Below are 102,658 nucleotides of genomic sequence, written 5' to 3' on the forward strand. Positions count from 1 at the left end.
GCGGACCTGCTCGAGCGGGAGGGCATCCCGGTCGTCGCCTGGCAGGACGCCTCCTCCGTCGAGGAGCTGCTACGACGCCTCCAGGCCCGCCGCGAACGGGCCCGGGCATGAGTGCCGCGAGGAGGCCCTCTGCGACCGAGCGGGCGCTCGTCCGCAAGCTGGCGGAGGCACGCTCCACCTCGCGCTCCCAGCTCGCCGTCCGCCTGCTCGGAATGCTGTGCGCCTGCGCGGTCCCGCTCGTCGCGCCGAGCGGGCACCAGCTGTCACCGGTGGCCGTCACGCTCGTCGTGCTCGGGGCGCTGCTCGCGGCCGCCCGACCGGAGCCCGCCGGTGGGCCTGTGGCCCTGGCGGCGCTGGGGGCCTACCTGCTCGTGGCGACGCAGGACCCCGGGTCGCCGAGGGTGCTGGTCGTGGCGGCGCTCGTGGTGGTGCACCTGGCCTGCGTGGCCGTGTCGACGACCGCGCCGGGGTCCGCGCGGCTGGACCCTCGTCTGCTGCGGCGCTATGTCGAGCGGTGCGCCGCGCTCACGGCCCTCGGGGTCGTCGCCTGGGGCGCAGGGATGGTGGCGAGGGCATCCCTGCCGGCCGCGCCGGTCCCGGTCGTCATCGCCGCCCTGCTGGGGGTCGCTGCGGTGGGCTGGGCCGCCACGACCGAGCGGCCACGCTGACGGCATACCCCACCAAACCGGTCAGCCGGGCCAAGCCGGTCAGCCGGGCCAGACCGGTCAGGCGGACGCCTTGCGACGCTTGTCGGTCGCGCGGACCACGACGGGCGTGGCGCCCTCCTCGACGGTCTCGCGCGTCACGGAGACCTCGACGATGTCGTCGTCGGAGGGCACGTCGAACATCACCGGCAGGAGGATCTCCTCCATGATCGCGCGCAGCCCGCGCGCGCCGATGCCCCGCGCGATGGCCTTGTCGGCGATCGCGTCGACCGCCTCCTGCGTGAACGACAGCTCCACGCCGTCGATGTCCAGCATCTTGCGGTACTGCTTGACCAGGGCGTTGCGGGGCTCGGTGAGGATACGGACGAGGGCCGCCCGGTCGAGCTCGTCCACCGTGGCCACGACCGGCAGGCGGCCGATGAACTCGGGGATGAGGCCGAACTTCATGAGGTCGTCCGGCTGCAGGTCCGCGAAGCGCGGTGCCCCGGCCTCGCGATGCGTGGCGATCGAGGCACCGAAGCCGAGGCCGCGCTTGCCCGCACGGGCGGTGATGATCTGCTCCAGGCCGGCGAAGGCGCCACCGACGATGAACAGCACGTTGGTCGTGTCGATCTGGATGAACTCCTGGTGCGGGTGCTTGCGCCCGCCCTGCGGAGGCACGCTCGCCGTGGTGCCCTCGAGGATCTTGAGCAGCGCCTGCTGCACGCCCTCGCCGGACACGTCACGGGTGATCGAGGGGTTCTCGGACTTACGGGCGATCTTGTCGATCTCGTCGATGTAGATGATGCCCGTCTCGGCCTTCTTGACGTCGTAGTCGGCCGCCTGGATGAGCTTGAGCAGGATGTTCTCGACGTCCTCGCCGACATAGCCCGCCTCGGTCAGGGCGGTGGCGTCGGCAATGGCGAAAGGCACGTTGAGCATGCGCGCCAACGTCTGGGCCAGGTAGGTCTTGCCGCAGCCGGTGGGTCCGATCATCAAGATGTTGGACTTGGCGATGTCGACCTGCTCGTCGCCGCGCTTGGAGGCCGAGGTGCCCGTGGCGGACCCGGTCGCTCCGGCGTTGATGCGCTTGTAGTGGTTGTAGACCGCGACCGCGAGGGAACGCTTGGCGTCCTCCTGGCCGATGACATAGGACTCGAGGAAGGCGAAGATGTCGCGCGGCTTGGGCAGCTCGTCGAGCCCCGAGTCGGGAGCCTCGGACAGCTCCTCCTCGATGATCTCGTTGCACAGGTCGATGCACTCGTCGCAGATGTAGACACCCGGACCCGCGATGAGCTTCTTGACCTGCTTCTGCGACTTGCCGCAGAAGGAACACTTCAGCAGGTCTCCACCGTCGCCGATGCGAGCCATCTGCCACCTCCACCTGTGCGAGACCGCCCCCTCCGGGCCGGTCCTGGACCGCCGGCGCCGCAGCGCCGTGTCTTGAGGACGGTACCTGGACGCTCGGCCCCAGCACCTGTTATCGCCCGCGCGTCACGCCGAGCCCCGGGGAGTTCAGCCAACAGCGCAATGCCCCTGTCGTGCATCGGGCTGCCCGGCCGGCGTCGCCGATCGGGCAGCCCGCCCGCTGGTGCGGGTCAGTCCAGCGTGGCCTTGCGGCTCGTCAGGACCGCGTCGATCAGGCCGTAGTCCTTGGCCGCGGCGGCCGACAGGATCTTGTCGCGCTCGATGTCGTCGCGGACCTGCTCGGCCGTGCGGCCGGAGTGCTGGGCCAGGGTCTCCTCGAGCCAGGTGCGCATGCGAAAGATCTCGTTGGCCTGGATCTCGATGTCGCTGGCCTGGCCACCGCCGCCCTCGACGGCCGGCTGGTGGATCAGGACCCGCGCGTTGGGCAAGGCGTACCGCTTGCCGGGCGCGCCAGCGGCGAGCAGCACCGCGGCGGCCGAGGCGGCCTGCCCCACCACGAAGGTCTGCACGTCCGGACGGATGTACTGCATCGTGTCGTAGATGGCCGTCATCGCGGTGAACGAGCCGCCGGGGCTGTTGATGTACATCGTGATGTCGCGGTCCGGGTCCTGGGACTCGAGCACGATGAGCTGCGCGATGATGTCGTCCGCCGACGCGTCGTCCACCTGCACGCCGAGGAAGATGATGCGGTCCTCGAAGAGCTTGGTGTAGGGGTCGGTCCGCTTCATGCCGTAGGAGGTGCGCTCCTCGAACTGCGGCAGGATGTAGCGGCTCGTGGGCGTGGCCGCGCCGGACCGGCCGGCTGCGGCATACGGGAGCTGGGGGTGCTGGATCATCTGGGTCTCCGAGAGGGTCGTGTCGGTATGGCGATCAGGCGTCCGTGCCGCCGCTGCCAGGCGTCTGGATGGCGCGCTCGAAGACGTGGTCGACGAATCCGTAGTCCTTGGCCTCGGCCGCGGTGAACCAGCGGTCGCGGTCGGAGTCGGCGCTGATCTTGTCCACCGGCTGACCGGTGTGCTCCGCGATGAGCTCGGCCATCTCCTTCTTCATCGCGAGGAGGAGCTCGGCCTGGATCTTGACGTCGGTGGCGGTGCCGCCGATGCCGCCGAGAGGCTGGTGCATCAGGATCCGGGCGTGGGGCGTCGCGTAGCGCTTGCCCCGGGCACCCGCGGAGAGCAGGAACTGCCCCATGGAGGCGGCCATGCCCATCGCCACGGTGCAGACGTCGTTAGGGATCCACTGCATGGTGTCGAAGATGGCCATGCCGGCCGTCACCGAGCCGCCCGGGCTGTTGATGTAGAGCCAGATGTCCTTGTCGGGGTCCTCCGCCGAGAGCAGGAGGAGCTGGGCGCAGATCGCGTTGGCGTTGTCGTCGCGGACGTCCGAGCCGAGGAAGATGATGCGGTCCTTGAGGAGCCGCTGGTAGATGTGGTCGTCGAGACCGCCCTGGGGCGCGGCCGCTGCGACCGGGGTCGCGGGGACGTTGCTCTGGCTCACCGTGAGTCTCATCTCTCTGTCGCACTGGGTGGCGCCCTGCCGTGGACCGGTCTCGAGCGTCGCTTGCTGATGACACTAACGCCCGGTGCCGACACACCCTTCCCGCCGGGGCGCGTGTTCGCCGTGAGCGCACACCGAGGGCGCGCAGCGAGCCCGCCCTCGCGACGGCGAGGAGCCCGCCACCTCGCGGTGACGGGCTCCCCGTGGGGTGGTGCCGTAGCGGGCGTGCGGATCAGGCGTCCGCAGCGTCCTCGTCCTTGGCGGCCTTCTTGGCCGGGGCCTTCTTGGCGGGAGACTTCTTGGCGGGAGCCTTCTTGGCCGGCTTGGCCCCCTCGGAGTCCTCGCTCGCCGCGGCCTCATCAGCGGACTTCTTGGCCGGGGCCTTCTTGGCCGGGGACTTCGTCGCCGGAGCCTTCTTGGCCGGCTTGGCCTCCTCGGCGCCCTCGGCGGAGTCCTCGCTCACCGCGGCCTCGTCAGCGGCCTTCTTGGCCGGAGCCTTCTTGGCCGGGGACTTCGTCGCCGGAGCCTTCTCGGCCGGCGTGGCCTCGGCGTCGTCGGCGGCCTCGTCTTCAGCGCCCTCGACCTCGACGTCCAGGTCGGACAGGTTGACGACGTTGCCGGAGGCGTCCTTGATGGTGATGTCCTCGAGCACCGTGGCCAGCGCCTTGCGGCGAGCCACCTCGCTGACCATGGCGGGCACCTGGCCGTTGGAGTCCATGATCTGGGCGAACTGGTTGGGGTCCATGCCGTACTGCTGGGCCTGCATCACGAGGTACTCGATGAGCTCCTGCTGCCCGACCTGGACCTCGCGCTCCTCGGCGATGGCGTCGAGGAGGAACTGACCCTTCATGGCCTCGCGGACGTTCTTGGCGACCTCCTCGCGGTGCTCGGCCGTGTCGTGACCCTCCTCCGAGCCCTCGGCGAAGTGGGACTCGACCTCGGCCTCGACCAGGGCCTCGGGCAGCGGGATCTCGACCGTCTCGAGCAGCTGGGCCAGGACCTTGTCCCGGGCCTGCGTGCCCTGCTCGAACTTCTTGGCGCGCTCGGTCTGCGCGGTCACGTCGGCCCGCAGCTCGTCGATCGTGTCGAACTCCGAGGCCAGCTGGGCGAACTCGTCGTCCAGCTCGGGCAGCTCGCGCTCCTTGACGGACAGGACGGTGATGGTGATCTCGGCCTCCTGACCGGCGCGGTCGCCACCGGCCAGCGGCGCGGTGAAGGTCGTGCTCTCGTCGGCCTTGACCCCGACCAGGTGGTCGTCCATGCCCTCGAGCATGTTGCCGGAGCCGATCTCGTAGGAGACGCCGGAGACCGAGTCAATCTCCTCCCCGTCGATGGACGCGGCCAGGTCGATCGACACGAAGTCGCCGGTCCGGGCGGCGCGGTCGACACCCACGAGGCTCCCGAAGCGCTCCTGCAGCTGAGACAGGTTGGCGTTGACGTCCTCCTCGGTCACCTCGACGTCGTCGACGTCGACCGTGAGGCTCGTGAAGTCCGGCATCTCGATGGTCGGGCGAACGTCGAGCTCGGCGGCGAAGGCCAGCTGCTGGCCGTCCTCGAGGGGGATCTCGGTGACGTCGACCTCGGGCTGCGAGAGCGGCTTGAGGCCGGTCTCGTCGATGGCCTGGCCGTAGAACTGCGGGAGCGCCTCGTTGACGGCCTCCTGCAGCACGGCGCCCTTGCCGATGCGCTGGTCGATGATGCGGGCGGGGACCTTGCCGCGGCGGAAGCCGGGAACCTGCACCTGCTGGCCGATGGTCTTGTACGCCGCGTCGATGCTCGGCTTGAGCTCCTCGAAGGGGACCTCGACGGTCAGCTTGACCCGGGTCGGGCTGAGGTTCTCGACGGCACTCTTCACTGCGGTTGCTCCATGGTCTGTGCTAGAGGTCTGTGGCCCTCGCCGGCGCCCCACCGCCACGCCTCGGTGGAGGATCGGGAGGCGGCCGGCGACATCGACAAGGGGCCTCGGCCGAGCCGAGGCTCTCGCCATGCTATCGGCTCGCCCCGCCTATCCCTAACGGTCATCGGGACACGGAGCCGCCACCGGGCCACGCCCGGCAGCGTCAGCCGAGGTCGACGGTGAAGTCGCAGCCGGTCTTGTCGCGGATCTCGTCCTCGGTGACGCCGTCGAACAGCTCGCGCAGGACCAGGCCCTGCGCGGTGACGTCGAAGACGCACAGGTCGGTGATGATCCGCTGGACCACGCCCTTGCCGGTGTAGGGCAGCGTGCACTCCGCGAGGATCTTGTGCGCGCCCCCCTTGGCGGTGTGCTCCATGAGGACGATGACCTTCTTGGCGCCGTGCACCAGGTCCATCGCGCCGCCCATCCCCTTGACCATCTTGCCGGGGATCATCCAGTTGCTGATGTCGCCATGCTCGGACACCTGCATGGCCCCGAGGATGGCGGCGTCGACCTTGCCGGAGCGGATCATCCCGAAGGACGTCGCCGAGTCGAAGAAGCTGGCGCCCTTGCGGACGGTGACGGTCTCCTTGCCGGCGTTGATGAGGTCGGGGTCCTCGGTGCCTTCCACGGGGTAGGCACCGGTGCCGAGGATGCCGTTCTCGGACTGCAGGACGAGCTCGACGTCGTCGGCCACGTAGCTGGGGACCAGCGTCGGCAGCCCGATGCCCAGGTTGACGTAGTCGCCGTCGTGCAGCTCCTGGGCGGCCCGCTCGGCCATCTGCTCACGCGTCAGCGCCATCGCTCACGCCTCCTTCTGCTCGTCTGCGGTGGGTGCGGTGGCTGCCGGACGGACCGTGCGGCGCTCGATCCGCTTGTCGGCGACCTCCTCGGGCGTCAGCGCCACGACGCGCTGGACGTAGATCCCGGGCAGGTGCACGTCGCCCGGGTCGAGATCCCCGGGCTCGACCAGCTCCTCGACCTCGGCGATCGTCACGCGGCCCGCCATCGCGCACACGGGGTTGAAGTTGCGGGCGGCCTCGCGGAAGACGAGGTTGCCGTGCCGGTCGCCGCGCCAGGCGCGCACCAGACCGAAGTCACAGCTGATGGCCTCCTCGAGCACGAAGGTCTTGGGCTCGCCGTCGACGTCGAAGACCTTGGTCTCCTTGGGCGGCGAGGTCTTGACGACCCTGCCGTCGGCGTCGTGCAGCAGGGGCAGGCCACCCTCGGCCACCTGGGTGCCGGCCCCGGTGAGGGTGTAGAAGCCGGCGATCCCCGAGCCGCCGCAGCGGAGCTTCTCGGCGAGGGAGCCTTGCGGGGTGAGCTCGACCTCGAGCTCCCCGGAGAGGTACTGCCGCTCGAACTCCTTGTTCTCCCCGACGTAGGACGCCTGGATGCGGCGGATCTTTTTGTCCGCCAGAAGGATCCCCATCCCCCAGTCGTCAACGCCGCAGTTGTTGGAGACGAGCTCGAGGTCCGTGGCCCCCTGCTCGTGCAGCGCCCGGATCAGCACGCTCGGGATGCCGCACAGGCCGAAGCCGCCGACCGCCAGCGAGGCTCCGTCGCCGATGTCGGCCACGGCCTCCTCGGCGGAGGACACCACCTTGTCCATGTCTTTCCTTCCTCACTTCGTCGTGACGGATGCCGCCACCCTATCGGCGGCCCGAGCAGACCCGCCTCAGGGGCGGGAGAGCAGCATGGCGACACCCTGGCCGACGCCGACGCACATGGTGGCGAGGGCGTGGTCGTGGCCACCGTCGGCGAGCGAGATCGCCGCGGTCAGGGCCAGGCGGGCACCGCTGATGCCGAGGGGGTGGCCGAGCGCGATGGCCCCGCCGTGCGGGTTGACGTGCGCCGCGCCGTAGCCCATCACCCGGGGCGCCAGGCCGGCCGCCGCCGCGCCGTCGATGCGGGCCAGCGGCTCCAGGGAGAACTCCTCGACGGCGCGCTCGCTAGCCACCAGCAGGGCCGCGGCACCGTCGCTGACACCCCTGGCGCTGGGGGATCATGACGGGCGCGATCTCGGTCGCCAGCCGATCGTCGAGTCGTGCACCTCGGCTCTGCGGCGGTAGGCGCTCTCGGCCTTGGCCATCACGAACGGCGCCCGGCTCATCGACTCCACCCCGCCTGCGAGGTAGAGATCCCCGCCGCCGGCGAGGATGCCACGGGCCGCCGTCACGGCCCCCAGCCATGCTACGGCCGAGCGGCCCCCGCCGACGCGGACGACCAGACGCGCGAGGGCCCGCCGGAGACGTCCGGCGGGCCCTCGCGTGGTCGGGCTGACAGGATTTGAACCTGCGACATCGTGCTCCCAAAGCACGCGCGCTACCAAGCTGCGCCACAGCCCGTGAAGCCTCGATCCTACCGGTCCCGGCGCGCGGCCCCGCACGCGCGAACGGCGAGGCGGGGTGTCGGATTTCCCGCGGGCCCGGTGCGGCCACTACCCTGTGCAGTGCCCGTCATGACGGTTCCCCGTCGTGCCACGCTGCGGGTGTAGCTCAATGGTAGAGCCCTAGTCTTCCAAACTAGCTACGCGAGTTCGATTCTCGTCACCCGCTCCAGCCCGCCCCGCCGGGCGGCGCGAAGGCCCCGTCGCCTCTCCTCGGAGGGCGGCGGGGCCTTCGGCATCCAGGCAGGTCAGCGCTGGCGACGGTCCAGCATCGTCCAGAATCCGCCGACGGCGGCGACCAGTCCGACCAGGGACGCGAGCGCGAAAGGCGCCATCCCCATCACGACCGTGACCACCGCGGCGAGCGCGAGGAGCACCCCGAGGGCGACCAGGGCCGGGGCGACGAGCCAGGTGAGGACGGGGGCCTGCGGGGTGCGGGTGGGGTGACCGACGTGGACGGCCATGAGGACTTCCTCCGTGATGGGGAGCGAGCGGGATGCTCGGTCTCCACTAGAGCAGACCGAGGGACGCTGCGTGCCCGAAACACCCGAACGAGATGCGCCGTTCGCCTGACCTTCACCCGGACGGTCCGGTGCAGGGTGGACACAACGGACATGGCCTGGACACGCACAGTGACGGCCGCGACGACGCCTCAGCCGTCACCCGCGCCCCAGGAGTCACACCGCCGGGGTCTCAGCGGGCGCTGTCGGGCAGGTCCGGCAGCTCGCCCGTGGCCTCGTAGCGGTCGAGCATCGCGATGCGGCGGGCGTGCCGCTCCACCCCGGAGAACGGCGTGGCCACGAAGGCGTCGGCGATCGCCAGGGACTCCTCGGGCGTGGTGAACCGCCCACCGATCGAGCAGATGCGGGCATCGTTGTGCTCCCGCGCCAGCTGGGCCAGCTCGGGGCCGTAGCAGAGCGCGGCGCGCACGCCGGCGACCTTGTTGGCTGCCATCTGCTCGCCGTTGCCGGACCCGCCGAGCACGAAGCCCAGCGCGTCGTCGTCGGCCGCGACGGCCTCGGCGGCGCGCAGGCAGAAGACGGGGTAGTCGTCCTCCGCGTCGTAGACGAAGGGGCCGTGGTCGGTGACATCGTGACCGGCCTGGCGGAGATGATCGATGAGGGCCGTCTTGGCCTCGAGGGCGGCGTGGTCGGCGCCGACGTGGATGCGCATGGCGGGGCTCCTGCAGGTGAGGTGGGCGGGTGCGGGGTCGGCCGGACGGGCCTGCCCGAGGCAGACTCAGTCGAAGATGGGGCCGACGTCGCGCGTGCGCTTCAGCTCGAAGAAGCCGGGCGTCCCCGCGACGAGCACGCACCCGTCGAACAGCTTCACCGCGTCCTCGCCCTTGGGGGCCGGGGACACCACGGGTCCGAAGAACGCCACGCCGTCGACGATGACGATCGGGGTGCCGACCTCGTCGCCCACCGCGGAGATGCCGCGCTCGTGCGAGGCGCGCAGGGCGCGGTCGGTCTCGTCGCCTGCGGTGGGCTCGGCATACGACGCGAGCTCGGCCGGCAGACCGACCTCGGCGAGCGCTCCCTGCACCACCGACCGGAAGTCCTTGTCGCCCTGGAGGTGGATGCGCGTGCCCATCGCGTCGTAGAGCCGCTTGACGACGTCCTCGCCGTGCTCGCGAGCCGCGGCGATGATCACACGGACCGGACCCCAGGCGCGGTCCATCAGGTCGCGGTAGTCCTCGGGCAGGTCACGGCCCTCGTTGAGCACCGCGAGGCTCATCACCGACCAGGTGACGGTGATCCCCTTGGCGCGCTCGACCTCCATGAGCCAGCGGGAGGTCATCCACGCCCACGGGCAGGCCGGGTCGAAGAACATCTCGACGGACGGGTAGTTGGTCTGGGGCTGCGTGGTCTCGGTCGTGTCGCTCACGACGCCATCCTGCCAGCACGCACCCCACCCGTGCGTCATCGCGCGACGGGTCGAGTGCGCTGCCGCGATCCGTGGGGACGTCGTGCGGGATTCCTGCAAGGATGAGGCGGCCATCCGCTTCCCCGCGCTCCGGGGCGCGCCAGCACCACCGAAAGGCCCATCCGTGCCAGGCACCAACCTCACGCGCGACGAGGCGCGTGTCCGGTCCCAGCTCGTGAGCGACGTGTCCTACGACGTGCAGCTCGACCTGACGACCGGCCAGACGACCTTCAGCACCACCACCACCGCGCGGTTCGGCGCCGCGCAGGAGGGGGCGAGCACGTTCATCGACTTCATCGGGACCTCGGTGGAGCAGATCGTCCTCAACGGCGAGTCGCTCGACCCCGCCACGCACGTCGCCGACGCGCGGATCTCCTTGCCGGGCCTGCAGGCTCGCAACGAGCTGACGGTGCGGGCGACTGGGACCTACATGAACACCGGCGAGGGCCTGCACCGGTTCGTCGACCCCGCGGACGGGGAGGTCTACCTCTACACGCAGTTCGAGGTGCCCGACTCGCGGCGGATGTTCGTCGTCTTCGAGCAGCCCGACATCAAGGCGGAGTTCACGTTCACCGTGACGGCGCCGGCGCACTGGCAGGTCATCAGCTGCTCCCCCACCCCCGAGCCCACACCGGTGGCCCGTGCGGACGGGGACGAGTCCGCAGCGCCGGCTGCCACCTGGGCCTTCGAGGCGACCCCGCGCATCTCGTCATACGTCACCGCCCTGGTCGCCGGCCCGTATGACGTCGTCCGCGACACCGTCTCGACGCGCGCCGGCGAGATCCCGCTCGGCATCTTCAGCCGGCGCTCGCTGACGCCGTACGTCGACCATGACAACCTGTTCGACTGCACCAAGCGAGGATTCGCGTTCTTCGAGGAGGAGTTCGACCAGCCCTTCCCATTCGCGAAGTACGACCAGGTCTTCACGCCGGAGTACAACATGGGCGCGATGGAGAACGTCGGGGCGGTGACCTTCCACGAGATGTACGTCTTTCGCGCCAAGGTGTCCGACGCCCTCGTCGAGCGTCGTGCCCTGACGATCCTGCACGAGCTGGCGCACATGTGGTTCGGCAACCTCGTCACGATGACCTGGTGGGACGACCTGTGGCTCAACGAGTCCTTCGCCGAGTGGGCGTCCACGACGGCGCAGGCCGAGGCGACCCGGTGGGAGTCCGCGTGGACGACCTTCGCGACGGCGGAGAAGGCCTGGGCCTACCGCCAGGACCAGCTCTCGTCCACCCACCCCATCGCCGCCGACATCCGCGACCTGCACGACGTGGAGACCAACTTCGACGGGATCACCTACGCCAAGGGCGCATCCGTGCTCAAGCAGCTCGTGGCCTACGTCGGGCGGGAGGCCTTCCGCGACGGGATCCGGGCCTACTTCGCCAAGCACGCGTGGGGCAACACCACCATCGGTGACCTCATGACCGAGCTGGAGGCGACGTCCGGGCGCGACCTCGGTCGCTGGCAGCAGCTGTGGCTCGAGCAGGCCGGCGTCAACACGCTCACCCCGGACCTGTCGGTCGTCGACGGCGTGATCGAGTCGGCGGCGATCGTGCAGACCGCCCCCGCCGACCTCCCCGTCCTGCGGCCGCACCGCCTGGCGGTGGGGTGCTATGCGCTGCAAGGAGACTCGCTGGTGCGGGTGGCGCGCCACGAGGTCGACGTCGACGGCGGGCGCACCGAGCTGCCCATGCTGGTCGGCCAGCCCGTGCCCGACCTGCTGCTGGTCAACGACGACGACCTCGCCTACGCCAAGCTGCGGCTCGACGAGCGCTCCCTGGCGACCGTGGTCGAGCACCCGCGGGCGTTCACCGACTCCCTCCCCCGCGCGCTGGCCCTCGCGACCGCGTGGGACATGACCCGGGATGCCCAGATGCGGGCCCGGGACTACGTCGCGCTGGCCCTGCGGGCGATCGACGGCGAGGCGGACGCGACCCTGCTGCGGGTGCTGCTCGGCCAGCTGTCCACCGCGCTCGCGGCCTACGTGGCGCCGGACCATCGGGCCGAGGCGCGCGCCACCGTGGCCGCCGAGCTGCGGCGCCTCGTCGAGACGGCGGCCCCGGGCGGCGACGCCCAGCTCCAGCTGGTGTCGGCCCTTGCGTCCATCTCACGCCGACCGGAGGACCTGGACCTGCTCGAGGGCCTGTATGCCGGGGAGCTCGTCCTGGACGGCCTGGCCGTGGACACCGACATGCGCTGGACGCTGCTCACCGCCCTGGCCACCGCGGGCCGCGTGGGGCGTGCCGAGGTGGAGGCCGAGCTCGGGCGCGACCGGACGGCGTCGGGCCAGGAGCACGCCGCCGTGGCTGTCGCCGCGCTCCCGACTGCCGAGGCCAAGGCCGAGGCCTGGCGCCGCGGCGTGGAGGACGGGTCCGAGTCCAACACCATCGTGGGGGCCACGGGGCAGGGCTTCACCCGGGTCCACGACGTGACGCTGCTCGAGCCGTACGTCGAGCGGTACTTCGCGATGCTGCGGGACATGTGGGCGCGGCACTCGTTCGCTCTGGCCGAGGTCGTGGCGGACGCGTTCTATCCGATGCCGCTCGCGGACCGGCGGCTGCTCGACGCCACGTCGGCCTGGCTGACGGCCAACGCCGACGCCCCCTCGGGGCTGGTGCGGGCGATCTCGGAGCACCGGGACACGGTGGAACGGGCGCTGCGGGTGCAGACGCGCGACGCCTCCGCCTGACCCGCCGGGGGTAGTACCGACCCACCGGGGGCAGGGGCATCGACCGGCCTTCGTTCGCCAGGCTGATGTTCCTACCCCCGGCGGGTGCAGTCGTGCGCCGGGGCGGGGTTCCGGCGTGCGCCGGGTTGGGGGCTCCGGGGTGCACAACTGCCCCCCCACCCCGCTGCCGCGGTGGGGTGGGCGGAGGCGCGGCGAGATGGGCGGGTGGCGCCGGATGCAGTCGCTCGGCGAGACGGCGGCCGGTCCGGCATACGGCCCGAGTCCCCAGCTGCCCTCGGTCAGGTCCGCCCGGGGTGGCAGACCAGACGGACACGACCTGAGATCGTCACAGGACGCGGGAGAGGAAGCGCCGCAGCCGCTCGCTCGCCGGTCGCTCGAACAGCACGTCCGGTGCCGCATGCTCGGCCACGACCCCCTGGTCCATGAAGGCCACCTGGTCGGCCGCCTCGCGCGCGAAGCCCATCTCGTGCGTCACCACGAGCATCGTCAGGCCCGACGCGCCGAGGTCGCGCATGATGGCGAGCACGCCCTTGACGAGCTCGGGGTCGAGCGCGGACGTCGCTTCGTCGAACAACATGATCCGCGGGTCCATCGCCAGCGCCCGCGCGATCGCGACGCGCTGCTGCTGACCGCCGGACAACGACGACGGCCGCACGTCCGCCTTGTGCGCGAGCCCCACCGACTCCAGGTGCGTCAGGGCCCGCGACCGCGCCTCGTCACGGGACAGACCCAGCAGTGTGCGCGGCCCGAGCGCGACGTTGTCGGCGACGGTCTTGTGCGGAAACAGGTTGAAGTGCTGGAAGACCATGCCGACGTGCCGGCGCAGCTCGTCGGGGTCGTCGCGCAGGACGCTGCGCCCGCCGAGGAGCACGTCGCCGCGATCCGGCTCGAGCAGCCGGTTGACGACGCGCAGCAGCGTCGACTTGCCGGACCCGGAGGGCCCGATGACGCAGGTCGTGCTGCCGGCCGGGACCTCGAGGTCGACCCCGCGCAAGACCCGGTTGCGCCCGAAGGCCAGGTGCACGTCGCGCAGCTCCACGGAGAGCGGGTCGACGGAGCGCTGGTCGGCGGCCGGCCGGTCGATGCGCAGCTGGTCGGCGGACGACGGTTCGCGGGTCATCAGTGGGCCTCCTGGGTGAGGGCGAGGGCGTCCGCGTCCGGAGAGTCCGGCGCGTCGGAGCCGCGCGCGCCGGGCTCCTCGCCGTCCGACCGGCGCCCGTGGCGCAGCCGGTGGTCGATGGCGTTGACCACGTGGGTCAACGGCACCGTGATGACGAGGTAGAACAGCCCGGCCAGCAGCAGCGCGGACTGGTTGCCGGTGTTGGCGGCGTAGTCCTGCCCGATCCGGAACAGCTCGCGCTGGCTGGCCAGCAGCCCCAGGAAGTAGACCAGCGAGGACTCCTTGATCAGCGAGATGAACTGGTTGACCAGGGCCGGGAGCACGCGGCGGACACCGAGGGGTATGACGACCAGCCGCATCGCGGCGTTGTGGCTGAACCCCAGGGCCCGTGAGGCCTCCATCTGCCCGGCCTCGACGCTCTGGATGCCGGAGCGAAAGATCTCGCCGATGTAGGCCGACGCGATCAGCGACAGCGCGAGGATGCCGAGCGGGTAGGGGTTGTTGCCCCAGATCTGCAGCCCCACGGGCGCGAGACCGACACCGATGAGCAAGATGGTGACGGCGGCCGGCAACCCGCGGAAGATGTCGGTCCAGACGCGTGCAGGCCACCGCAGCCAGCGGTGCCGCGACAGGCCGGCGACCGCGAGCGCCATACCGAGGATCGTCCCGATGACGGCGGACACGACCGCGAGCAGCAGGGTGTTGGGCAGCCCGACCGTGATCAGGTCAGGCAGCGCCTCCCGCATCGCGTCGAGGTCGAAGAAGGTCTCCCTGAGGGTGTCGAGGACATCCACCGCGCGTCACCGCGTGATCGTGACCGCGCCGCTGCCCGGCGTGAAGTCCGCCGGAGTCTTGCGGCCCGGGTAGTACTGGTTGACCAGCTTCTGCCAGGTGCCGTCCTTGATGACCTCGTCCAGGCCCTTGTCGAGCGCGTCCTTGAGCTTGGTCTTGTCCTGGGCGACGGCGTAGGCCATTGGCGTCGGGCTGAGCTCCTTGGCGGCAAGGCGCACCTTGCCCCCGGACTCGCCCGCGAGCTTCTCGCCGATCTCGGCGGGGCTGATCCACGCGTCGACGGTGCCGGCCTTGAGCTGGTTCATCGCGCCGTTGTAGTCGGGGACGCGCACGGGATCGAGCTTCTTGCTGGTGGCGTAGTCGTCCTGGACCGTGCCCTGCACCACCACGACGCGCTTGCCCGCGAGCTGGTCGAAGCTCGTGAGGGACGACCCGGCGGGGACGTTGAGCCCGAGGTACCCGAAGTCGTAGCCGTTGGTGAAGGCGACGGTCTGCTTGCGCTTCTCGGTGATGGTGATCGAGGACGAGCCGACGTCATACTTGCCCGACTTGACCTGCGAGAGCAGGCCCGAGAAGTCCGTGCCCGCGAACTCGACCTTGAGGCCCTGCTTGGCGGCGACGGCCTTGAGCAGGTCGTTGTCGAAGCCGGTGAACTGGCCGTCCTTGAGGTAGACGTTGGGCGGGGCGTCGGTGAGCGTGCCCACGTGCAGGACGCCAGGGCGCTGCAGGCCGAGCGGGTTGTCCGCCGCCTGGTCCGAGCCGGAGCCGGAGCCGCACGCCGTCAGCGTCAGCATCATCGCCGCGCCGGCGGCGGCGAGGGCGGTGCGACGGGTGGTCCAGGGCGTGCGAGACATGGGTGTCCTCCGGGGCGGGGCGCGGTCGGCGCCGGCGTAGGTGGGATGGCCTGCCCACCGATGGGCTGACCGAAGGTCACCTTATGCATAGGCAAACATTTGGTAATCCGAGCGTCCACGTCTCGGACGCCCGGCGGGGGCGCGTCCACCTACCGGGGGCAGGATCATCAGCCTGGCGAACTAACCCCGGCTGATGCCCCTACCGGGGGCCGGATCATCAGACGGGCGAACGAAGGCCGGCCGATGCCCCTACCCCCGGCCGGATCATCAGCCTGTCGAACGAAGGCCGGCCGATGCCCCTACCCCGGCCGGATCATCAGCCTGGCGAACGAAGCCCGGCTGATGCCCCTACCCCCGGCCGGATCATCAGCCTGGCGAACGAAGCCCGGCCGATGCCCTTACCCCCGGTAGGTCAGAGGGTGCGGGCGAGGCGGCGTGCCCAGCGCGAGCGCATGAGGTCCTCGAGCAGCACGGGCCGACCGTCGGCGCCGGCCAGCGGCATGCGCCAGTTGGGGTACTCCTCATCGGTGCCCGGCTGGTTGATGATCCGCCGGTCCTGCGCGAGGTCCGACACCGAGATGCCGCGCAGCAGCGCCGGCGTCCACGACAGCAGCTTGTGCAGCGCCTCGATCGTGTCCTCGTCGCTCGCGTCCTCGCGCAGCAGCCCGCGCGAGCGCAGCAGCGCCGTGATGCCGGCCTGCTCCTTGACCTCGCTCGCGCGCTCCTCCTCGATCGAGCGGGTCAGCAGGCCCAGCTCGTGGCGCAGGTCGATGTGCACCTGCTGCAGGTAGCCCGCGGTCGGGGGCAGGTCGTGGGTGGTGACGGTGGCCAGGCACAGGCGGCGGTACTGCTCGGGCTGGATCGGCTCGCCGCCGTGCTCGTAGTCGCGCTCGAACCACAGGATGGACGTGCCCATGATCCCGCGGTCCGCGAGGTAGTCGCGCACCCAGGACTCGACCGTGCCGAGGTCCTCGCCGATGACGACGGCGCCGGCGCGGTGCGCCTCCAGGGCGAGGATCCCGATGAGCGCCTTGTGGTCGTAGCGGACGTAGGTGCCCTCGAAGGGCTTGCAGCCCTGCGGGATCCACCAGAGCCGGAACAGCCCGATGATGTGGTCGACCCGCAGGCCGCCCGCCGAGCGCAGGACGGTCCGGAGCATGTCGCGGTAGGGCGCGTAGCCCAGCTCGGCGAGCTGGTCGGGGCGCCACGGCGGCTGGCTCCAGTCCTGGCCGAGCTGGTTGTACTGGTCGGCCGGCGCCCCCACCGTGACGCCGCGCGCCAGCGCGTCGCGCAGCCCCCAGGCGTCGGCGCCGCTCGGGTGCACCCCGACGGCCAGGTCGTGGATCAGGCCGAGGCGCATGCCCGACTCGTGGGCGACCCGCTGGGCCTGCTCCAGCTGGCCCTCGACGACCCACTGCAGCCAGCAGTAGTAGTCGACGTCGGTGGCCAGCTCCTCGCGGCGGGCGGCGACGGCCGGGCTGGTCGCGTCCTGCAGCTCCTGCGGCCACTCGGCCTCGTCCTCGCCGTAGGCCGCGGTGAACGCGCACCACGTCGCGAAGTCCACCAGGCCCTGCCCCTCCCGCCCGCAGAAGGCCCGGTAGTCCCGCTCACGCCGAGGCGATCGGGGCTGCTTGTGGACGAGCCGCAGGGCGGCGTCCTTGAGACGCCAGGACGCGTCGCGGTCGATGAGGTCGACGTCGTTGAGCCGCACCGCGTCGTCGGCGTGCCACTGCAGCAGCGCGCGGTCCGCGGCGGTGAGGTAGCCCATCTCGGGGATGTCCTCGACGCGGATGTAGAGCGGGCTGATGAACCGACGGGTGGTGGGCAGGTAGGGCGAGGGCTCGACCGGCGGGACGGGCTCGGCGGCATGCAGGGGGTTGACGAGGACGAAGTCCGAGCCCAGCTCCTCGCCGGCCCACGCGGCGAGCTCGGCGAGGTCAGCGGCGTCCCCCATCCCCCAGGACCGGCTGGAGCGCATGGCGTAGAGCTGCGTCATGACGCCCGAGGCGGGGTGGTCGCGCAGCGACGCGGGCACCTCGAGGCGGTCTGGCGTGACGACCAGGGTGCAGGTGGCCGTGGCCCCGGCATACGAGGCACTGATCTCGTGCCAGCCGAGCGGCAGGCCGGCCGGGACCGCGAAGGTCGCCTCCCCCACCTGACGACCGTCCACGACGCGAGGGTCGACCCACCTGTCGACCTGGTCCAGGGGACGGTGCGACCCGTCCTCGAGCCGCACGGACACCGTGACGGACTCGCCGTGGGGCAGGTGCACCGGGATCGTCGTGCTCTCGGACTCGGTCACGACCAGCACCGGCGGGAGCGCCTGGCGCCACTCGCGGTCGCGGATCTGCGCGAGCGAGGCGCGCACCTCGTCATCGGTCGCGGCCGGCTGGCCCAGGGCGGCGAGCACGGCCACGATGGTGGTGGCGGGCACGGTCACGTGGTCCCCCTGCCAGTCCCAGTACTCCGTGGCCACCCCGTGGGCGCGCGCGAGCTCGATGAGGTCGGTGGAGGGTGCGTCAGTCACGGGTGAAGTGTGGCACGGCGGTGACAGCGTCCGCCAAGGTCGACCCGCCATGATGAGGGCATGACTGCCAGCACCTCCTCGTCCGTCCTCCAAGCGCTCGCCGTGACCTGGGAGTCGGCGTGGGCATGGGCCCAGGGGGCACCCCTCACGATCGTGGCCATCGTCCTCGGGGCCGTCGCCACCCGCTGGCTGATCCACCGTGCCATCAACGGATTCGTCAACGGCCTGCTGCTGCGCTCGGAGCGCGCCGAGGCCGCCGCGGTCAACGTCACCCGCGTCGACACGGCCGAGCTGCCCGTCATCCGCCGGCAGGCGCGCAAGGCGGCCAAGATCTTCAGCGACCCCAGCATCGTCAGCAGCGCCCGTCAGGAGCAGCGGGTCCGCACGCTCGGCGCCGTGCTGCGCTCCGTGACGACGGTGACGGTGGCCTTCGTCGCGGCGCTGATGGTCGGCGACGAGCTGGGCTTCAACATGGCGCCGCTGCTCGCCTCGGCGTCCGTCGGCGGCGTCGCGCTCGGCTTCGGCGCGCAGAGCCTCGTCAAGGACTACCTGTCCGGGATGTTCATGATCATCGAGGACCAGTACGGCGTCGGCGACGTCGTCGACACCGGCGAGGTGATCGGCACCGTCGAGGACATCTCGTTGCGGCTCACCACGATCCGCGACTTCAACGGGGTGATCTGGTACATCCGCAACGGCGAGATCCTCCGCATCGCCAACCGCTCCCAGGGCTGGTCCACGGCGTTGGTCGACATCCCCGTCCCCGTCACCGAGTCCATGGAGAAGGTCATGCCGATCATCTCCCGCGCGATCCGCGGCCTGGACAAGGAGGAGGAGTGGTTCGGCAAGGTCATCGAGCAGCCCCAGGTCGGCGGCGTCGAGTCCATCGTCGGCGGCGTCGCGACGGTCCGCATCATCGTCAAGTGCGCGCCCAACGAGAATGTCCCCGTCGGGCGAGAGGTGCGCTCCCGGGTGATGGCCGCCCTTGCGGACCAGGGGGTCTCGCTGCCGGTCATGCCGGGCTTCGGGCCGGGGGTCCTGCCGTATGGCGGGGCCGGGACCGCCAAGTAGCCGCCGCGGACGCGGCGGGGGCGACCAGACGCGGCGGGGGCGCGGCATACCCTGGACGTCCACCAACGGGACCGGGAGACGACGTGACGTTCTACGACGAGGTCGGCGGGGCGCCGACCTTCGAGCGGCTGGTGCGCGAGTTCTACCGCGGCGTGGCCGGGGACCCGGAGCTGCGCGCGCTCTATCCCGAGGACGACCTGGGTCCCGCGGAGGTCCGGCTGCGGATGTTCCTCGAGCAGTACTGGGGTGGCCCCACGACCTATTCCGAGCAGCGTGGTCACCCGCGCCTGCGGATGCGGCACGTGCCGTTCGCCGTCACGCCCGCCATGCGTGACCGCTGGCTGCACCACATGCTCGCCGCCGTCGACACGCTGGACCTCGACGAGACGCACGACCTGCTGCTGCGTGACTACCTCGTGCGGGCGGCACACTCGCTCGTCAACCGACTGGACTGAGCCGGTCGCGCGTCCCGGCGTCCCAGTTCCTGCAAGATCTTGCACGAATTGCAGTCGATTTCACAGGGACCGACGCCATGGCGCAACATGGAGACGTGACCCCCGACACCGCCGTCCCCCCGGCCACCGCACCCTCGACCGAGCCCCACGCCTGGTGGCGCCACGCCGTCATCTACCAGGTCTACCCCCGCTCCTTCGCGGACGGGGACGGCGACGGCATGGGCGACCTCGCCGGCGTCACCGCCAAGCTGCCCTACCTGCGCGACCTCGGCGTCGACGCGGTCTGGCTCTCCCCCTTCTACACCTCGCCCCAGGCCGATGCGGGCTACGACGTGAGCGACTACCGCGACGTGGACCCCCTCTTCGGCTCGCTGGCGGACGCCGAGCAGCTGATCGCCGAGGCCCACGAGCTCGGGATCCGGGTCGTGGTGGACCTCGTGCCCAACCACACCAGCGACGAGCACGCCTGGTTCCAGGCGGCCCTCGCCGCCGGGCCCGGATCCCCCGAGCGAGCCCGCTACATCTTCAAGGACGGTCGCGGCGAGCACGGCGAGTTGCCGCCCACCAACTGGCGGTCCGTCTTCGGCGGCTCCGCGTGGACGCGCGTCACCGAGGCCGACGGCCGGCCCGGCCAGTGGTACCTCAACCTCTTCGACTCCAAGCAGCCCGACCTGGACTGGGAGCACCCCGAGGTGCGCGAGGAGTTCCACGACATCCTGCGCTTCTGGCTCGACCGGGGCGTGGACGGCTTCCGGGTGGACGTGGCCCACGGCCTCGCCAAGGACCAGAGCTTTCGCGACTGGGACGCCCACACCGAGATGATCTCCGGCGATGGCGAGGCCCACCCCACCAGCGCGAGCCCCTACTGGGACCAGGACGGCGTCCACGAGATCTACCGCGGCTGGCGCCAGGTGCTCGACGCCCACAACCCCGAGGGCGACCCGGAGCGCGACCGGATCCTGTGCGCGGAGGCCTGGGTGACGCCGATCGAGCGGCTCGTGGCCTACACCCGGCCCGACGAGATGCACCAGGCGTTCAACTTCGACTTCCTCGACTCCCCCTGGCGCGCAGCCGACCTCGTCGAGCGCATCACGCGCTCCCTCGAGGCCGCGCAGAGCGTCGGCGCCCCCACGACCTGGGTCCTGTCCAACCACGACGTGGTGCGGCACGCGACCCGGCTCGGCTACCCCGTGGGGTCGCCGCGCATGAACGGCATCGACGCGACCTGCCCCCAACCGGACGCTGCCCTCGGCCTGCGGCGGGCCCGGGCTGCCACGGCCCTGATGCTGGCGCTGCCCGGCTCGGCATACCTCTATCAGGGCGAGGAGCTCGGGCTGCCCGACCACACGACCCTGCCGGACGAGCTGCGCGAGGACCCGGCCTACCACCGCACCAAGGGCACCCCCGAGGCCGAGATTGGCCGCGACGGCTGCCGCATCCCGCTCCCCTGGGTCGGGGGCGCGCCCGGCAACGGGTTCGGCCCCTCGGAGCGCACCTGGCTCCCCCAGCCCGACGCCTATGCCGACCTCGCGGCGAACCTCCAGGCGGGGCAGCCGGGCTCGACGCTCGAGCTCTACCGCACCCTGCTCGCCACCCGCCGCGAGCTGGACCTCGGCGTGGGGGCGCTGGACTGGCAGCAGGGGTATGGCGAGGACGTGGTCGCCGTCGTCAACGAGCGCGGCACGGACCGGCTGCTGGTCCTCGCCAACCTCGGCGACGAGGCGGTCCCGCTGCCCGACGGGTCCGAGGTCGTCGTGGCCAGCGGCCCGCTGACGCCCGAGGGGCTCGTCCCGACCGACACCACCGTCTGGGCGCGCACCCGCTGAGCTCGGCCACGTCCCAGGTCGTCGGGTCCCACCCGGAGATCCGCGACCTGCGCCGGCCGGCGCGCCCCGGGCCGTAGGTTGGGGACGTGAAGGCTGCGCAGTTCCCCTACTTCGACGCTCCCCGGCCCCTGGCCCTCGCCCACCGCGGGGGCGCCGCCTACGCACCGAACCACGGGCGGGAGAACACCCTGGCGGCCTTCCGCAGCGCCTACGACCTGGGCTACCGCTACCTCGAGACCGACGTCCACGCCACCCTCGACGGCCAGGTCGTCGCCTTCCACGACGCGCGGCTGGACCGGGTGACCGACCGTCGCGGCTCGATCGCCGACCTGCCGTGGGAGTACGTCCGGCAGGCGCGCATCGCGGGCGAGCCGATCCCGCTGCTCACCGAGCTGCTCGAGGCGCTGCCCGACGCGAGGTTCAACATCGACATCAAGGCCCCCGGCGCGGTCGTCCCGACGGCCCAGGCCCTCCTGCAGGCCGGCGCGCTGCACCGCGTGTGCGTCGGCTCGTTCTCCCAGCGACGCCTGCGTCACGTGCGCGAGCTGCTCGGGCCACGCCTCGCGACGGCCGCGGGCGGCGCCGGGGTGGCCAGCCTGCGGTTCCTGCCGCGGCTCGTCACGCAGTGGCTCAGCACTCCGGCGCCGGTGCTGCAGATCCCCCGCACCTACACCCTCGCCGGCCGGTCCGTCGAGCTGGTGACGCCGGCCCTGGTCGAGGCGACTCACCGGCGCGGCAAGCACATCCACGTCTGGACCATCGACGACGCGCAGGAGATGCACGAGCTGCTGGACCTCGGGGTGGACGGCCTGGTGAGCGACGCCATCGACACCCTGCGCACCGTCCTGATCGAGCGCGGTCAGTGGCACGAGCCGCCGCCGCCCCCGGCCACCCCGGTTACCGTGGGGGCGTGATCCCCGCCGTGACCTCCACCCCGCAAGGGCCCATGGGTCCGGCATACCGGCTCGTCACAATCGTCATGATCGCCCAGGTGACCCTCGTCGCCTTCGAGTCCATGGCGGTCACGACCGCCATGCCGGCCGTCGCCGACGAGCTCGACGCGGTCCGGGCGTACGGCCTGGCGTTCTCGCTGTTCCTCTCCGCACAGCTGCTCGGCACCGTCCTGTCGGGCACCTGGACCGACCTGCGCGGCCCGCTGCCCGCCACCCTCGTGGGCCAGGCCGGTCTCGCGCTCGGCTCGCTCGTCGCGGGGCTGGCCGACAGTTTCCCCGTGCTGCTGGCGGGGCGGATGATCGCCGGCCTCGGCGGCGGCCTGCTCGTCGTCGCGCTCTACGTCATGATCGGTCGCGCGTACCCAGAGTCCTTGCGTCCCAGGGTCTTTGGCTGGGTGTCTGCCGCGTGGGTGCTGCCCGCCATCGTCGGGCCGCTGCTCGCGGCCTGGCTCACCGAGGCGCTGTCCTGGCGGTGGGTCTTTCTCGTGGTCGTGCCACCGATCCTGGTCACCACCGTCCTCACCTGGGCACGCCGGTCGCTCGTCGCCCCGCCGGGTCGCACCGGGTCCGGGCGCGAGCGCCGCAGCCACCGGCGAGCCGCCCTGGCGGGGGCGCTGGTCGCCGTGGGCGCCGGTGTCCTGCAGTGGGGCTCGCAGCACGTGGAGCCGTTCGAAGCCGCCCCAGTGGCCGTCGCGGGCGTCGGTCTGGTCCTGGTCGTCGTCGTCGCCCCGCGCCTCGTCCCGCCCGGGACCCTCCGCCTGGCGCGCGGCCTCCCGTCGGTGACCATGTCCCGGTTCCTGCTCACCGCGGCCTTCAACGGGGCGATCACCTTCATCCCCCTGATGCTCGTCAACGAGCGCGGGACGAGCGGCACCGTGGCGGGGGTCATGCTCACCCTCGGGTCTCTCGGCTGGTCCGTGGGTGCGGCGCTGCAGGGGCGTGACGCCTTCGTGCGCGACCGGTTCCGCCTGCTCGGGGCCGGTGGCGCCTCGCTCGCCGTCGGCTTGCTGGGGCTCGCCGCGATCACCGGGCTCGGGCTGTCCGCCTGGCTCGTCCCCGTCGCCGCCACCGCGATGGGCATCGGCATGGGCCTGGCCATGTCCACCATCTCCGTGCTGGGGCTCGACCTCACGCCGGTCGAGCGGCACGGCGAGGTGTCGTCCTCGCTCCAGCTCGCCGACACCCTCGGCTCCGCGCTCGGCGTCGCGCTCACGGGCTCGGTCTTTGCCGGGATGCACCGGTCAGCCGGCGCTGACGCCGGGGCCTACACGCTGATCTGGGCGCTGTGCGCGGCATCGGCCGGCCTCGTCGTCCTCGCCGGGTCCCGGGCCCGGCCGCTGGGCCGTCAGCGCGCGAGGACGTGACCGGACGGCGTCGACAGCCGCAGCCAGCGCCCGCAGCGATGGACCGTGGCCGGCTGCTCGCCGACGAAGCCGAGGACCTGCGCGGCGAAGGCCATCCCCGACGGCAGTCCCTCGACCTCGGCGGCCACCACGGGCCGCGCCCACACGGCGTGCCTCAGCCCCGCGACCGCGAGCCCCCCGGAGCCCGTGCCCGCGCCGCGCGCGACGTCGGCGATCCCCGACTGCGCCGCCTCGTGGAGCTCGGCGCCGGTCACGCGCCCGATCGGCACCCAGCCGGCACGCGGCGGGCTCTGCCCTGCCCAGGGCACCCGCACCTCGGTGGGCGGCACGGGGACCCCGGTGCCCTGGTCGTGCGCGAACCGGTCGAGCAGCGCGCCCAGCGGCACGGTGACGTCGAGGTCGGCGGGCTCGGCCAGACGCATGGTGCGCAGCCCCAGCACCAGTCCCTCTGCGGTCAGGCCGGAACCGGGCAGGACCGCGGCATACGCGGCCAGCACGGTCCCCTGCACCTGCAGGCGCATCGCACCCTCGCGGTCGGCGGCGGCCGCCCGCGCGACGTAGGTCCGTAGGTCGGAGGCGGTGCCGGCCTCGGCCAGGACGAGCGCCCCGGTCACCGGCGCCGCCTCAGCCCGACCGGGTCCCCGAGGTAGCGTCCGAGGGTCTCGCGCTGCTCGGGGGTCATCCGCCGTGGGCGGGCGTCGGCGAAGTCGTACATCACCATCGTCGACTCGGCCCGCGCATAGACCTGGTCGCCCACGCCCTCGGGGTCGCGCACGACGTAGCCCAGGTCGTAGGACGCGCCGGCCAGCCTGGACACCCACATGTCGACGGCGACCGGGGCGTGCCGGAACTCCAGCGGCCGCAGGTAGTCGATCTCGCTGCGCGCCACCAGTACTGCGCGGCCGAGCACGGGGTCGTGCTCACCGAACCACGCGCGGAAGGCCTCGACGCGCGCCTCCTCCAGGAGGCGGAGGTACTCGACGTTGTTGACGTGCCCGTAGGCGTCCATGTCGCTCCACCGGAGGGGGACGTCCACCCGGTAGACGCTCGTCGGGCGGAGGTCGCTGGGTGCGTCGGCCATGGCCCCATCATGGCGCAGCCGGGGGGTCTGTCGGGCCCGGCGTCTAGCGTGTGGGCATGACCAGCAACCAGGCCCGTATGCCGAGCGCGCCCGCCGTCGACGTGGACACCGAGTCGGTGCGCGAGGACGCCACGACGGCGCTGCGGCGCCTCGTGGGGCGCGAGGACGTCGACTTCCGCGACGGCCAGCTCGAGGCGGTGGCGGCGCTGGTGTCCGCACGGCAGCGGGTGCTCGTGGTGCAACGCACGGGGTGGGGCAAGTCGGCGGTCTACTTCGTGGCGACCGCGCTGCGGCGCGCAGCCGGGGCGGGCCCCACGATCATCGTGTCGCCGCTGCTGGCGCTCATGCGCGACCAGGTCGCCGCCGCCGAGCGCGCCGGGGTGCGGGCGGTGACGATGAACTCCGCCAATGCCGACGCCTGGGGGGAGGTCGCGGCCGCGCTGGCCGCCGACGAGGTGGACGTGCTGCTGGTGAGCCCGGAGCGGCTCAACAACCCGCGCTTCCGCGACGAGCAGCTGCCGGGCCTCGCCGCCCGCTGCGGGCTCCTGGTCGTCGACGAGGCGCACTGCGTCAGCGACTGGGGCCACGACTTCCGACCGGACTACCGACGGATCAAGGACCTGCTGGCCGAGCTGGCGAGGGACGTCCCGGTGCTGGCGACCACGGCGACCGCCAATGCCCGGGTGGTGTCGGACGTGGCCGAGCAGCTGGAGGTCGGTGGCCACGAGGTCCTGACCGTGCGCGGCTCGCTGGCCCGCGACTCGCTGCGGCTCGGTGTGCTCCGGCTGGGCTCGGCGGAGCAGCAGCTCGGGTGGCTCACCGCGCACCTCGGCGACCTGCCGGGCAGCGGGATCGTCTATGCCATGACCGTGTCGGCGGCCGAGGACGTCGCCGAGGCGCTGCGTCAGGCCGGTCACGAGGTGCGGGCCTACACCGGGCGCACCGACCCCGCCGACCGCGAGCAGCTCGAGGGCCTGCTGCGCGCCAACCAGGTCAAGGCACTGATCGCCACGAGCGCGCTCGGGATGGGCTTCGACAAGCCCGACCTCGGCTTCGTGGTGCACCTCGGCTCCCCCAGCTCGCCGGTCGCCTACTACCAGCAGGTCGGGCGTGCCGGCCGCGGGGTCGCGCGGGCCGACGTGCTGCTGCTGCCGTCGGCGTCCGACCGCGACATCTGGTCCTACTTCGCAAGCGCCTCGATGCCCCGGCCCGAGCAGGCCGACGCCGTCATCGCCGCGCTGTCCGCCTCAGCCCGCCCCCTGTCCACGGCCGCCCTCGAGACGGTGGTCGACGTGCGCCGCACCCGGCTCGAGCTGCTGCTCAAGGTCCTCGACGTCGACGGGGCGGTGCACCGGGTCCAGGGGGGCTGGACGGCCACGGGCGCGTCGTGGACCTACGACGCCGAGCGCTACGCGCGGGTGGCCGAGGCGCGCGAGCGCGAGCAGGACCTCATGCTCGCCTACCAGCGCGGCGAGGAGTGCCGCATGGCCTTCCTGCAGCGGGTGCTCGACGACCCCTCGGCCGCGCCGTGCGGGCGGTGCGACGTGTGCGCGGGCGCGTGGTACCCCGAGGGCGTCCCCGAGGGGGCCGTCGTCGAGGCCCGCACCCGGCTCGACCGCCCCGGGGTGCTCGTGGAGCCGCGGGCGCAGTGGCCGAGCGGGATGCCCCGCCTCGGCGTCGACGTCAAGGGACGCATCGGGCCGCAGGAGCAGGTGGAGCCGGGTCGTGCGCTGGCCCGGCTGACCGACCTCGGGTGGGGGCAGCGGGTGCGGACCCTGCTGGCCGGCCCGGACGGTCCGGCGGACGAGGCGCTCCTGCGGGGGTGCGTGCCGGTGCTGCGCGACTGGGACTGGGCCGAGCGACCGGTCGCCGTGACCTGGGTGCCCTCCCGCTCCCGCCCCCAGCTGGTGGAGTCGCTCGCCCGGGGACTCGCGGCGATGGGCCGCATGGTCGACCTCGGTCCGATGGACCTCGTCGACGGGGGGCCGACGGGTGACCGGGGCGGCAACAGCGCCTATCGTCTCGCCGGTGTGTGGGACCGCGTGGCCGCCGGGCCGCTGGTCCGCGACAACCTCGAGCTGTCGCCCGGTGCGGTCCTGCTCGTCGACGACCTGGTCGACTCCCGCTGGACCATGACCGTCGCCGGCCGGGCCCTGCGTGCTGCGGGGGCGACCCACGTGCTGCCCTTCGCCCTCGCCGTGGCCGGCTGACCGGCAGGGGGACGGCATACGGGCCGCGGCCGCCGCCCGGGTGAGGTCCCCGGGAGGCGGCCGCCGAGGCGAGCCAGATCAGGTCACCAGCGGTGGGCGACGTCCACCACGATCCGGTTGTGGCTGCCCGGGCCCGTGACGACAAAGATCCGGTAGGGCAGCCGCGCCCGGGTCACGATGCCCACGGCGTCCGGGCCGTCGACCTTGCCGGCATAGACCACGCCGCGGACGGTCGTGAAGCTGGTCGGGAGCGCCTCGCCGGGCTTGACCCCGACGGGCACCAGCTGGGTGCGCGATCCGACGGCGATGACCTGCGAGCCCTTTGCCCTGCCGACGTAGCCCGCGACGGCGACCGCGGCAGCGGCGGCAGCAGTGAGGCGGCGGGCGAGAGCAGGCATGGAATCCCCTTGTGTGACAACGATGTCGAAGTGGGCGAGCAGCCGATGCGGTCACGGTGGCCCCGGGGTGACGAGGACGTCTGCGGCCGCGGCGCCGCATAGTCCCGCAAGTCATCCGGTCGGCCCAGAGGGACTAGTCTTCGAGGCGTGACCCAGACACCCCAGGACCCCTTTGCCGAGCTGCTCGACATCCTCGACCTGGACCACCTCGGGACAGCGCGCATGACGGTCAGCGCCCGCACCGACGCCGGCCCCGAGTCCTTCCTCACGGAGCAGATCCTCGGTGACCCCGACCGCGAGATCTTCGAGGGCCAGAGCCAGTGGCAGCCGCACGGACGCGTCTTCGGCGGTCAGGTGCTGGCGCAGACGATCATCGCGGCGGGCCGCACCGTCGAGGTGGGAGCCGGCGAGCCCGCACGGCCGATCCACTCCCTGCACGGCTACTTCGTGCGGCCCGGTGACGTGGCCAGGCCGATCAGGTTCTCCGTGGAGCGCATGCGCGACGGTCGGTCCTTCTCCACCCGCCGGGTCCACGCCATGCAGGAGGGCCAGGTCATCCTGTCGATGACCGCGTCCTTCCAGGAGCCCGCCGGCGGGCTCAACCACCAGGACACGATGCCGCAGGCCCCCGGGCCCGAGACGCTGCCGAGCGTCGCCGACAAGTACGGCCACGTCGACCACCCGGCCGCCAAGCACCTCGCCTATGGCCGACCGATCGACCTGCGCCACGTGCGGGAGGACCTCTGGTCGCAGCCGGCCTCCGAGCAGGTGGCCCACCAGGAGCTGTGGCTGCGCGCAGTGGGCACCCTGCCCGACGACCCGCTGGTGCACGCCGCCGTCATGGCCTACGCCAGCGACTACGCCCTGCTCGAGCCGGTGATCCGCCGGCACGGGATCGCGTGGATCGACCGGCGGCTGCGGGCCGCCAGTCTCGACCACGCGATGTGGTTCCACCGACCGGCCCGCGCGGACGAGTGGATGCTCTACACGCAGTACTCCCCCAGCGCCCAGGGCGGGCGCGGCCTCGGGATGGGACGGATGTTCACGCCCGACGGCTCGCTGGCCGCCACCGTCGCCCAGGAGGGCATGCTGCGGCTCAAGGGCTGAGCCGGCCGAGCCGGGGCCCGACCGGCGCCGGGCGCCGGCCCGGCCGTCCCGACCACCTCACCGGCGGTCAGCGGGGGATGTTGCGCAGGTTGGCCCTCGCCATCTCGACCATCTTGCCGACGCCCCCGTCGAGCACGGTCTTGGTGGCGGCGGACGCGAAGCCCGTGACCTGCTCGAGGGTGATCTCCGGCGGGATCGACAGGGCGTTGGGGTCGGTCACGACGTCGACGAGCACCGGACCCGGCGTGGCGAGCGCCCGGCCGAGGCCCTCGCGGATGGCCTTGGGGTCCGTGATCCGCAGGCTCGGGATGCCGCAGCCCTGGGCGATGGCGGCGTAGTCCACGTGCGCGCGGTCGGTGCCGTAGTCCGGCAGGCCGTCCACGAGCATCTCGAGCTTGACCATGCCGAGCGTCGAGTTGTTGAACACCACGATCTTGACGTCGAGCCGGTGCTCGGCGACGGTCACCAGCTCGCCCATCAGCATCGACAGCCCCCCGTCACCCGACATCGAGATCACCTGGCGCCCGGGCTGGCTCGCCGCGGCGCCGATCGCGTGCGGCAGGGCGTTGGCCATGGTGCCGTGGTGCCAGGAGCCGAGGACGCGGCGCCGGCCGTTGGGCGTGAGGTAGCGCGCGGCCCACACGTTGCACATGCCCGTGTCGACGGTGAAGACGGCGTCGTCGGAGGCGAGGTCGTCCAGGATCGAGGCGAGGTACTCGGGATGGATCGGCACCATCGTGTCGACGTCATGGGTGTAGGCCTTGACGACCTTGTCGAGGGTCGAGGCGTGCTCCTTCAGCATCCTGTGCAGGTATCGCCCGTCCCGCTCACGCCCCAGCATCGGCAGCAGCGCGTCGATGGTCGCGTCGACGTCACCCTCCACCGCCAGGGACAGCTTGGCGCGACGCCCCAGGCGTTCGCCATACCGGTCGACCTGAACGATCACCGTGTCCTTGGGCAGGAACTGGTCGTAGGGGAAGTCGGTGCCGAGGAGCAGGACGAGGTCGGCCTGGTCCATCGCCTCGGCGCACGCGCCGTAGCCGAGCAGCCCGCTCATCCCGACGTCGTAGGGATTGTCGAACTGGATCCACTCCTTGCCGCCGAGGGCATGCCCCACCGGCGCCTGCAGAGCCTCGGCCAGCGCCATCACCTGGTCGTGGGCGCCTCGCACCCCCGCTCCGACGAAGAGCATGGGCTTCTTGGCCCGGTCGAGCAGGCGCGCGAGCTCGGTCACCACCTCGGGGTCCGGGACGTGGCGCGGTGGCCGCTCCGAGGTGTGGCCGAGGGCGGGCGCGTCGACCGCGGGCTCCTCGGCGACGTCGCCGGGCAGGACCAGGACGCAGACCCCGCTGCGGGCGATGGCGGTCTGGGTCGCGATGTGCAGGATCCGGGCGGCCTGGCGCGGGCTGTTGGCGACCTCGGCGTAGTGGCTGCACTCGGCGAACAGCTGCTCGGGGTGCGTGGCCTGGAAGAAGTAGGTGCCGATCTGCGGCGAGGGGATGTGGCTCGCGATGGCCAGGACCTTGGCGCCACCGCGGTTGGCGTCGTAGAGGCCCTGGACGAGGTGGGTGTTGCCGGGGCCGCAGGAGGCCGCACACACGGCGAGCCGTCCGGTGAGCCGTGACTCGGCGGCCGCGGCGAAGGCGGCGGCCTCCTCGTTGTGGACGGCGAAGAAGGAGATGTCACCGTCGCGACGGATCGCGTCGGTGACGGGGTTGAGGCTGTCCCCCACGAGCCCGTAGACGCGTTGCACCCCGAGGGACTTCAGGTGGGCGATCAGCTGGTCGGCGACGGTGGGCTTGGCCATGCACGAACCTCCTGCGTAGGGCGGACGGCGTCGCGGACGTGCGGCGTCGCCCCTACCCCTACCCACCGCGCCCGGCTTCATCGCCGGTGACGACCACCATCTCGTATGCCGAGAGCCGCACCCCGACCCGGGGATCCGGGGCGGGATGCGGCTCTCGGGCTACGGCGGTGGTCAGTCGCGGGTGAGCTTGCGGTAGGTCACCCGGTGCGGACGGGCGGCATCCTCGCCGAGGCGCTCGATCTTGTTCTTCTCGTAGGCCTCGAAGTTGCCCTCGAACCAGTACCACGAGGCGGGGTCGTCCTCCGTGCCCTCGTAGGCCAGGATGTGGGTCGCCACCCGGTCCAGGAACCACCGGTCGTGGCTGATGACCACGGCGCAGCCGGGGAACTCGAGCAGGGCGTTCTCGAGGGAACCGAGGGTCTCGACGTCGAGATCGTTGGTGGGCTCGTCGAGCAGCAGGAGGTTGCCGCCCTGCTTGAGGGTCAGCGCGAGGTTGAGGCGGTTGCGCTCGCCGCCGGACAGGACGCCCGCCTTCTTCTGCTGGTCCGGGCCCTTGAAGCCGAACTGCGAGACATAGGCGCGCGAGGGGATCTCGACCTTGCCGACCTGGATGTGGTCGAGCCCGTCGGACACGACCTCCCAGAGGTTCTTGCCGGGGTCGATGCCCGCGCGGCTCTGGTCGACGTAGGAGATGTCGACGGTCTCGCCGACCTTGACCGAGCCGGAGTCCGGCTCCTCCAGGCCCACGATGGTCTTGAACAGCGTGGTCTTGCCGACGCCGTTGGGGCCGATGACGCCGACGATGCCGTTACGGGGCAGGGAGAACGACAGGCCGTCGATGAGGACGCGGTCGCCGAACCCCTTCTTGAGGTCCGTGACCTCGATCACCGTGCTGCCGAGGCGCGGGCCCGGCGGGATGGTGATCTCCTCGAAGTCCAGCTTGCGGGTGCGGTCGGCCTCGGCGGCCATCTCCTCGTAGCGCTGCAGGCGGGCCTTGGACTTGGCCTGGCGACCCTTGGCGTTGGAGCGGACCCACTCGAGCTCGCTCTTGAGGCGCTTCTGGAGCTTCTGGTCCTTCTTGCCCTGGACCTCGAGTCGCTCCGCCTTCTTCTCCAGGTACGTGGAGTAGTTGCCCTCGTAGGGGTAGAGGCGGCCGCGGTCGACCTCGCAGATCCACTCGGCGACGTTGTCCAGGAAGTAGCGGTCGTGGGTGACGGCGAGCACGGCGCCGGGGTACGACGCGAGGTGCTGCTCCAGCCACAGGACGGACTCGGCGTCGAGGTGGTTGGTGGGCTCGTCGAGCAGCAGCAGGTCCGGCTTGGACAGCAGCAGCTTGCACAAGGCCACGCGGCGGCGCTCACCGCCGGAAAGGACAGTGACGTCGGCGTCGCCGGGCGGGCAGCGCAGGGCGTCCATGGCCTGCTCCAGCTGGGAGTCGAGGTCCCACGCGTCGGCGTGGTCGATGTCCTCCTGGAGCTTGCCCATCTCCTCCATGAGCGCGTCGAAGTCCGCGCCCTCCTCGGCCATCTCGGCGGAGATCGCGTTGAAGCGGTCGACCTTGGCCTTGATCTCGCCGACGCCCTCCTCGACGTTGCCGAGGACCGTCTTGTCCTCGTTGAGCGGCGGCTCCTGCAGCAGGATCCCCACGCTGTATCCCGGTGAGAGCCGGGCCTCGCCGTTGGAGGGCTGGTCCAGCCCCGCCATGATCTTGAGGATCGTGGACTTGCCGGCCCCGTTGGGGCCGACGACCCCGATCTTGGCTCCGGGGAAGAACGACATCGTCACGTCGTCGAGGATGACCTTGTCACCGACCGCCTTGCGGGCCTTGGACATGGTGTAGATGAACTCCGCCATGAGGCTCAGGCTATCGGTCGCCCACCAGGGCCGACGAATCCGTCGAGGCCGGTCGCGCGGTGCCGCGGTCGGACCGGGCACCGCGCGACCGGTGCGGCGCGGGCACCGTCAGAGGAAGGCGGGCTCGCGCTCGGTGACGACACCGTCCGCATCCACGTCGTAGTCGTCGTCGACGTCGACGTCGACGTCACCGTGGATGCCGTCGCCGCCGTGGACGACGTCACCGTGGATGCCGTCGGCGTGGGGAGCGGCTCCCGGCTCCGTCTCGGGCAGTCCGTAGGTCACCACACCGTCCGGGAGGGCGCCCCGGTCGTTCGCCGCCGCCACCTCGGGATCGGCCATGCGGTCGGACGTGGAGCTGTGGACGCCCTTGGTCACGTCGGCGAAGGCGAAGGTGAGGTCGGGGCCCACCGCGTGGGCGTCGATCTCGACGTTGGTCCCGCGACGCTCCCCCTGCTCCCAGTCGGTGACGCGCAAGCGGCCCCGCACGATGACGCGCGTGCCCTGCTTGAGCGAGGCCGCGCAGTTCTGGCCGAGCGAGCGAAAGGCCGTGACCCGGACGAAGTTGGTGTGCCCGTCGCCCCAACCGCCCTCGCGGTTGCGCTTGCGCTCCGTGCAGGCGATCCGGAAGGCGGCGAACACGTCGCCACCCTGGGTGAACCGCAGCTCGGGGTCGGCGCACAGGTTGCCGGTGACGGTGATCATGGTCTCGTGCATCAGGTGTCCTCCTGGTCGGGTCCTCCTGGTCGTGAGGACGTGACCCCAGGCTCGGACGAGCGGGGCGCGGCGGCCAGGGCCTGGGCGCGGCCTGTGGACAACGACGCGGAATGACGCGACGCCGCCGTCCCCTGTGGACGACGGCGTCGGGGGGGGCGAGACAGAGCGGGCGTGCTAGCCCTTGATCGCCTGGTCGAGCAGCTCCCGGGTGCGCGCGTGCCGGGCGAGCACCGCCTGCACCTCGCTGACCAGTCGCTCCTGCGCGACGTCGTGGATCGCCGCGTCGAAACGCCGCCCGATGCCGTCACGGCGGCGTCGGGCGCCGGCCCGCGCGACGGCCCGGCCGAGGGCGGCGAGCAGCAGCCCGAGCAGGATCCCCCCGACGAGCATCAGCAACGGGTAGGGCAGGATCCCGACCGTCGGTGGCTCGGGCACCGGCAGCTGGGCCCAGCCGAGGCCCATGAGGACCAGGAGCCAGGCGAGCCCGCCGAGCGCGACCAGGGCGAGGAGCCACTGGAGCCCGTTGAGCACGCTCCACCACACGGGGCGCCGGGCGCGCAGCGGCACCTCGAGGACCGTCTGGTCCAAGGAGTCCACCAGGTCGTTGTCCTCGGGGGCCGCCGCGCGGTGAACGGCATCGGCCCACCGGGTGGGCAGCCCCTGGGAGGCGACGTCGGCGAGGTGACGGGTCGCGAGGTCCACGGAGGCGCGGGCGGCCGGCGTGGGCGGGGGCAGCGACGACCGACCGATCGTCCGCCGGACGTCCGTCGCCTGGATGCCCAGGTCGTTGTCCTTGAGGCGCAGCCGCTTGAGCGGGTCGGGCCGCAACGCGTGGCCCCAGCGGGTGAACGGCCACCCCGTCGTCTGGGCGGCCTCCCGGCGGTAGTCCCGCTCGACCGCCTCGAGGACCACGGGCACGCCGGCCGCCCGGCCCAGGGCAGCGACCAGCTCGTCTGACGGTCCGTCGGGGATCCGGGGGTCGCTGGACCCCACCTCGGCGCGCAGCTCCTCCGCGGAGGCCCGCAGGTCTCCGGTGAGCCGTCGCTCGGCCGCCGTGCGCGACGACACGGCCGCGGCGAGGCGCTGCTGCAGCACGTCCAGCCCCAGGCCGGTGCGCGCCGACGTGGGGATCACCTCCGCCGCCGGGATCCCGTCGTCCGCGAGGATCCGGCGCAGGTCGGCGGTGCACTGCTGCACGCCCTCGGCGGACAGGCGGTCGGCGTGGTTGAGGACGACCACGGTGACCGCGTCGTGCTCGGACAGCACCTGGATGTAGTCGTCGTGCAGGCGGGCGTCGGCATACTTCTGGGGGTCGGTGACCCAGACGAAGACGTCCACGAGCTGCAGGACCCGGTCCGCCTCCGCACGGTGGGACTGGGTGCGCGAGTCGAAGTCCGGCAGGTCGAGCAGGACGAGACCGTCAAGGTCGGCGGCCCGTCCGTGGACCGGGTCCGTCGCGACGCGGTGGCGGGCCCCCACGCCCAGCCAGTCGAGCAGCGGGGTCGCGGGGTCGTCCCCCCAGACCGCGGCGCTGGCCGTGGACGTCGTGGGACGGCGAGCGCCGACCCGTGAGACGTCCTCGCCGACGAGGGCGTTGAAGGTCGAGGACTTGCCGGACCCGGTGGCGCCGGCGAGCGCCACCACGGTGTGCGTGCCGACGAGGGCCGTGCGCTCCCGGGTCTGGTTGACGATCCGGCGCGCCGGAGCCACCGCCTGCTCGCTCAGCTCGGCCCCGCCCGTCTGCAGCGCCTCGGCGAGGATCCGGGCCCGCTCGGTGGCGGGCAGCGTGGTCTCCTCGGTGGTCCGTCGTCTGAGGATGCTGGTCATCGGGCCGCCCTGATGCTCACGGCGGCCTGCGCGAGGTCGCTCGACTGGTTGCTGTCCACCGCGACGTCGTCGACGGCCTCGAGATAGCGGCGCTCCTCGTCGGCATACAACCGCTGGACCCGCTCCATGAGGTCCCGACGCGCCCTGCGGGCGAGGTCCCGGACGGCCTGGTCGCCAAAGATCGCCTCCAGGATGCGCTGCGCGAGGACCGCGGACCCCGCGGCGATGCCGCCCTCGGCGCCGGTGAGGCCGCTGGTGTGGGTGAAGACGACGAGCATGAGCACCACGGACAGGGCGTTGACGCCGTACGCGAGGACGCGGGCCGTGGTGCGCTTGTCCTGGCCCTCGTCCCGGATCATGGCGAGCAGGTCCGACTGCCAGTCGCGGACCAGCCGGTCGACGCGGTCGGGCAGCTCGACGGAGGACATCCCCAGCGCGGTGCGCTGCGCCAGCAGGACCTCGCCCCCGGGGGTGTTGCGCCACTGTCGGCGGACGTCGGAGGCGGCCCGGTCGGCCTGCGCCTGGATGAGCGAGGCGACGCCGGACTGCAGCACCTCCCCGAGCTGGTCCGCGGGCTGGGGCTGGCCCTTGACCGCGGCGGTGATCCGGTCGCGGATCCGGCCGATGCCGGACTCGATGGTGCGCAGGAACTCGCCGGTGCCGACGAACTCCTGCCAGCGGGCCAGCACCTCGCCCCGCAGGAGGGTGCCGTCGCTCACCCCCAGGTCCACGCCCTCGAGCGCGTCGTCGTAGGCGCGGTCGGCCGCTCGCCGCAGCCCCGCGGCGGCCTCCAGCTGGTCGTCGCTGGCCTCCACGAGCCCCGAGACCCGCCCCGAGAGCGAGTCGAGGGCTCCCGACAGGGTGCGGCGGACCACGGCCTGACGGGCCACCGCGTCCTCCGCCAACGTGGTCAGCCAGCGACGCAGCGGACCCACCTCGCGCTCGGGGAGCAGTCCGCCGTCCTCGAGGACGGTCTCGCGGACCGTGAAGATGGGGGCGCTGTCGAGCTGCTGCTCGGCCAGCATGCGCGCCAGGTCCTCGCGGACCTCGACCACGGCGTCGTCGGGCACCCGGTCCAGCACGATGGCGACGGAGGTCCCGCGGTCCCCGGCCTCCCTGAGCAGGTCCCACGGCACGGCGTCGGCGTAGCGCGCGGCGGTGGTGACGAAGAGCCACAGGTCCGCGGCGTTGAGCAGCTGCCGGGACAGCTCGCGGTTGGCCGCGACCACGGAGTCGATGTCGGGCGCGTCGAGCAGCGCGAGGCCCGCCGGGAGGGAGTCGGAGGTCACGAGGCGCACCGACCCCATGTCGTCGTCCGGGGTGCCCTGGCTGTCGCTGCGGCCGGTGAGCCGCCCGAAGCGGGGCAGGACCTTGGTGGTGAACCACTCGCGGTCCGCCTCGTGGTGCACGAGGACGGGAGCCCGGGTCGTGGGCCGCAGGACCCCGCTGCGAGAGACCGCCTCGCGCACGACGGAGTTGACGAGGGTGGACTTGCCCGACCCGGTCGAGCCACCGACGACGACCAGGAGCGGGGCGTCCAGCGCCGCAAGCCGCGGGAGGACGTAGTCGTCGAGCTGCGTCACCAGGCTCGTGCGGGCCGCGCGCGCCTCGGCGGTGGAGCCCAGCTCGATGGGGAACTGCGCCCGCTCGACCACGGTCTTGAGGTGTGCCACGGCGTCCGGCAGGCGGTCGTCGCCGCGGATCGCCGGGCTGTCCACCATCTCCACGAGTCCCCCAGGGTTTGCGGTCACGGGTTGCGGTCACGGATCGTCACCACGGCACGGTCTCGGCCCTGGTCGTCGCGCATATTCTGACAGGAAGCTTCCCGTTTCGTGGGGTCTTGACCCTCACGCGTGCCTCAGGATTCTCACCGGGACGGCTCGCTAGACTCCCCCGGAAGGCCGACGCGTGTCACGGACCGTGACCCGCCCGGCAGACTCACCCACCTGTGCAGGAGCCCCCGTGTCCGCCAAGAAGAACCGCGCGAGCAGCGCCAAGCAGGCCGCCCGCCAGCGCACCGCCGAGATCCGCGCCCAGCAGGAGGCGGCCGAGCGCAAGCGGCGACTGCTCCTCGCCGCCGTCACCTCCGTCGTGGTCCTCGCGATCATCGGCGCCATCGTGGCCGTGGCCGTGCTCGACAAGGACAAGCCCTCCCCGGCCGCCGCGGGCGCGGTCGCGCTGGACGCCGCCGCGCTCTCCTCCATCAACGACGTGCCGGCGTCGGCCTTCGCGGCCGCCGGCGTGAGCGACCAGATCACCAACGGCCCCAAGCGGGTCAAGGACGCGCCCGCCGCCACCCGCGACGGCAAGCCGCAGGTGCTCTACGTCGGTGCCGAGTACTGCCCCTACTGCGCCGGGCTGCGCTGGTCCACGGCGGTGGCCCTCGGCCGGTTCGGCCAGTGGACCTCCCTCACCGAGAGCAAGTCCATCCAGGAGGCCGGCCTCGACCCGCTGTCGACGGTGTCGTTCAGCCAGCAGAACCACGGTGCGGCCTACGCCAGCGAGACGCTCACCTTCAACGGCTACGAGACCACCACGTCCGAGCAGCGCAACGGCCAGTTCGTCAAGCTCGACCGGCTCGAGGGCCAGGACGACGCGACCTTCAAGAAGTACGACTTCCCGCCCTATGTCGAGGGGCAGGGCGGCTCCATCCCGTTCCTGTCGATCGGGGGCAAGACCTTCCAGTCCGGCGGCATCTTCGACGTCCGCGTGCTCGAGGGCAAGAGCACCCAGCAGATCGCGACCGCCCTCAAGGACCCGCAGGACGAGACCACCAAGCAGATCCTGTCGGGCGCCAACGTCATCACGGCCGCGATCTGCGAGCAGACCGGCAACAAGCCCGCGGACGTCTGCTCGTCGGCCCCCGTCAAGGCGGGCGCCGCCAAGATCAAGGACCACCAGTGACGAACGCGCTGCCCGGGTGGCTGCGCTCCGGCGCGCTGCTCCTGGCCGTCGTCGGTCTGCTCGCGTCGGCCTACCTGACCTACGAGCACTTCACCGCGAGCGCCACCCTCGCCTGTCCCGAGGGAGAGGTGCTCAACTGCGCCAAGGTCACCGAGAGCCGGTACGCCACCTTCCTGGGGCTGCCCGTGGCGCTGGTGGGCCTCGCCTACTTCGTCGTCGTGACCCTGCTCTGCCTCCCGGCGGCGTGGCGGCGGCCCGACCTGGACCTGCCGCGACTGGTGCTCGTCGGTGTCGGCGTCCTCATGGTCTTCTACCTCGTGTGGGCCGAGCTGTTCGGGATCGGGGCGATCTGCTTGTGGTGCACCGTGATCCACGTCGCTACGGTGCTCATGTTCATCCTGCTCGTCTTTGGCCGGGCGCTGGCGCCGCGGCGCTGATCCCTCCCCCGCACCCAGCCAGAAGGCGCGGCGCCCCGCCCCCGGTGACCCCGGGAGCGGGGCGCCTCGTCATACGGCAGGGACGACGAGAACGACCTGCCCGTGCATCGTCAGCGCAGGACGATGCGGTCCAGCGGGCCCGGGGTGTAGGGCGAGCTCGCGGCGAGGTAGGCCGCGAAGCCCTCGATGTCCAGGCCGCCGATGAGCTTGCCGGTCGCCTCCTTGAAGGCCGGGAAGCCGTCGCCACCGTCCGAGAGGAAGTTGTTGGTCACGACGCGGTAGGTCCTGCTCGCGTCGTTGGCCACCGGCACGCCGCCGAGCGTGACATTGCTGATCGCCCCGGCCGCGGTGCGCTCGTAGCGGAAGCCCTTGCTGACCTGCAGCACCTTGGGGAAGGCAGCGTTGGAGCCCGTGAACTGCTGCCCCAGCAGGGTGTAGATCTGCGCGCCCGTCATGTCCATGGAGACCAGGTAGTTGTTGAACGGCTGGACCTGGAAGGCCTCCTCGTAGGTCACCACGCCGTCGCCCTCGGCGCCGGACGCCTTGTAGGTGAGGTCGGTGCGGATGCCGCCGGGGTTCATGAAGGCGACGACCGGCTTGACGCCGTTGCTGACCACCGACGGGTCAGCGAGCTGGGCGTCGGCGATGAGGTCGCCGAGGGCCGACTCCCCCGCGGGGCTCTGCACGCGGGTGACGTCGGTCGTGATGCGGCCGAGGACCTTGCCGGCGATCGGCCTGACCAGCTCCTTGTACGTCGCGATCAGGGAGGTGACCGCGGCGTCCGGCGCGACCGTGCGGGTGACGATGCGGTTGTCGACCCGCACCGAGCTGCGCACGATGTCGCGGGACCTCGTGTCGTACTTCATGCGAGCGTCCGTCACGAGCCTGCCGAAGGACAGCGCCGAGGTCACGTAGCGCGACTGTCCGGCCGGGTCGGGCACGTCGCAGACATAGGACTGGTGCGTGTGCCCCGTCATGACCAGGTCGAACTTGGGCGAGAGGTTGCGCGCGATGGGCAGGATGTCGCTGTTGGGGTCCAGCTCGCCACCCTTGCCGCACACCACGTCGAAGGCCGGGTTGACGGGGTAGGTCTTGCCGTCGGGCGCCGTCCACTGCTCCTGCTTGAGCGAGCCGCCCTGGTGCACCATCGCCACGATCGCCTTGACGCCCTTGCGCTGCAGCTCGCGGGCAGCGGCATTCATCGTGGAGACCTCGTCGCGGAAGTCGAGCCCGGCCACGCCGGCCTGGGTCACGATGTTGGGGGTGTCCTTGAGCACGGCGCCGACGAAGCCGACCTTGACGCCGTCGACCTCCTTGATCGTGTAAGCCGGCAGGACCGTGCGGTTGGTGCCCTTGTAGAACACGTTGGCGGCGACCATCGGGTAGCTCGCGCCCTGGAACTCGCCTGCGGCGCAGGAGTTCTGGTTGTCCTTGCCGTCGCCGTCGTCGAGGCAGCCGCCCCCCACGAGGCGCAGCATCTCGCGGTAGCCCTCGTCGAACTCGTGGTTGCCGATGGTCCCCACGCCGACGCCCATGAGGTTGAGGGCCTCGATGGTCGGCTCGTCGTGGAACGCGGCGGACAGCAGCGGGGAGGCGCCGACCTGGTCGCCGATAGCGGCCGTGATCGTGCGGGTCTGCCCCTGGCGCAGGGTCGTGAGGTGGGTGGCGAGGTATGCCGCCCCGCCGGCGTCGACGGTGACGTCGACCGGCTTGCCGGTGGTGGGGTCGAGGCGGTGGTCCACGACGACCCGGCCGCTGGAGCCCGACGGGCCCTCGAGGTTGCCGTGGAGGTCGTTGAAGCCGAGGATCTGCAGGTCGACCAGCTTGTCCTTGCCGGGCTTCCTGCCCTTGGCGTCGGCGCCGCCCTGGTCGGCGGGCGCCGCGGCGGCGGTGGTGGCGGAGGCGGCCAGCACCAGCCCCGCGAGGACGGCGGCGGCACGCGTGGTGCGCACTCGAGACATGTCACTCCCAGTGGATGGCACGCCCTCGTCGTCGGGAGCGTGCGGGTGGTCCGGCCCCTGGGGGTGGGGCCGGCGAGATGAACGCTAGCCTCGGCCTCCGACAGACCGTCAAGACCACCTGCGCGTGACACGGGGGCGTCGCGGGGGTGAACAGGCCCGGACCCTCGCGGGTGCTGCGCCACGACCGGTCACCGAGCGTCACCCGGGCGATCCGACCGGGCGGTCATCGTCGGACAAAAGCCCCCCGTTTCGGCAGGTGCCAGGACCCTGTCGGTGCGGACACCTACGGTCGTTGACGGACCAGGGAGCAGGGGCCGAACGGCGCCCTGCTCTACAGGCGCGAGACCAGCGCCGCCAGCCAGACCAGCGAGACAGATGGAGGCGAGCATGTCGGGCACCCCCCTCAGCGACAGCTACCGACACCGCCCGCCATCGCTTCCCGCGGACGTGGCCGAGCTCGGCTGGATGCGCGAGCACCGCCGCACGGGCGCCTGGACCGACGCTGCGCTGGCGTCCGACCTGGCCGCCCACGGTCGTGTGGGCGCCGCGCTCTGCCACGTGATCGGGGAGCACCTCGAGCCGGAGGCCGAGTCCCCGCTGGGCGAGTTCGTGATCTACGACATCCTCGACCCGCACGCCGTCCTCGACCAGCTCCCCACCCTGCGCCCCTGCGGCCACGCCGCCTGGATCGAGGCGCTGCGCGCCTTCTGCGCCACGGCGATCCGGGTCGGCTGGGGCGGGCGCGAGGCCGAGCTCCAGCCCCGCCCCATGCTCTACGTCGCCCGGTCGGCGTGCAGCGTCGGCGACTGGATCGACATGACGCGCCCCGAGCGGCAGGTCGAGCAGGCTCTCGGCTCGCTGCCCGGCGACCCGACGGACACGGACTGGCAGGTCCACGGCCGGATGGGCTTCCACCACGTCTATCCGATGGCGCAGCCCGAGCTGTGGACCATGAACGCCGTCGCCCAAGGGATCGACCGGCACGGCGAGGCGTACGCCGCCTACGCCGAGATGACCTTCCAGCAGGGCATGTCCGAGCACGACTTCGAGGCCCGCTACCGCGGGCATGTGAGCACGCTGGAGGAGTTCGTCTTCGACCAGGCCGAGTCCCGCGGCTGGCTCGCGGCCCTGGCGGCCCTCAACCGGGTCGGCGGTCTCGCCGGAGCGCTCTCGCTGGACATGGCGGTGCTGACGCGCCAGGTCTTCTCCTCGGGCTACTCCTACGAGCCCGGGGCCGACGGCTACCACATCTTTGGACCGCCGGACCTGTCCTGACGCTCCTGCGGCGCCCCCAGCAGGACTCGAACCTGCAACCGTCGGATTAGAAGGCCGATGCTCTATCCGTTGAGCTATGGGGGCCGGCCAGCCAGTCTAGTGGCCGGTCGCGCCGCTGCCTGCACCTCGTGACCTGCGGTGGGACGATGTCGCCATGATCACCGGGGACGTCGAGGTCCACCTGGCCCACGTGGTCGACACACCCGCGCTGCGCGGGCTGCTCGACGACGACGAGCTGCGACGGCTGGACGGCCTGCACCGGCCCGCCGACCGGGCCCGGCTGGTCGCCTCGCACGCCCTCCTGCGCCTCGCGCTGGCCGCTCGCTGCGGCCTCGACGCGCTCGACGTCGTGCTCGAACGTCGTTGCCCCACCTGCGGGTCCGCCGAGCACGGCAAGGTGGCGGCGCCGGACCTGGACCAGCACGTCAGCCTCGGTCACGCCGGCGACCTCGTCGTGGTGGCGCTGTCCCCCTCCGCGCCGGTGGGCGTCGACGTCGAGGTCGAGTCCGCTTGCGGCTTCGAGGGATTCGCCGCCGTGTCGCTGCACCCGGTCGAGGTCGAGGAGCTCGCCGAGGTGCCCGAGCGCGACGCCGACTGGGCGCGGGCGACCTGGTGGGTGCGCAAGGAGGCCACCCTCAAGGCCACCGGCCACGGCATGACCATCGACCCCACGACCGTCCGCGTGACGCCCCCCACCGAGGAGCCGGCCCTGCTCGCCTGGCCCGAGTCCCCCTCGCCCGCGGTGCATCTCGCGGACCTGCGGGTGGCAGGCTCGTATGCCGCGGCCGTAGCCCTGCACGACGTCGACGACCGGGTCGCCGCCATCGACGTCACCCAACTCGACGGCGACGAGCTCCTGCGCGTCGACTAGCTCCTCGGCCCCCGGACGCGCCGCGCGTGCACACCTGGCCAGGGCAGAGCGGGCTCAGCGGCGGGGCAGCTCGGGCAGGGTCGGCTGCTCGAGCCAGGCCTTGAGCAGCGATCGGGCGGTCGCTCCGCCATACCGCTCGGCGTGGGCCACGAACATGTCGGTGGTGACCACGGAGTGCAGGTGCTCGGCCACCCATGACTGGATCAGCTCACCGAACACCTTGTCCCCCACCGTGATCCGCAGCGCGTGCAGAGTGAGGGCGCCGCGCTTGTAGACGCGGTCGTCGAACATGTCGGGCGCACCGGGGTCGGCGAGTACCAGGTCCTGCGGGCGGCGCTTGACCGAGGCGTGCCATCGACGGGCCTGGGCGTCGGTGGACTGACCGCCCCCGTGCGGCGCCCACAGCCACTCGGCATAGCAGGCGAAGCCCTCGTTGAGCCAGATGTGCTGCCAGGTCGCGACACCCACGGCGTTGCCGAACCACTGGTGGGCGAGCTCATGCGCGACGAGCCGCTCGTCGGACCGACGCCCGGTGCAGTGGTTGGCGCCGAACGTCGAGAAGCCCTGCGACTCCAGCGGGATCTCGAGCGGGTCGGCCGTCACGACGACGTCGTAGGCCGGGAAGGGGTAGGGCCCGAACAGCTCGGTGAAGACCGCCATCATCTGTGGCTGCCGGCCGAAGTCGTGCAGGGCCTGGGCCTGCAGCCGGCGCGGCACGTACACCGTCTGCGGGATGTCGGGGGCGTCGGCGATGCGCACCGAGGTGTAGGCACCGATCTGCAGGCTGGCGAGGTAGGGCGCCATGGGCTCGCGCTGCTCGTAGGACCAGGTGGTCCGCGAGCCCCGCACGACCCGCTGCACCAGCACACCGTTGGTGACGACGGTGTATGGCGAGTCGCACGTCACCGTCGTCGCGTAGGTCGAGGTGATGCCGGGGTGGTCGTTGCAGGGGAACCAGGTCGGCGCCCCGTCGGGCTGCCCGGCGACGAGCACGCCCTCGGTGAGCTCCTCCCACCCGACCTCGCCCCAGGGGCCGCGGCTGGGGCGGGGGTTGCCCGACCACTGCACCTCGACCACGGGGGCCGCACCGGCGGCGACCTGCGCGGGGAGCGTGACGGTCAGCCGACCGCCGCGGTGGGCGTAGCGGACGCGCTTGCCGTCGACCAGCACCTTGGCCACGGCGAGCGGGGCGGCGAGGTCCAGGGCCAGCCGGTCGATGCGGCGGGTGGGCCGCACGTGGATGCGCGCCCGACCGGCCAGGCGGTTGCTCGCCACCCGGTAGTCCAGCTCCAGGTCGTAGTGGGCGACGGTGTAGCTCGTGTCGCCGTGCGCCGGGACGTAGGGGTCGGGCTCGATCCCGACGGCGGTGCGGGGTCTCGGCAGTGCCGGGGGCCTCATGCCGACCCCGTCCAGGGCGCGACCGGGTTGCCGATCCAGCGGGTGCCGGCGGGCACCTGCTCCCCGCGCAGCACGAGGGACGCGGGCCCGACGGTCGTGGCCTCCCCGAGCCCGGCCGCCGGCAGGATCACGCCGTGCGGGCCCATCGTGGCGCCGGCCTCGAGGGTGACGGTGTCCATCTGCATGATCCGATCATGGAAGAGGTGGGTCTGCAGGACACATCCGCGGTTGACGCTCACCCCGTCTCGCAGAGTGACCAGGTCGGCCTCGGGCAGCCAGTAGCTCTCGCACCAGACGCCGTGCCCGATCCGGGCCCCCAGGGCGCGCAGCCAGACGTTGAGGACCGGTGTGCCGGTGGCCGCCCACGCGAGCCACGGCGCCGCCACCATCTCGACGAACGTGTCGACGACCTCGTTGCGCCACACGAAGGTGCTCCACAGGGGGTGCTCCACGACGCGGAGCCGGCCGACCAGCAGCCATTTGACCGCCACGGTGATCGCACCGGCCAGCACCCCGGTGAGCAGCAGGACGACACCCGCGAGCAGGGCCGCCACCCACCACCCGGCCTGCGCCCACAGCAGCTCCAGGGCGGCGACCACGAGCACCGCGAGGGCCACGGTGCACATGACGGGGACCACGCGGCACAGCTCCACCAGGGCGCGGGCGACCTTGAGGCGCCGCGTGGGGTGGTAGGTCCGCGACAGGTCGTGGTCGGTGGCCTGCCGCTGCAGGCGCACCGGCGGGCTCCCCAGCCACGACGAGCCCGACTTGGACTTGGCGGGAGCGGCGGAGAGGACGGCGACCAGGCCGTTCTTGGGGACGCTGCGCCCCGGCGCGGCCATGCCCGAGTTGCCGAGGAAGGCCCGCTTGCCGACCTTGGCCCGCTCGATGTGCACCCAGCCGCCGCCGAGCTCGTAGGACGCGATCATCGTGTCGTCGGCCAGGAAGGCGCCCTCCCCCACCCGGGTCATCGCGGGCAGCAGCAGGACGGTGGAGGCCTCGACGTTCTTGCCGACGCGGGCACCCAGCAGCCGCAGCCACACCGGGGTGAACAGGCTGGCGTAGATGGGGAACAGCTGGGTGCGCGCGCTGTCGAGGAGGCGCTCGGTGGCCCACACCTGCCAGCCGATGCGGGACCGGACGGGGTGGTAGCCCGGCCGCAGACCGAGCCCGAGCAGCCGCACGCAGACCAGCGTCAGCAGCATGAGGGCGAGCATCGCGACCACGGTGGCCGGTGGCGTCCACACGAGGGCCCGCACCAGGGCCTCGGACAGCGTCGGCGCGTCGTGGACGGCCCAAAGCACCAGCGCGGCGGCCGGCACGACGGCGAGGGTGGGGACGAGGCCGAGCAGGACCGAGCTCACGGCATACGCCGTCAGCCAGGCACGCGACTGGGCCGGGCGCTCGGTGGGCCAGGTCGGGCGCGCCCGGCCGACCTTGGTGGCGGGCGAGCCCGCCCACAGCTCGCCGTCGGGCACGACCCCGGTGACATAGGACCCGGGCAGCACCTCCGCGTCGCGGCCCACGACCGCGCCGGGCCCGAGGGTGGAACGGCCTCCGACGACCGCGCCAGGGCGCACCGTGACCTGCCCGACGTGCAGGACGTCACCGTCGAGCCAGTGCCCGGCGAGATCGACCTCGGGCTCGATCGAGGCACCGCGACCGAGCGACAGGAGGCCGGTGATGGGAGGCAGGGTGTGCAGGTCGGCGTCGCGGCCGATCTTGGCGCCGAGGGCGCGGGCGTAGTAGACGATCCACGGCGCGCCGGCCATGGTCACCGCCCCGACGGCCTCGGCCAGCCGCTCGGCGGCCCACAGGCGCAGGTGCACCGAGCCGCCGCGGGGGTAGCTGCCGGGGCGGACTCCGCGCAGGAGCAGGCGGGCCCCGACGACCGTGATGCCCATCCGCCCGACAGGCGTCAGCAGCAGGAACCAGCCGAGCAGGATCGCCCACCACGGGGCGGCGGGCGCCCAGGGGATGTCCCAGACCAGGGCGGCGACGGAGTTGGCGGCGGCGACCCCCACCAGCCACTGCAGCCCCGTGACCGTCGACAGGGGTATGCCGAGAAGCAGCTGCACGAGCTGGGCCCGCTGGGGCACGGGGGTCACGGTGCGCGGTGGGGTGTCGTCGGCGCGCAGGCGCGCCGCCATGACGTCGAGGTAGGACGCCTGGTCCGCGAGGCGCGGGTGGGCGTAGGCGTCGGCGACCGTCATCTCGGGGTGGGTCGCGCGCAGGACCGAGACCAGCTGCGCGGTGGTGAGGCTGGACCCGCCGAGGCCGAAGAAGTCGTCGTCGGGGCTGGTCACGGGTGAGCCGAGCACCGAGGACCACTGCTCGGCGAGCCAGGCCGTGGTGCCGGTCAGCTCGCTCGTGCCGCCCGGAGCGCTCGGCGCGAGGTCGGGCAGCGGCCAGGGCAGGGCGTCCCGGTCGACCTTGCCGGAGGTCTTGGTGGGGAGGGTGTCGACGACGGCGATGAGGGGCACCAGCGCGGCGGGCAGGACGCTCGCGAGCTCGCTGCGGGCCTGGGCGCGCTCGAAGCCGTCGGGGTCGTTCGGCACGACGTAGCCGACGAGGATCTGGTTGCCCGCGTCGGTGGTGCGGACCGCGGCGGCGGCGCCGGCCACCTCGGGCAGCGCCTGCAGCGCCGCGTCGACCTCGCCGAGCTCGATGCGGCGGCCCCCGAGCTTGACCTGTTCGTCGGCGCGCCCCATGAAGATCAGGCCGTCGGGCTCGTAGCGGACGAGGTCGCCCGAGCGGTAGGCGCGGTCCCAGCCGAGCAGGGGCAGGGGGGCGTACTTCTCGGCGTCCTTGGCCGGGTCGAGGTAGCGGGCCAGGCCGACGCCGCCGATGATCAGCTCGCCGACCTCGCCCTCGGCGACCAGCTCGCCGTCCCTGACGATCGCGAGCTGCCAGCCGTCGAGGGGCAGGCCGATCGAGACGGCACCCTCGCCGGTCATCCGCGCACCGCACGCGACGACCGTGGCCTCGGTGGGACCGTAGGTGTTCCACACCTCACGGCCGGGGCGCACCAGCCGCTCGGCCAGCTCGGGCGGGCACGCCTCGCCGCCGAAGATGAGCAGCCGCACGGCGTCCAGGCTCTCGGCGGGCCACAGCGCCGCGAGCGTCGGGACCGTCGAGACGATGGTGATCCCGCGCTCGACGAGCCAGGGGCCGAGGTCCATGCCCGTGCGGACGAGGGCACGCGGTGCGGGCACGAGGCAGGCGCCGTGGCCCCACGCGAGCCACATCTCCTCGCAGCTGGCGTCGAAGGCGACGGACAGGCCGGCGAGGACCCGGTCGCCCGGGCCCTGGGGTGCGTCCTGGAGGAACATGCGTCCCTCCGCGTCGACGAAGGCCGCCGCGCTGCGGTGGGTCACCGCCACGCCCTTGGGGGTGCCGGTGGACCCGGAGGTGAAGATCACCCACGCGTCGTCGTCCGGCGTGGGACGTCCGCGCTGGTCGGCGGGCCGGTCGGCCTCGAGGTCGAGCAGCTGCAGCCGCAGGCCCGCGCCGACCACCGCGACCGCCCCCGCCTCGGAGAAGACGAGCTCGGCCCGCTCGATCGGGTCGTCGGCGTCGACCGGGACGTAGGCCGCCCCGGCGAGCAGGATCGCCACGATCGCGACGTAGAGGTCGCAGGTGCCCGACGGGATGCGCACCCCGACCTTGTCGCCGCGGCGCACTCCCTCGTCGCGCAGCTGGTCGGCGAGCCGGGAGGCGGCGGTGCGCAGCTCGGCATACGACAGGACCGTCGTGCCGTCGTCCAGGGCCGGTGCGTCGGGGTGGTCCCGGACGACCTCGTCGAAGAGGTCGACCAGGGTGCGCTCGGGCGGCGTGCTGCCGCCGCTCAGCTGTGCCGTTGCCACGTATGACGTCCCTGCTCTGCTCCCTGACCGCGACGCGGACCGACGGCCCAGACCTTACAGGGCGCGCGATCCGACGAACTGCGACCGACACTCCATCATGGTAGCCAGCAGGTGACGTTCCAGTGCGAGCACGCCGTCGTCGACGTCGCCGAGCTCCATGCGGTGCCGGAGCATCGCGAGGTCGCTGGCCGCGTCCTGGAACCGGTCCATGGCCGCCTGGCTGCGGCGGCCCCCGATGCCGCGCGCCCACTCCCGGGCCTGGCGCCGCGCCGGAACGGAGGAGAGCATGGCGACCTCCGTCGGGGCCAACCACCCGGCCCTGGCGTAGCGCGTCAGCTCGACCGAGATGATCCGCGCCTCCCGGCGCCGGGCCCACACGGCCAGGGCCACGAACGCCGCGAAGAAGGGCACCTGCAGGAGGACATAACCCGTGAGGAAGCCCTCGAGGCCGGCCACGGCGGAGAGGTTCCAGGCGGCGTGCAGCGCCACCGCGACGGCCCACCCGACCACCGGCGCGACCAGGCGCAGGGGGCCGCGCCTGCGGTAGACCGCGACCCCGATCCCCACCCCCGTGCAGCACGTGAAGATCGGGTGCGCGAACGGGCCGACGACGCCTCGCAGGACGAACGTCGCGACGAGGCCGGCGCCTCCCGCCTCGTTGAAGGCGCGGCCGAGGTAGAGGATGTTCTCGCCGAACGCGAAGCCGCCCGCGACCAGGCCGGCGTAGACGAGGCCGTCGACCACGCCGTCGAACTCGCGGCGCTGCAGCCACAGGATGACCAGCACGCCCAGCCCCTTGGCGCTCTCCTCGACCACCGGCGCCACGACGACGGCGCCCAGCGAGGTCGGGTCGGTCCCGGTGGCACCGGCGATGATCGCCATCGTGCCCGTGTTGGCGACCAGCGCCACGGCCGTGGCGACCACCGCACCCCACGCGAAGGCCAGCACCAGCATCCGGCGCGGCTCGCTCTCGAGCCGGTCGATCCACAGGAACGCCGGCACCACCACCCCGACGGGGAGGGCGGCGAAGACGAGACCGAGCAGCCCGGCGCCGACGCCGGTGGAGATGCCGACCGCGCCGAGGAGCACGAGCGAGCACAGCCCGAAGCCGATCATGAGCAGACCCACCATGCGCCAGCGGCGCAGCGTCGCCCGCCGAGGGGGGACGGCTGCGGCCATGGACAGCGGGGGTCCCCCGGGCGACCGACTCATGCCTGCAGGCTAGCCGTCCGGGTGAGGTGGCTACAGTGGGGCGGGTGACTAGCGCTGGCACCGACAAGGCCCTGACCGACCGGATCGTCTGGATCGACTGCGAGATGACCGGGCTGTCGCTCGAGCACGACGCGCTCATCGAGGTGGCCGCGCTGGTCACGGACTTCGAGCTCAACCAGCTCGGCGACGGTGTCGACGTGATCATCCGCCCGGAGCAGGCGGCCCTGGACCAGATGAACGACTTCGTGCGCGAGATGCACACGACGAGCGGGCTGCTCGCCGAGCTGGACTCCGGGGTGACGATGGCGGAGGCGCAGACCCGCGTCCTGGACTACGTGCGCGAGTGGGTCCCCGAGCCCGGCAAGGCCCCGCTCGGGGGCAACACCGTCGCGACCGACCGCGGCTTCCTCGCCCGGGACATGGCCGAGCTCGAGTCCTACCTGCACTACCGGATCGTCGACGTCTCCTCGATCAAGGAGCTGTCCCGGCGGTGGTACCCGCGGGTCTACTTCAACTCCCCCAAGAAGGTCGGTGGGCACCGCGCGCTGGCCGACATCACCGAGTCGATCGCCGAGCTGCGCTACTACCGCGAGGCGGTGTTCGTGCCGCAGCCCGGGCCCACGACCGACCAGGCCCGCGGGATCGCGGCGAGGCACGAGGGCGGGGGCGGCGGCTCCCCCCGGGCCTGAGCGCCCCGGTCCGTCCCGGGCCGCCCCGGGCCGAACGTGGTCCGAACGTGGTCGGAAGCACCTCAGATCCACGGTAGTATGGTCCGCGCTGCTCGACGCGGGCGACCGTGGTCGAGGTGCATGGTGGGTGTAGCTCAGCTGGTAGAGCACCTGGTTGTGGTCCAGGTGGCCGCGGGTTCAAGTCCCGTCACTCACCCCAGTCGATGCGAGGCCCCGGACCGTGACGGTCCGGGGCCTCTCGGCTGCCTGCCCGAACCGCGCCCTCGCGGCTCACCATCGCCGGTCGGCGGTGATGCGGACGTGGGTGGTCTCCATCGACGCCGCTGCCCCGTCCTCGGTGAGCACGCCGACCGCACGCATCTCGCTGACCACGCGAGCCAGCGAGGGGTCCGTGGCGGCGAGCTCGTCGACCTCGTCGGCCGCCCGGGCGTAGGTCCGCAGGTCGTGGTTGGGGCCCGTGCCCGCGAGACCGCTGTCGAACCGCACCGTCACGCGCCGGGCGCGGTCGCCGTTGGCGCGCCCGTCGAGCTTGGTGACGACGTCCCGGTCGCCGTCGAGCGCCAGCGTGGTCACGCCGCGCGGCTGCCGCAGGTTGGCGATCGGCGACGCCACCGCGAGCACGTGCGTCACGCGGTAGCCCTGGCTGCGCAACCGGTCGGCGGCCACCACCGCGGCCATGCCGCCCTGCGAGTGCCCCGCCAGCGCGATCGGCACGTCCTTGGGGACGCCCGCCGCCACCACGGCCGCCTCGACGCCACGGGCGTAGGCCGTGGCGTCCCCACCCATGAGGCCCACGTTGCCGCCGAGGTCCCTGACCTGGTCCGTCTCCTCCCCCGGCAGGCTCCAGGCATCGGTGCCCGGGATGTCGACGAGCACCGCCTGCCGGTCCGTCCCGTCCTGCCGGCTGGTGATGCGCCGCACCGCGATCGTGCCGTCCTCGCGGGCGTTGGTCTCGGCGAGGCCCCGCACCACGTCGGCGGTGCGCCCGGGCGCCGGGCCGACCGACACGGGACCTGCTGCCGCCAGCACGGGCTCGCCGTCGACCCACAGCGGCGCGGCGGCGTGCGCGACCACCGCGACCGGCGACAGCTGCGCGTGCTCCCCCAGGACCTCCTCGCCCTGCGCGAGACGGTCGGCCGCGACAACCGGAGCCGCGAGGGCAGCCGCACCATTGATCCTGTGCTCCAGCTCCCCCGCGTGCTCGGACGCCCACCGGTCGGCCGCCTCCCGGGGTGAGAGCGGCTCCCCGGCTCGCAGCGACTCCGTCAGGTAGGCCTCCCCCACCGACCGGGTCGTGCCCACCGGGTCACGGACGACGCCCTCGACCGCGAGGACCACGCCGGCCGCGTCGCGGGCGTCCCACAGGGCGGTGTTGGCGACCTCGGCCAGGTCGTAGCCGCTCGCCGCCGTCACGAGAGCGTTGCCGACGACCCGCGCGCCACCCGCGACGACGAGCGGGGAGAACGGGCCGATCAGCGACCGCTGCAGCGCCGCGGCGGCCGCCAGCGCGGTGGCCGGGGAGAGGACAGCCGTCGCGTCGACCGCGAGACCCGCGCCTGCCAGGGCGCCCGCGACGCCCAGCTCGTCGAGATCGGCGCCGACGGCCCGGCACAGCACGCCCAGCATCTGCACGTCGTCCACGACCACCCTGATGCCGCCGGCGCCGCCGTCGACGCCCGTGATCCGGGGCCCGTCCCCGGTCACCGGACGCCCACCAGGCCCGTGCCCACCGGCTCGTCACGCAACACCCGGCGCACCGCCTCGGCCCCCTGGTCGGCGGCGTCGTGGACGGCGGCCGCGGTCGAGACGAGCTCGGCCCAGGCGGCGGAGACCGCCATACCGTGCGCTCTGACGGCGACCGCCGCCTCCTGCACCTGCTCGGACCCCGCGCGCAGACCGGCGACGAGGTCGTCGACCCGGTCCCGGGCGGCCTGGGCGGCCGGGGACTGCCAGTCCACCCCCGCGGCCGCCTGCGCGAGCCGCTCCGCCGCCCGCCCCATGCCCGCCGCGTGCTGCTCCAGCACCGCCGCGCACGCCACGACCTGACCACCGTCCATGCTCACCTCCGCCGCCCCGCCGTCCTCCCATGGACGGCCCTGGCGAGGATGCTAGGAAGGACCTGCACCACCCCGGGACGCACCCGCTCTGCCTGGGGACGACGCCGACCGGATCGCGACGACCTGTGAACAACTCGGCCGCGAGACGGGTCCAGACCGGAAGGAACCATGCCCACCCACGTCAGCCCAGCCCGCCACGTCGCCCTGCCGCTGCTGATCCTCCTCACCGCAGCGCTCGCCCTGCTCGGTGCCGGGCCTGCGTCCGCGCACTCGGCCCTCGTGTCCGCCGACCCCGCCGACGGAAGCACCCTGCGCACCGCACCGACGGCGGTGACCCTGACCTTCAACGAGGACGTCAAGGGGCAGTTCAGCAAGGTCATCGTCACCGACCCCGAGGGTCGCCAGGTCGCCGAGGCAGCCACGGTCGCCGGCCCCGTGGTCAGCGCCAGGCTCCCTGCCGGGCTGGTCGACGGCCGCTACCGCGTCGTCTACAGCGTCGTCAGCGCCGACACCCACCGGATCGCCGGCGAGCTCCACTTCACGCTCGCGAAGTCCGGGGCTCCCACGTCCACCTCATCCACCTCGTCCCCCGCGACGACGAGCGCGCCCGCCTCGTCGAGCCCCACGTCGACCAGCCCCGCGACGACGAGCCCGACCGCCCAGCCCGCGAGCCCGTCGGCCTCCCCGTCCTCGGGTGGCAGCTCCCCGTGGCCGTGGATCGGCCTGGCCCTCGTCCTCGCCGTGGGTGGGCTGGTGAGCCTGAGCCGCCTGACCCGACGTCGCCGCGCCGACGACCAGGGTGGCCGCCGCTGACCGAGCGTGGTCGTCGTCCGCCACCCGGGGGGCTCTGAGCCGCCTCGCCCAGGCCAGCCCTCCCCTGCCCTCGGGTGAGCGAGGCATGGTCTGTCCATCGCCGCCGTGCGCCCGGGCCGTCCGGCATCGTCTCGGCGGCGGGACCGAGGCGGTGACGGATGACCGGTCTGGTGCTGGCCGTGCTGGTCGTGGGCATCTCCACGACGGTGTGGTCGTTGGTCGGTGTCGGCCGTCTGGTGGCCGGGCGACGCAGGACGACCAGCCGCAGGCACCAGGGGTCCCACCGTGCGCACACGGACCCGCCCGGCCTGGACCAGGTGGCGGTCCTCGTGGCCGCGCACGACGAGGAGCTCGTGATCGAGCAGACCATCCGCAGCGCCTCGGCCCTGGTCCCGCCCCAGCAGATCCACATCGTCAGCGACGGCTCCCACGACCGCACCGCGGAGCTCGCCCGGGCCTGCGGCGTCAACGTCCTGGACCTGCACCCCAACCGCGGGAAGGCCGGCGCCCTCGCCGCCGGCATCGAGCACTTCGGCCTCTGCGACCGCTACGAGGTCGTGATGCTGCTCGACGCCGACACCCAGCCAGCCGACGACTACCTGTCCACCGCGCTGCCGCACCTCGCCGACCCCGACGTGGTGGCCGTCGCCGGGCGCGCCCGGACCCTGTTCGACCCGCCTTCCCCGACCCTGCTCGGGCGCCTCCTCGTCGCCTACCGCGAGCGCCTCTACGTCGCCGTGCAGCTGCTCCTCAAGTACGGCCAGGCCGCGCGCGCGGCCAACGCCGTGCCCATCGTCCCCGGCTTCGCCAGCCTCTATCGCACCAGCGCCCTGCGCGAGATCGACGTGGCGGCACCGGGACTGGTGATCGAGGACTTCAACATGACCTTCGAGGTGCATCGCAAGGGCCTCGGCCGCATCGACTTCCACCCGCGGTCCGCGACGGCCTACACGCAGGACCCCGACCGGTTGCGGGACTACCGCCACCAGGTGCGGCGGTGGATGCTTGGCTTCTGGCAGACGGTGCGCCTGCACGGACTGCACCGCGGTGTGTTCTGGACGGCGCTGGGTGCCTTCGTGGTGGAGGTGGTGGTCGCGTCCCTCGTGTGGCTGCTCGTCGTCCCCCTGCTGGCGTGCAGCCTGCTGGCGAGCGCGCTCGCCGGTGCCGTGGCCGGTCCTCCCGGGTGGCTCGTCTGGCTCGGTGGCCTCCTCACGGTCAAGGACGTGCTGCTGGGGGTGCTGCTCCCGGACCTGATCCTGTCGGTCCTGGCCGCGGTCAGCACCCGTCGAGCGTCCTACCTGCTGTATGCCGTGGCCTTCCCCCTCCTGCGGATCCTCGATGCGGCCCTGTGCCTGACCGCGCTGGGTCGCGCCTGGGCCGCTCCGTCCACCGGCCGATGGGTCAGCCCCGCCCGCCGCCAGGTCATGGGTGCCTCGACACGACGCTGACCGTGAGCCGAGCGCGACCGTCGGTCACCGGTGCGTCGCCGCAGGCACCCCCCTGGGGGACGGCGGTCGTGGAATCGTTGACCATCTCGCGAGGGCCTCCTTACGCTGCATGACAGGGACAAATGTGACGAAAGTCACTCATGGTGCACGCCGCCCCGGGGGGTCCGCTGCCGTCGTGCACACGACCGGATCGAGGTGCCCGCATGAGCCTGATCGACCTCAGGGACGAGCCGCCGACGGGCCTGACCGCCGCCTCACCTCCTCCCGCCGCATCCCCGTCCGCCGGCGCCGTCGTGCTCACCCCCGACCTCGCCCCTGCCCCCACCCCCAGGATCGTCGAGCCGGGCCCAGCCCCCGCCTACGACGTCGCCGTGGTGGGTCTCGGCTATGTCGGGCTGCCCACCGCCCTGGCGTTCGCGGCGGCCGGGCGCTCGGTCCTGGGTCTGGACGCCAGCCCGGCGCGGCTGGCCACGATCGCGGCCGGGGAGGCGGATCTCCTCCCGCGTGACCAGCAGCGGCTCTCGAGGTTCCTGCGCCGGCCCGTGGCGCAGGTCGCCGACCAGGACGACGGTGCCGGCGGCCTCGTCACCACCGAGGACCCCAGCCGGCTGGCCGAGGCCGACGCCGTGATCGTCTGCGTCCCCACGCCCATCGACCAGCACCTCGTCCCCGATCTGGGGCCGCTTCGCGGGGCCTGCCACACCCTCGTCGAGCACGCCCGGCCGGGCCAGGTCCTCGTGCTCACGTCGACCACCTACGTCGGATGCACGGCCGACCTGTTGGTCGAGCCCCTGCGTGCCCGCGGCCTCGAGCCGGGGACGGACGTGTTCGTGGCCTTCAGCCCCGAGCGGATCGACCCGGGCAACGACGTGCATCTGCTGGAAGACGTCCCCCGCGTCGTCGGCGGCGTGACGGAGGAGTGCGAGCGGCGGGCCTCGGCGCTGCTCGGTGGCTACGCCGCCCGGGTCCACCCCGTCCCGTCCCCCGCCGCGGCGGAGATGGTCAAGCTGGTGGAGAACACCTTCCGCGCCGTCAACATCGCCCTCGCCAACGAGTTCGCCGACGTGTGCCGGGTCCTCGACCTGCCGGTCATGGAGGTCATCGCCGCCGCGGCGACCAAGCCCTACGGCTTCATGCCCTTCTACCCCGGCCCCGGCGTCGGGGGGCACTGCATCCCCTGCGACCCGCACTACCTGCTGTGGCAGCTGCGGCGGCACCGGATGCGGACCCCCCTAACCGAGCAGGCCATGGCGAGCATCGCGTCCCGTCCGCTACAGGTCGTCGACCGCGTGCGGGAGGTCCTGTCCGACCACGGACGAGGGCTCCCGGGCACGCGGGTTCTGGTCAGCGGGGTGACCTACAAGCCAGACGTGAGCGACGTGCGCGAGTCCCCTGCCCTCGAGATCTACGCCGGGCTGCGCGACGCCGGGGCCGACGTGGCGTTCTACGACCCGCTCGTGCCCAGCATCCGCCTGGCGGACGGGACCACGGCATACGGCCTGGAGTCGCCGACCCAGCAGTCCCCCGAGCTCGCCGTCCTCGTGTGCCACCACGCCGAGGACGACCTGTCCTGGACCACCGACGTCCCGCTCGTGCTCGACGCGACCTTCCGGCTCGCGTCGTCGCACGGCTGGGACACCCTCTGACCGCACCACGAGAGGCACGACCATGCGCACCGTCGTCACCGGAGGCGCCGGCTTCATCGGCAGCCACCTCACGGACCACCTGCTGGCGATGGGCGACGAGGTGGTCGTGCTCGACGACCTGTCGACCGGGTCGCTCACCAACCTGGACGCCGCTTCGGCCTCCCCCGCGTTCACCTTCCTGCTGGGCAGCGTCCTCGACCAGGCCGTGGTGCGCGAGGCGGTGCGGGACGCGGACCGCATCTTTCACCTCGCGGCCGCCGTGGGGGTCCACCGGATCGTCGACGACCCGCTGACCAGCCTGCGCACCAACATCCACGGCACCGAGACGGTGCTGGAGGCCGCCCTGGCCGAGCGCGCCGAGCTGCTCATCACCTCCACCAGCGAGATCTACGGCAAGAACACCGCCGACGCCCTCTCGGAGGACGCCGACATGACCCTCGGCTCACCCCTGCTGTCCCGGTGGAGCTATGCCGCCGCCAAGGGGCTCGACGAGGCCATGGGGCATGCCTACTGGACGGAGTTCGGTCTGCCGGTCTCCATCGTGCGGCTGTTCAACACGGTGGGTCCGCGGCAGACCGGTCGCTACGGGATGGTCGTCCCCAACCTCGTGGGGCAGGCCCTGCGGGGCGAGCCGCTCACGGTCTACGGCGACGGCCACCAGACCCGCTGCTTCTCCTACGTGGGGGACGTGGTGCCGGCGATGGTGGCCATCCAGGAGGCGCCCGCGTCGCGGTGCGACGCCTTCAACCTCGGTGGTGCGCTGGAGATCTCGATCCTCGACCTCGCCGCACGCATCATCGACGTCCTGGGCAGTCGCAGCGAGGTCGTCCTCGTCCCCTATGACCAGGCCTACGGGCCGGGCTACGAGGACATGCGCCGGCGGGTGCCGGACAACGCGAAGTCCCGCGCCCTCGTGGGCTTCGAGGCCCGGACCGGGATCGACGAGATCATCAGGCTCGTCGCGGCCGACCAGCGCCGGCGGTCCACCGCCCCGGCGCCGTCGCCCGTCCCGCGGCCGACGGCTGCCGGTCGCGCGGATGCGGTCGCGCTGGCCGGTCCCGCCGACTCGGGACGGACGCGCTGAGGGACGGATGACCGACGGGGACCGGAGCCGTGCCGCACGGCGGCCTCGCCGGCGTCCGCGCGCCCGCGTGCTGGCCACCGTGGCCGTGCTCGTCCTCGCCGTCGGTGCGCTGGTGGCGGCCGTGAGCCCGTGGCGCCCCCGGGGGTGGCTCGGCGGCGACCCGCCCCTCGTCATGGGGGCCATCCCGCACTGGGACCAGGCGGACGCCCTTGACACGCTGACGAGGCACCCCGGGACGGTCACCGTGGCCTCGCCCTGGTCCTACGGGGTGGGCGAGGACGGCCGCCCCGTCCTGCAACCCGGGCTGAGCAGGGACTCCGAGCGAGCGCTCAACCAGCGCCTGCGTGACCTGGACCTGCAGATCATCCCGACCGTCGCCAACACCACCGCGGGGCTGTGGGACGAGGTCACCATCGGCGCCGTGATGGCCGACCAGGGCCGCCGGGGAGCGCACGTGGACGCCCTGGTCCGCCTGGTGGAGGACCAGGGCTACGACGGGCTGCAGCTGGACTACGAGAACGTCCCGCCGGAGCGGCGGGAGGCCTATGTCGCCACCGTCCGGGCCCTCGCCGAGCGGCTGCACGACCGAGGTCGGGTGCTGTGGGTGACGGTGCACGCCAAGGAGACCGACGCCGGCTACGACGCGCGCAACCTCGCCCAGGACTACCGCGCGCTGGGCGCGAGCGCCGACCGGGTCGTCCTCATGGCCTACGACTGGCACTGGGAGACCGGGCCCGCCGGGCCCATCGGGCCGGCGGACTGGGTGGACCGGGTGATCAGGTATGCCGTCACCCAGGTGCCTCGCGACAAGCTGGTGCTCGGTGTCGGTCTGTTCGGCTACGACTGGGGAGGGGCGAGGACGCAGGTGCTGACGTGGCGGCAGATCACCGAGCAGGCGGAGGTACGCCGCAGCGACGAGCTGTGGGACGTCGCCAGCCAGTCTCCGCACCTGGCCTACGAGCAGGACGGGGCCCGGCACGAGGTGTGGTACGAGAACGCCCGCAGCGTGCGCGAGAAGCTGCGGCTGGCCTCCGCCCACCAGGTGTCGGGGGTCGCGCTGTGGCGGCTCGGCCGTGAGGACCCGGCGATCTGGGACCTGCCGCAGACCGTATGGCGGACCGACCCGAGGCGGTGACCGCCCGACGCCGTACGAGCTCAGTCCGTCGTCACCCCGGACGTGGTCACCAGGCGCGTCCAGGGACCACGAGGCACCTCCGAGGCCTCCACGAACTGCCAGCGGATCCGGTCCGTGTCGCCGTCGAGCTCGGCGAAGCCCAGGCAGCCGTTGAGCGCCGGCGACACGTCCATCCCCGCCCCGCCGTAGCGACGGTTGGCCGGGCGGGCATCGGTGTGCCCGAAGACGTAGGCGGCGTCGTGGTACTCCCCCGGTCCGGCGTCCTGGACCTGCCCGTAGCACGTGGCGCCGTTCGGCCCCACGAGGCGCACCCAGCGGTTCTTGAGGTAGGAGAACGACCGGTCCGTGCACCGCCCGGCGTACCCCGGGTCGTCGGCCCAGGGCACGACCCGGCACCGGCTCTCCCACCCGACGGGGTCGTTGAGGTCGTCGAACGGCACGTCGAGGTAGAAGGGGTTCTCCCGCGGCGTCATCCGGGTCGGGAACCACCCGCCCGCCGCCGTCCGGCGCTCGGTGCGGCACTCCCCGGCGACGACCACGCCGTCGCAGCCGCCGTAGTGCTCGAACCAGCGCGCGTCGTAGGTCGAGATGCGCTGCGACCCGTCCGGCGCCGTCGGGTCGAAGATCTCGCCGACCCAGAAGGTGGTCGAGACGATCCCCGTGTGCCAGGGGTAGGTGCGCCGGGGCAGCGGCGCGACGTTGCGCTTGGGCGCCACCGGCCGCGAGGGGGCGGCCGACGCGGTCGGCGTGCCGCCGATGCCGGGGGCGGCGCCGGTGTCCGGACCGCGTGGGGTGGGAGTGGCTGCGGTGGGGGTGACTCCGGTGGGGGCGCCTGCGCTGGGCGCCCGAGGCGGGGGCGCCGAGGCACCGGAGCTCGGGGGCCGGTCCAGGGCCATCCGCGCCAGCGCTACGGCCAGCAGCCCGACGCACGCGATCGCGATCAGGACGGCGGCCGTGCGGATGCCGACCCTGCCCGCCGCGGGGTGACGGACCGACCTCACCGGCGCTCGAGGGCGACGGCCGGGGCGATGCGCGTGCCCTCGGGCACCTCACCCGGTCCCGGCACGTAGGTGGTGGCGGCCGCGTCCTGACGCCGCAGGGTGGGTCGCAGGGTGGTGGTGCCCTGCGGCGTGGCCTGCGCCGGCCGCACCCGCGTCGGGCGACGGCCGGGGGTGGCGCCGAGGCTGGGGGCGCTGACGACGAGCCGGCGTGCGGACGCGGTCGCTGTCGGGGACGTGGCCGGGACCTCGGTCAGGGCGTAGTCGTCCGTCGTGAGCACGCCGTTCGCGATGAGCGCGAGGCCGAAGCTCATGCCCGTCGCGCCCGCCGGAGCGGGCGGGGTGGTGAAGGCCGCGCGCTGCCAGGTGGGGGCGGCCGCGATCCAGGGGCTGGAGGTCCAGTAGCGCCAGGCGCCGGACCCGTCGCGGTAGTAGAGCGCGAGCTGGGACACGGCTGTCGACGTGAACCACGTGCTGACCTCGTAGGTGCGACCCGGCACCACCGACGGCGAGCAGGTGCCCAGGTCGAGCGTGGGCAGCAGCTTGGCGTCCCCGTCCTGGTACCCCGTCATCGTCAGCTGCTCGGCGGCCACGCCGGTGCGGCTCGCCGTACTGCGGGCCCAGCTCGGGGTGTTGGTCCCCCAGCCACCGGGCTGGAAGCACGACGGGAAGCCGGTGAACCCGTCGACCGCCTCGAGCGAGGGGTTGGTCAGGGCGTTGATCCCCGGCTGCGTCGGCGGTGTCGTCGGCACGGGGACGGGGACGGAGTAGGCGGGGTACCCGGCGCCGAGGTAGGCCCGCACCTGCTGGTCGACGGTGCGGACCGTCGTGTTGTTGGAGGCCGTTCGCGCATAGGCCGCGAGCCACGTGGTGAACTGGCGGAAGACCTCTGGGGTGACCGAGCGGTCGGCCGGGCAGTCCGCGGTGCCCAGCGGGGCGCAGACCCGGTGGAAGGTGAGGATGACCCATCCGCCCGAGCGCGTGCTCGCGGCCGTGACCTGGCTCTTGAGGGTGGCGAGCGTCCAGCGGGCGTCGACCTGGTCCGGCGCGCGCAGGTAGTAGGGGTCGGGCGGCGGGGACGTCTCGGCCCGGACGCAGCCGGTGCAGCCGAAGGGGCTCCGCACGTCGCCGAGGCCACGGGCGGTGGTGTAGCCGCAGTCCTGGGCGGCCTGCTCCACGGCGGGGTTGGCGTCGCTGAACGGGTAGGCGAAGCTCACGGGACGGAATCCCCACTGGTGCAGCGTGGCCCGGTCGTTGCAGATCTGCCGACGGACCTCCTGCGCCGGGATCTGCACGAGGTCAGGGTGGGTCACCGTGTGGCCGCCGATCTCGTTGCCGTCCGCGGCCATCGCCGTCAGGTCCGCGCGGGACAGGTAGCCGGGCGCCCCCACCCACCCCGACACGACGTAGAAGGTGCCGGCGAGGCCGGCCGACCGCATGGTCCGCTGCGCGGCGAGCTGGTCCGCGTCGCCGTCGTCGAAGGTGAGGGTCACGACCGTGGGGGTGGTGGCCGCCCCCGCCGTCACGACGGGGAGCTGCACCAGCACCGCGGCGGCGAGGACCGCCGCCGCCAGCGCGCACAGCATCGGACGGAATCCCTGGGACGAGCTGCGGTCCATGAGAGCCTCCCCGGCCTCGAGCGTGTGACCCGCGTCACATCTGACCAGGGTAGCCCTGCCGTCGCGCTTGGGGAAGGGGTACCCGCGCGCCGCAGGCGCCCCGGACACGACGAAGGGCCCGGTCCACTGGACCGGGCCCTTCGGATCTGGTGCGCCGCCAGGGATTCGAACCCCGAACCCAGTGATTAAGAGTCACTTGCTCTGCCATTGAGCTAGCGGCGCAACGAGGTAAGACCCTACCAGGTCAGCGGGCCGACATGAAATCGAGGTGACCCCGCCGCGACGGGGTCACCTCGACGGTGGAACGTATGGGCTCAGCCCTGGTTGCGGCGCGCGACGCCCAGGCTGATCAGGACGGCGCCCACGGCGGCCAGCCCGGTGGCGACGCGCTCCAGGCGCAGCTCGCCGTCGGCGTCGTGGGTGGCCTCGTCGACCTTGAGCCGGGCCTGGTCGGCCTTGACCTGGGCGCGGGACTTCAGGTCCGCGAACGAGTTCTGCGACGACGGGTCGGCGTGCTGGCCCTGGCTCTCGGACCGGGTCTTCAGCTCGTCGATCTTGGCGGTGGCGGTGGCCTTGAGCTCCTCGGCCTTGAGCGTTGCCGTCGCCTTGAGCTCCTCGGCCTTGGCCTTGGCCTGGTCGGCCACGGAGGCGTCGGCGTGGGTGGTCGTGGTGGTCGCGGAGTAGCGGCTCGGCCCCGTGGTGGCGCTCGCGGACGTCCCCATGAACGAGTGGTACTTGGCCATGAGCGAGTCGCGCAGCTGGCGCTTCTGGTCGGCCACGATGTTCTTGGGCTGGGCGCGGAAGGCCAGCTCGTCGATGGTGGCGGCCAGACGCTCACGGCTCTTGGCGATGTCGGTCTCGAGGTCGGAGACGGACTTGTTGGGCTGCTCGGTCACGATGCTCTCCTAGCGTGGGGGAATGCGCGGGACGCGGGTTCTGCGTCGACGATAACGCAGGTGAGGTGCCCCACGTCGGAGCATCCGCCTGCGCGGCTGCAGTCCGGCATACCCCGTAGGCTCGGGGTGCATCCCGACCAGCCGCCCGGAAGGACCCGACATGCCCCGTCTCGAGCCCGGCGACCAGGCCCCCGACTTCACCCTCCCCGACGACACGGGCGCGCCGGTGTCCCTCGCGGACTTCCGCGGGCGGCGGCTCGTGATCTTCTTCTACCCCGCCGCCATGACGCCCGGCTGCACCACCGAGGCCTGCGACTTCCGGGACTCGCTCGGATCCTTGCGGGCGGCGGGCTACGAGGTGGTGGGGATCAGCAAGGACGCGCCGGACAAGCTCGCGCGCTTCCGCGAGAAGGAGGGCCTCACCTATCCCCTCCTCGGCGACCCCGACCTCGGCGTCCTCACGGCGTTCGGCGCCTACGGCGAGAAGAAGAGCTACGGCAAGACGATCCAGGGCGTGATCCGGTCCACGATCGTGCTCGACGAGCAGGGCCGGGTCGAGCTGGCCAAGTACAACGTCAAGGCCAAGGGCCACGTCGCCTCGCTGTCCAGGTCCCTCGGCCTCGCCGAGTAGCCTGGGCCTCCTGCCCGGTCGCGTGGTCGGCCGGGCTCGCGCACGTGGTGGAACTGGCAGACACGCAGGATTTAGGTTCCTGTGCCCCGGCGTGCGGGTTCGAGTCCCGCCGTGCGCACCGCCCCCGCCCGGCTCACCCTGGTGAGCCGGGCGCCTCTGTCACAGTGGTCGTATGCCGACCGGCGACCTCCGCGTCCCTCTCGGCCCGGGCATCCCGCGCGGGCTCGTGGTGCCGGCGGCCGAGCTGACCGAACGCTTCTCGCGGAGCTCGGGCCCCGGGGGTCAGGGCGTCAACACCACCGACTCGCGGGTGCAGCTGTCCTGGTCTCCCGCCACCTCCGCCGCGCTGACCGAGGCGCAGCGGGGCCGGGTGGTCGCGGCCCTGGCGTCACGCCTGGTCGACGGGGTGATCACGATCGACGCGTCCGAGCACCGGTCCCAGCGCCAGAACCGCCAGGCGGCGCGGACGCGGTTGGCCGACGGCATACGGCAGGCCCTGGCTCCCCCGCCGCCCCCGAGGCGAGCGACCAAGCCCACCAAGGGGTCCCAGCGCCGCCGGCTCGCCGCCAAGGCCCGCCGCGCGGACGTGAAGTCCGGCCGCGGCCGGGTGACCCGCGCCGACGACTGATCCGCTCGTCGGCTCGTCGGCGCGTCGGCGGCTCTGCGCGATCAGCCCAAGAGGCGAGCGATCTCAGGCGCCAGCGCGCGAAAGGCCTTGCCGCGGTGGGAGATCGCGTTCTTGTCCTCGGGGGACAGCTCGGCGGCGGTGCGGGTGTCGCCCTCGACCTGCAGGATCGGGTCGTAGCCGAAACCGTTGCTGCCGCGCGGCGCTCGCGTCAGCGTCCCCGGGAAGTCGCCCTCGCGGCAGACGGTCGTCCCGTCCGGCAGCGCCAGCACCGCCGCGCACCGGAAGCGCGCCCCACGGTGCTCGTCCGGCACGTCGGCGAGCTGGTCCAGCAGGAGGCGCAGGTTGGCTGCGTCGTCCCCGTGCCGACCCGACCAGCGGGCCGAGAACACGCCGGGAGCACCGCCGAGGACGTCGACGGCCAGGCCCGAGTCGTCAGCAACGGCAGGCAGATTCGTCATGCGGGCGGCGTAGGTGGCCTTGAGCGTGGCGTTGGCCTCGAAGGTCACACCCGACTCGACGACGTCCTCCAGGTCGGGGAACTCCCCCAGCCCGACCACCTCGACGTCGGGCAGCGACTCGCGCAGGATCGTCTCGAGCTCACGGATCTTGCCGACGTTGCGGGTGGCGAGGACGACCCGGCTCACTGGACGCGCTCCCGCGGGGTCTCGGCCAGGGCCGCCTGCTGCAGGCGGGTGAGCTCGGCGCACCCGGCCGTGGCCAGCTCGAGCAGGGCGTCCAGCGTCGCCTTGTCGAAGGGCTCGGCCTCGGCCGTGCCCTGCACCTCGACGAAGCGGCCGTCGCCGGTCATCACGACGTTCATGTCGGTGTCGGCAGTCGAGTCCTCGGGGTAGTCCAGGTCGAGCACCGGCACCCCCTTGACCACACCGACCGAGACCGCGGCGACCGAGTCGCGCAGGGGCGTCGCGCCCCGGCGGATCGCGCCGCTCGTGACCCCACCCGCGATGGCGTCGGCGAGGGCGACATACGCGCCGGTGATCGCGGCCGTGCGGGTCCCGCCGTCGGCCTGCAGCACGTCGCAGTCCAGGACGATGGTGTTCTCCCCCAGCTGGTCCAGGTCGACCACGGCCCGCAGCGAGCGCCCGACCAGGCGGGAGATCTCGTGCGTGCGACCGCCGATCTTGCCCTTGACCGACTCGCGGTCCGAGCGGGTGTTGGTCGAGCGCGGCAGCATGGCGTACTCCGCCGTGACCCAGCCGCGGCCCTGACCCTTGAGCCAGCGCGGCACCCCCTCGGTGAAGCTCGCCGCGCACAGCACCCGGGTCCGCCCGAACTCCACGAGCACCGATCCCTCGGCGTGGTCCAGCCAGTTGCGGGTGATGCGGACGTCGCGGAGCTGGTCGGGCGTGCGCCCGTCGTGGCGTGCAGTCATGGGCCTCAGCCTATCGAGCCCGTATGCCGTCCCCGGCTCGCGTGGCGACGCGCGCACCCACCCGTCATTTGTTTCACTGGTGGAATGAGTGCCCAGCCTGGTCGTCATCGCCGCCGCCGTTCCGGGACCGCAGGCCCGCGACCGGGCCGGTGGCTGCTCGCCGCGCTGGTGGTGGTCGTCGCCTGGCTCGCCGTCGGCGGGCTCGGCGGCCCCAAGATCGGCGGCCTGTCCTCGGTGCAGCGGAATGACCAGGCGGCCTTCCTGCCCGCCAGCGCCGAGTCGACCAAGGCCCGCGAGGTGGCCGAGCGCTTCCAGGAGCAGTCGACGCTGCCGTTCTTCGTCGTGGTCGAGCGCGAGTCCGGGCTCACCGCCGCCGACCGGGCCGCGGCCAAGAGCTATGTCGACTCGATCCCCTCGCTGACCCTGCCGGGGGCGCCCCAGGTCAGGCTGCAGTCCCTGCTCGCGGGGCCCACGGTCGCGATCCCCTCCCCGGACGGCAAGGCGCTGCTCGTCCCCGTCAGCGTGGACTCGAGCAAGACCGACACCGAGATCGACGGGGTGAAGCCCGTCGGCGCGGTGGCCGAGGCGCTGCGCACCCAGCGCGACACGGTCCTGTCGTCGTCGGGGTTGCAGGCGTATGTCGCCGGCCCCGGCGGCTTCACGGCCGACCTGGTCAAGGCCTTCGGCGGCATCGACGGCGTCCTGCTGCTCGTGGCGCTCGGCGTGGTGCTCGTGATCCTGCTCGTCGTCTACCGCAGCCCGGTCCTGCCCTTTGCGGTGCTGGCCACCGCGATCTTCGGCCTGGCGGCGGCCGGCCTCGTGATCTACCCGCTCGCCGAGGGCGGCCACCTCACCCTCTCCGGGCAGAGCCAGGGCATCCTGTCGATCCTCGTGGTGGGCGCGGCGACGGACTACGCGCTGCTGCTGGTAGCGCGCTACAAGGAGGAGCTGCACGACCACGAGAGCCACTGGACCGCGATGGCCCGCGCCTGGCGGGGCACGGTCGAGCCGATCGCCGCCTCCGGCGGCACCGTCATCCTCGGCCTGCTGTGCCTGCTCCTGTCCGACCTCGGCAACAACGCCAGCCTCGGACCGATCGGGGCGCTCGGCATCGTCGGCGCCATGCTCGCCGCCCTGACCTTCCTGCCCGCGGTACTGCTGCTCGCCGGGCGGCGCATCTTCTGGCCGGCGATCCCGCGCGTCGACCACGTTCACGCCGAGGACGGGATCGGCGCACCGACGACCCCCTCGGGCGCAGCTGCGCGACCCGGCATGTGGGGCCGGGTCGCCGGCCTGGTCGGTCGGCACCCGCGCCGGGCCTGGGTGCTGTCGGCGCTGGGGCTCGCCGTGTGCGCGGCCTTCGTGCCGGTGCTGCGCGCGGACGGCGCACCCCAGTCCAGCTACTTCACCACCGAGGTCGAGTCGGTCACCGGCAACAAGGCGCTGGCCCGCCACTTCCCCGGCGGCTCCGGGTCGCCGGTCCAGGTCATCGTGCCCGCCGCCTCGGCCGCCCAGGTCGCGGCGGCGGTGCGGGGCGTCGACGGGGTGGCGTCCGTGGTCCCGCTCACGGACCAGGCGGGCAGCACGGGTGGCGGACGGCCCGACCAGGGCCAGCCGCCCAAGGTCGTCGACGGGCGTGTGCTGCTCCAGGCCACGACCACACCGGCCGCCGACACCCCGGCCGCGCAGGGCGTCGTGCGCGGCATACGGGCCGTCGTGCACCCCATCTCCTCCGACGCCCTCGTCGGGGGCGTCGCCGCCCAGGGGCTCGACTCGCGGGACGCCGGGGTGCACGACCTGCGGACCGTTGGGCCCGCCATCTTGCTCGTGGTCTTCGTCGTGCTGGTGATCCTGCTGCGCTCGGCCGTCGCGCCGGTGCTCCTGACCCTGGCCAACGTGCTGAGCTTCGCGGCCACCATGGGGGTCTTCGCGGTGCTGTTCACGTGGGTGCTGGACTACCCGGGCTTCGACCCGACGGTGCCGCTCTACGGGTTCGTCTTCCTGGTCGCGCTCGGGATCGACTACTCGATCTTCCTGATGACGCGGGTGCGCGAGGAGAGCCGGAAGCGCGGGACCCGCGAGGGCGTCCTGGTCGGCCTCGCCGTCACCGGCGGGGTCATCACGAGCGCGGGGATCGTGCTGGCCGCGACCTTCTCGGCGCTGGGGGTGCTGCCGCTGAGCTTCCTGGTGCAGATCGCGTTCATCGTGGCGTTCGGCGTGCTGCTGGACACCTTCGTGGTGCGGTCTCTGCTGGTGCCGGCGCTGGTGCGCGAGCTCGGCGACCGCACCTGGTGGCCCTCCGCCCTCTCCCGCCGGGGGTAGAGGCATCGACCGGCCTCCGTCCCCCAGGCTGATGCCCTTACCCCCGGCGGGTTTTGGGGCGGTCGGCGAGCGGGCATCACGCTGTCGCCGGCCGTGATGGACCGGACAGCAGCTCCGCGACCTCACCCTCGAGCCTGGCACCTACTCCGTCGAGGAGCAACGGCGCCTCGACACGGTCACCGTCACGGACGCCGAGCTGGCGGCGGCCACCTGCCGGGACGGCGCTCGCTGCTACGTCGCCGTGCAGGACATCGTCTACGACATGAGCGGCTTCCCTTCGTGGATCAAGCAGGGGCGCCGCCACGGGATCCAGGCGGGCACGGACGCCACCGCGGCCTTCGTCAGGTCGGGGCACGCCAGAGGCAAGCTGCAGTCGATGCCGGTGGTGGGTCGCCTGCACCGCTGATGCCCCTACCGGGGGCCGGATCATCAGCCTGGCGAACGAAGGCCGGTCGATGCCCCTACCCCCGGTAGGTCAGAGTGGGTAGGTGCGCTCGGGCTCCGCGAGCTCGACCTCGCCCGTCCACACCGACGCGGCCTGGGCGCGGCACACCTGCGGGTCGTTCCAGGACGGGATGTGCGTCAGCATCAGCCGCTGCACACCTCCGGCCTCCACCGCGGCGGCAGCGGCCCGCGACCCGGTCAGGTGAATGTCGCGCGTGTCGTCCCGACCGTCCACGAAGGCCGAGTCCGCCAGCACCAGCGTGGCCCCCGCGAACAGCTCCGACAGCTCGGGGCAGGAGTCGGTGTCGCCGCTGTAGGCCAGCGCCTGGCCGTCCGCCTCCACGCGCAGCCCATAGGCCTCGACCGGGTGGTTGACCGGCACCGGCGTCACCGTGAACGGCCCGATCCGGACCGGCCGACGGGCCTCCCACTCGCGATAGTCCAGCTGCCCGGCCAGCGCCGACCCCTCCCCGCCGCCGTAGGCCTCGGCCATCCGGCGCTCCACACCACGGGGACCGTGCACCGGCAACCGTCCGTCATCCGCACCCCGCGACGGGGCGTACTTGCGCGTGACGTACAGCCCGCACACGTCGAGGCAGTGGTCGGGGTGCAGGTGCGACAGCAGCACCGCGTCGAGCGCGTCGAGGGCCAGGTGCCGCTGCAGCACCCCGAGCGCGCCGTTGCCGAGGTCCAGCACGATCGACCAGGTGCGCCCGTCCGGGTCCTCGGCCTGCACCAGGTAGCAGGACGCCGGCGACTGCGGCCCCGGGAAGGACCCCGAGCAGCCGATCACGGTCATTCTCACGGGGCACCTCTGTCGTCGGCGAACACGGTGTCCACCTCGGGGCCGAGGAAGCGACGCGCCAGCCGACGGAACTCCTCGGGGTCGCCGGTGGTGGTGAACCCGTGGGACGGAGGCCCCTGGTCGGAGGGTCGCAGCGCGTCACCGTCGGCCAGCACGCGGTAGACGTCCTTGGCAGTCTCCTCGGCGGACGACACCAGTGTCACCGTGTCTCCCATCACATAGGAGATGACGCCGGTGAGCAGCGGGTAGTGCGTGCAGCCGAGGATCAGCGTGTCGACCCCCTGGGCGATGACGGGCTCGAGATAGCCGCGCGCGACGTCGAGCACCTCGTGACCGCCCGTGACGCCGGACTCGACCAGCTCCACGAAGCGTGGGCACGGCTGGCTCACCACGCGGATCTGCGGCGCCGCCGCGAACGCGTCCGGGTAGGCCCGGCTCTGGTGCGTCCCGCGGGTCGAGATGACGCCGACGACGTCGTTGCGGGTGGCGGCGGCGGCGCGTCGCACGGCCGGCCGGATGACCTCCACCACGGGCACGGCATACCGCTCCCGCGCGTCGTGCAGGACCGCGGCGCTGGCGGTGTTGCAGGCGATCACGAGGACCTTGACGCCGTGGTCGACCAGCCGGTCGAGGCACTCGAGCGCGAAGCGCCGGGTCTCGGCGATCGGGCGGGGGCCGTATGGCGCCCGCGCCGTGTCACCGAGGTAGGCGATCGACTCGCTCGGCATCTGGTCGAGCACGGCCCGGGCGACCGTGAGGCCCCCGTAGCCGGAGTCGAAGATGCCGATGGGTGCGTCGCTCACCCGACCGAGGATAGAGGCTGGGGAGGCGTCAGCCGTCGTGCGACTCCGACCGCATCCGCGACAGGAAGGCACGGGTGCGGTCGTGCTGCGGGTTGCCGATGACCTCGCGCGGCGGCCCCTGCTCGACGACGACCCCGGCGTCCATGAACACGACGTGGTCGGCCACCTCGCGGGCGAAGGCCATCTCGTGCGTCACCACGATCATCGTCATCCCGGACGCGGCGAGCTCGCGCATGACGGTGAGCACCTCGCCCACCAGCTCGGGGTCGAGCGCCGACGTCGGCTCGTCGAAGAGCATCAGCTTGGGCTGCATCGCGAGCGCCCGCGCGATGGCCACGCGCTGCTGCTGACCCCCGGACAGCTGGCCGGGATAGGCGTCGGCCTTCTCAGCGAGGCCGACCCGGTCGAGCAGCTGCACCGCCCGCTCCTTGACCTCGGTCTTGCGCTCGCCCTTGACCTGGACCGGCGCCTCCATGACGTTCGCGAGGACCGTCATGTGCGGGAAGAGGTTGAACCGTTGGAAGACCATGCCGATCTCGCGCCGCTGCGCCGCGACCTGCTTGTCGGTCAGGTGGTGCAGCCGCCCGCCCGCGTCGCGGTAGCCCATGAGGTCCCCGTCGACCCAGATGCGGCCGCCGTCGATCGACTCGAGCTGGTTGATGCAGCGCAGGAAGGTCGTCTTGCCCGACCCGGACGGCCCGAGCAGGCACACGACCTGCCCCTGGCGGACGTCCATGTCGATGCCCTTGAGCACCTCGTTGCCGTGGAACGCCTTGTGGACGTTGACGGCGTGCACCAGAGGTATGCCGTCCCGGCCGGCCCCTCGCGCGTCGCCGTCACGCCCGGTGGCGGCGGGCTCCGTCATACGGCTGCTCATCAGTGGCTCCCCGTGGTCGCGAGCAGCCGCTTGACGGTCTGGTCCTTCTTGCCGGGCGCGCTGCCGAAGCCCTTGCCGAAGTGCCGCTCGAGGTAGTACTGGCCGACCATGAGGATCGAGCACACGACGAGATACCAGCACACGGCCGCCATCATCGTGGGCATGATCTGCAGGGTCCGCTGGCCGATCACCTGGGTCTGGTAGAACAGCTCGGCGCTGATCGGGACGGCCGACAGCAGCGAGGTGTCCTTGACCATGGCGAGGGTCTCGTTGCCGGTGGGCGGCACGATCACGCGCATGGCCTGGGGCAGGACGATCCGGCGCATGGTCTTGCCCGCGGGCATGCCGAGTGCCTGGGCCGCCTCGCGCTGCCCCTGGTCGACGGACAGGATCCCGGCGCGGGCGATCTCGGCCATGTAGGCCGCCTCGGACAGGCCCAGGCCGATGACGCCGGCCCACAGGGTGGACGAGAAGGCGTTGACGTCGATCTGGGTGAGGGTGAGGTCTGTCCCGAGGCCGAGGGCTCCCGCGATCTGCTGGCCGAAGGGCACGCCCAGGGTCAGCTCGGGGTAGAGGTAGCCGACGCCGGTGCCGAGCATGACCAGCAGCACGAGGCGGGGGATGGAGCGGAAGAACCACGTGTAGGCCGCCGCGGTGAAGGTCAGCACCGGGTTGGACGACAACCGCATGACGGCGAGGACCACGCCGAGGGTGACGCCGATGACCATGGCACCGAGGGTGCCGAGGATCGTGCCCATGATGAGGCCGTTGAGCACCGGCTTGTAGTTCATGACCTTGACCATGAACGCCAGGTCCCAGCGCTCGTTGGTGAGGAACGAGCTCACCATCATGGCCAGGAGGACCAGGATGACGGCGACGGCCACCCAGCGCCAGGGGTGCCGGACCGGCCGGGCGTCGATGGCGCCCGGCCGGTCCGTCGTGCTGTCCGGCTGCCCCTGCTGCTGCGGCCTCGAGACGGAGTCAGCCATGGATCAGGGGTTCACCGGGAACTCGGTGACGGCGCCGTCGGCGTTGTTCCACTTCTCGAGGATCTTCTTGTAGTCCCCGGACTTCTCCAGCGCGGCGAAGGCGCCGCCGATGGCGTCCGCGAGGTCCTTCTGGTCCTTGGGGACGACGATGCCGTACGGCGCGGAGTCGTAGAGCTCACCGACCTTCTCCAGCTGGCCGTTGGTCTGCTTGACGGCGTAGTTGGTGATCGGGGAGTCGGCGGCCATGGCGTCGACCTTGCCCGAGGACAGGTCCGCGGTCACCTTGGACTGCTCGGTCTCGACGATCTGGGTGATGGCGGGCTGGCCGCCGTCGGTGCACTTCTTGGAGCGGGCGGTGAGGTCGTCGATCTGGACCGTCCCCTTCTGCACGCCGACCTTGAGGCCGCACGCCTTGGCCGGGTCCACCTGCTTGGGGTTGCCCTTCTTGACCGCCCACAGGGTCCCGGCGTTGAAGTACTGCACCATGTTGACCTTCTGCTTGCGGTCGTCGTTGATCGTGAACGACGAGACGCCGACGTCGAACTTGCCGGAGGTCACGCCGAGGATGATCGACGGGAACTCGGCGTTCTGGAAGTCCGCCTTGAGGCCGAGCTTCTGCGCGGCGGCGGTGAACAGGTCGACGTCCATGCCGGTGACGGTCTTGCCGTCGTCGCCGATGAACTCGTTGGGGGCGTAGGAGGCGTCCGAGCCGACCTTGAGGACGCCGGCCTGCTTGATCTTGGCGGGGACCTTGGCGGCGAGGGCCTGGTCGACGGCCTGGCTGGCGGCGGCGGTGGCCGAGCCGGCGGCGCTGGAGGCCTTGGCGCCCCCCGAGTCGAGCGAGTCCGAGCCGCAGGCGGCGAGGGACAGGGACGAGGCGACCGCCAGGGCGGTGACGACCACCGAGGCGCGAGCGGGACGGATCAGCACGGGGCTACCTCCATGAGCATGAGTGAGCGGTGCTGTGAACCATGCCACGCATGACCATGCGGGACAACGGATCGGGCCCCGGGTGGCCCTGCTGCGCCCGAATCGTGACGTGAGCGGTCGGCGGGGTGCGGCGAGCGGCAGCGGCGGGCGGGAGGCATACGGCGGTCAGCGGACCAGCGCCTCGGCCAGCGTCTCCTGGATCCAGGTCAGGAAGTCGTAGAGCGCGGCGGTCTGCACGTGCGGATGGTCCTCGCCGAGCTGCTCGACCAGCTCCTCGAGGGCCGCGGCGTCCGCGTCGGTGCGCAGGCCCAGGCGTTCCCCCAGCACGAGCCGCACGTCGGTCAGCGCCACGGTCAGCTGCCCGGCCTGCTGCGTCGTCAGGGTGAGCACCTCGGGGTCGGTGGCGTGCTCCAGCAGCGACACCGCGGCCTCGAGGGTGGCGACCTTGCGCTGCCGCAGCCCCATCTCGGTGAGCCGACGGAACTCCTCGGCCTCCGCCGCGACCTGCGGCCCGTCGTCGCGGCGGGCGTCCGGGAACAACCGTCGCACGGCCGGGTCGACCTGGGGCCGCGGCGGGTCCGCCGACAGTCCCGCCACCGCGTCGGCGAGCGGGTCGCCGGTGAGATCCGGGATCGCCGGGCCCATCCCCCGGATCAGGCGCGCCACCTGGGTGAGCAGGCCGGCGAGGAGCTCACGCTCGTCCTCGTCGAGGTGGCCGACGATGCGGTCGCCGTGGCGACGGAAGGCCTGGGCCATCTACTCGTCCTTCTGGTAGGTCGCCCACAGGCCGTAGCCCTGCAGCGCCTCGGTGTCGCGCTCCATCTCGTCGCGCGTGCCCGAGCTGACGACCGCGCGCCCCTCGAGGTGGACGTCGAGCATGAGCTTCTCGGACTTGGCCCGGTCGTAGCCGAAGTACTCCTGGAAGACGTAGGTCACGTAGGACATGAGGTTGACCGGGTCGTTCCAGACGAGGGTCACCCACGGCACGTCGGGGACGATGAGCTCGTCCGACTGCGGCTGGTCGAGCTCGACGGGGGCGACGGACATGGTCGCCAGTCTAGGCAGAGTCCTCCGGCAGGGCAGCGGCACGCTCCTCGTCGGTCAGCAGCCGCGACCGCGTCAGGAAGCGCAGCCCCTCGGGCGACTCCAGCGAGAAGCCCCCGCCCCGCCCGGGGACGGCGTCGATCGTCAGGTGGGTGTGCGCCCACGCCGCGTGCTGCGCCCGCGAGATCCAGACCGGTATGCCGGGAAGCCCCGGGGCCACGAGCCGTCCGAGCAGCACGTCGGCGTCACCGGTGAGGAACTCCCCCTCCGGGTAGCACATCGGGGAGCTGCCGTCGCAGCAGCCGCCGGACTGGTGGAACATCACCGGGCCGTGCCGGTCCACGAGCCGGCGCAGCAGCTCGGCGGCGGCCTCGGTGAGCCCGACCCGCGACGGCGACGGTTGCGGGATCTCGGCATACGACCTCTCCTGCGGAGGCGGGCACACCGCAGGGGTGACCGCCTCCGCAGGCTGGGGACCGCTCATGGCCTAGAAGAACCCGAGCTTGTCGGGGCTGTAGGAGACCAGGAGGTTCTTGGTCTGCTGGTAGTGGTCGAGCATCATCTTGTGGTTCTCGCGCCCGATGCCGGACTGCTTGTAGCCGCCGAACGCCGCGTGCGCCGGGTATTGGTGGTAGCAGTTGGTCCACACACGGCCCGCCTGGATCGCGCGGCCCATCGTGTAGGCGCGGTGCATGTGCCGGGTCCACACGCCGGCGCCGAGGCCGTAGAGCGTGTCGTTGGCGGTCGCGAGCGCCTCGACGTCGTCCTCGAACGAGGTCAGGGCGACGACGGGGCCGAAGATCTCCTCCTGGAAGATCCGCATGTCGTTGCGCCCCTCGAAGATCGTGGGCCGGATGTAGAACCCGCCCGCGAGGTCGCCCTCGAGCTCGGCCTTGTCGCCGCCGGTGAGGACCTTGGCGCCCTCCTCGCGACCGATCGCGAGGTAGCTCATGATCTTTTCGAACTGGTCGTTGGAGGCCTGGGCGCCCATCATCGTGTCGGTGTCCAGGGGATTGGCCTGGACGATCGCCTCGACCCGCTTGACCCCGTCGGCGACGAAGCCGTCGTAGATCGAGCGCTGCACGAGGGCGCGCGAGGGGCACGTGCAGATCTCGCCCTGGTTGAGTGCGAACATCGCGAAGCCCTCGAGCGCCTTGTCGTAGAACGCGTCCTTGGTCTGCGCGACGTCCTCGAAGAAGATGTTGGGGCTCTTGCCGCCCAGCTCCAGGGTCACCGGGATGATGTTCTGGCTGGCGTACTGCATGATCAGGCGCCCGGTCGTGGTCTCGCCGGTGAAGGCGATCTTGGCGATGCGCGGGGACGAGGCCAGCGGCTTGCCCGCCTCGACCCCGAAGCCGTTGACGACGTTGACGACGCCCTCGGGGATCAGGTCGCCGATGAGCTCGACCAGCTTGAGGATCGACCACGGTGTCTGCTCGGCCGGCTTGAGGACCACGGCATTGCCCGCGGCGAGGGCCGGGGCGAGCTTCCAGACCGCCATGAGGATCGGGAAGTTCCACGGGATGATCTGCCCGACCACGCCGAGGGGCTCGTGGAAGTGGTAGGCCACCGTCGTCTCGTCGATCTGGCTGATGCCGCCCTCCTGCGCCCGCAGGCACCCTGCGAAGTAGCGGAAGTGGTCGATCGCCAGGGGGATGTCCGCGTTGAGCGTCTCGCGGATCGCCTTGCCGTTGTCCCAGGTCTCGATGACCGCGATGTCCTCGAGGTGCTCCTCCATCCGGTCGGCGATCTTGAGGAGCACGCGCGCGCGGTCGGCGGCGGAGGTCTTGCCCCAGGCCGGCGCGGCCTTGTGCGCCGCGTCGAGCGCCGCGTCGATGTCCTCGGCCGTGCCCCGCGCGACGCTGGTGAAGACCTGACCGGTCACCGGCGTCGGGTTGTCGAAGTACTCGCCCTTGACCGGGTCGGTCCACCGACCCCCGATCCAGTGGCCGTAGCGCTCCTTGATCTCGATCGAGGACTCGCTGCTGCCGGGCTGCGGATAGACGCTCATGGATGCTCCCATCGTCGTTGGTGGGTCGGTGGTCGATCGTTGCGGGTCGTCGGTGGCCGCGCTGGCGTGACCGGGGTCACCACGCTACGACAGACCCGCGGCCCGCGCCCGAGGGGCGACGGGCCGAGAGGCTGGGCGGGGCGGCATACGGCCAGTGCCTCCCCCGCCAGGGAGGGTCCGGTTAGAGTGCGTCGCGTGACTCGCAACGTGGCCGGAACGGCCCTCCTCACCGATCACTACGAGCTGACGATGCTGCAGGCCGCCCTGCACTCGGGCGCGGCCCACCGCGACTGCGTGTTCGAGGTGTTCGCGCGTCGGCTGCCGGACGGGCGTCGCTACGGGGTCGTCGCCGGGACCGGTCGGGTGGTGGAGGCCATCCGCGACTTCCGCTTCGGCGAGGACGAGATCGCGTTCCTGCGGGACAACGCCGTGGTGGACGAGGCGACCCTGGACTACCTGGCCTCCTATCGCTTCACCGGCGACGTCTGGGGCTACGCCGAGGGCGAGGTCTACTTCCCCAGCTCGCCGTTGCTCGTCGTCGAGGGGACGTTCGCGCAGGCCTGCATCCTGGAGACGCTCGTCCTGTCGATCATGAACCACGACTCCGCCATCGCCGGCGCCGGGTCACGCATGGTCACCGCCGCCGAGGAGCGCCCGCTCATCGAGATGGGCTCGCGGCGCACCCACGAGGAGGCCGCGGTGGCGGCGGCGCGGGCGGCCTACATCGTGGGGTTCGGCAAGACCTCCAACCTCGAGGCGGGCCGGCGTTACGGCGTGCCCACGGCCGGCACGTCCGCCCACTCGTTCACCCTCCTGCACGACAGCGAGTCCGGCGCCTTCCAGGCGCAGCTCGAGTCCCTCGGCAAGGGCACCACACTGCTGGTCGACACGTATGACGTCCGCGCCGCCGTCGCCGAGGCCGTCCGACTGGCGGGGCCCGAGCTCGGCGGGGTGCGGCTGGACTCCGGGGACCTCGTGGCCCAGGCCCGCGAGGTGCGTCTGCAGCTCGACGAGCTCGGCGCGACCACGACCCGGATCACCGTGACCTCCGACCTCGACGAGTACGCCATCGCCGCGCTGGCCGCCGCCCCCGTCGACGGCTACGGGGTGGGGACGTCGCTGGTCACGGGGTCCGGCGCGCCCACCGCCGGCATGGTCTACAAGCTCGTCGCCCGCAAGGACGACGACGGCACCTGGGTCTCGGTGGCCAAGGCCTCGAGGTCCAAGACCTCGGTCGGTGGCCGCAAGTACGCCCTACGGCGCCTCGACGAGCGCGGCGCGGCGCAGGCCGAGGTGATCGGGATCGGCGAGCGGCCGGTCAACGACGGCAACGACCGCGAGCTGCTCGTGCCGCTGATGCGCGGCGGCGAGGCCGTGGGCGACCTGTCCCTCGAGGCCGCACGGGCACGGCACGAGGCCTCGGTGGCCGAGCTGCCGGCACGCGCTCGCCGCCTGTCGCGTGGCGAGCCGGCCATCCCGACCCAGTACGTCGACGACGTGGAGGACTGAGCGATGACGGTGGGGACGGATCGGGACACGGCGACCAGCGGGGAGCCGGGGGCGTCGCGAGCGGACGGGGTCGACGAGAGCCGCGCGCTGCTGATCGTGGACGTGCAGGGCGACTTCTGCGAGGGCGGGTCCCTGGCCGTGGCCGGTGGCGCCGCGGTGGCGCGAGACGTCGCCTCGCTCGTCCTCTCCCGGGAGGGCCGCTATGCCGCCGTCGTCGCCACCCAGGACTGGCACGAGGACCCCGGTGGGCACTGGGCGCCGCAGCCGGACTACGTCGACACGTGGCCGGTGCACTGCGCCGCGGGCTCGTCGGGGGCGGACTTCCACGAGGGGCTGCGCCCGGCGCTCGGGTCCGTGGACGCCGTGGTGCGCAAGGGCCGACGGTCCGCCGCGTACTCGGGCTTCGAGGGGGTCACGGACGACGGGGAGACCCTCGCGCAGTGGCTCTCGTCACGCGGGATCACCGCGGTGGACTGCGTGGGGATCGCCACCGACCACTGCGTCCGGGCGACCGCCCTGGACGCGGCGTCGGCCGGGCTGCAGACCCGTGTGCTGCTCGACCTGACGGCGGGCGTCGCCCCGGACACCACCGAGCGGGCACTCGACGAGCTGCGCGCGGCCGGCGTGGAGCTGGTCGGCGCCCCGCGCCTCGGGCCTGCCTGAGGTCGTCCGCCTCGCCCGCGCTCGCCCCGCCGAGCCCGTCTCACCCTGCAGCACGAGACCACTCCGGCACGGTGAGACCACCACCTGACAGCGCGTGCACCGCGTGACGACCGGTGACCTCAGGTGGTGTCGGGGAGGATCATGGCGATGACGTCCGGTGCTGCGGGCTGCAGCCACGACGGGCGGGCCCGTCCGACCTCGACCCACCCGAGCCGGGGATACATGGCGTAGGCGCGCTCGACCTCCCCCGCCGGGCCGTCCTGAGGTCGGCGGGCGGATACCACGGCGACATGGCCGAGCAGCTCGCCGTCCCGTTCGGCCACGAAGGCGGCCAGCTCCCCCTCCCGCCGCACGAACTCCTGCGGCGGGAAGGGCAGCGGGTTGCGGTAGGGATAGCCAGACGTGGGCTGCTGCTCGATCAGCAGCCGCGCCAGCTCGGGGACGTCCTCGTCCCGGCGGGGTCGGATGCTCGGGACCGGTCTGGGGTGCACGGTCGCAGGCTAGCGCCCGCCCCACCTCATCGGCCGGGCGAGGTGCGGCTCATCCCCGCCGCCGCGGCAACGCGCCGCGCACGACGCACGTCCGGCCGACCTTGTCGTGGATGGCCTGGTGCAACGGTCGGTCGGCGAGCGGCCACAGCCCGTCCACCAGCATCCACACCGTGCCGATCGCGCCCGGCAGGATGTCGCCGAGCCGCTTAACGATGGTGCGCAGGGCGATCTGACCCGCAGGCGCGGGCGCCGCCTGGTCGATGCTGCGCACGCTGATCCCGGTGGCCAGCCGGCCCAGGGTGCGACCCCACCGGCTCAGGCAGACGACCTCGTAGAGCACGGCGGCGACGAACATGGCCCCCGCGACCTGCAGCTGCAGGGCCGCGCTGGGCATCGGGGTCGGCGGCAGGGTGGCGCTCCCGGCCGCCGCCGCGGCCATCGCCTCGTCCCACCAGGACTGCACCTGCGGGATCCAGTCGCGCATCAGGTATGTCGTGAGCGGCAGCATCACGAGCAGGACGAGGAGCCCGTCGAGGATCCAGGCGAGGAACCGCCGCCACCATCCGCTGAGGGGCTGCCCGTCCGGGGTGGTGTCCTGCGCCGGCTGGGCGTACGCGCCGGGGTAGGGGGCCTGTTGGTGCTGGCGCGGTCCCCGCGCGGTGCCGCTGCCCCCGATACCGCCGGGCGGGGCGACATACGGGCTCCTCCCCTGGCCACCATCCCTGGCCTGACCAGACCGACCCTCGCGGGCCTGCTGGTCCCGCTGCTGGTCCCGCGGGTGGAAGTCCTCCACCTGCGCCCCCTCGCCGATCTGCGACCGCGCCACCTGGGGGGCCACCTTGGGCGCCCGGTGGTCGCTCCACGACACTCCGTCGAAGTAGCGGAGGTAGGCGGGGTCCTGCGGGTCGTCGTACCACCCTGATGGCTGGGTCATGCCTCTAGCCTGCCACGGCGACCTGGGACCGGCGGCCGACAGGGCGGACGGGGACGGACGGGGACGGACAGGGCGGACGGGGGCAGACGGCGGTCGGAAGTGCGGGGACGGGCCGGCGACAATGCATGGGGTCTGTCGGTGCCGAGGACTACCGTGTCACCGTGCTGTCAGCCATCCTGCGCCGTCACCTCGGGCGCCACCGTGGGCCCCTGGTCCTGGTCCTGATCTTCCAGACCGTGCAGGTGCTGGCCAACCTGTACCTCCCCACCCTCAACGCCGACGTCATCGACCGCGGCATCGCCCAGGGCGACACCGGCTACGTCCTGCGCACGGGCGGCTGGATGCTGGCGATCACGGTCGTGCAGATCCTCGCCAACCTCGTCGCCATCTACTACGGCGCGCGCACCGCCATGCGCTTCGGTCGCGACCTGCGCGCCGAGGTCTTCAGCGCCGTCGAGGAGTTCGCGGCGGAGGAGCTCGGCAGGTTCGGCGCGCCGTCGCTGATCACCCGCACCACCAACGACGTCCAGCAGGTGCAGATGCTGGTGTTCATGACGCTCGTGATGATGGTGTCCGCGCCCATCACCGCCGTCGGCGGGGTCGTCATGGCGCTGCGCCACGACGTCGCCCTCTCGGGACTGCTGCTCGTCGTCGTGCCGATCCTGGTCGTGTGCCTCGGCCTGATCATCGTGCGGCTGCACCCGCTGTTCCGCCGGATGCAGGTGCAGGTGGACGGCGTCAACCAGATCCTGCGCGAGCAGATCACCGGCGTGCGGGTCATCCGGGCCTTCGTCAAGGACCGGGCCGAGCAGCAGAGGTTCGCGGTCGCCAACGACGAGCTGCGGGACATCGCGGTGACGGCGGGACGGCTGATGACCTCGATGTTCCCGCTGATCATGCTCATCATGAATGTCTCGACCGTCGCGGTGATCTGGTTCGGCGGGCTGCGGGTCGACAGCGGCGACATGCAGGTCGGCGACCTGGTCGCGATGATGACCTATCTCATGCAGATCCTCATGTCGGTGCTGATGGCCTCGATGATGTTCATGGTCCTGCCCCGGGCCCAGGTGTCCGCCGAGCGCATCGGCGAGGTGCTGGCCACGGAGCCGACGGTGCGGCCACCTGCTGCGCCGACACCGGCGCCGTCCGTCGAGCCTCGCGGGGTCGTGGAGCTGCGCTCGGTCAGCTTCACCTTTCCCGGAGCCGACGACCCTGTCCTGCGCGACGTCGACCTGGTTGCCAGCCCGGGCCGGACGACGGCCATCATCGGGTCGACGGGATCCGGCAAGACCACGCTCGTCAACCTGATCCCCCGGCTCATGGACGCCACGGCCGGCCAGGTGCTGCTCGACGGCGTCGACGTGCGCGAGCTCGACCTGCACGACCTGTGGGCCCGCTTCGGTCTCGTGCCGCAGCGCCCCTACCTGTTCACGGGGACCGTCGCGAGCAACCTGCGTCTCGGCCGCGAGGACGCGACCGACGACGAGCTGTGGGCCGCCCTGGAGATCGCGCAGGCCCGCGACTTCGTCGAGGCGATGGAGGGCGGCCTCGAGGCCCCCATCAGCCAGGGCGGCACCACCGTCTCAGGCGGTCAGCGGCAGCGTCTCGCGATCGCGCGGGCGGTGGTGCGCCGACCGTCGGTCTACCTGTTCGACGACTCCTTCTCGGCGCTCGACTACGCCACGGACGCCGCCCTGCGCGCCGCGCTCAGGCCCATCACCGGTGAGTCGACCGTCGTCGTGGTCGCCCAGCGGGTGAGCACGATCCGCGACGCCGACGAGATCGTCGTCCTCGACGAGGGAGCGGTCGTCGGTCGAGGTCGGCACGGTGAGCTGATGCGGACCTGCGAGACCTATCGCGAGATCGTGCTGTCCCAGCTGAGCGAGGAGGAGGCCGCATGACCGCGTCCACCGAGCAGCGCCGCACCTCGCCGGCGCGCGGCCCGATGGCGATGGGCGCCCCGGCAGCCAAGGCGGACGACTTCCGCGCCTCGGCTCGCCGTCTGCTCGGCGACCTGACCGCGCACCGGGGCCACGTCCTGGTCATCACGGTGCTCGGCGTCATCGGCGTGGCGTTCTCCGTGGTCGGGCCCAAGGTCCTCGGACGAGCCACCGACCTCGTGTTCGCCGGCGCGATCGGGCGGCACCTGCCGGCCGGCGCGACCCGCGAGCAGCTCGTCGAGGGGCTACGGGCGCGCGGTGACGCTCGCTTGGCCGACCTGCTCTCCGGCATGCCGGACCTCGTCCCGGGTGTCGGCGTCGACACGGGCGCCGTGGCGCAGGTGCTGGCGTGGGCCCTCGGCCTCTACCTCCTGTCGTCCCTGTTCACCTGGGTGCAGGTGTGGCTGACCACGACCGTGGTGCAGGCGACCGTCCACCGGATGCGCCACGACGTGGAGCACAAGCTCGAGCGGCTGCCGGTGCGCTACTTCGACACCGAGTCCCGTGGCGACATCCTGTCCCGGGCCACCAACGACGTCGACAACGTCGCCCAGTCGCTGCAGCAGACCATGACCCAGATGCTCAACAGCGCCCTGACCGTCCTCGGCGTGATCGTGATGATGCTCACCATCTCTCCCCTGCTGACGATCGTCGCGGTCGTGAGCATCCCTGTGATGGCGATGATCACGATGGCCATCGCCAAGCGCTCCCAGCCGCAGTTCCGCGAGCAGTGGGCCGCCACCGGTCGGCTCAACGGGCACGTGGAGGAGATGTACTCCGGCCAGCTGCTCATCAAGGTCTTCGGCCAGCAGGACGGGGCCCGTCGCACCTTCGCCGAGCACAACGACGCCCTCTACGAGTCAGCCTTCAAGGCGCAGTTCGTGTCCGGGATGATCCAGCCCGCCATGTGGTTCGTCTCCAACCTCAACTTCGTCCTGGTCGCCGTGATCGGCGGCGTGCGCGTGGCCTCGGGCTCCTTGTCGATCGGCGGGGTGCAGGCGTTCATCCAGTACTCCCGGCAGTTCAGCCAGCCGCTCGGCCAGCTCGCCGCCATGGCCAACATGCTCCAGTCGGGCGTCGCCTCGGCCGAGCGCGTCTACTCGCTGCTCGACGCCGAGGAGGAGTCCCCGGACGTGCCCTCGCGCACCGTGACGGCGACCTTGGGCGACGACGTCGCGGGCGGAGGCCGGGCAGACGGCTCGGCTGAGCGCACCGTCGCCGGTCGGGTGGCGTTCGAGGACGTCTCCTTCTCCTACTCCCCCGACACCCCGCTCATCGAGCACCTCGACCTAGTCGCCGAGCCGGGGCAGACCATCGCCATCGTCGGCCCCACCGGTGCCGGCAAGACGACCCTGGCCAACCTCCTGCTGCGCTACTACGACGTCGACGACGGCCGGATCACGCTGGACCGCACCGACATCCGCGACCTGCCCCGCCGCGAGCTGCGGTCGGCGTTCGGCGTGGTCCTCCAGGACACCTGGCTGTTCACCGGCTCCATCCGCGACAACATCGCGTATGGCGCCGCCCACCCCACCGAGGACGCCGTGGTCTCGGCGGCGGCCGCGGCCCACGCCGACCACTTCATCCGGACGCTGCCCGACGGCTACGACACGGTGCTGGACGACGACGGCTCGTCGCTGTCGGCGGGCCAGCGTCAGCTGCTCACCATCGCCCGCGCGTTCCTGGCCGACCCGTCGATCCTGATCCTGGACGAGGCCACCAGCTCGGTCGACACCCGCACCGAGGCCCTCGTCCAGGAGGCGATGGACCGGCTCCGCCGCGACCGGACGAGCTTCGTCATCGCCCACCGCCTCTCGACCATCCGTCACGCCGACCGGATCGTCGTCATGGAGCAGGGCGCGATCGTCGAGCAGGGATCGCACGACCAGCTCCTCGCCTCGGGCGGCGCCTACGCCCGGCTCTACCAGGCGCAGTTCTCCGGGGCCGTCGCCGAGGATCCGTCGGCCTGACCCGCCGCCGACCTCGTCAGCCGCAGCGACCCCCGCACCCCGCACCCTGCGCCCCCGCACCCGCCGTTGAGAGGCGACAGATGGGGGCCATGCCGCCCGGATGACCCCGATTTGTCGCCTCCCGACGGCGGGCGGACGGCATTCGGGATGGTCAGAGGTTGCCGCGGAGGTCCTGCTCGCGCTCCAGCGCCACGAAGAGCGCCTTGAAGTTGCCCTTGCCGAAGCCCAGGGAGCCGTGGCGCTCGATCATCTCGAAGAAGACGGTCGGACGGTCACCCAGCGGCTTGGTGAAGATCTGCAGCAGGTAGCCGTCCTCGTCACGGTCGACCAGGATGCCGCGGCTCTGCAGCTCCTCGATCGGGACGCGCACCTCACCGATGCGGCGGCGCAGCTCCTCGTCCTCGTAGTAGGAGTCCGGGGTGTCGAGGAACTCCACACCGTTGGCGCGCAGCTCGTCGACGGTGCGGATGATGTCGTTGGTGGCGAGGGCCAGGTGCTGGGCGCCGGGGCCGCGGTAGAAGTCGAGGTACTCGTCGATCTGCGAACGCTTCTTGGCGATCGCCGGCTCGTTGAGGGGGAACTTCACGCGGTGGTTGCCGTTGGCGACGACCTTGGACATCAGGGCGGAGTAGTCGGTGGCGATGTCGTCGCCGATGAACTCGGCCATGTTCACGAAGCCCATGACCTTGTTGTAAAAGGCGACCCACTCGTCCATCTTGCCGAGCTCGACGTTGCCGACGATGTGGTCCAGCGCCTGGAAGAGGCGCTTGGGAGAGCCCTCGCGCTTCTGGTAGGTCGAGGTGCGCTCGACGTAGCCGGGCCAGTAGGGGCCGGAGTACCGGGAGCGGTCCACGAGGGTGTGCCGCGTCTCGCCGTAGGTCGCGATCGAGGCGAACCGCAGCGTGCCGTGCTCGTCGGCGACGTCCTGCGGCTCGTCGAGGACGGTGGCGCCCATCCGGCGGGCCTGGGCGACGCAGCGGTCCACGTCCGGCACCTCGAGGGCGATGTCGACGACGCCGTCGCCGTGCGCGGCGTGGTGGGCGATCAGGGGGCTGTCGGGGCTGACGGCACCCTTGATCACGAAGCGGATGGAGCCGGACCGCAGGACGAAGGCCTTGTGGTCGCGGTTGCCGTTCTCGGGCCCGGAGTAGGCCTCGAGGGTCATGCCCCAGGCGGACTGGTAGTAGTGCGCGGTCTGGGTGGCGTTGCCGACCACGAAGACGATGGCGTCCCAGCCGGTGACGGGGAAGGGGTCACGGGCCTCGTCGTACTCCACGAGGCCGACCAGCTGCTTGAGCTGGTCGAGGTCCAGGTCGGCGTCACGCTCTTGCGGCGTGAGGTCCACGGTGGTGTCGGTCATGAGGCCCAACTGTGGGGGCGACGACCCACCCGGGCAAGCATGCCCTCACCGCCTGGGCAAACTGGTCAAGATTGGTGGCGCAGGCCGCCCGAGAGTGGACAATGTGTCTCATGGGGATCGACGATCTGGACCGCAGGCTCATCAGCGCCTTCACGCAGGACCCGCACATCGGGGTGCTCGGCGCCTCACGAGTCCTGGGCGTGGCGCGCGGCACCGTCCAGGCGCGCCTGGATCGCCTGCAGGGTCGGGGGGTCATCTCGTCCTTCGCCCCGCACGTCGACCCCGCGGCGCTGGGCTACCCGGTGATGGCCTTCGCCACGCTGGAGATCCGTCAGGACCACGGCCACGAGCGGGTGGTGCGTCACCTGGAGCAGATCCCCGAGGTGCTGGAGGCCCACACCATCACCGGGTCGGGTGACATCTGGATCCGCCTGGTCGGCCGCGACAACGCAGACCTGCAGCGGGTGATCGACGACGTCGTGGCGGGCGGTTCCGTCATACGCACCTCGACGGTGATCTCCCTGGCCACCCGGCTGGCGCACCGCACCGCTCCGCTGGTCGACGCCGCCGTCCCGTGACCTAGCGGCGACCGACGAACCAGTTGCGGATCCTGTCGATGCGCTCGGTCACCTGCTCCCCGGACGCCTGGTCCAGGGCCGGTCCCCCGCACACCTGCCGGAGCTCGGAGTGCACGATCGCGTGCTTCGTGCCGGTCTTGCGGGCATAGGCGGAGACCAGCTTGTTGAGCTCCTTGCGCTGGGCCTGCAGCGCGCGGTGTGCCGAGACCTCCTCGTGCCGCTCCTGGGCGCGCGCGTTGGGCTTCTGGCCGCGCTGCCGCTCGCGGAGCAGGTGCGCCATCTGGTCGGGCTCCAGCAGGCCGGGCAGTCCGAGGTAGCCCTCCTCCTCCTCGGAGCCCACGTCCGCCACGAGACCGAACTGCTGGGCGTCGAACAGGACGTGGTCGAACTCCGCGTCCGACTCCAGCGCCTCGAACTTCAGGTCGAGCTCGTCACTGGCCTGCTCGGACCGGTTGGCCTCCTCGAGGAGCCCGTCCTCCTCGGACCAGAGCGGCTCCTCCTCACCGGGTTTCTTGGGCCGGTCGAGCGCGTGGTCCCGCTCGTCCTCCAGGCGGGCGGCGTGCTCGAGCAGCACCGGCACGGACGGGAGGAACACCGAGGCCACCTCTCCGCGCTTACGGGCGCGCACGAACCGCCCCACCGCCTGCGCGAAGAACAGGGGCGTCGACGTCGAGGTCGCGTAGACCCCGACCGCCAGGCGGGGCACGTCCACCCCCTCGGAGACCATCCGGACCGCGACCAGCCAACGATCGGTGGACTGGGAGTAGGTCTCGATGCGCTGGGAGGCCCCGGCGTCGTCGGACAGGACGACCGTGGGCTTCTCCCCCGTGATCTCGTGCAGGATCCTGGCGTAGGCGCGGGCATTGGTCTGGTTGGTCGCGATCACCAGGCCGCCGGCGTCCGGCACGTGCCGGCGCACCTCGGTGAGGCGCTTGTCGGCGGCGCGCAGCACGGACGGGATCCACTCCCCCGTGGGAGACAGCGCGGTCCGCCACGCGTGCGCCGTGAGGTCCTTGGTGAGCGGCTCGCCCAGCCGGGCGGCGAGCTCGTCGCCGGCGCGGGTCCGCCAACGCATCGCGCCCCCGTAGGCCATGAACAGCACCGGCCGCACCACGCCGTCGCGCAGCGCCTCGGCGTAGCCGTAGGAGTAGTCCGAGGCCGACCGACGGATGCCGTCCGGACCCTCCTCGTAACGCACGAACGGGATGGGGCTCGTGTCGGAGCGGAAGGGCGTGCCGGTGAGCGCCAGCCGCCGCGCCGCGGGCTCGAAGGCCTCGCGGATCGCGTCCCCCCAGGACTTGGTGTCGCCGCCGTGGTGGATCTCGTCGAGGATCACGAGGGTCGGGGCGGCCTCCGTGCGGGCCCGGTGCAGCAGCGGCTTGGATGCCACCTGCGCGTAGGTCAGCGCCACGCCGTCGAAGGCCTTGTTGTGCGTCCCCGCGGCGTTGGTGAAGGTCGGGTCGAGCTGGATACCGACGCGTGCGGCGGCGTCCGCCCACTGCACCTTGAGGTGCTCGGTCGGGGCGACGACGGTGACGCGGCGCACCACCCCGCGCCGCAGCAGCTCGGTCGCGACCCGGAGCGCGTATGTCGTCTTGCCGGCGCCAGGCGTGGCCACCGCCAGGAAGTCCTGGGGACGCTCGGCGAGGTAGGCCTCGAGGGCCTCCGCCTGCCAGGCACGCAGCTTGCCCGCCGTTCCCCACGCTGCGCGCTCGGGAAAGGCGGGGGACAGGTGTTCGGCAGCAGAGGTACTCATCGCGTCCTGCAGGGTAGACGTTTTCGCCGGGCAACATGCCGGGCGGCGGGTCCTTGACAGCCTCGAGCGGCACGCCATCGGCCCGCCACCCCGGGTCGGGACGGCGGGCCGAGGAGGTCCTGGTGGTCAGCCCAGCTTGAGGGTGACGCGGTCGACGGAGCCGACGGTGCTCGCGTCAGAGGGCGCCGAGCCGATCTTGATGGTGTCGGCCGGCTGCGAGCCGAGCTTGAGGGTGACGGCGTTGGCGGAGCCTCCGGCCAGGGTGGCGACGGCGGCGACGGTGATGACGGCAGCGGTGCGGGCGAGGTTACGCATGGTGGTTTCCCTTCGATGACGGCAGGGCGCCCCGTGACACCCTGCAACCAGAATAGCGCCTAGGGCGGCAAAATGTCACTAGCAGTGACCTAGACCTGTCAAAAGGGTGAAATTACTTCCCGCCGTCCTGGGGCTTGCGCAGGCCCTCGTAGATCTCCTGGCAGATCGGGCACACCGGGAACTTCTTGGGGTCGCGCCCCGGGACCCAGATCTTGCCGCACAGCGCCACGACCGGCTCCCCCGTCATGGCGCTCTCGAGGATCTTTTCCTTGCGCACGTAGTGGGCGAAGCGTTCCCGGTCGCCCGGCTCCTGCAGCTGCTCGTCGACCTGCTCGCGCTCCAGCACCGCGGTCTGCGTCGAGGGCCCGCCCGGCTCCGCGAACGGGTCCGGCGGCATCTCGGGGTATCCCTGGCTCATGCGGGACATCCTAGGCCGCGGCTCAGTTGTAGTCCTCGTCGTCGGGGTAGAGGCCGACGAAGGCCAGCCGCCCCGGCTGGCGACGCAGCACCCGTCGCCACAGCGTGCTCGGCTCGTCGCTGAACACGTCATCGGGGAGACGATCCACGACATACCACGACCCGTTGCGGATCTCACCCTCGAGCTGACCGGGGACCCACCCGGCATACCCGGCGAAGATGCGAACCCCGGTCAGGTGCGGCATCACCTGCTCGGCAGGCGTGTCGAGATCCACGACCCCCACCCCCGGAAAGAGCTGCTGCACCCCGTCGACCTCGCGACCGGGGTCGATGACCCCGACGACGCCGAGGGCCGAGTCCAGCTGCACCGGGCCGCCCTGAAAGAGGACCTGAGGCTCGCGGACGTGCTCCTCCCAGCCGTCCAGCACCGTGTCGATGGTGGCGTCGACGGGCTTGTTGAGGACGACCGCCTGGGCGCCGTCGTCGCCGTGGTGCAGCACGAGCATCACGCACCGCTCGAACACCCCCTCGTTGAGCCCGGGGGTGGCGACGAGCAGTTGTCCGGTCAGGTCCTCGGTGCGCACCGTCCCATTGTGCCCACCTCGACGGGCCGTATGCCGAAGCGGGCGCCACCCCTTGTGGAGGTGACGCCCGCTGACGGGGTCCAGCCGTGGTGGTGCAGGGGCAGGATCAGTCGTCGTAGCGGCGGGCCGAACGGTCGCGACCGCCACGGTCGCCACGGTCCTCCCGACCGCGGAACGAGCGCTCGTTGCGGCGCCCGTGCGGCTGGTAGCGCGCTCCGCCGCGACGGTGGCCACGCTGCGGGCGCGGCTCGCCCTCGACGAGGCGGCGGTAGCGCCCCTCCTCGATGGCCTCGCCGGACGGGGTGCGGGCCCCCACGCCGTCGTAGAGCAGCGGGTCGCCGGGGGCCGTGCGGACGGGCTTGACGTCCACCCCGGCCTGCTCGACGAGGCGCTCCATCTGGCGGCGCTGGTGCGGGAGCGCCAGCGTCACGACCGTGCCCCGCTCGCCGGCGCGCGCCGTGCGGCCGGAGCGGTGCAGGTAGTCCTTGTGGTCGGCCGGCGGGTCGACCTGCAGCACCACGGAGACGTCGTCGACGTGGATGCCGCGGGCGGCCACGTCGGTGGCGACGAGGACGGGCAGCGTGCCCTCCTTGAAGCCGGTGAGCACCCGGTTGCGCTGCACCTGGGACAGGCCGCCGTGCAGGGCCGCCGCGAAGACGCCCTGCTCGCGCAGCTGGAGCGCGACGCGGTCGGCGCCGAGCTTGGTGCGCACGAAGACCACCGTGCGGCCGGTGCGGTTGGCGACCTCGGCCGTGATGACCTTCTTGTGCATCGGGTCGATGAGCAGGACGTGGTGGTCCATGGTCTCGACCGACGCCGTCTCCGGGTCGGTCTCGTGGGTCACCGGGTCGGACAGGTAGCGCTCGACCACCGTGTCGATCCCCCGGTCCAGCGTCGCGGAGAACAGCAGTCGCTGCCCGCCACCGGGCACGAGGTCCAGGATCTCGCTGATGGCCTCGAGGAAGCCCATCTCGGCCATGTGGTCGGCCTCGTCGAGCACGGCCACCTCGACCTGGGACAGGTCGGCTGCTCCGCGGTCGATGAGGTCCTTGAGGCGGCCGGGCGTGGCGACGAGGACGTCCAGGCCCTTCTCCAGCGCCATGATCTGCGGCGGGTAGGGCATGCCGCCCGCCACGAGCTTGTGGCGCAGACCCATCACGTGCACGAGCGGCTGCAGCGCGTCGCTCACCTGCTGGGCCAGCTCACGCGTGGGGACGAGGATGATCGAGCGGACGACGCCCGGGGCGGCCTTGCCGCCCGCTGCGAGGGTCGCGATGAGCGGCAGGCCGAAGCTCAGGGTCTTGCCCGAACCCGTCTGGCCGCGGCCGAGGACGTCCCGGCCCGCGAGCGCGTCCGGGATGGTCGCCTGCTGGATCGGGAAGGGGGTGGTGATGCCGTCCCGAGCCAGGCGCTCGACGAGCGGCGTCGGGAGACCGAGGGCGGCGAAGCCGTTGTCGGCCCCGACCTCGACGGGCGCGGCCTCGGCCGGCACGTCGACGGACAGGCCCATCGCCTCGCGCTCCTCGCGGTCGGTCCAGGTGCGGCTGCGGTCCGCACGCTGGTAGCCCCGGTCGCCGCGGTCGTAGCTGCGGGGGCCCCGCTCGTCGCGGTCGAAGCGACGCTGGGGTCGGTCACCGCGGTCGTAGCTGCGCGGCCCGCGGTCGTCCCGCCCGAAGCGACGCTGGGGTCGGTCACCGCGCTCGTAGCTGCGGGGGCCCCGCTCGTCGCGGTCGAAGCGACGCTGGGGTCGGTCACCGCGGTCGTAGCTGCGCTGCCCGCGGTCGTCTCGATCGAAGCGACGCTGGGGTCGGTCACCGCGGTCGTAGCTGCGCGGCCCGCGGTCGTCCCCGTCGACGCGACGCTGGGGTCGGTCACCGCGGTCGTAGCTGCGCGGCCCGCGGTCGTCCCGGTCGAACGGACGACGCTCACCGCGGTCGAAGCCACCACGCTGGGGACGGTCGTCGCGGTTGAAGGGGCGGCGCTCCGGGCGCTCGTCACGGTTGAACTCGCGACGGGGGCCGCGCTCGTCGCGGGACTCGCTGCGGGGCCCGCGGTCGGCATACGACCGCTCGTCGCGGGTGTAGGGGCGACGCTCGTCGCGACCGGCCGTGGGGCCCTGCCCGCGGTGGGGCTTGCTCGGGCCACGACGGGCCTCGACCTTCTTGGAGGTGCTCCAGCGCGCCTTCTTGGGCGCGCCGGACGAGGACTGAGCAGACATGGGGATTCCTAGCTGGGTGGTCGATAGGCACGCTTCGAGCCACCTGGCGAGGGCAACGATGAAGGCGAGCCTCAGGCTCCACGTGCTGGAGCCCGGTCGGGCCGGTCGACGAGCTGCCGCCGGCTGCGTCTCGCTTCTCGTGGGCCGCCCTGATGAGCGGCCAAGAAAGTTCTCGGGGTCGTGCGCCCCTGTGGCTTACCCAGACCTAGCTGGGGCCCTGTCCGTCGCGGACGTTGCGCCGTGGTGCTGGCGACCGAGGGACCGGACGACCCGGACGTCGATCGCGAACACCGCACAAGCGAGACTGCTGACCCCAGTCTATCAGGCGCCCGACCGTGCCCGTTCCTGTCTGCGCAGGGCGCTGATCTCGGCACAGGTCCGGGGAATCCTCGCCGGGTGGTCGTCGTTGGACCTCCCATGAGCACCCGTCAGATCACGGAAGCGACCTTCGAGTCGACCATCCAGGACAACGACATCGTCCTCTACGACTTCTGGGCCGACTGGTGCGGCCCCTGCAAGCAGTTCGCGCCGGTCTTCGAGGCCTCCTCCGACAAGCACGACGACATCGTCTTCGGCAAGATCGACACCGAGGCCGAGCAGGGCCTCGCCGCGATGCTCCAGATCACGTCGATCCCGACGATCATGGCCTTCCGCGAGGGCGTGCCGCTGCTCATGCAGCCCGGCGCCCTGCCTGCCAACGCCCTCGAGGACCTGATCACGCAGATCAAGTCGCTGGACATGGAGACCGTCAAGCGGGAGTACGCCCAGCAGGTGGCGGCCGCCGAGGCCCAGCTCGCGCAGCAGCAGGGTCAGCCCGGCGCCGCCGGCCAGGGCCAGACCCCGGGGACCAGCCCCGCGGACATCCCCTCCGTCTGAGCCGTCCGGCATACGAGCCCGTGTGCCGACAAGGCCCCCTCGATCTCCTGGTGGAGGCGAGGGGGCCTTGTGCTGCAGGTCCACGGCGTGACGTGCCCGATCTGGTGGAGGTGGCGGGAATCGAACCCGCGTCCGCTGACGACGCACCAGGGCTTCTCCGGGCGCAGTGCGCTAAGGACTTTCTCGGCCCCAGGGCTCGCACGCACACGTCCCCTGACAGGCCCAGTCGAGAAGGAGTCCCGCACGCCGTCCCGACACCGGCGTGCAGCAAGATCTCTAGCTGATGCCAGACCCTAGGCCGAGATCACACCTAGGCTGACAGACTTCGGGCTCGCTCAGGCGGCGAGGGCGAAGTCGGTGCGCTTGGAATTGGCACCTATTGGTTTGCTGAGGGCGTTAACGAGACAACTCAGCATCCTCGGCCCGCTTCCCCTGCTAGATCGACCAACGTCGAAACCGATCACCCCCAAGGGGGTCCCGGTGAAGGGGCGGGCACGTCACGCTATGGACTTGTCAAACGACGATCTGTGCGCGAGGCCCAGGTCAGACCCGTGAGTCTACCCTTCCCAACGCGCGCGCCTCCACCAGGATTCCCCGGTCGTCCTGCGCGGGTGCGGCGCCATACGACAATGGACCGTATGACGCCGCTGCCGCCTGTCCAGCTCACCCACCTGCCGGCCGGCGGCCCGGCCATCGCGATCCACGGGGGCGCGGGCGTCGACCCGGCGTCCCTGCCCTCCGTGCAGTCGGCGGCCGCCACCGCTGCGCTCGAGGCGGCGGTGCGTGCCGGGCGGGCGATCCTCGACGATGGCGGCGCGGCCCTGGACGCGGTGTGCGCGAGCGTGCGGGTGCTGGAGGACAGCGAGTGCTTCAACGCGGGGCGGGGCGCCGCGCTGACGATCGAGGGGACCGCCGAGCTGGACGCCTGCGTGATGGCCGGCGACTCGAGGTCAGGGGCCGTGACCTGCGCGAGCGGGCCACGCAACCCCGTCATGGCCGCGCGCGCCGTCATGGAGCGGAGCGACCACGTGCTGATGGCGATGCCGTCGCTTGCGCTGCTGGAGCAGTGGGGGCTTGAGCTGGTGACCCCCGACTACTACGTCACCGAGGCGCGGCGACGGATGCTCGAGGAGACGTCCTCCTTCCTGGAGTACCGCCACGGGACGGTGGGGGCGGTCGCCCGCGACGCCTCGGGCTTGGTTGCGGCGGCCACCTCGACCGGTGGCATCACCGCGCAGCTGCCGGGCCGGGTCGGCGACACGCCCCTGGTGGGCTGCGGGACCTGGGCCGACGACGCGACCGTGGCGGTGTCGTGCACGGGCCAGGGTGAGCTCTTTGTGCGGGGGGCGGTGGCGCACGAGATCCACGCGCGGCTCCGGTGGGGTGGGCAGGGTCTGGCGACGGCGGTGCGCGAGACGATCGACGAGCTCGTGGGGGCGCGTGGCGCCGACGGCGGGCTCGTCGCGGTGACGCCGGCGGGCGAGGTGGTGCTGGCGTTCAACTCCCCCGGCATGTACCGCGGCTACGACGTCGGCGCCGGCGCGGTGACCGCCATCGCCTGACGCCGGCGCCCTCGCCGGGCTGCCGACGTGACCAAGGCGCGGGAGACCGCACTTTCGTCACACCCACGGCCCCGCAGCGCGACCGAAGCGCGGGGAGACCGCAGTTTTGTCACGCCTACGGCCCCGCAGCGTGGCCAAGGCGCAGGCAGACAGCAGATTCCGCACGCTCCCCGCCCCGCACCGTGGCACAGGTGCGGGCAGACAGCACTCTTGTCGCGTGGGCTAGCTGCGGGAGGCGGTCGCGGCCAGGCTGCCGGCCGCTGCGGCAGCCACCAGGGCCACGACTCCGGCCACGGCCAGTGGCGCACCCGCGCCCCAGGCCCCGACCACCACGCCGGCCAGGGCGGTGCCGCCGGACGAGCCGAGGTTGGTGATGGTGCTCACCCACGTACTCGCCTCGGTGCGCAGGTGGGGCGGCGTCTCGACATCGGCCGCCACGAAGGCCACGGTGTAGCTCGGCGACATCGCCAGGCCCGCCCCGACGAGGACGACGCCAAGCAACCACCACGACGTCATCGCCGACGCCACGCACAGCGAGATCCCCAGCAGGGCAAGGGTTCCCGCGAGCTGCGCCGGCCAGGCACGCCGGTGCCGTCGGGCGCCCCACGCGAGGCCGCCGATCACGGAGGCGGCGGCCACGGCTGCCTCGACGTAGCCCGCCCAGCCCGGGTGCCCGGCGGCGTCGGCGCGGGCGGCGACCCCGGTGTACATCAACGCGCTCGCGCAACCGAAGCCCGCCATGAGGGCGAGCAGCCGCCACATCCCGGCGAGTCCGAGGGGTGAACCCCGCCGTCCTGGCGCCGCGGCGCCTCCAGACGCCGGTGCGTCGCTGGGTCGGGGTGCGTCGCTGGGTGCGGGCGAATCACCTGGCCCGGCGAGGACTTTCGGATCGTCCAGATCCGCCGCGGCCGCGGTGACGGTCGCGGCCGGGGAGATCATGAGGCCGGCCGCCCCGACCGCGACCAGCCCGGCGACGAGCACGAGCCCGTGCGAGGCCGGGCCCCGAGCCAGGAGAGCGGCGGCGACGATCGGGCCGACGAGGTAGAGGGTCTCCTCGCAGACGGCGTCGAGGGAGTAGGCCGTGACCCGCCGCGGCCCCTCGGGGACGAAGCTGCGCCACTGCGCGCGCATCGAGGGTCCGAGGGCCGGCGCCGTGAGGCCGAGCAGGACCGAGCCCGCCACCCACGCTCCCGGTGGGGCACCCGCAGAGCCGCGGGCGACGAGCGCGGCCGCGACGAGGACGAGAACGAATCCCGCTGCGACGCAGGAGAGCACGACACGCTGGCCGTGCCGGTCGGCGAGGCGGGCCTGCACCGGCATGACGAGGGTCGTCGAGCCGAAGACCGCCATCGCGGTGGCCGCCGCGGCGAAGCTGCCGGTGGTCTGGCGGACGGTGAAGAGGAAGCTGAGCGGGAGCACGGCATACCCTAGCCGCCCGACCAGGGCCAGCGCGAAGGTGCGCGCGACGACCGGGTCGGCGAGGAGGGTGCGGTAGCTCCCGGCACGCGTGGTGCCGGACATGGGGTGACTCCGGGTGGACGTGGCCGCGGCGCGGCCGGTGGCTGAGGGCACGACGAGCCGCCCACCGACGCAGGGTGGGTGGCGCTGGTGCCTCTACGCCGTCCGGATCACGTGGTCACCCTAGCCGGTTCAGCAGACGAACATGCCCTCCACGACGTCGTGCGGCACGTCCTCGACACGGTCCCAGAGCCACTGCGGCGGCTCGCCCGCGCCCTTGTCGACGAGGACCACCCGCACGCCTTCGGGCATGTCGGACCGCTCCCAGAAGTGCCGCCCGAGGACCCGGTCCTGCTGCAGCACCTCATTGATGCTGCGCATGCGGGCGGCGCGGCGCACGGCCTCGAGCGAGACCGCCACGGACAGTGGGGACTTCGTGCGTATGACGGCGGCACACCCTCTCGCCTCCTCGCTGCCATGCGCCTCGAGCCGCCGCAGGATCACCGCTGGGTCGTCGCCGGTGAAGCACTCGTCGATCCAGCCGCGTTGCGCGACAAGGGGGCTCGTCGGGTCGGTGTCACCGACGGAGGGGTCGAGCCGCTCCCCCGCCGCGAGCCGGTCGACCAGAGCGGGGAGCTCGTCCGAGGAGATCAGCGCATCCGCGAATCCCGTTGCCACGGCGTCCGCCCCGGTGATGGATGCGCCGGTCATGGCGAGGTAGGGACCGAGCTGGCCCGGTGCCTTGGCCAGCCACCAGCAGCCCGCGACGTCGGGGAAGAAGCCGATCGCGGTCTCGGGCATGGCCAGCCGGGTGCGCTCGGTGGCGAGGCGCAGCGAGCCGTGCGCCGACACCCCGACTCCCCCGCCCATGACGATGCCGTCCATGAACGCGATGTAGGGCTTGGGGTAGGCGGCGATCGCGGCGTCGACCTGGTACTCGTGGTCCCAGAAGACGATGGCGTCGTCGCGGCCGGCCATCGTCGCCTCCCGCGCGGCCCGCATGTCGCCGCCGGCGCAGAGCCCCTTGGGGCCGACACCCTCGATGCTGACGCTGACGACCTCGTCGTCCGCCGACCAGTCCCGCAGCTGCTCGAGCATCGAGTCGACCATCGGCGTGGTGAGCGAGTTGATGGCCCTGGGTCGGTTGAGCAGGATCCGGCCGAGGGCCCCGCGCCGCTCGTAGAGGACCTCGTCGGTGTGCCCCGGGCGGGGGCTGGCGGTGGTGGGGGCGTCTTCCGGCATACGAACCCTCCTGCTGATCGACGGTGGTCGGCGACGGCTCCGCCACGAACCTATCGCGCGGCGCCACGCACGAGGAGGCCGCACCCGCACACGACCGCAGCGGCGGGCAGGCAGGACAGCGCGAGCGCGGGATAGCCCAGCCAGCCCACGATGACCCCGGCGAGGGCGCCGCCCACCGCGGCGGTCAGGCCCATGACCAGGTCGGCGAGCCCCTGGACCGGGGCGCGGGCGCCCACCGGGGTGGCACCGACGAGCGACGACGACGCCCCGATCAGCGCGAACGACCAGCCGAGCCCCAGCCCGAACAACGCGGCCGAGAGCAGCCAGGACGCGCCCTCCTGGGTCGTGGCCGCCGCGACGATCGACCCTCCCTCGACCACCGCGCCGAGCAGGACGACCCGCCAGCCGCCCCACCGGTCGACGAGACGCCCGACGAGCGGGGAGAAGGCGTACATGCCGAGGATGTGCCCGCTGAGGGTCAGCCCGATCAGGCGGATGCTCGCGTCGCCGTGCCGCATGTGGATGGGCGTCATGATCATCACCGACACCATGACGGTGTGGGCCAGCGCGATCGCCACGACGCAGGCGGCGACGGTGGGGCGGGTCCGCAGCACGTGCCAGGCGCTGACGTCGTCGTCACGGGTGGATCCGGCCGGGTCGCTCCGCCGCTGCTGCGCGGCGACGGCGCGCGCGACGAGCAATGGGTCGGGGCGCAGCAGCAGCCCGACGAGCGCGATGGTGACACCGAGCGCCAGCGCCGTGACGAGGAAGGCTCCGGTGAGGGCGGGCAGGCCGAGGCTCGTCGCCAGCGTCCCGCCCACGTCGGCGAGGTTGGGGCCGGTCACCGCACCGATCGTCGTGGCCCACACCACCATCGACAGGTCCCGGCCACGATGCTGGTCGCTGGCCAGGTCCGTTGCCGCGAAACGTGACTGGGAGTTGGCAGCGCTGGCCGCGCCGAACAGCACCGCCGCCGCCAGCAGCAGCGGGAAGCTGCGGACCACACCGGCCAGCACGCACAGCAGGGCACCGGTGGCGCCCACGAGATAGCCGATCGACAGCCCGACCCGACGGCCCCGCCGGGTCATCACGCGGGACAGCAGGTATGCCGCCACCGCGGTCCCCGCCACCTGCGCGGTCTGGCTGAGGCCGGCGAGCTCCTCGCGCCCGGAGACGTCCGCGGCCAGCAGCGAGGCGACCGTGATCCCGGTCGTGACGCCGACCCCGCCGACAGCGTTGGTGACGGCCAGCGTCCGCACGGTGCGTCGCTGCAGCTCGACCCGGTCCGGGCTCCCGCCGAGGTAGCGGTCGGCGTCGATCGTCACCCCCCGAACCTACCGGCTGCAGGCCTTCCCCTGAGACGCCCTGGGACCTATCCTGGAGTAGACCCGTCGCCACGAGACGGGTGCCTGCAACCCACCGGCCGCCTCGGCGGCCGAGACCGACGCCTCGTCTCCCCCGGCCACACCGGCTTCCCTGCCCTGGCGCCACCCGAGGCCCGGCAGCACGCCCCGGCCTCCTCGCCGTCGGTCGGCGCAACGCCCCGGCCGGCGCCGCCCGTGTCCGCGACCTCGCGGCGGGCGACCTGCATCCATGGGGGACGTAGACATGAGAACCACCCATCACCTGACGTCGGGTGCGGCAGCCGCGGCTGCCGTCCTGACGGCGGCCACCAGCCTGGCCGTCCTCCCCACCGGTCCCGCGACCGCGGCACCCACCACCCGCTCGGCCTGCGCCACGACGTGGGGGTCGCTGGACGAGGCCTCCACCAGCACCGCCGACGTCCGCGTCCTCGGCGCCCGGGCCGGCCGGCACGCCTGCTTCGACCGCCTGGTCGTCGACCTCGGACCGGCCTCGACCCGCACCGTCGGCTACCACGTCGGCTACCGGTCCCGGTTCACGGACATCGCCAAGGGCGACACGATCCCGCTGCGGGGGGCAGCGGACCTCGTCGTCACGGTGCAGGCGCCCGCCTACACCCCCGAGGGGCGCCCGACCTATCGGCCGGCGAACCGCCTCGAGGCCGTCCGCGTCTCCGGCTTCAGCACCTTCCGCCAGATCGCCTTCGGCGGATCCTTCGAGGGGCAGACCACCTTCGGCGTGGGGACCCGGGCGCGGCTGCCCATGCGGGCGTTCGTCGTCAAGGACGCGACCAGGCAACACCTGGTGGTGGACGTCGCCCACACCTGGTAGGCGGGTGCGTCACGGAGTGGCATCGCCCGCGCGTCGGGCGATGCCCCTCCTTTCCCCGGCCAGCGCGCGTCGCCCGTCGCCCGTCGCCGCAGCGCACGACGGGCGATCGCTCCCGTCATACGGACTGACCAGGACAGGCCGACCCCCGCTCTCTAGGCTGGCCGCAGAGTCGGCCGGCCCGCCCGGCCGGCTGCCTGTCCAGCCACTCCCCGAGGGAGCACCCCATGTTCCGCAAGGTCCTCGTCGCCAACCGTGGTGAGATCGCCGTCCGGGCGTTCCGCGCCGCCACCGAGCTCGGCATCACCACCGTCGCCGTGTTCCCCTACGAGGACCGCAAGGCGGAGTACCGCCTCAAGGCCGACGAGTCCTACCAGATCGGCGAGGAGGGCCACCCGGTGCGGGCCTACCTCGACGTGGAGGGCATCATCACGGCCGCCAAGGAGGCGGAGGCCGACGCGATCTACCCGGGCTACGGCTTCCTGTCGGAGAACCCCGACCTCGCCCAGCGCTGCCAGGAGGAAGGCATCACCTTCGTCGGCCCGGCGCACACGGTGCTCGAGCTCACGGGCAACAAGGCGCGGGCCATCAAGGCGGCGGCGGAGGCCGGGCTGCCGATCCTGCACGACAGCGAGCCGAGCAACGACGTCGCCACCCTCGTGGCGGCCTCGGAGGAGATCGGGTTCCCGCTCTTCGTCAAGGCCGTCAGCGGAGGCGGCGGACGCGGCATGCGCAAGGTGGAGTCGGCCGACCGGCTCGAGGCCGCGATCCTCGAGGCGCAGCGCGAGGCCGCCAGCGCGTTCGGCGACGACCGGATGTACCTCGAGGAGGCCGTCCTCTCCCCGCGCCACATCGAGGTGCAGATCCTCGCCGACGCGACCGGCGACACCATCCACCTGTTCGAGCGAGACTGCTCGGTGCAGCGCCGCCACCAGAAGGTGGTCGAGGTCGCCCCCGCCCCGGGCCTCGACCCCGAGCTGCGCGACCGGATCTGCGCGGACGCCGTCCGGTTCGCCCGCCAGATCGGTTACGTCAACGCCGGTACGGTGGAGTTCCTGCTCGGGCCGGACGGCCGCTACGTCTTCATCGAGATGAACCCCCGCATCCAGGTCGAGCACACGGTCACCGAGGAGGTCACCGACGTCGACCTCGTCTCCAGCCAGCTGCGGATCGCGGCCGGCGAGACGTTGGCCGAACTGGGTCTGTCCCAGGACTCGATCCGGCTGCGCGGGGCGGCGCTGCAGTGCCGCATCACCACCGAGGACCCCGCCAACGGCTTCCGGCCCGACACCGGGCGGATCATGGTCTACCGCTCTCCCGGCGGCGCCGGGGTGCGCCTCGACGGCGGCACGGTCTTCGACGGCGCCGAGGTGGGTGCTCACTTCGACTCGATGCTGGTCAAGCTCACCTGTCGGGGGCGGGACTTCGCCACGGCGGTGCAGCGCGCCCAGCGGGCCCTGCAGGAGTTCCGGATCCGCGGGATCTCCACCAACATCACCTTCCTCGAGTCCCTCATCAGCGACCCCGACTTCATCGCGGGGCGCATCACGACGAGCTTCATCGAGGAGCGGCCCTCGCTGTTCGACAACCGCATGCCCGCCGACCGCGGCACCAAGCTGCTGACCTACCTTGCGGGGATCACCGTCAACCAGCCGCACGGTCCGCAGCGCACCGAGCGCTCGGCCCGCGAGAAGCTCCCGCGGCTGCCCGAGGACGTATGGCGGGCCGCCCCGCCCGCCGGGTCCCGGCAGCGCCTCCTGGAGCTCGGCCCCGAGGGCTGGGCCCGGGCGCTGCGCGAGCGCACCTCCGTGGCCGTCACCGACACGACCTTCCGCGACGCGCACCAGTCGCTGCTCGCGACCCGCGTCCGGACCCGGGACATGCTGCACGTGGCGCCCTACGTCGCTCGCATGCTGCCGCAGCTGCTCTCGGTGGAGGCCTGGGGCGGCGCGACCTACGACGTGGCGCTGCGGTTCCTGCACGAGGACCCGTGGGAGCGGCTCGCCCAGCTCCACGAGGCGATGCCCAACCTGCCGATCCAGATGCTGCTGCGTGGCCGCAACACGGTGGGCTACACGCCCTACCCGCTGTCGGTGACCAACGCCTTCGTCGCCGAGGCGGCTCGCACCGGGGTCGACGTGTTCCGCATCTTCGACGCGCTCAACAACGTCGACCAGATGCGCCCCGCGATCGAGGCGGTCCGCGAGACCGACCACGCCGTCGCCGAGGCCGCGCTCTGCTACACCGGCAACATGCTCTCGCCCGGCGAGCAGCTCTACACCCTCGACTACTACCTGCGCCTCGCCGAGCAGCTCGTCGAGGCCGGAGCGCACGTCCTCGCGATCAAGGACATGGCCGGGCTGCTGCGGGCACCCGCGGCGGCCCGGCTCGTGCGGGCGCTGCGGGAGCGCTTCGACCTGCCCGTGCACCTGCACACCCATGACACCGCGGGCGGCCAGCTCGCCACGCTCCTCGCCGCGATCGACGCCGGGGTCGACGCAGTGGACGTGGCGGCGGCCTCGATGGCCGGCACCACCTCCCAGGTGTCCATGTCCGCGCTGGTCGCGGCCACCGACGGGACCGACCGGGCGACCGGGCTCGACCTGGACGCCGTCATGGACCTCGAGCCCTACTGGGAGGCCATCCGGCGGCTCTACGGGCCGTTCGAGTCCGGGCTCGCCGGCCCCACCGGCCGCGTCTACACCCACGAGATCCCCGGCGGGCAGCTGTCCAACCTCCGTCAGCAGGCCATCGCGCTCGGGCTGGGCGACCGGTTCGAGGCGATCGAGGACATGTATGCCGCCGCCAACGACATCCTCGGCAACATCGTCAAGGTCACCCCGTCGTCCAAGGTGGTCGGCGACCTCGCCCTGGCGCTCGTGGGTGCTGGCGCGGACCCGGCGGCGTTCGAGGCGGATCCGCAGCGCTTCGACATACCCGACTCGGTCATCGGCTTCCTCAACGGCGACCTGGGGACGCCCCCCGGTGGCTGGCCCGAGCCCTTCCGCACCAAGGCCCTGGAGGGTCGGCGGACCAAGCCGGTCGAGACCGAGCTGTCCGCCGAGGACGAGCAGGCCCTGGCCGACGAGCCGCGTATGACGCTGAACCGCCTGCTCTTCCCCGGCCCTACCAAGGAGTTCGTGGCGGCACGCGAGGCGTTCAGCGACCTGTCGGTGCTCAACACGCGCGACTTCCTGCACGGCCTCGCGGTCGGCGAGGAGCACGAGGTGCAGATGGAGCGTGGCAAGACCTTGCTCCTCGGCCTCACGGCGATCGGCGACGCAGACGCCCGCGGCATGCGCAATGTCATGGTCACGATCAACGGCCAGATGCGCACGATCGAGGTGCGCGACGAGTCCGTCAAGTCCAACGTCGCCGCCGCCGAGCGTGCCGACACCACCAAGCCGGGCCACGTGCCGGCGCCGTTCGCGGGTGTCGTGACGCTGGCGGTGGCCGAGGGCGACGAGGTCGCGGCGGGCGCGCAGGTCGCGACGATCGAGGCCATGAAGATGGAGGCCGCCATCACCACGCCGGTCGCCGGGCGCGTGAGCCGCCTCGCGATCGGGGCGGCGCAGGCCGTCGAGGGCGGAGACCTCATCGTCGTCGTCGAGTGACCTGCCGGGGGCGGGATCATCGACCTGGCGAACGAAGCCCGGTCGATGCCCCTACCGGGGGCGGGATCATCGACCTGGCGAACGAAGCCCGGTCGATGCCCCTACCGGGGGCGGGATCATCGACCTGGCGAACGAAGCCCGGTCTATGCCCCTACCGGGGGTAGGTCACCAGGAGCCGCCGCCGCCGTCGCCGACCCCGCCGCCGGAGAAGCCGCCGCCCCCGTCGAAGCCGCCACCGCCGAAACCGCTGCCGCCCGACGAGCCCGGCGTCGAGGTGAAGGTCCCGGCCGCGGACGACGAGAACGAGTCGACCGCGTGCCCGAAGTCGCCGAAACCACCGAAGCCGCCGCCGTACCAGACGTAGAAGGTCGGGACGCCCACGTCGTAGCCGTCCGCCCGCGCCATCTCAGCGACCCGCGCGAAGATCTGCGCCCACCGGTCGGCCACGCCGAAGACCACGGCGTAGGGCAGGTAGCGGCTGAAGATGTCCAGCGCCTCGTCGTACTTGATCTGCTCCGCCTCGGCGGTCAGGAGGTACTCGCGGAAGCCCTTGGCCTGCTCGAGCACGGCGGACCCGTCGGCGGTGCGGGCGGGGAGCCTCTTGACCAGCCACCGCATGATGAAGGGCACCGAGAACAGCCCGGCCGCGGCCACCATGACCGACGGCACCGGCAGGTCGAAGCCCGCGATGCTGTCGCTGGTCAGCGCCCCCGCGAAGGAACCGGCGCCGAAGAACATCCACCCGAAGACCACCGCGAAGGGCAACCAGGTGAGGCAGCCGAAGCCCTGGCGCACCCGCTCCGGCGACTGCCGGAACCAGCCGCGCTGCACGGTCTCGGAGTACATCTCCTGCTTGGCGATGGCCAGCGTGCCCGAGAAGTGGTTCTTGAGCTCGGACATCATCACGGGCGTGCCGTGCGCGAAGATCCCGTCGAGGATGGTCCGCTCGTACTTCAGCAGACCGCGGTCCCCCGGCTTGGGGGTGCCGAGGTACTCGAGCCGCCAGTCCGAGGTCTGGAACCTCCCGCCGTCCTGCGTCTGCTCGATCCGCAGGTAGCCCCGCACCGCGAGGTCGATCACGGTCGCCGACACGTCGATGGTGTCGGCGTGCTCGTCGTAGATCGTGCCGATGAGCCCGGGCGTCGCGTTGTCCGGCGGGTTGAACCGGACGGCCGTCACGGGTGCCTTGCCACCGCGGGTCGTCGGCACCTGCTGCCCCGGAGCCGGGAGCGTGTCGGGAGCCAGGCCGACATACCGCTCGTCCCGTCCGCGCCGCCAGACCAGGGCGCCCATCCCGGCCAGGGCCAGCAGCGGTGCGCCCACGCCGACCCCCAGCTGGCTGAGCGTGCGCACGCGGGCCGCCTCCGGCGAGATGTAGGGCCCCCCGGAGTCCGCGGACCCAGCCTCGCGGACGTCCTTGCTGACGTCGGTGAACGCGGTGCGCGGCAGCAGCGCCACGATGCTCATGTTCTGCATGACCTCGAGGTTCTGCGCGCTGAACCTCGCCGGGTTGCCGGGCGTCGACTGGCAGGGCGTGTCGCTCTTGAAGGTGCCGTAGTAGCAGGCCGTCTTGCTGACGGCACTGGACCCGGGACCTCGGACGGTCACGTCGACCCGGTCGAAGGGCACCCGCCAGGAGTTGCCGAGGACGTTGTAGTAGAGCTCGACGCCGTTCGGCTGCTCGTTGACGACGTGCGCGAGGTGGTACTTGAGGACATAGCGCTCGTCGCCGGAGACGGTGCGGTTGGGCGAGCCGACGCGGATGACGGTCGCGTCGCCCTGGTCACGGACGCTCAGCTGGGCCGGGGCGCCGCTCGGGCTGCTGGCCGAGATGTCGCTGATCTCGTAGTGCCGCTCCTGGGAGGTGGAGCCACCGGACCCCTCCGAGCCCGCGGCGGTGTCCTCGTCCGGGGCGTAGCCCTGCGCCGTCGCGATGGTCCGCTCGATGCCGTGCCGCCCGCTGGTGTTGAACCGGTAGTCGTAGGTCTCCGTCACCGAGATCCCGCCCTGCGCGTCGACGACGTAGTCGACGACCAGCCGCGTGACGCGGTCGCTGCCCGCGGCGGCCCCCGCGGGCGTCAGCCCGAGCAGCATCAGCCACAGCGTGACGGCCAGGACGGCCAGCGCTCGTGCGGTCCGGCTGTGCGGACGTGGATCGGTGGTCACGGGCTACCCCCTGGTCGTCGGTGCGCCTCTTCGACGGCGAATCTATCCGAACCGCTCCCCCGACCGAGGAGGGATCACCGTCCGTCAGGCGCGGCCTCGCTTGAACGCGTTGGACATCGCCCGCTCCGCCTCACGGTTGTCCTGACGCTCGCGCAGCGTCTGACGCTTGTCGTAGAGCTTCTTGCCCTTGGCGAGGGCGATCTCGACCTTGGCCCGGCCGTCCTTGAAGTACAGCTCGAGCGGCACGATCGTGTGCCCACTCTCCTGGGACGAGGCAAAGATCGTGCGGAGCTCGTCGCGGTGCAGGAGCAGCTTGCGGCGGCGGCGGGCGGCATGGTTGGTCCAGGTGCCCTGGGAGTACTCGGGGATGTGGACGCCCTCGAGGTAGAGCTCGCCGTTGTACTCCTGCGCGAAGCCGTCGACCAGGCTGGCGCGTCCCTGCCGCAGCGACTTGACCTCGGTCCCGGACAGCACGATGCCCGCCTCCCACGTCCGCTCGATGTGGTAGTCGTGGCGCGCCTTCTTGTTGCGCGCGATCACCTTGGTGCCCTGCTCCTTGGCCATGGTGTCCGAGTCTACCTGCCGGCCACCTGGTCCTCCGGTGTCCTGAGCCTGCTCGTGCCAGCCGTATGCCGTCCGACCGTCAGAGCCAGTCCATGGGATCGGTGAAGCGACCGTTGACGATCGTCTCGAAGTGCAGGTGGCAGCCGGTGGAGTAGCCCGTGGTGCCGGAGTAGCCCAGCAGCTGCCCGCGCCGCACGCTGCCGCCCTGCACGGCGAAGGACGTGAGGTGGTTGTAGGTCGTCACCAGGTCGACGCCGCGGACGGTGCCGTGCTCGACCATGATCCGGTTGCCGTAGGCCGTGTTGAACCCGGCGGAGATGATGCGGCCGTCGGCCGCGGCATACACGGGCGCGCCGCAGCCCGTGGAGAAGTCGGTGCCGGTGTGCAGCTTGTAGACGTGCAGGACGGGGTGCTGCCGCATGCCGAACGTCGACGTGATGCCACCGGTGGCGGGGCGGCCGAGGACTCCCCCGCCGGGGGCGGGGTTGCTGCGGGGCGCGGTGTCGGTGGTGAAGGTGCCTCGGAGGTTCCACTCGGGCAGGCCGGGAGCATACTGGCTGTAGTAGCCGCCCGCGTCCGCGTGCCACAGCTCGACCTTGGCGTGGGGGAGGGCGGAGCCGTCGGTGGTG

Annotated in this window: 90 protein-coding genes, 6 tRNA genes and 1 other RNA gene (1 of these 97 cut by a window edge); 36 read left to right on the top strand and 61 right to left on the bottom strand. The window is 72.3% G+C overall.

The window, feature by feature from the left end:
* Both GGG17_RS04505 and GGG17_RS04510 read left to right on the top strand, forming a co-directional pair.
* A protein-coding gene (locus GGG17_RS04505) for a DUF58 domain-containing protein (RefSeq protein ID WP_154592590.1) crosses the window boundary here: on the top strand, positions 1 to 111 show its 3' portion. Its footprint begins 1,200 nt before the window's first position; only the last 111 of its 1,311 coding nucleotides appear in the window; its start codon lies beyond the left edge, outside the window; the stop codon is at positions 109 to 111.
* A complete protein-coding gene (locus tag GGG17_RS04510) occupies positions 108 to 668 on the top strand; it encodes a hypothetical protein (protein WP_154592591.1) in 561 nt (186 codons plus the stop codon). Before GGG17_RS04505 ends, GGG17_RS04510 begins: the two co-directional genes overlap by 4 nt.
* A gap of 57 nt (positions 669 to 725) precedes the next feature.
* Here GGG17_RS04510 and clpX read toward each other — a convergent pair whose 3' ends face one another.
* The 9 genes from clpX to GGG17_RS04550 all read right to left on the bottom strand — a co-directional run bounded on the left by clpX (position 726) and on the right by GGG17_RS04550 (position 7,814).
* Positions 726 to 2,015 (bottom strand): ATP-dependent Clp protease ATP-binding subunit ClpX, encoded by a 1,290-nt coding sequence (clpX, locus tag GGG17_RS04515; RefSeq protein WP_154592592.1) that lies wholly within the window; start codon positions 2,013 to 2,015, stop codon positions 726 to 728.
* Positions 2,016 to 2,242: 227 nt separating this feature from the next.
* Complete coding sequence (locus GGG17_RS04520) at positions 2,243 to 2,908, bottom strand: ATP-dependent Clp protease proteolytic subunit (protein ID WP_154592593.1); 666 nt, start codon at positions 2,906 to 2,908, stop codon at positions 2,243 to 2,245.
* 34 nt (positions 2,909 to 2,942) lie between these two features.
* A complete protein-coding gene (locus tag GGG17_RS04525) occupies positions 2,943 to 3,569 on the bottom strand; it encodes an ATP-dependent Clp protease proteolytic subunit (RefSeq protein ID WP_289033583.1) in 627 nt (208 codons plus the stop codon).
* Positions 3,570 to 3,801: 232 nt separating this feature from the next.
* The gene (gene tig / locus GGG17_RS04530; protein ID WP_311966413.1) at positions 3,802 to 5,424 is read right to left on the bottom strand and encodes a trigger factor; all 1,623 of its coding nucleotides are present in this window, start codon (positions 5,422 to 5,424) and stop codon (positions 3,802 to 3,804) included.
* A 205-nt stretch (positions 5,425 to 5,629) separates the two neighbouring features.
* Entirely contained in the window at positions 5,630 to 6,268 is a 639-nt protein-coding gene (locus GGG17_RS04535) for a CoA transferase subunit B (protein ID WP_154592596.1), read from the bottom strand.
* Positions 6,269 to 6,271: 3 nt separating this feature from the next.
* Complete coding sequence (locus GGG17_RS04540; protein WP_154592597.1) at positions 6,272 to 7,078, bottom strand: CoA transferase subunit A; 807 nt, start codon at positions 7,076 to 7,078, stop codon at positions 6,272 to 6,274.
* Positions 7,079 to 7,144: 66 nt separating this feature from the next.
* Positions 7,145 to 7,426: a thiolase family protein gene (locus GGG17_RS16835; RefSeq protein ID WP_288799142.1), complete on the bottom strand. Its 282-nt coding sequence runs from the start codon at positions 7,424 to 7,426 to the stop codon at positions 7,145 to 7,147.
* 45 nt (positions 7,427 to 7,471) lie between these two features.
* Positions 7,472 to 7,645, bottom strand: a complete 174-nt coding sequence (locus tag GGG17_RS16840; RefSeq protein WP_283809749.1) for a hypothetical protein — start codon at positions 7,643 to 7,645, stop codon at positions 7,472 to 7,474.
* Between the two features lie 92 nt (positions 7,646 to 7,737).
* A tRNA-Pro gene (locus tag GGG17_RS04550) sits at positions 7,738 to 7,814 on the bottom strand.
* 139 nt (positions 7,815 to 7,953) lie between these two features.
* Between GGG17_RS04550 and GGG17_RS04555 the strand changes: the two genes are divergently transcribed.
* Positions 7,954 to 8,027, top strand: a tRNA-Gly gene (locus GGG17_RS04555).
* Between the two features lie 76 nt (positions 8,028 to 8,103).
* On the opposite strand, the gene GGG17_RS04560 is transcribed toward GGG17_RS04555, so the two are convergent.
* From GGG17_RS04560 to GGG17_RS04570, 3 genes are all read right to left on the bottom strand, one after another.
* Positions 8,104 to 8,319 (bottom strand): hypothetical protein, encoded by a 216-nt coding sequence (locus tag GGG17_RS04560; protein WP_154592598.1) that lies wholly within the window; start codon positions 8,317 to 8,319, stop codon positions 8,104 to 8,106.
* A 229-nt stretch (positions 8,320 to 8,548) separates the two neighbouring features.
* Positions 8,549 to 9,028 carry a ribose-5-phosphate isomerase gene (locus tag GGG17_RS04565; protein ID WP_154592599.1) on the bottom strand — a complete coding sequence of 160 codons (480 nt, stop codon included), beginning with the start codon at positions 9,026 to 9,028 and terminating at the stop codon, positions 8,549 to 8,551.
* 66 nt (positions 9,029 to 9,094) lie between these two features.
* Complete coding sequence (locus GGG17_RS04570; protein ID WP_154592662.1) at positions 9,095 to 9,688, bottom strand: mycothiol-dependent nitroreductase Rv2466c family protein; 594 nt, start codon at positions 9,686 to 9,688, stop codon at positions 9,095 to 9,097.
* A gap of 217 nt (positions 9,689 to 9,905) precedes the next feature.
* Between GGG17_RS04570 and pepN the strand changes: the two genes are divergently transcribed.
* Entirely contained in the window at positions 9,906 to 12,476 is a 2,571-nt protein-coding gene (gene pepN, locus GGG17_RS04575) for an aminopeptidase N (RefSeq protein WP_311966414.1), read from the top strand.
* A gap of 325 nt (positions 12,477 to 12,801) precedes the next feature.
* Here pepN and GGG17_RS04580 read toward each other — a convergent pair whose 3' ends face one another.
* From GGG17_RS04580 to malQ, 4 genes are all read right to left on the bottom strand, one after another.
* Positions 12,802 to 13,596: an amino acid ABC transporter ATP-binding protein gene (locus GGG17_RS04580; RefSeq protein WP_154592601.1), complete on the bottom strand. Its 795-nt coding sequence runs from the start codon at positions 13,594 to 13,596 to the stop codon at positions 12,802 to 12,804.
* A complete protein-coding gene (locus tag GGG17_RS16270) occupies positions 13,596 to 14,390 on the bottom strand; it encodes an amino acid ABC transporter permease (RefSeq protein ID WP_288799138.1) in 795 nt (264 codons plus the stop codon). Before GGG17_RS16270 ends, GGG17_RS04580 begins: the two co-directional genes overlap by 1 nt.
* 6 nt (positions 14,391 to 14,396) lie before the next feature.
* The gene (locus GGG17_RS16275) at positions 14,397 to 15,242 is read right to left on the bottom strand and encodes an ABC transporter substrate-binding protein (protein ID WP_230082677.1); all 846 of its coding nucleotides are present in this window, start codon (positions 15,240 to 15,242) and stop codon (positions 14,397 to 14,399) included.
* A gap of 412 nt (positions 15,243 to 15,654) precedes the next feature.
* Positions 15,655 to 17,769 (bottom strand): 4-alpha-glucanotransferase, encoded by a 2,115-nt coding sequence (malQ, locus tag GGG17_RS04590; protein ID WP_311966415.1) that lies wholly within the window; start codon positions 17,767 to 17,769, stop codon positions 15,655 to 15,657.
* A 60-nt stretch (positions 17,770 to 17,829) separates the two neighbouring features.
* On the opposite strand from malQ, the gene GGG17_RS04595 reads away from it, so the two are divergent.
* The 5 genes from GGG17_RS04595 (at position 17,830) to GGG17_RS04615 (ending at position 23,438) form a co-directional block, all read left to right on the top strand.
* Positions 17,830 to 18,840, top strand: coding sequence for a mechanosensitive ion channel family protein (locus GGG17_RS04595; RefSeq protein ID WP_154592603.1), 1,011 nt, complete (start codon positions 17,830 to 17,832; stop codon positions 18,838 to 18,840).
* A gap of 83 nt (positions 18,841 to 18,923) precedes the next feature.
* Positions 18,924 to 19,295: a globin gene (locus GGG17_RS04600; protein ID WP_311966416.1), complete on the top strand. Its 372-nt coding sequence runs from the start codon at positions 18,924 to 18,926 to the stop codon at positions 19,293 to 19,295.
* Positions 19,296 to 19,372: 77 nt separating this feature from the next.
* Positions 19,373 to 21,121, top strand: coding sequence for a glycoside hydrolase family 13 protein (locus GGG17_RS04605; RefSeq protein ID WP_154592604.1), 1,749 nt, complete (start codon positions 19,373 to 19,375; stop codon positions 21,119 to 21,121).
* 86 nt (positions 21,122 to 21,207) lie between these two features.
* Complete coding sequence (locus tag GGG17_RS04610) at positions 21,208 to 22,035, top strand: glycerophosphodiester phosphodiesterase family protein (protein WP_311966418.1); 828 nt, start codon at positions 21,208 to 21,210, stop codon at positions 22,033 to 22,035.
* Complete coding sequence (locus GGG17_RS04615) at positions 22,032 to 23,438, top strand: MFS transporter (RefSeq protein ID WP_154592605.1); 1,407 nt, start codon at positions 22,032 to 22,034, stop codon at positions 23,436 to 23,438. Before GGG17_RS04610 ends, GGG17_RS04615 begins: the two co-directional genes overlap by 4 nt.
* Here GGG17_RS04615 and GGG17_RS04620 read toward each other — a convergent pair.
* Positions 23,420 to 24,052: a DUF8185 domain-containing protein gene (locus GGG17_RS04620; RefSeq protein WP_289032337.1), complete on the bottom strand. Its 633-nt coding sequence runs from the start codon at positions 24,050 to 24,052 to the stop codon at positions 23,420 to 23,422. The genes GGG17_RS04615 and GGG17_RS04620 overlap by 19 nt on opposite strands.
* Positions 24,049 to 24,519, bottom strand: a complete 471-nt coding sequence (locus GGG17_RS04625) for an acyl-CoA thioesterase (RefSeq protein WP_154592606.1) — start codon at positions 24,517 to 24,519, stop codon at positions 24,049 to 24,051. Before GGG17_RS04625 ends, GGG17_RS04620 begins: the two co-directional genes overlap by 4 nt.
* A gap of 56 nt (positions 24,520 to 24,575) precedes the next feature.
* Between GGG17_RS04625 and GGG17_RS04630 the strand changes: the two genes are divergently transcribed.
* Complete coding sequence (locus GGG17_RS04630) at positions 24,576 to 26,729, top strand: RecQ family ATP-dependent DNA helicase (protein WP_375804501.1); 2,154 nt, start codon at positions 24,576 to 24,578, stop codon at positions 26,727 to 26,729.
* An 83-nt stretch (positions 26,730 to 26,812) separates the two neighbouring features.
* On the opposite strand, the gene GGG17_RS04635 is transcribed toward GGG17_RS04630, so the two are convergent.
* A complete protein-coding gene (locus GGG17_RS04635) occupies positions 26,813 to 27,127 on the bottom strand; it encodes an AMIN-like domain-containing (lipo)protein (RefSeq protein WP_154592607.1) in 315 nt (104 codons plus the stop codon).
* Positions 27,128 to 27,274: 147 nt separating this feature from the next.
* Here GGG17_RS04635 and GGG17_RS04640 point away from each other — a divergent pair, with 147 nt between their 5' ends.
* Positions 27,275 to 28,234: an acyl-CoA thioesterase gene (locus tag GGG17_RS04640; protein WP_288799387.1), complete on the top strand. Its 960-nt coding sequence runs from the start codon at positions 27,275 to 27,277 to the stop codon at positions 28,232 to 28,234.
* Between the two features lie 67 nt (positions 28,235 to 28,301).
* On the opposite strand, the gene GGG17_RS04645 is transcribed toward GGG17_RS04640, so the two are convergent.
* The 5 genes from GGG17_RS04645 to GGG17_RS04665 form a co-directional block, all read right to left on the bottom strand.
* Complete coding sequence (locus GGG17_RS04645; protein WP_154592608.1) at positions 28,302 to 30,041, bottom strand: pyruvate dehydrogenase; 1,740 nt, start codon at positions 30,039 to 30,041, stop codon at positions 28,302 to 28,304.
* Between the two features lie 171 nt (positions 30,042 to 30,212).
* Positions 30,213 to 31,895: an energy-dependent translational throttle protein EttA gene (ettA, locus tag GGG17_RS04650; RefSeq protein ID WP_154592609.1), complete on the bottom strand. Its 1,683-nt coding sequence runs from the start codon at positions 31,893 to 31,895 to the stop codon at positions 30,213 to 30,215.
* A 108-nt stretch (positions 31,896 to 32,003) separates the two neighbouring features.
* On the bottom strand, positions 32,004 to 32,612 hold the full coding sequence (ssb, locus tag GGG17_RS04655; RefSeq protein ID WP_154592610.1) for a single-stranded DNA-binding protein: 609 nt from the start codon (positions 32,610 to 32,612) through the stop codon (positions 32,004 to 32,006).
* Between the two features lie 174 nt (positions 32,613 to 32,786).
* Positions 32,787 to 34,439: a GTPase gene (locus GGG17_RS04660; protein ID WP_154592611.1), complete on the bottom strand. Its 1,653-nt coding sequence runs from the start codon at positions 34,437 to 34,439 to the stop codon at positions 32,787 to 32,789.
* A complete protein-coding gene (locus GGG17_RS04665; protein ID WP_311966419.1) occupies positions 34,436 to 36,190 on the bottom strand; it encodes a dynamin family protein in 1,755 nt (584 codons plus the stop codon). The genes GGG17_RS04660 and GGG17_RS04665 overlap by 4 nt, the downstream gene beginning before the upstream one ends.
* 211 nt (positions 36,191 to 36,401) lie before the next feature.
* On the opposite strand from GGG17_RS04665, the gene GGG17_RS04670 reads away from it, so the two are divergent.
* Together GGG17_RS04670 and GGG17_RS04675 are read left to right on the top strand one after the other, a co-directional pair.
* The gene (locus GGG17_RS04670; RefSeq protein ID WP_154592612.1) at positions 36,402 to 37,343 is read left to right on the top strand and encodes a DUF929 family protein; all 942 of its coding nucleotides are present in this window, start codon (positions 36,402 to 36,404) and stop codon (positions 37,341 to 37,343) included.
* Positions 37,340 to 37,780, top strand: a complete 441-nt coding sequence (locus GGG17_RS04675; RefSeq protein ID WP_288798199.1) for a vitamin K epoxide reductase family protein — start codon at positions 37,340 to 37,342, stop codon at positions 37,778 to 37,780. Before GGG17_RS04670 ends, GGG17_RS04675 begins: the two co-directional genes overlap by 4 nt.
* 110 nt (positions 37,781 to 37,890) lie before the next feature.
* Here the strand turns inward: GGG17_RS04675 and GGG17_RS04680 are convergent, their stop codons facing one another.
* Complete coding sequence (locus GGG17_RS04680; protein ID WP_154592613.1) at positions 37,891 to 39,741, bottom strand: bifunctional metallophosphatase/5'-nucleotidase; 1,851 nt, start codon at positions 39,739 to 39,741, stop codon at positions 37,891 to 37,893.
* Positions 39,742 to 40,128: 387 nt separating this feature from the next.
* On the opposite strand from GGG17_RS04680, the gene GGG17_RS04685 reads away from it, so the two are divergent.
* Positions 40,129 to 41,016 carry an antirestriction protein ArdA gene (locus GGG17_RS04685; RefSeq protein WP_195849115.1) on the top strand — a complete coding sequence of 296 codons (888 nt, stop codon included), beginning with the start codon at positions 40,129 to 40,131 and terminating at the stop codon, positions 41,014 to 41,016.
* A gap of 11 nt (positions 41,017 to 41,027) precedes the next feature.
* Here GGG17_RS04685 and GGG17_RS04690 read toward each other — a convergent pair.
* A tRNA-Arg gene (locus GGG17_RS04690) sits at positions 41,028 to 41,100 on the bottom strand.
* Positions 41,101 to 41,170: 70 nt separating this feature from the next.
* Here GGG17_RS04690 and GGG17_RS04695 point away from each other — a divergent pair.
* A complete protein-coding gene (locus GGG17_RS04695) occupies positions 41,171 to 41,887 on the top strand; it encodes a 4'-phosphopantetheinyl transferase family protein (RefSeq protein ID WP_154592615.1) in 717 nt (238 codons plus the stop codon).
* Between the two features lie 54 nt (positions 41,888 to 41,941).
* Here the strand turns inward: GGG17_RS04695 and GGG17_RS04700 are convergent, their stop codons facing one another.
* From GGG17_RS04700 to GGG17_RS04710, 3 genes are read right to left on the bottom strand one after another with little or no spacing between them, the layout of a single operon-like run.
* Positions 41,942 to 43,285 (bottom strand): M1 family metallopeptidase, encoded by a 1,344-nt coding sequence (locus GGG17_RS04700; RefSeq protein WP_154592616.1) that lies wholly within the window; start codon positions 43,283 to 43,285, stop codon positions 41,942 to 41,944.
* A complete protein-coding gene (locus GGG17_RS04705) occupies positions 43,282 to 47,151 on the bottom strand; it encodes a Pls/PosA family non-ribosomal peptide synthetase (protein ID WP_311966420.1) in 3,870 nt (1,289 codons plus the stop codon). Before GGG17_RS04705 ends, GGG17_RS04700 begins: the two co-directional genes overlap by 4 nt.
* Before the next feature lie 54 nt (positions 47,152 to 47,205).
* Positions 47,206 to 48,363 (bottom strand): PrsW family intramembrane metalloprotease, encoded by a 1,158-nt coding sequence (locus GGG17_RS04710; RefSeq protein WP_154592617.1) that lies wholly within the window; start codon positions 48,361 to 48,363, stop codon positions 47,206 to 47,208.
* 44 nt (positions 48,364 to 48,407) lie between these two features.
* Here GGG17_RS04710 and orn point away from each other — a divergent pair, with 44 nt between their 5' ends.
* Positions 48,408 to 49,052 carry an oligoribonuclease gene (gene orn / locus GGG17_RS04715; RefSeq protein ID WP_311966421.1) on the top strand — a complete coding sequence of 215 codons (645 nt, stop codon included), beginning with the start codon at positions 48,408 to 48,410 and terminating at the stop codon, positions 49,050 to 49,052.
* A gap of 123 nt (positions 49,053 to 49,175) precedes the next feature.
* Positions 49,176 to 49,251 (top strand) — tRNA-His (locus tag GGG17_RS04720).
* Between the two features lie 71 nt (positions 49,252 to 49,322).
* Here the strand turns inward: GGG17_RS04720 and GGG17_RS17075 are convergent.
* Entirely contained in the window at positions 49,323 to 50,756 is a 1,434-nt protein-coding gene (locus tag GGG17_RS17075; RefSeq protein WP_154592618.1) for a thioesterase domain-containing protein, read from the bottom strand.
* Positions 50,753 to 51,109 carry a hypothetical protein gene (locus GGG17_RS04730; RefSeq protein WP_154592619.1) on the bottom strand — a complete coding sequence of 119 codons (357 nt, stop codon included), beginning with the start codon at positions 51,107 to 51,109 and terminating at the stop codon, positions 50,753 to 50,755. The genes GGG17_RS17075 and GGG17_RS04730 overlap by 4 nt, the downstream gene beginning before the upstream one ends.
* Before the next feature lie 168 nt (positions 51,110 to 51,277).
* On the opposite strand from GGG17_RS04730, the gene GGG17_RS04735 reads away from it, so the two are divergent.
* The 5 genes from GGG17_RS04735 to GGG17_RS04755 all read left to right on the top strand — a co-directional run bounded on the left by GGG17_RS04735 (position 51,278) and on the right by GGG17_RS04755 (position 57,235).
* On the top strand, positions 51,278 to 51,922 hold the full coding sequence (locus tag GGG17_RS04735; RefSeq protein ID WP_154592620.1) for a copper resistance CopC family protein: 645 nt from the start codon (positions 51,278 to 51,280) through the stop codon (positions 51,920 to 51,922).
* Between the two features lie 158 nt (positions 51,923 to 52,080).
* Entirely contained in the window at positions 52,081 to 53,370 is a 1,290-nt protein-coding gene (locus GGG17_RS04740; protein ID WP_154592621.1) for a glycosyltransferase family 2 protein, read from the top strand.
* Positions 53,371 to 53,573: 203 nt separating this feature from the next.
* Complete coding sequence (locus tag GGG17_RS04745; RefSeq protein ID WP_154592622.1) at positions 53,574 to 55,016, top strand: nucleotide sugar dehydrogenase; 1,443 nt, start codon at positions 53,574 to 53,576, stop codon at positions 55,014 to 55,016.
* Positions 55,017 to 55,038: 22 nt separating this feature from the next.
* On the top strand, positions 55,039 to 56,100 hold the full coding sequence (locus GGG17_RS04750; RefSeq protein WP_154592623.1) for a GDP-mannose 4,6-dehydratase: 1,062 nt from the start codon (positions 55,039 to 55,041) through the stop codon (positions 56,098 to 56,100).
* Positions 56,101 to 56,179: 79 nt separating this feature from the next.
* On the top strand, positions 56,180 to 57,235 hold the full coding sequence (locus GGG17_RS04755; RefSeq protein WP_195849116.1) for a glycosyl hydrolase family 18 protein: 1,056 nt from the start codon (positions 56,180 to 56,182) through the stop codon (positions 57,233 to 57,235).
* Positions 57,236 to 57,255: 20 nt separating this feature from the next.
* On the opposite strand, the gene GGG17_RS04760 is transcribed toward GGG17_RS04755, so the two are convergent.
* The 4 genes from GGG17_RS04760 to GGG17_RS16285 all read right to left on the bottom strand — a co-directional run bounded on the left by GGG17_RS04760 (position 57,256) and on the right by GGG17_RS16285 (position 60,748).
* Positions 57,256 to 58,236: a hypothetical protein gene (locus GGG17_RS04760; RefSeq protein WP_311966422.1), complete on the bottom strand. Its 981-nt coding sequence runs from the start codon at positions 58,234 to 58,236 to the stop codon at positions 57,256 to 57,258.
* Complete coding sequence (locus GGG17_RS04765) at positions 58,233 to 59,852, bottom strand: polysaccharide deacetylase family protein (protein WP_154592625.1); 1,620 nt, start codon at positions 59,850 to 59,852, stop codon at positions 58,233 to 58,235. Before GGG17_RS04765 ends, GGG17_RS04760 begins: the two co-directional genes overlap by 4 nt.
* Positions 59,853 to 59,999: 147 nt before the next feature.
* A tRNA-Lys gene (locus GGG17_RS04770) sits at positions 60,000 to 60,074 on the bottom strand.
* 92 nt (positions 60,075 to 60,166) lie between these two features.
* Positions 60,167 to 60,748: a DUF3618 domain-containing protein gene (locus GGG17_RS16285; RefSeq protein WP_311966423.1), complete on the bottom strand. Its 582-nt coding sequence runs from the start codon at positions 60,746 to 60,748 to the stop codon at positions 60,167 to 60,169.
* Between the two features lie 160 nt (positions 60,749 to 60,908).
* Between GGG17_RS16285 and bcp the strand changes: the two genes are divergently transcribed.
* The 3 genes from bcp to arfB all read left to right on the top strand — a co-directional run bounded on the left by bcp (position 60,909) and on the right by arfB (position 62,007).
* A complete protein-coding gene (gene bcp / locus GGG17_RS04780) occupies positions 60,909 to 61,379 on the top strand; it encodes a thioredoxin-dependent thiol peroxidase (RefSeq protein WP_154592626.1) in 471 nt (156 codons plus the stop codon).
* Between the two features lie 38 nt (positions 61,380 to 61,417).
* Positions 61,418 to 61,497 (top strand) — tRNA-Leu (locus GGG17_RS04785).
* Positions 61,498 to 61,551: 54 nt separating this feature from the next.
* On the top strand, positions 61,552 to 62,007 hold the full coding sequence (gene arfB, locus GGG17_RS04790) for an alternative ribosome rescue aminoacyl-tRNA hydrolase ArfB (RefSeq protein ID WP_154592627.1): 456 nt from the start codon (positions 61,552 to 61,554) through the stop codon (positions 62,005 to 62,007).
* A gap of 41 nt (positions 62,008 to 62,048) precedes the next feature.
* Here arfB and rdgB read toward each other — a convergent pair whose 3' ends face one another.
* Together rdgB and rph are read right to left on the bottom strand one after the other, a co-directional pair.
* Positions 62,049 to 62,651 carry an RdgB/HAM1 family non-canonical purine NTP pyrophosphatase gene (gene rdgB, locus GGG17_RS04795; protein ID WP_311966424.1) on the bottom strand — a complete coding sequence of 201 codons (603 nt, stop codon included), beginning with the start codon at positions 62,649 to 62,651 and terminating at the stop codon, positions 62,049 to 62,051.
* Entirely contained in the window at positions 62,648 to 63,397 is a 750-nt protein-coding gene (rph, locus tag GGG17_RS04800) for a ribonuclease PH (protein WP_154592628.1), read from the bottom strand. Before rph ends, rdgB begins: the two co-directional genes overlap by 4 nt.
* 84 nt (positions 63,398 to 63,481) lie before the next feature.
* On the opposite strand from rph, the gene GGG17_RS04805 reads away from it, so the two are divergent.
* Both GGG17_RS04805 and GGG17_RS04810 read left to right on the top strand, forming a co-directional pair.
* Entirely contained in the window at positions 63,482 to 65,719 is a 2,238-nt protein-coding gene (locus GGG17_RS04805; RefSeq protein ID WP_154592629.1) for an MMPL family transporter, read from the top strand.
* A gap of 196 nt (positions 65,720 to 65,915) precedes the next feature.
* Positions 65,916 to 66,125, top strand: a complete 210-nt coding sequence (locus GGG17_RS04810) for a cytochrome b5 domain-containing protein (protein ID WP_154592630.1) — start codon at positions 65,916 to 65,918, stop codon at positions 66,123 to 66,125.
* A 69-nt stretch (positions 66,126 to 66,194) separates the two neighbouring features.
* On the opposite strand, the gene GGG17_RS04815 is transcribed toward GGG17_RS04810, so the two are convergent.
* The 9 genes from GGG17_RS04815 to exaC all read right to left on the bottom strand — a co-directional run bounded on the left by GGG17_RS04815 (position 66,195) and on the right by exaC (position 73,622).
* Positions 66,195 to 66,968, bottom strand: coding sequence for an MBL fold metallo-hydrolase (locus GGG17_RS04815; protein ID WP_375804502.1), 774 nt, complete (start codon positions 66,966 to 66,968; stop codon positions 66,195 to 66,197).
* A complete protein-coding gene (gene murI / locus GGG17_RS04820; RefSeq protein ID WP_288798759.1) occupies positions 66,965 to 67,771 on the bottom strand; it encodes a glutamate racemase in 807 nt (268 codons plus the stop codon). The genes GGG17_RS04815 and murI overlap by 4 nt, the downstream gene beginning before the upstream one ends.
* Positions 67,772 to 67,799: 28 nt before the next feature.
* The gene (locus GGG17_RS04825; protein ID WP_154592631.1) at positions 67,800 to 68,636 is read right to left on the bottom strand and encodes an amino acid ABC transporter ATP-binding protein; all 837 of its coding nucleotides are present in this window, start codon (positions 68,634 to 68,636) and stop codon (positions 67,800 to 67,802) included.
* Between the two features lie 11 nt (positions 68,637 to 68,647).
* Positions 68,648 to 69,637, bottom strand: coding sequence for an amino acid ABC transporter permease (locus tag GGG17_RS04830; RefSeq protein ID WP_154592632.1), 990 nt, complete (start codon positions 69,635 to 69,637; stop codon positions 68,648 to 68,650).
* Positions 69,638 to 69,640: 3 nt separating this feature from the next.
* Positions 69,641 to 70,567 (bottom strand): ABC transporter substrate-binding protein, encoded by a 927-nt coding sequence (locus tag GGG17_RS04835; RefSeq protein WP_288798763.1) that lies wholly within the window; start codon positions 70,565 to 70,567, stop codon positions 69,641 to 69,643.
* Positions 70,568 to 70,732: 165 nt separating this feature from the next.
* Positions 70,733 to 71,323 (bottom strand): DUF2017 domain-containing protein, encoded by a 591-nt coding sequence (locus GGG17_RS04840; RefSeq protein ID WP_154592633.1) that lies wholly within the window; start codon positions 71,321 to 71,323, stop codon positions 70,733 to 70,735.
* Positions 71,324 to 71,614, bottom strand: coding sequence for an ATP-dependent Clp protease adapter ClpS (gene clpS, locus GGG17_RS04845; protein WP_154592634.1), 291 nt, complete (start codon positions 71,612 to 71,614; stop codon positions 71,324 to 71,326).
* A gap of 10 nt (positions 71,615 to 71,624) precedes the next feature.
* On the bottom strand, positions 71,625 to 72,095 hold the full coding sequence (locus tag GGG17_RS04850; RefSeq protein ID WP_154592635.1) for a DUF779 domain-containing protein: 471 nt from the start codon (positions 72,093 to 72,095) through the stop codon (positions 71,625 to 71,627).
* A 3-nt stretch (positions 72,096 to 72,098) separates the two neighbouring features.
* Positions 72,099 to 73,622, bottom strand: a complete 1,524-nt coding sequence (exaC, locus tag GGG17_RS04855) for an acetaldehyde dehydrogenase ExaC (RefSeq protein ID WP_154592636.1) — start codon at positions 73,620 to 73,622, stop codon at positions 72,099 to 72,101.
* A gap of 249 nt (positions 73,623 to 73,871) precedes the next feature.
* Here exaC and GGG17_RS04860 point away from each other — a divergent pair, with 249 nt between their 5' ends.
* The gene (locus tag GGG17_RS04860; protein ID WP_230082702.1) at positions 73,872 to 75,131 is read left to right on the top strand and encodes a nicotinate phosphoribosyltransferase; all 1,260 of its coding nucleotides are present in this window, start codon (positions 73,872 to 73,874) and stop codon (positions 75,129 to 75,131) included.
* A gap of 3 nt (positions 75,132 to 75,134) precedes the next feature.
* The gene (locus GGG17_RS04865) at positions 75,135 to 75,794 is read left to right on the top strand and encodes an isochorismatase family protein (protein WP_154592638.1); all 660 of its coding nucleotides are present in this window, start codon (positions 75,135 to 75,137) and stop codon (positions 75,792 to 75,794) included.
* A 119-nt stretch (positions 75,795 to 75,913) separates the two neighbouring features.
* Here GGG17_RS04865 and GGG17_RS04870 read toward each other — a convergent pair whose 3' ends face one another.
* Complete coding sequence (locus GGG17_RS04870) at positions 75,914 to 76,285, bottom strand: GNAT family N-acetyltransferase (RefSeq protein WP_311966426.1); 372 nt, start codon at positions 76,283 to 76,285, stop codon at positions 75,914 to 75,916.
* 49 nt (positions 76,286 to 76,334) lie between these two features.
* Positions 76,335 to 77,219, bottom strand: coding sequence for an RDD family protein (locus GGG17_RS04875; protein WP_154592639.1), 885 nt, complete (start codon positions 77,217 to 77,219; stop codon positions 76,335 to 76,337).
* A gap of 161 nt (positions 77,220 to 77,380) precedes the next feature.
* Here GGG17_RS04875 and GGG17_RS04880 point away from each other — a divergent pair, with 161 nt between their 5' ends.
* Positions 77,381 to 79,120 carry an ABC transporter ATP-binding protein gene (locus GGG17_RS04880; protein ID WP_288798772.1) on the top strand — a complete coding sequence of 580 codons (1,740 nt, stop codon included), beginning with the start codon at positions 77,381 to 77,383 and terminating at the stop codon, positions 79,118 to 79,120.
* Entirely contained in the window at positions 79,117 to 81,129 is a 2,013-nt protein-coding gene (locus GGG17_RS04885) for an ABC transporter ATP-binding protein (protein ID WP_230082679.1), read from the top strand. The genes GGG17_RS04880 and GGG17_RS04885 overlap by 4 nt, the downstream gene beginning before the upstream one ends.
* 151 nt (positions 81,130 to 81,280) lie before the next feature.
* Here GGG17_RS04885 and hppD read toward each other — a convergent pair whose 3' ends face one another.
* Complete coding sequence (gene hppD / locus GGG17_RS04890; protein ID WP_154592641.1) at positions 81,281 to 82,489, bottom strand: 4-hydroxyphenylpyruvate dioxygenase; 1,209 nt, start codon at positions 82,487 to 82,489, stop codon at positions 81,281 to 81,283.
* Between the two features lie 110 nt (positions 82,490 to 82,599).
* Here hppD and GGG17_RS04895 point away from each other — a divergent pair, with 110 nt between their 5' ends.
* Complete coding sequence (locus tag GGG17_RS04895; RefSeq protein WP_154592642.1) at positions 82,600 to 83,067, top strand: Lrp/AsnC family transcriptional regulator; 468 nt, start codon at positions 82,600 to 82,602, stop codon at positions 83,065 to 83,067.
* 1 nt (position 83,068) lies between these two features.
* Here the strand turns inward: GGG17_RS04895 and GGG17_RS04900 are convergent, their stop codons facing one another.
* The 5 genes from GGG17_RS04900 to GGG17_RS04920 form a co-directional block, all read right to left on the bottom strand.
* Entirely contained in the window at positions 83,069 to 84,823 is a 1,755-nt protein-coding gene (locus GGG17_RS04900; protein ID WP_154592643.1) for a DEAD/DEAH box helicase, read from the bottom strand.
* A gap of 126 nt (positions 84,824 to 84,949) precedes the next feature.
* The gene (locus GGG17_RS04905; RefSeq protein ID WP_154592644.1) at positions 84,950 to 85,138 is read right to left on the bottom strand and encodes a hypothetical protein; all 189 of its coding nucleotides are present in this window, start codon (positions 85,136 to 85,138) and stop codon (positions 84,950 to 84,952) included.
* A 112-nt stretch (positions 85,139 to 85,250) separates the two neighbouring features.
* On the bottom strand, positions 85,251 to 85,556 hold the full coding sequence (locus tag GGG17_RS04910) for a DUF3039 domain-containing protein (RefSeq protein ID WP_154592645.1): 306 nt from the start codon (positions 85,554 to 85,556) through the stop codon (positions 85,251 to 85,253).
* 22 nt (positions 85,557 to 85,578) lie between these two features.
* Positions 85,579 to 86,139, bottom strand: a complete 561-nt coding sequence (locus GGG17_RS04915; RefSeq protein ID WP_311966427.1) for a YqgE/AlgH family protein — start codon at positions 86,137 to 86,139, stop codon at positions 85,579 to 85,581.
* A gap of 106 nt (positions 86,140 to 86,245) precedes the next feature.
* Positions 86,246 to 88,357 (bottom strand): DEAD/DEAH box helicase, encoded by a 2,112-nt coding sequence (locus GGG17_RS04920; RefSeq protein WP_154592646.1) that lies wholly within the window; start codon positions 88,355 to 88,357, stop codon positions 86,246 to 86,248.
* Between the two features lie 417 nt (positions 88,358 to 88,774).
* Here GGG17_RS04920 and trxA point away from each other — a divergent pair, with 417 nt between their 5' ends.
* Entirely contained in the window at positions 88,775 to 89,233 is a 459-nt protein-coding gene (gene trxA, locus GGG17_RS04925) for a thioredoxin (RefSeq protein ID WP_154592647.1), read from the top strand.
* A gap of 102 nt (positions 89,234 to 89,335) precedes the next feature.
* Here trxA and ssrA read toward each other — a convergent pair.
* Positions 89,336 to 89,701, bottom strand: a transfer-messenger RNA (tmRNA) gene (gene ssrA, locus GGG17_RS04930).
* Between the two features lie 170 nt (positions 89,702 to 89,871).
* Between ssrA and GGG17_RS04935 the strand changes: the two genes are divergently transcribed.
* The gene (locus tag GGG17_RS04935) at positions 89,872 to 90,795 is read left to right on the top strand and encodes an isoaspartyl peptidase/L-asparaginase family protein (RefSeq protein ID WP_154592648.1); all 924 of its coding nucleotides are present in this window, start codon (positions 89,872 to 89,874) and stop codon (positions 90,793 to 90,795) included.
* A 222-nt stretch (positions 90,796 to 91,017) separates the two neighbouring features.
* Here the strand turns inward: GGG17_RS04935 and GGG17_RS04940 are convergent, their stop codons facing one another.
* The 3 genes from GGG17_RS04940 to GGG17_RS04950 form a co-directional block, all read right to left on the bottom strand.
* Positions 91,018 to 92,316 (bottom strand): MFS transporter, encoded by a 1,299-nt coding sequence (locus tag GGG17_RS04940; protein ID WP_154592649.1) that lies wholly within the window; start codon positions 92,314 to 92,316, stop codon positions 91,018 to 91,020.
* A 129-nt stretch (positions 92,317 to 92,445) separates the two neighbouring features.
* A complete protein-coding gene (locus GGG17_RS04945) occupies positions 92,446 to 93,495 on the bottom strand; it encodes a 3-hydroxyisobutyryl-CoA hydrolase (protein WP_154592650.1) in 1,050 nt (349 codons plus the stop codon).
* A 50-nt stretch (positions 93,496 to 93,545) separates the two neighbouring features.
* Positions 93,546 to 94,820, bottom strand: coding sequence for an MFS transporter (locus tag GGG17_RS04950; RefSeq protein WP_311966428.1), 1,275 nt, complete (start codon positions 94,818 to 94,820; stop codon positions 93,546 to 93,548).
* Positions 94,821 to 95,103: 283 nt separating this feature from the next.
* Between GGG17_RS04950 and GGG17_RS04955 the strand changes: the two genes are divergently transcribed.
* On the top strand, positions 95,104 to 95,688 hold the full coding sequence (locus GGG17_RS04955; protein ID WP_230082681.1) for an AMIN-like domain-containing (lipo)protein: 585 nt from the start codon (positions 95,104 to 95,106) through the stop codon (positions 95,686 to 95,688).
* Positions 95,689 to 95,912: 224 nt separating this feature from the next.
* Complete coding sequence (locus tag GGG17_RS04960) at positions 95,913 to 99,299, top strand: pyruvate carboxylase (protein WP_154592651.1); 3,387 nt, start codon at positions 95,913 to 95,915, stop codon at positions 99,297 to 99,299.
* Positions 99,300 to 99,464: 165 nt separating this feature from the next.
* Here GGG17_RS04960 and GGG17_RS04965 read toward each other — a convergent pair whose 3' ends face one another.
* The 3 genes from GGG17_RS04965 to GGG17_RS04975 form a co-directional block, all read right to left on the bottom strand.
* On the bottom strand, positions 99,465 to 101,465 hold the full coding sequence (locus GGG17_RS04965; RefSeq protein ID WP_154592652.1) for a DUF2207 domain-containing protein: 2,001 nt from the start codon (positions 101,463 to 101,465) through the stop codon (positions 99,465 to 99,467).
* 84 nt (positions 101,466 to 101,549) lie between these two features.
* Positions 101,550 to 102,029, bottom strand: a complete 480-nt coding sequence (gene smpB / locus GGG17_RS04970; protein WP_154592653.1) for an SsrA-binding protein SmpB — start codon at positions 102,027 to 102,029, stop codon at positions 101,550 to 101,552.
* 79 nt (positions 102,030 to 102,108) lie between these two features.
* Positions 102,109 to 102,658: M23 family metallopeptidase (locus tag GGG17_RS04975; RefSeq protein ID WP_154592654.1), on the bottom strand; the 550-nt coding region annotated here is incomplete at its 5' end.

Origin of the sequence: Arsenicicoccus cauae, from assembly GCF_009707125.1 — a bacterium.
GTDB lineage: Bacteria > Actinomycetota > Actinomycetes > Actinomycetales > Dermatophilaceae > Arsenicicoccus > Arsenicicoccus cauae.

Coding starts and splice junctions, on each gene's coding strand:
- GGG17_RS04510 (WP_154592591.1), top strand. CDS start 108: ATGAGTGCCGCGAGGAGGCCCTCTGCGACCGAGCGGGCGCTCGTCCGC.
- clpX (WP_154592592.1), bottom strand. CDS start 2,015: ATGGCTCGCATCGGCGACGGTGGAGACCTGCTGAAGTGTTCCTTCTGC.
- GGG17_RS04520 (WP_154592593.1), bottom strand. CDS start 2,908: ATGATCCAGCACCCCCAGCTCCCGTATGCCGCAGCCGGCCGGTCCGGC.
- GGG17_RS04535 (WP_154592596.1), bottom strand. CDS start 6,268: ATGGCGCTGACGCGTGAGCAGATGGCCGAGCGGGCCGCCCAGGAGCTG.
- GGG17_RS04540 (WP_154592597.1), bottom strand. CDS start 7,078: ATGGACAAGGTGGTGTCCTCCGCCGAGGAGGCCGTGGCCGACATCGGC.
- GGG17_RS04560 (WP_154592598.1), bottom strand. CDS start 8,319: ATGGCCGTCCACGTCGGTCACCCCACCCGCACCCCGCAGGCCCCCGTC.
- GGG17_RS04565 (WP_154592599.1), bottom strand. CDS start 9,028: ATGCGCATCCACGTCGGCGCCGACCACGCCGCCCTCGAGGCCAAGACG.
- GGG17_RS04570 (WP_154592662.1), bottom strand. CDS start 9,688: ATGTTCTTCGACCCGGCCTGCCCGTGGGCGTGGATGACCTCCCGCTGG.
- GGG17_RS04580 (WP_154592601.1), bottom strand. CDS start 13,596: ATGACCCGCGAACCGTCGTCCGCCGACCAGCTGCGCATCGACCGGCCG.
- GGG17_RS16275 (WP_230082677.1), bottom strand. CDS start 15,242: ATGTCTCGCACGCCCTGGACCACCCGTCGCACCGCCCTCGCCGCCGCC.
- GGG17_RS04595 (WP_154592603.1), top strand. CDS start 17,830: ATGACTGCCAGCACCTCCTCGTCCGTCCTCCAAGCGCTCGCCGTGACC.
- GGG17_RS04605 (WP_154592604.1), top strand. CDS start 19,373: ATGGCGCAACATGGAGACGTGACCCCCGACACCGCCGTCCCCCCGGCC.
- GGG17_RS04625 (WP_154592606.1), bottom strand. CDS start 24,519: ATGGCCGACGCACCCAGCGACCTCCGCCCGACGAGCGTCTACCGGGTG.
- GGG17_RS04630 (WP_375804501.1), top strand. CDS start 24,576: ATGACCAGCAACCAGGCCCGTATGCCGAGCGCGCCCGCCGTCGACGTG.
- GGG17_RS04635 (WP_154592607.1), bottom strand. CDS start 27,127: ATGCCTGCTCTCGCCCGCCGCCTCACTGCTGCCGCCGCTGCCGCGGTC.
- GGG17_RS04645 (WP_154592608.1), bottom strand. CDS start 30,041: ATGGCCAAGCCCACCGTCGCCGACCAGCTGATCGCCCACCTGAAGTCC.
- ettA (WP_154592609.1), bottom strand. CDS start 31,895: ATGGCGGAGTTCATCTACACCATGTCCAAGGCCCGCAAGGCGGTCGGT.
- ssb (WP_154592610.1), bottom strand. CDS start 32,612: ATGCACGAGACCATGATCACCGTCACCGGCAACCTGTGCGCCGACCCC.
- GGG17_RS04660 (WP_154592611.1), bottom strand. CDS start 34,439: ATGACCAGCATCCTCAGACGACGGACCACCGAGGAGACCACGCTGCCC.
- GGG17_RS04680 (WP_154592613.1), bottom strand. CDS start 39,741: ATGTCTCGAGTGCGCACCACGCGTGCCGCCGCCGTCCTCGCGGGGCTG.
- GGG17_RS04685 (WP_195849115.1), top strand. CDS start 40,129: ATGTCGGGCACCCCCCTCAGCGACAGCTACCGACACCGCCCGCCATCG.
- GGG17_RS04695 (WP_154592615.1), top strand. CDS start 41,171: ATGATCACCGGGGACGTCGAGGTCCACCTGGCCCACGTGGTCGACACA.
- GGG17_RS04700 (WP_154592616.1), bottom strand. CDS start 43,285: ATGAGGCCCCCGGCACTGCCGAGACCCCGCACCGCCGTCGGGATCGAG.
- GGG17_RS04710 (WP_154592617.1), bottom strand. CDS start 48,363: ATGAGTCGGTCGCCCGGGGGACCCCCGCTGTCCATGGCCGCAGCCGTC.
- GGG17_RS04730 (WP_154592619.1), bottom strand. CDS start 51,109: ATGGACGGTGGTCAGGTCGTGGCGTGCGCGGCGGTGCTGGAGCAGCAC.
- GGG17_RS04735 (WP_154592620.1), top strand. CDS start 51,278: ATGCCCACCCACGTCAGCCCAGCCCGCCACGTCGCCCTGCCGCTGCTG.
- GGG17_RS04740 (WP_154592621.1), top strand. CDS start 52,081: ATGACCGGTCTGGTGCTGGCCGTGCTGGTCGTGGGCATCTCCACGACG.
- GGG17_RS04745 (WP_154592622.1), top strand. CDS start 53,574: ATGAGCCTGATCGACCTCAGGGACGAGCCGCCGACGGGCCTGACCGCC.
- GGG17_RS04750 (WP_154592623.1), top strand. CDS start 55,039: ATGCGCACCGTCGTCACCGGAGGCGCCGGCTTCATCGGCAGCCACCTC.
- GGG17_RS04765 (WP_154592625.1), bottom strand. CDS start 59,852: ATGGACCGCAGCTCGTCCCAGGGATTCCGTCCGATGCTGTGCGCGCTG.
- bcp (WP_154592626.1), top strand. CDS start 60,909: ATGCCCCGTCTCGAGCCCGGCGACCAGGCCCCCGACTTCACCCTCCCC.
- arfB (WP_154592627.1), top strand. CDS start 61,552: ATGCCGACCGGCGACCTCCGCGTCCCTCTCGGCCCGGGCATCCCGCGC.
- rph (WP_154592628.1), bottom strand. CDS start 63,397: ATGACTGCACGCCACGACGGGCGCACGCCCGACCAGCTCCGCGACGTC.
- GGG17_RS04805 (WP_154592629.1), top strand. CDS start 63,482: ATGAGTGCCCAGCCTGGTCGTCATCGCCGCCGCCGTTCCGGGACCGCA.
- GGG17_RS04825 (WP_154592631.1), bottom strand. CDS start 68,636: ATGACGGAGCCCGCCGCCACCGGGCGTGACGGCGACGCGCGAGGGGCC.
- GGG17_RS04830 (WP_154592632.1), bottom strand. CDS start 69,637: ATGGCTGACTCCGTCTCGAGGCCGCAGCAGCAGGGGCAGCCGGACAGC.
- GGG17_RS04840 (WP_154592633.1), bottom strand. CDS start 71,323: ATGGCCCAGGCCTTCCGTCGCCACGGCGACCGCATCGTCGGCCACCTC.
- clpS (WP_154592634.1), bottom strand. CDS start 71,614: ATGTCCGTCGCCCCCGTCGAGCTCGACCAGCCGCAGTCGGACGAGCTC.
- GGG17_RS04850 (WP_154592635.1), bottom strand. CDS start 72,095: ATGAGCGGTCCCCAGCCTGCGGAGGCGGTCACCCCTGCGGTGTGCCCG.
- exaC (WP_154592636.1), bottom strand. CDS start 73,622: ATGAGCGTCTATCCGCAGCCCGGCAGCAGCGAGTCCTCGATCGAGATC.
- GGG17_RS04860 (WP_230082702.1), top strand. CDS start 73,872: ATGCTGCAGGCCGCCCTGCACTCGGGCGCGGCCCACCGCGACTGCGTG.
- GGG17_RS04865 (WP_154592638.1), top strand. CDS start 75,135: ATGACGGTGGGGACGGATCGGGACACGGCGACCAGCGGGGAGCCGGGG.
- GGG17_RS04875 (WP_154592639.1), bottom strand. CDS start 77,219: ATGACCCAGCCATCAGGGTGGTACGACGACCCGCAGGACCCCGCCTAC.
- GGG17_RS04885 (WP_230082679.1), top strand. CDS start 79,117: ATGACCGCGTCCACCGAGCAGCGCCGCACCTCGCCGGCGCGCGGCCCG.
- hppD (WP_154592641.1), bottom strand. CDS start 82,489: ATGACCGACACCACCGTGGACCTCACGCCGCAAGAGCGTGACGCCGAC.
- GGG17_RS04895 (WP_154592642.1), top strand. CDS start 82,600: ATGGGGATCGACGATCTGGACCGCAGGCTCATCAGCGCCTTCACGCAG.
- GGG17_RS04900 (WP_154592643.1), bottom strand. CDS start 84,823: ATGAGTACCTCTGCTGCCGAACACCTGTCCCCCGCCTTTCCCGAGCGC.
- GGG17_RS04905 (WP_154592644.1), bottom strand. CDS start 85,138: ATGCGTAACCTCGCCCGCACCGCTGCCGTCATCACCGTCGCCGCCGTC.
- GGG17_RS04910 (WP_154592645.1), bottom strand. CDS start 85,556: ATGAGCCAGGGATACCCCGAGATGCCGCCGGACCCGTTCGCGGAGCCG.
- GGG17_RS04920 (WP_154592646.1), bottom strand. CDS start 88,357: ATGTCTGCTCAGTCCTCGTCCGGCGCGCCCAAGAAGGCGCGCTGGAGC.
- trxA (WP_154592647.1), top strand. CDS start 88,775: ATGAGCACCCGTCAGATCACGGAAGCGACCTTCGAGTCGACCATCCAG.
- GGG17_RS04935 (WP_154592648.1), top strand. CDS start 89,872: ATGACGCCGCTGCCGCCTGTCCAGCTCACCCACCTGCCGGCCGGCGGC.
- GGG17_RS04940 (WP_154592649.1), bottom strand. CDS start 92,316: ATGTCCGGCACCACGCGTGCCGGGAGCTACCGCACCCTCCTCGCCGAC.
- GGG17_RS04945 (WP_154592650.1), bottom strand. CDS start 93,495: ATGCCGGAAGACGCCCCCACCACCGCCAGCCCCCGCCCGGGGCACACC.
- GGG17_RS04955 (WP_230082681.1), top strand. CDS start 95,104: ATGAGAACCACCCATCACCTGACGTCGGGTGCGGCAGCCGCGGCTGCC.
- GGG17_RS04960 (WP_154592651.1), top strand. CDS start 95,913: ATGTTCCGCAAGGTCCTCGTCGCCAACCGTGGTGAGATCGCCGTCCGG.
- smpB (WP_154592653.1), bottom strand. CDS start 102,029: ATGGCCAAGGAGCAGGGCACCAAGGTGATCGCGCGCAACAAGAAGGCG.